Origin of the sequence: Bradyrhizobium sp. ISRA430 (genome assembly GCF_029909975.1) — a bacterium.
GTDB lineage: Bacteria > Pseudomonadota > Alphaproteobacteria > Rhizobiales > Xanthobacteraceae > Bradyrhizobium.
Window position 1 is genome coordinate 4187717 of record NZ_CP094516.1, and the last position, 113284, is coordinate 4301000.

At 60.6% G+C, this 113284-nt stretch carries 105 protein-coding genes and 15 pseudogenes (2 of these 120 cut by a window edge); 61 read left to right on the forward strand and 59 right to left on the reverse strand.

Features of this window, described 5'->3' with window-relative positions:
* From MTX21_RS19945 to MTX21_RS19955, 3 genes are all read left to right on the forward strand, one after another.
* On the forward strand, positions 1-750 hold the 3' portion of the coding sequence (locus MTX21_RS19945) for an SDR family oxidoreductase (RefSeq protein ID WP_280971402.1). 318 nt of this gene lie to the left of the window's left edge; 750 of the gene's 1068 nt are visible here — the last part of the coding sequence; its start codon lies beyond the left edge, outside the window; the stop codon is at positions 748-750.
* A 450-nt stretch (positions 751-1200) separates the two neighbouring features.
* Complete coding sequence (locus MTX21_RS19950) at positions 1201-1854, forward strand: adenylate/guanylate cyclase domain-containing protein (protein WP_280966443.1); 654 nt, start codon at positions 1201-1203, stop codon at positions 1852-1854.
* Positions 1847-4555, forward strand: a complete 2709-nt coding sequence (locus tag MTX21_RS19955; RefSeq protein WP_280966444.1) for an AAA family ATPase — start codon at positions 1847-1849, stop codon at positions 4553-4555. The genes MTX21_RS19950 and MTX21_RS19955 overlap by 8 nt, the downstream gene beginning before the upstream one ends.
* Positions 4556-5127: 572 nt before the next feature.
* Here the strand turns inward: MTX21_RS19955 and MTX21_RS19960 are convergent.
* Positions 5128-6153, reverse strand: a pseudogene (locus tag MTX21_RS19960) (IS110 family transposase).
* On the opposite strand from MTX21_RS19960, the gene MTX21_RS19965 reads away from it, so the two are divergent.
* A complete protein-coding gene (locus MTX21_RS19965; protein ID WP_280971188.1) occupies positions 6106-6264 on the forward strand; it encodes a hypothetical protein in 159 nt (52 codons plus the stop codon). The pseudogene MTX21_RS19960 and the gene MTX21_RS19965 sit on opposite strands and share 48 nt — an antisense overlap.
* 329 nt (positions 6265-6593) lie before the next feature.
* Here the strand turns inward: MTX21_RS19965 and MTX21_RS19970 are convergent.
* The 4 genes and pseudogenes from MTX21_RS19970 to MTX21_RS19985 form a co-directional block, all read right to left on the reverse strand.
* Positions 6594-7734: pseudogene (locus MTX21_RS19970) on the reverse strand (IS110 family transposase).
* A gap of 297 nt (positions 7735-8031) precedes the next feature.
* Complete coding sequence (locus tag MTX21_RS19975; RefSeq protein ID WP_280966445.1) at positions 8032-10077, reverse strand: adenylate/guanylate cyclase domain-containing protein; 2046 nt, start codon at positions 10075-10077, stop codon at positions 8032-8034.
* A gap of 218 nt (positions 10078-10295) precedes the next feature.
* Positions 10296-10928, reverse strand: coding sequence for a tyrosine-type recombinase/integrase (locus MTX21_RS19980; protein ID WP_280966446.1), 633 nt, complete (start codon positions 10926-10928; stop codon positions 10296-10298).
* Between the two features lie 218 nt (positions 10929-11146).
* Positions 11147-11884 carry a Crp/Fnr family transcriptional regulator gene (locus tag MTX21_RS19985; RefSeq protein ID WP_280971112.1) on the reverse strand — a complete coding sequence of 246 codons (738 nt, stop codon included), beginning with the start codon at positions 11882-11884 and terminating at the stop codon, positions 11147-11149.
* 572 nt (positions 11885-12456) lie between these two features.
* On the opposite strand from MTX21_RS19985, the gene MTX21_RS19990 reads away from it, so the two are divergent.
* On the forward strand, positions 12457-13710 hold the full coding sequence (locus tag MTX21_RS19990) for a transglycosylase SLT domain-containing protein (protein ID WP_280971113.1): 1254 nt from the start codon (positions 12457-12459) through the stop codon (positions 13708-13710).
* Positions 13711-14021: 311 nt separating this feature from the next.
* Here the strand turns inward: MTX21_RS19990 and MTX21_RS19995 are convergent, their stop codons facing one another.
* Both MTX21_RS19995 and MTX21_RS20000 read right to left on the reverse strand, forming a co-directional pair.
* Positions 14022-14360 (reverse strand): cupin domain-containing protein, encoded by a 339-nt coding sequence (locus MTX21_RS19995; protein WP_280966447.1) that lies wholly within the window; start codon positions 14358-14360, stop codon positions 14022-14024.
* Between the two features lie 52 nt (positions 14361-14412).
* Positions 14413-15390: a tripartite tricarboxylate transporter substrate binding protein gene (locus tag MTX21_RS20000; RefSeq protein WP_280966448.1), complete on the reverse strand. Its 978-nt coding sequence runs from the start codon at positions 15388-15390 to the stop codon at positions 14413-14415.
* A 124-nt stretch (positions 15391-15514) separates the two neighbouring features.
* Here MTX21_RS20000 and MTX21_RS20005 point away from each other — a divergent pair, with 124 nt between their 5' ends.
* Positions 15515-16477, forward strand: a complete 963-nt coding sequence (locus MTX21_RS20005) for a LysR family transcriptional regulator (RefSeq protein WP_280966449.1) — start codon at positions 15515-15517, stop codon at positions 16475-16477.
* A gap of 351 nt (positions 16478-16828) precedes the next feature.
* Here MTX21_RS20005 and MTX21_RS20010 read toward each other — a convergent pair whose 3' ends face one another.
* A complete protein-coding gene (locus tag MTX21_RS20010; RefSeq protein ID WP_280966450.1) occupies positions 16829-17836 on the reverse strand; it encodes an IS110 family transposase in 1008 nt (335 codons plus the stop codon).
* Positions 17799-18233, reverse strand: a complete 435-nt coding sequence (locus MTX21_RS20015; RefSeq protein WP_280966451.1) for a hypothetical protein — start codon at positions 18231-18233, stop codon at positions 17799-17801. The genes MTX21_RS20010 and MTX21_RS20015 overlap by 38 nt, the downstream gene beginning before the upstream one ends.
* Positions 18234-18312: 79 nt before the next feature.
* Here MTX21_RS20015 and MTX21_RS20020 point away from each other — a divergent pair, with 79 nt between their 5' ends.
* Positions 18313-18507: a hypothetical protein gene (locus MTX21_RS20020; RefSeq protein ID WP_280966452.1), complete on the forward strand. Its 195-nt coding sequence runs from the start codon at positions 18313-18315 to the stop codon at positions 18505-18507.
* Positions 18508-18548: 41 nt separating this feature from the next.
* Complete coding sequence (locus MTX21_RS20025) at positions 18549-18725, forward strand: hypothetical protein (RefSeq protein ID WP_280966453.1); 177 nt, start codon at positions 18549-18551, stop codon at positions 18723-18725.
* A gap of 93 nt (positions 18726-18818) precedes the next feature.
* On the opposite strand, the gene MTX21_RS20030 is transcribed toward MTX21_RS20025, so the two are convergent.
* Together MTX21_RS20030 and MTX21_RS20035 are read right to left on the reverse strand one after the other, a co-directional pair.
* A complete protein-coding gene (locus tag MTX21_RS20030; RefSeq protein ID WP_280966454.1) occupies positions 18819-18971 on the reverse strand; it encodes a hypothetical protein in 153 nt (50 codons plus the stop codon).
* Entirely contained in the window at positions 18968-19396 is a 429-nt protein-coding gene (locus tag MTX21_RS20035; RefSeq protein WP_280966455.1) for a hypothetical protein, read from the reverse strand. The genes MTX21_RS20030 and MTX21_RS20035 overlap by 4 nt, the downstream gene beginning before the upstream one ends.
* A 651-nt stretch (positions 19397-20047) precedes the next feature.
* Here MTX21_RS20035 and MTX21_RS20040 point away from each other — a divergent pair.
* The 7 genes from MTX21_RS20040 to MTX21_RS20070 all read left to right on the forward strand — a co-directional run bounded on the left by MTX21_RS20040 (position 20048) and on the right by MTX21_RS20070 (position 24197).
* Positions 20048-20281: a hypothetical protein gene (locus tag MTX21_RS20040; RefSeq protein ID WP_280966456.1), complete on the forward strand. Its 234-nt coding sequence runs from the start codon at positions 20048-20050 to the stop codon at positions 20279-20281.
* Positions 20282-20420: 139 nt separating this feature from the next.
* A complete protein-coding gene (locus tag MTX21_RS20045; RefSeq protein ID WP_280966457.1) occupies positions 20421-20870 on the forward strand; it encodes a hypothetical protein in 450 nt (149 codons plus the stop codon).
* Positions 20867-21403, forward strand: a complete 537-nt coding sequence (locus MTX21_RS20050) for an ATP-binding protein (protein WP_280966458.1) — start codon at positions 20867-20869, stop codon at positions 21401-21403. The genes MTX21_RS20045 and MTX21_RS20050 overlap by 4 nt, the downstream gene beginning before the upstream one ends.
* Positions 21404-21750: 347 nt before the next feature.
* A complete protein-coding gene (locus MTX21_RS20055) occupies positions 21751-22227 on the forward strand; it encodes a DNA ligase (protein ID WP_280966459.1) in 477 nt (158 codons plus the stop codon).
* A gap of 748 nt (positions 22228-22975) precedes the next feature.
* The gene (locus tag MTX21_RS20060; RefSeq protein ID WP_280966460.1) at positions 22976-23170 is read left to right on the forward strand and encodes a hypothetical protein; all 195 of its coding nucleotides are present in this window, start codon (positions 22976-22978) and stop codon (positions 23168-23170) included.
* Positions 23171-23603: 433 nt separating this feature from the next.
* A complete protein-coding gene (locus MTX21_RS20065) occupies positions 23604-23783 on the forward strand; it encodes a hypothetical protein (protein ID WP_035687439.1) in 180 nt (59 codons plus the stop codon).
* A gap of 168 nt (positions 23784-23951) precedes the next feature.
* A complete protein-coding gene (locus MTX21_RS20070) occupies positions 23952-24197 on the forward strand; it encodes a hypothetical protein (RefSeq protein ID WP_280966461.1) in 246 nt (81 codons plus the stop codon).
* A gap of 2128 nt (positions 24198-26325) precedes the next feature.
* On the opposite strand, the gene MTX21_RS20075 is transcribed toward MTX21_RS20070, so the two are convergent.
* The 5 genes from MTX21_RS20075 to MTX21_RS20095 form a co-directional block, all read right to left on the reverse strand.
* Entirely contained in the window at positions 26326-26919 is a 594-nt protein-coding gene (locus tag MTX21_RS20075) for a hypothetical protein (RefSeq protein ID WP_280966462.1), read from the reverse strand.
* A gap of 489 nt (positions 26920-27408) precedes the next feature.
* The gene (locus tag MTX21_RS20080; protein ID WP_280966463.1) at positions 27409-27756 is read right to left on the reverse strand and encodes a P27 family phage terminase small subunit; all 348 of its coding nucleotides are present in this window, start codon (positions 27754-27756) and stop codon (positions 27409-27411) included.
* 460 nt (positions 27757-28216) lie between these two features.
* Positions 28217-28681, reverse strand: a complete 465-nt coding sequence (locus MTX21_RS20085; protein WP_280966464.1) for a hypothetical protein — start codon at positions 28679-28681, stop codon at positions 28217-28219.
* A gap of 217 nt (positions 28682-28898) precedes the next feature.
* The gene (locus MTX21_RS20090; RefSeq protein ID WP_280966465.1) at positions 28899-29282 is read right to left on the reverse strand and encodes a hypothetical protein; all 384 of its coding nucleotides are present in this window, start codon (positions 29280-29282) and stop codon (positions 28899-28901) included.
* A gap of 231 nt (positions 29283-29513) precedes the next feature.
* Positions 29514-29768 (reverse strand): hypothetical protein, encoded by a 255-nt coding sequence (locus tag MTX21_RS20095; RefSeq protein WP_280966466.1) that lies wholly within the window; start codon positions 29766-29768, stop codon positions 29514-29516.
* A gap of 1782 nt (positions 29769-31550) precedes the next feature.
* On the opposite strand from MTX21_RS20095, the gene MTX21_RS20105 reads away from it, so the two are divergent.
* Positions 31551-31808 (forward strand): hypothetical protein, encoded by a 258-nt coding sequence (locus tag MTX21_RS20105; RefSeq protein WP_280966468.1) that lies wholly within the window; start codon positions 31551-31553, stop codon positions 31806-31808.
* 22 nt (positions 31809-31830) lie between these two features.
* Here the strand turns inward: MTX21_RS20105 and MTX21_RS20110 are convergent, their stop codons facing one another.
* Positions 31831-32037 (reverse strand): cold-shock protein, encoded by a 207-nt coding sequence (locus MTX21_RS20110; protein ID WP_280966469.1) that lies wholly within the window; start codon positions 32035-32037, stop codon positions 31831-31833.
* A gap of 1826 nt (positions 32038-33863) precedes the next feature.
* Here MTX21_RS20110 and MTX21_RS20115 point away from each other — a divergent pair.
* The gene (locus tag MTX21_RS20115) at positions 33864-34124 is read left to right on the forward strand and encodes a hypothetical protein (RefSeq protein ID WP_341511986.1); all 261 of its coding nucleotides are present in this window, start codon (positions 33864-33866) and stop codon (positions 34122-34124) included.
* Positions 34125-35542: 1418 nt separating this feature from the next.
* Here the strand turns inward: MTX21_RS20115 and MTX21_RS20120 are convergent.
* The 3 genes from MTX21_RS20120 to istA all read right to left on the reverse strand — a co-directional run bounded on the left by MTX21_RS20120 (position 35543) and on the right by istA (position 38395).
* The gene (locus MTX21_RS20120; protein WP_280966470.1) at positions 35543-35683 is read right to left on the reverse strand and encodes a hypothetical protein; all 141 of its coding nucleotides are present in this window, start codon (positions 35681-35683) and stop codon (positions 35543-35545) included.
* A 418-nt stretch (positions 35684-36101) separates the two neighbouring features.
* Positions 36102-36845, reverse strand: a complete 744-nt coding sequence (istB, locus tag MTX21_RS20125; RefSeq protein ID WP_280964598.1) for an IS21-like element helper ATPase IstB — start codon at positions 36843-36845, stop codon at positions 36102-36104.
* Positions 36846-36856: 11 nt separating this feature from the next.
* Entirely contained in the window at positions 36857-38395 is a 1539-nt protein-coding gene (istA, locus tag MTX21_RS20130; RefSeq protein WP_280971017.1) for an IS21 family transposase, read from the reverse strand.
* Positions 38396-38650: 255 nt separating this feature from the next.
* Between istA and MTX21_RS20135 the strand changes: the two genes are divergently transcribed.
* The 5 genes from MTX21_RS20135 (at position 38651) to MTX21_RS20155 (ending at position 42034) form a co-directional block, all read left to right on the forward strand.
* Positions 38651-39088: a recombinase family protein gene (locus MTX21_RS20135; protein WP_280966471.1), complete on the forward strand. Its 438-nt coding sequence runs from the start codon at positions 38651-38653 to the stop codon at positions 39086-39088.
* The gene (locus MTX21_RS20140) at positions 39012-39242 is read left to right on the forward strand and encodes a hypothetical protein (protein WP_280966472.1); all 231 of its coding nucleotides are present in this window, start codon (positions 39012-39014) and stop codon (positions 39240-39242) included. The genes MTX21_RS20135 and MTX21_RS20140 overlap by 77 nt, the downstream gene beginning before the upstream one ends.
* 941 nt (positions 39243-40183) lie before the next feature.
* Positions 40184-40396 (forward strand): hypothetical protein, encoded by a 213-nt coding sequence (locus MTX21_RS20145; RefSeq protein WP_280966473.1) that lies wholly within the window; start codon positions 40184-40186, stop codon positions 40394-40396.
* Between the two features lie 300 nt (positions 40397-40696).
* Entirely contained in the window at positions 40697-41152 is a 456-nt protein-coding gene (locus MTX21_RS20150; protein WP_280966474.1) for a hypothetical protein, read from the forward strand.
* A 708-nt stretch (positions 41153-41860) separates the two neighbouring features.
* Entirely contained in the window at positions 41861-42034 is a 174-nt protein-coding gene (locus MTX21_RS20155) for a hypothetical protein (RefSeq protein WP_280966475.1), read from the forward strand.
* A gap of 679 nt (positions 42035-42713) precedes the next feature.
* On the opposite strand, the gene MTX21_RS20160 is transcribed toward MTX21_RS20155, so the two are convergent.
* The 4 genes and pseudogenes from MTX21_RS20160 to MTX21_RS20175 all read right to left on the reverse strand — a co-directional run bounded on the left by MTX21_RS20160 (position 42714) and on the right by MTX21_RS20175 (position 45298).
* Positions 42714-43049 (reverse strand): hypothetical protein, encoded by a 336-nt coding sequence (locus MTX21_RS20160; RefSeq protein WP_280966476.1) that lies wholly within the window; start codon positions 43047-43049, stop codon positions 42714-42716.
* Between the two features lie 302 nt (positions 43050-43351).
* Positions 43352-44223 (reverse strand): annotated as a pseudogene (locus MTX21_RS20165) (glycosyltransferase family 4 protein); the annotation flags it as partial.
* 141 nt (positions 44224-44364) lie between these two features.
* Positions 44365-44574: a hypothetical protein gene (locus MTX21_RS20170; protein ID WP_280966477.1), complete on the reverse strand. Its 210-nt coding sequence runs from the start codon at positions 44572-44574 to the stop codon at positions 44365-44367.
* Between the two features lie 505 nt (positions 44575-45079).
* Positions 45080-45298, reverse strand: coding sequence for a hypothetical protein (locus tag MTX21_RS20175; RefSeq protein WP_280966478.1), 219 nt, complete (start codon positions 45296-45298; stop codon positions 45080-45082).
* A gap of 364 nt (positions 45299-45662) precedes the next feature.
* Here MTX21_RS20175 and MTX21_RS20180 point away from each other — a divergent pair, with 364 nt between their 5' ends.
* The 5 genes and pseudogenes from MTX21_RS20180 (at position 45663) to MTX21_RS20200 (ending at position 48722) form a co-directional block, all read left to right on the forward strand.
* On the forward strand, positions 45663-46121 hold the full coding sequence (locus tag MTX21_RS20180) for an Hsp20 family protein (RefSeq protein ID WP_280966479.1): 459 nt from the start codon (positions 45663-45665) through the stop codon (positions 46119-46121).
* Positions 46122-46199: 78 nt separating this feature from the next.
* Positions 46200-46691: an Hsp20/alpha crystallin family protein gene (locus MTX21_RS20185; protein ID WP_280966480.1), complete on the forward strand. Its 492-nt coding sequence runs from the start codon at positions 46200-46202 to the stop codon at positions 46689-46691.
* Positions 46692-46863: 172 nt separating this feature from the next.
* Positions 46864-47092 (forward strand): annotated as a pseudogene (locus MTX21_RS20190) (GyrI-like domain-containing protein); the annotation flags it as partial.
* A gap of 776 nt (positions 47093-47868) precedes the next feature.
* Positions 47869-48582, forward strand: a pseudogene (locus tag MTX21_RS20195) (IS21 family transposase); the annotation flags it as partial.
* Positions 48582-48722 carry a hypothetical protein gene (locus MTX21_RS20200; protein WP_280966481.1) on the forward strand — a complete coding sequence of 47 codons (141 nt, stop codon included), beginning with the start codon at positions 48582-48584 and terminating at the stop codon, positions 48720-48722. The pseudogene MTX21_RS20195 and the gene MTX21_RS20200, both read left to right, overlap by 1 nt.
* A gap of 592 nt (positions 48723-49314) precedes the next feature.
* On the opposite strand, the gene MTX21_RS20205 is transcribed toward MTX21_RS20200, so the two are convergent.
* Positions 49315-49749 carry a hypothetical protein gene (locus MTX21_RS20205; protein WP_280966482.1) on the reverse strand — a complete coding sequence of 145 codons (435 nt, stop codon included), beginning with the start codon at positions 49747-49749 and terminating at the stop codon, positions 49315-49317.
* 419 nt (positions 49750-50168) lie between these two features.
* Here MTX21_RS20205 and MTX21_RS20210 point away from each other — a divergent pair, with 419 nt between their 5' ends.
* Positions 50169-50549, forward strand: a complete 381-nt coding sequence (locus MTX21_RS20210; protein WP_280966483.1) for a PRC-barrel domain-containing protein — start codon at positions 50169-50171, stop codon at positions 50547-50549.
* Positions 50550-50821: 272 nt separating this feature from the next.
* On the opposite strand, the gene MTX21_RS20215 is transcribed toward MTX21_RS20210, so the two are convergent.
* Positions 50822-51109 (reverse strand): hypothetical protein, encoded by a 288-nt coding sequence (locus MTX21_RS20215; RefSeq protein ID WP_280966484.1) that lies wholly within the window; start codon positions 51107-51109, stop codon positions 50822-50824.
* 218 nt (positions 51110-51327) lie between these two features.
* Between MTX21_RS20215 and MTX21_RS20220 the strand changes: the two genes are divergently transcribed.
* The 3 genes from MTX21_RS20220 to MTX21_RS20230 all read left to right on the forward strand — a co-directional run bounded on the left by MTX21_RS20220 (position 51328) and on the right by MTX21_RS20230 (position 53279).
* Positions 51328-51594, forward strand: a complete 267-nt coding sequence (locus tag MTX21_RS20220) for a hypothetical protein (RefSeq protein ID WP_280966485.1) — start codon at positions 51328-51330, stop codon at positions 51592-51594.
* Between the two features lie 851 nt (positions 51595-52445).
* Positions 52446-52598: a hypothetical protein gene (locus MTX21_RS20225; RefSeq protein ID WP_280966486.1), complete on the forward strand. Its 153-nt coding sequence runs from the start codon at positions 52446-52448 to the stop codon at positions 52596-52598.
* A gap of 423 nt (positions 52599-53021) precedes the next feature.
* The gene (locus tag MTX21_RS20230; protein WP_280966487.1) at positions 53022-53279 is read left to right on the forward strand and encodes a hypothetical protein; all 258 of its coding nucleotides are present in this window, start codon (positions 53022-53024) and stop codon (positions 53277-53279) included.
* 714 nt (positions 53280-53993) lie between these two features.
* On the opposite strand, the gene MTX21_RS20235 is transcribed toward MTX21_RS20230, so the two are convergent.
* Positions 53994-54248: a hypothetical protein gene (locus tag MTX21_RS20235; RefSeq protein ID WP_280971403.1), complete on the reverse strand. Its 255-nt coding sequence runs from the start codon at positions 54246-54248 to the stop codon at positions 53994-53996.
* 335 nt (positions 54249-54583) lie between these two features.
* Here MTX21_RS20235 and MTX21_RS20240 point away from each other — a divergent pair.
* Together MTX21_RS20240 and MTX21_RS20245 are read left to right on the forward strand one after the other, a co-directional pair.
* A pseudogene (locus MTX21_RS20240) lies at positions 54584-54759 on the forward strand (SOS response-associated peptidase); the annotation flags it as partial.
* 127 nt (positions 54760-54886) lie between these two features.
* Positions 54887-55156: a hypothetical protein gene (locus tag MTX21_RS20245; RefSeq protein WP_280966489.1), complete on the forward strand. Its 270-nt coding sequence runs from the start codon at positions 54887-54889 to the stop codon at positions 55154-55156.
* A gap of 266 nt (positions 55157-55422) precedes the next feature.
* On the opposite strand, the gene MTX21_RS20250 is transcribed toward MTX21_RS20245, so the two are convergent.
* Entirely contained in the window at positions 55423-56190 is a 768-nt protein-coding gene (locus MTX21_RS20250; RefSeq protein WP_280966490.1) for an SDR family NAD(P)-dependent oxidoreductase, read from the reverse strand.
* Between the two features lie 32 nt (positions 56191-56222).
* Between MTX21_RS20250 and MTX21_RS20255 the strand changes: the two are divergent.
* Positions 56223-56324, forward strand: a pseudogene (locus MTX21_RS20255) (transcriptional regulator); the annotation flags it as partial.
* 48 nt (positions 56325-56372) lie between these two features.
* Here the strand turns inward: MTX21_RS20255 and MTX21_RS20260 are convergent.
* Positions 56373-56573, reverse strand: a complete 201-nt coding sequence (locus MTX21_RS20260) for a DUF2905 domain-containing protein (RefSeq protein WP_280966491.1) — start codon at positions 56571-56573, stop codon at positions 56373-56375.
* A gap of 43 nt (positions 56574-56616) precedes the next feature.
* A pseudogene (locus MTX21_RS20265) lies at positions 56617-56883 on the reverse strand (Ku protein); the annotation flags it as partial.
* A gap of 137 nt (positions 56884-57020) precedes the next feature.
* Here MTX21_RS20265 and MTX21_RS20270 point away from each other — a divergent pair.
* The 8 genes and pseudogenes from MTX21_RS20270 to MTX21_RS20305 form a co-directional block, all read left to right on the forward strand.
* Positions 57021-57242, forward strand: a pseudogene (locus MTX21_RS20270) (ATP-binding protein); the annotation flags it as partial.
* 812 nt (positions 57243-58054) lie between these two features.
* On the forward strand, positions 58055-58210 hold the full coding sequence (locus MTX21_RS20275) for a hypothetical protein (protein WP_280966492.1): 156 nt from the start codon (positions 58055-58057) through the stop codon (positions 58208-58210).
* Positions 58191-58580 (forward strand): recombinase family protein, encoded by a 390-nt coding sequence (locus MTX21_RS20280; RefSeq protein ID WP_341511983.1) that lies wholly within the window; start codon positions 58191-58193, stop codon positions 58578-58580. The genes MTX21_RS20275 and MTX21_RS20280 overlap by 20 nt, the downstream gene beginning before the upstream one ends.
* A 228-nt stretch (positions 58581-58808) precedes the next feature.
* Positions 58809-59183 (forward strand): HNH endonuclease signature motif containing protein, encoded by a 375-nt coding sequence (locus MTX21_RS20285; RefSeq protein ID WP_280966493.1) that lies wholly within the window; start codon positions 58809-58811, stop codon positions 59181-59183.
* 872 nt (positions 59184-60055) lie between these two features.
* Positions 60056-60415: a recombinase family protein gene (locus MTX21_RS20290; protein WP_341511997.1), complete on the forward strand. Its 360-nt coding sequence runs from the start codon at positions 60056-60058 to the stop codon at positions 60413-60415.
* Between the two features lie 305 nt (positions 60416-60720).
* Positions 60721-60963, forward strand: coding sequence for a hypothetical protein (locus tag MTX21_RS20295; RefSeq protein WP_280966494.1), 243 nt, complete (start codon positions 60721-60723; stop codon positions 60961-60963).
* A gap of 282 nt (positions 60964-61245) precedes the next feature.
* Positions 61246-61392: a hypothetical protein gene (locus tag MTX21_RS20300; protein ID WP_280966495.1), complete on the forward strand. Its 147-nt coding sequence runs from the start codon at positions 61246-61248 to the stop codon at positions 61390-61392.
* Between the two features lie 585 nt (positions 61393-61977).
* Positions 61978-62616, forward strand: a complete 639-nt coding sequence (locus tag MTX21_RS20305) for a recombinase family protein (protein WP_280966496.1) — start codon at positions 61978-61980, stop codon at positions 62614-62616.
* A gap of 106 nt (positions 62617-62722) precedes the next feature.
* Here MTX21_RS20305 and MTX21_RS20310 read toward each other — a convergent pair whose 3' ends face one another.
* From MTX21_RS20310 to MTX21_RS20325, 4 genes are all read right to left on the reverse strand, one after another.
* Positions 62723-63406 carry a helix-turn-helix domain-containing protein gene (locus MTX21_RS20310; RefSeq protein WP_280966497.1) on the reverse strand — a complete coding sequence of 228 codons (684 nt, stop codon included), beginning with the start codon at positions 63404-63406 and terminating at the stop codon, positions 62723-62725.
* A gap of 245 nt (positions 63407-63651) precedes the next feature.
* Positions 63652-64086, reverse strand: a complete 435-nt coding sequence (locus MTX21_RS20315; RefSeq protein WP_341511982.1) for a response regulator — start codon at positions 64084-64086, stop codon at positions 63652-63654.
* A 290-nt stretch (positions 64087-64376) separates the two neighbouring features.
* Positions 64377-66155, reverse strand: a complete 1779-nt coding sequence (locus MTX21_RS20320; RefSeq protein WP_280966498.1) for an arylsulfatase — start codon at positions 66153-66155, stop codon at positions 64377-64379.
* A complete protein-coding gene (locus tag MTX21_RS20325) occupies positions 66152-67075 on the reverse strand; it encodes a formylglycine-generating enzyme family protein (RefSeq protein WP_280966499.1) in 924 nt (307 codons plus the stop codon). The genes MTX21_RS20320 and MTX21_RS20325 overlap by 4 nt, the downstream gene beginning before the upstream one ends.
* 545 nt (positions 67076-67620) lie before the next feature.
* Here MTX21_RS20325 and MTX21_RS20330 point away from each other — a divergent pair.
* On the forward strand, positions 67621-68400 hold the full coding sequence (locus MTX21_RS20330) for an MBL fold metallo-hydrolase (protein WP_280971114.1): 780 nt from the start codon (positions 67621-67623) through the stop codon (positions 68398-68400).
* A gap of 276 nt (positions 68401-68676) precedes the next feature.
* Here MTX21_RS20330 and MTX21_RS20335 read toward each other — a convergent pair whose 3' ends face one another.
* Complete coding sequence (locus tag MTX21_RS20335) at positions 68677-69819, reverse strand: MBL fold metallo-hydrolase (protein ID WP_280966500.1); 1143 nt, start codon at positions 69817-69819, stop codon at positions 68677-68679.
* Between the two features lie 479 nt (positions 69820-70298).
* Positions 70299-71534, reverse strand: coding sequence for a YeeE/YedE family protein (locus tag MTX21_RS20340; protein WP_280971115.1), 1236 nt, complete (start codon positions 71532-71534; stop codon positions 70299-70301).
* Between the two features lie 830 nt (positions 71535-72364).
* Between MTX21_RS20340 and MTX21_RS20345 the strand changes: the two are divergent.
* From MTX21_RS20345 to MTX21_RS20390, 6 genes and pseudogenes are all read left to right on the forward strand, one after another.
* Positions 72365-72767, forward strand: a pseudogene (locus MTX21_RS20345) (hypothetical protein).
* A 61-nt stretch (positions 72768-72828) separates the two neighbouring features.
* On the forward strand, positions 72829-73179 hold the full coding sequence (locus tag MTX21_RS20350) for a hypothetical protein (RefSeq protein ID WP_280966501.1): 351 nt from the start codon (positions 72829-72831) through the stop codon (positions 73177-73179).
* A 64-nt stretch (positions 73180-73243) separates the two neighbouring features.
* Complete coding sequence (locus tag MTX21_RS20355; protein WP_280966502.1) at positions 73244-73906, forward strand: SOS response-associated peptidase; 663 nt, start codon at positions 73244-73246, stop codon at positions 73904-73906.
* A gap of 2298 nt (positions 73907-76204) precedes the next feature.
* Positions 76205-76381, forward strand: coding sequence for a hypothetical protein (locus tag MTX21_RS20375; RefSeq protein ID WP_280966504.1), 177 nt, complete (start codon positions 76205-76207; stop codon positions 76379-76381).
* A 45-nt stretch (positions 76382-76426) separates the two neighbouring features.
* Positions 76427-76666 (forward strand): annotated as a pseudogene (locus MTX21_RS20380) (DNA ligase); the annotation flags it as partial.
* Positions 76667-78021: 1355 nt separating this feature from the next.
* Positions 78022-78192 carry a hypothetical protein gene (locus MTX21_RS20390; RefSeq protein WP_280966505.1) on the forward strand — a complete coding sequence of 57 codons (171 nt, stop codon included), beginning with the start codon at positions 78022-78024 and terminating at the stop codon, positions 78190-78192.
* Positions 78193-78263: 71 nt separating this feature from the next.
* Here MTX21_RS20390 and MTX21_RS20395 read toward each other — a convergent pair whose 3' ends face one another.
* The 6 genes and pseudogenes from MTX21_RS20395 to MTX21_RS20420 form a co-directional block, all read right to left on the reverse strand.
* Positions 78264-78425 carry a DUF2934 domain-containing protein gene (locus MTX21_RS20395; RefSeq protein ID WP_271581586.1) on the reverse strand — a complete coding sequence of 54 codons (162 nt, stop codon included), beginning with the start codon at positions 78423-78425 and terminating at the stop codon, positions 78264-78266.
* A gap of 397 nt (positions 78426-78822) precedes the next feature.
* On the reverse strand, positions 78823-79266 hold the full coding sequence (locus tag MTX21_RS20400; protein WP_280966506.1) for a hypothetical protein: 444 nt from the start codon (positions 79264-79266) through the stop codon (positions 78823-78825).
* Between the two features lie 481 nt (positions 79267-79747).
* Positions 79748-80533 (reverse strand): annotated as a pseudogene (locus MTX21_RS20405) (SDR family oxidoreductase).
* Positions 80534-80620: 87 nt separating this feature from the next.
* A pseudogene (locus MTX21_RS20410) lies at positions 80621-81001 on the reverse strand (hypothetical protein); the annotation flags it as partial.
* A gap of 13 nt (positions 81002-81014) precedes the next feature.
* Positions 81015-81235: pseudogene (locus MTX21_RS20415) on the reverse strand (hypothetical protein).
* A gap of 101 nt (positions 81236-81336) precedes the next feature.
* Positions 81337-82407, reverse strand: coding sequence for an ROK family protein (locus tag MTX21_RS20420; RefSeq protein ID WP_280966507.1), 1071 nt, complete (start codon positions 82405-82407; stop codon positions 81337-81339).
* 371 nt (positions 82408-82778) lie between these two features.
* On the opposite strand from MTX21_RS20420, the pseudogene MTX21_RS20425 reads away from it, so the two are divergent.
* From MTX21_RS20425 to MTX21_RS20435, 3 genes and pseudogenes are all read left to right on the forward strand, one after another.
* Positions 82779-82874: pseudogene (locus MTX21_RS20425) on the forward strand (DUF892 family protein); the annotation flags it as partial.
* A 559-nt stretch (positions 82875-83433) separates the two neighbouring features.
* Entirely contained in the window at positions 83434-84372 is a 939-nt protein-coding gene (locus MTX21_RS20430; RefSeq protein ID WP_280966508.1) for a complex I NDUFA9 subunit family protein, read from the forward strand.
* Positions 84373-85074: 702 nt separating this feature from the next.
* The gene (locus MTX21_RS20435) at positions 85075-85329 is read left to right on the forward strand and encodes a plasmid stabilization protein (protein WP_280966509.1); all 255 of its coding nucleotides are present in this window, start codon (positions 85075-85077) and stop codon (positions 85327-85329) included.
* Between the two features lie 757 nt (positions 85330-86086).
* Here the strand turns inward: MTX21_RS20435 and MTX21_RS20440 are convergent.
* A complete protein-coding gene (locus MTX21_RS20440) occupies positions 86087-86695 on the reverse strand; it encodes a cysteine hydrolase (protein WP_280966510.1) in 609 nt (202 codons plus the stop codon).
* Between the two features lie 350 nt (positions 86696-87045).
* Between MTX21_RS20440 and MTX21_RS20445 the strand changes: the two genes are divergently transcribed.
* A complete protein-coding gene (locus MTX21_RS20445) occupies positions 87046-87744 on the forward strand; it encodes an SCO family protein (protein ID WP_280966511.1) in 699 nt (232 codons plus the stop codon).
* On the opposite strand, the gene MTX21_RS20450 is transcribed toward MTX21_RS20445, so the two are convergent.
* The 6 genes from MTX21_RS20450 to MTX21_RS20475 are packed head-to-tail and all read right to left on the reverse strand — an operon-like array spanning position 87632 to position 94801.
* On the reverse strand, positions 87632-88744 hold the full coding sequence (locus tag MTX21_RS20450; protein ID WP_280966512.1) for a hypothetical protein: 1113 nt from the start codon (positions 88742-88744) through the stop codon (positions 87632-87634). The genes MTX21_RS20445 and MTX21_RS20450 overlap by 113 nt on opposite strands.
* Complete coding sequence (locus tag MTX21_RS20455) at positions 88741-89271, reverse strand: cytochrome c (protein ID WP_280966513.1); 531 nt, start codon at positions 89269-89271, stop codon at positions 88741-88743. Before MTX21_RS20455 ends, MTX21_RS20450 begins: the two co-directional genes overlap by 4 nt.
* Entirely contained in the window at positions 89268-89798 is a 531-nt protein-coding gene (locus MTX21_RS20460; RefSeq protein WP_280966514.1) for a DUF3341 domain-containing protein, read from the reverse strand. Before MTX21_RS20460 ends, MTX21_RS20455 begins: the two co-directional genes overlap by 4 nt.
* Complete coding sequence (gene nrfD / locus MTX21_RS20465; protein ID WP_280966515.1) at positions 89791-91146, reverse strand: NrfD/PsrC family molybdoenzyme membrane anchor subunit; 1356 nt, start codon at positions 91144-91146, stop codon at positions 89791-89793. The genes MTX21_RS20460 and nrfD overlap by 8 nt, the downstream gene beginning before the upstream one ends.
* Complete coding sequence (locus tag MTX21_RS20470; RefSeq protein ID WP_280966516.1) at positions 91143-94028, reverse strand: TAT-variant-translocated molybdopterin oxidoreductase; 2886 nt, start codon at positions 94026-94028, stop codon at positions 91143-91145. The genes nrfD and MTX21_RS20470 overlap by 4 nt, the downstream gene beginning before the upstream one ends.
* A complete protein-coding gene (locus MTX21_RS20475) occupies positions 94025-94801 on the reverse strand; it encodes a cytochrome c3 family protein (RefSeq protein WP_348637481.1) in 777 nt (258 codons plus the stop codon). Before MTX21_RS20475 ends, MTX21_RS20470 begins: the two co-directional genes overlap by 4 nt.
* On the opposite strand from MTX21_RS20475, the gene MTX21_RS20480 reads away from it, so the two are divergent.
* The 5 genes from MTX21_RS20480 to MTX21_RS20500 are packed head-to-tail and all read left to right on the forward strand — an operon-like array spanning position 94800 to position 98634.
* On the forward strand, positions 94800-95153 hold the full coding sequence (locus MTX21_RS20480) for a hypothetical protein (protein ID WP_280966517.1): 354 nt from the start codon (positions 94800-94802) through the stop codon (positions 95151-95153). The genes MTX21_RS20475 and MTX21_RS20480 overlap by 2 nt on opposite strands.
* A 26-nt stretch (positions 95154-95179) precedes the next feature.
* On the forward strand, positions 95180-96121 hold the full coding sequence (gene coxB / locus MTX21_RS20485) for a cytochrome c oxidase subunit II (protein WP_280966518.1): 942 nt from the start codon (positions 95180-95182) through the stop codon (positions 96119-96121).
* Complete coding sequence (gene ctaD / locus MTX21_RS20490) at positions 96118-97725, forward strand: cytochrome c oxidase subunit I (RefSeq protein ID WP_280966519.1); 1608 nt, start codon at positions 96118-96120, stop codon at positions 97723-97725. Before coxB ends, ctaD begins: the two co-directional genes overlap by 4 nt.
* Complete coding sequence (locus tag MTX21_RS20495) at positions 97718-98362, forward strand: cytochrome c oxidase subunit 3 (RefSeq protein ID WP_280966520.1); 645 nt, start codon at positions 97718-97720, stop codon at positions 98360-98362. Before ctaD ends, MTX21_RS20495 begins: the two co-directional genes overlap by 8 nt.
* The gene (locus tag MTX21_RS20500) at positions 98359-98634 is read left to right on the forward strand and encodes a cytochrome C oxidase subunit IV family protein (RefSeq protein WP_280966521.1); all 276 of its coding nucleotides are present in this window, start codon (positions 98359-98361) and stop codon (positions 98632-98634) included. Before MTX21_RS20495 ends, MTX21_RS20500 begins: the two co-directional genes overlap by 4 nt.
* A gap of 3 nt (positions 98635-98637) precedes the next feature.
* On the opposite strand, the gene MTX21_RS20505 is transcribed toward MTX21_RS20500, so the two are convergent.
* From MTX21_RS20505 to MTX21_RS20525, 5 genes are all read right to left on the reverse strand, one after another.
* On the reverse strand, positions 98638-98958 hold the full coding sequence (locus MTX21_RS20505) for a cytochrome c (RefSeq protein WP_280971117.1): 321 nt from the start codon (positions 98956-98958) through the stop codon (positions 98638-98640).
* A 73-nt stretch (positions 98959-99031) separates the two neighbouring features.
* The gene (locus MTX21_RS20510; RefSeq protein WP_280966522.1) at positions 99032-99865 is read right to left on the reverse strand and encodes a cytochrome c; all 834 of its coding nucleotides are present in this window, start codon (positions 99863-99865) and stop codon (positions 99032-99034) included.
* Positions 99858-100382, reverse strand: coding sequence for a GMC oxidoreductase (locus MTX21_RS20515; protein WP_280966523.1), 525 nt, complete (start codon positions 100380-100382; stop codon positions 99858-99860). The genes MTX21_RS20510 and MTX21_RS20515 overlap by 8 nt, the downstream gene beginning before the upstream one ends.
* On the reverse strand, positions 100288-101346 hold the full coding sequence (locus MTX21_RS20520; RefSeq protein ID WP_280966525.1) for a GMC family oxidoreductase N-terminal domain-containing protein: 1059 nt from the start codon (positions 101344-101346) through the stop codon (positions 100288-100290). Before MTX21_RS20520 ends, MTX21_RS20515 begins: the two co-directional genes overlap by 95 nt.
* A gap of 328 nt (positions 101347-101674) precedes the next feature.
* Positions 101675-102235: a gluconate 2-dehydrogenase subunit 3 family protein gene (locus MTX21_RS20525; RefSeq protein ID WP_280966526.1), complete on the reverse strand. Its 561-nt coding sequence runs from the start codon at positions 102233-102235 to the stop codon at positions 101675-101677.
* 365 nt (positions 102236-102600) lie between these two features.
* Between MTX21_RS20525 and MTX21_RS20530 the strand changes: the two genes are divergently transcribed.
* On the forward strand, positions 102601-103155 hold the full coding sequence (locus MTX21_RS20530) for a DUF4142 domain-containing protein (protein WP_280966527.1): 555 nt from the start codon (positions 102601-102603) through the stop codon (positions 103153-103155).
* 180 nt (positions 103156-103335) lie between these two features.
* Positions 103336-104226, forward strand: coding sequence for an SDR family oxidoreductase (locus tag MTX21_RS20535; RefSeq protein ID WP_280971118.1), 891 nt, complete (start codon positions 103336-103338; stop codon positions 104224-104226).
* A gap of 541 nt (positions 104227-104767) precedes the next feature.
* Here MTX21_RS20535 and MTX21_RS20545 read toward each other — a convergent pair.
* Both MTX21_RS20545 and MTX21_RS20550 read right to left on the reverse strand, forming a co-directional pair.
* Positions 104768-105202 (reverse strand): PPC domain-containing DNA-binding protein, encoded by a 435-nt coding sequence (locus tag MTX21_RS20545; RefSeq protein ID WP_280966529.1) that lies wholly within the window; start codon positions 105200-105202, stop codon positions 104768-104770.
* Between the two features lie 61 nt (positions 105203-105263).
* Entirely contained in the window at positions 105264-107585 is a 2322-nt protein-coding gene (locus MTX21_RS20550) for an FdhF/YdeP family oxidoreductase (protein ID WP_280966530.1), read from the reverse strand.
* 118 nt (positions 107586-107703) lie between these two features.
* Between MTX21_RS20550 and fdhD the strand changes: the two genes are divergently transcribed.
* Positions 107704-108528 (forward strand): formate dehydrogenase accessory sulfurtransferase FdhD, encoded by an 825-nt coding sequence (gene fdhD / locus MTX21_RS20555; protein WP_280966531.1) that lies wholly within the window; start codon positions 107704-107706, stop codon positions 108526-108528.
* Between the two features lie 108 nt (positions 108529-108636).
* Here the strand turns inward: fdhD and MTX21_RS20560 are convergent, their stop codons facing one another.
* The 3 genes from MTX21_RS20560 to MTX21_RS20570 all read right to left on the reverse strand — a co-directional run.
* Positions 108637-109512: a hypothetical protein gene (locus MTX21_RS20560; RefSeq protein ID WP_280966532.1), complete on the reverse strand. Its 876-nt coding sequence runs from the start codon at positions 109510-109512 to the stop codon at positions 108637-108639.
* A 433-nt stretch (positions 109513-109945) separates the two neighbouring features.
* Positions 109946-112933, reverse strand: coding sequence for an FAD-binding and (Fe-S)-binding domain-containing protein (locus tag MTX21_RS20565; protein ID WP_280966533.1), 2988 nt, complete (start codon positions 112931-112933; stop codon positions 109946-109948).
* Between the two features lie 175 nt (positions 112934-113108).
* On the reverse strand, positions 113109-113284 hold the 3' portion of the coding sequence (locus MTX21_RS20570; protein WP_280966534.1) for a thiamine pyrophosphate-dependent enzyme. 1582 nt of this gene lie beyond the right edge of the window; only the last 176 of its 1758 coding nucleotides appear in the window; its start codon lies beyond the right edge, outside the window; the stop codon is at positions 113109-113111.

The following is a 113284-nucleotide window of genomic DNA, read 5'->3' on the forward strand; positions in this document are numbered from 1 at the left end:
AGCGCATCGTCCGCGCTGCGCCGCGTGGTGTTGGTCACCGGCACAAAATATTATGGCTCGCACCTCGGGCCATTCAAAACACCGGCACGAGAGAGTGACCCGCGCCACATGGGTCCCAACTATTATTTCGAGCAGATCGACTGGCTCGCCGCCTTCCAACGCGGCAAGCGCTGGGACTGGGTGGAGCTGCGGCCGCAGACCTTATGCGGCTTTGCGCCGGGCACGCCGATGAGTCTGGCGCCGGCGATCGCGGTCTACGCCGCGATCAGCAAGGAGCTTGGGTTGCCGCTGCGTTTCCCGGGAAAGCCTGGCGCCTATACATCGATCTACCAGGTCACTGAATCCGCGCACTTCGCCAACGCGGCGCTCTGGGCGGCGAGCACGCCTCGCTGCGGGCTCGAAGCTTTCAACATCACCAACGGTGACTATTTCCGTTGGAAGAATCTGTGGCCGAAGCTCGCGGCCGCTTTCGATATGCCAGCCGGCGAGGTGCAGACGATAAGCCTTGCCGCACACATGATAGACAACGCACCACTCTGGCGCATCGTGACAGAGAAATATTTGCTGAAGACCAACGCCTATGATGAGCTCGTGGCCTGGCCCTTTGCCGATTACGTCTTCAATTGCGACTGGGACGTGATGTCGGACGTTACTAAATCCCGGCGCTTCGGCTTCCACGATGTGGTCGATAGCGAAGAGATGTTCGTGCGGCTCATGCGCGAGTTCCGCGCGGAGCGAATCGTTCCCTGAGACACATCGGCGCCGCAAGAACGATCGTCTGCATCACGTCCGCTCAGGGTCTTGGCCGTGGAAAAAGGCGGCAGCGAGCAAATCGGGGAGAATACTATTCGTTCAACCTCGGGACCAGTGAGGAGCATACTGAGCTGCAGCACGACGGCATCGACAATACTCATGCAGCCAAATCAATCGCCGAGCAGACAGCTGCTCCCCGTTCGCTCCCCCGGCTAATCTCGCAAACGCGGAAGGTCCTCTGAGGCAAGCGAGAACGTCCAAGAACCCCAACCTTGAGAGGAGTAGGGTCTTTGGCAGGTCTGCTTTGATAGGCGGGGCGGACAAACCGGGTTCGACCGGGCTTCTTCCGATTTTGGCCCCACAGCGGTCATTCGAGACGCATTACCCTAGACAGGCCGCCTCCGGCTGGAGGATCATGCAGCGCGAGGCGAACCCGGGGGCACCCCCATGGACGTCGGAGGTTGGCTGCAGGGGCTTGGCCTCGAAGAGTATGAGGCGGCATTCCGCAAGAATAACATCGACCATATCATCCTTCCGAAATTGACGACGGAGGATTTGAAGGAGCTTGGTGTCGGGTCTGTTGGGCATCGCCGTAAGCTGCTCGACGCCATCACGGCTTTGCGCGCCGAAGCGGGCGCACTTGCGCCGCTTTCCGATGCTCCTCCGGAAAGTCCCAAGGCCGCCAAGGACACCGCTGAGCGCCGCCAGGTCACCGTGATGTTCTCGGACCTTGTCGGTTCGACGTCGCTCTCCGCACGTATGGACCCCGAGGACCTGCGGGAGGTCATTTCGGCCTATCGGATGTGCGTCGCAGATGCTGTGCGCCGCTTCGGTGGCTTCGTCGCGAAATACATGGGCGACGGCGTACTGATTTATTTTGGTTATCCGCAGGCGCACGAGGACGACGCCGAACGGGCCGTGCGCGCGGGACTGGAAGCGATTGCTGCGGTGCGCGCGTTCAAATTTTCCGTTCCGCTGCAAGCCCGCGTCGGTATCGCAACCGGGCTGGTGGTTGTTGGCGATCGGATCGGGGGACGCACAGGAGCGCGGTATCATTGGAGAAACCCCCAATCTTGCCGCGCGCCTACAAGCCATGGCTGAGCCGAACGCGGTGATCCTTGCCGAGGGCACGCGAAGGCTCCTCGGCAATTTGTTTGAACTAGAGGACCTCGGACCTCAGGAAGTCAAAGGCATCCAGGGCAGCATCAGAGCTTGGGTCGCGCTACGACCTTCTTTAGTCGAGGGCCGCTTCGAGGCCCTACACGCAGATGCACTGACTGAACTCATCGGGCGCCAAGAAGAACTTGAACTCCTGCTACGGCGCTGGTCGAAAGCAAAGACCGGCCAGGGCCAAGTGGTGTTGCTTTCCGGCGAACCGGGCATTGGCAAGTCACGACTCACTGCAGCAGTCATCGAACGCCTTGCTGTCGAGCCGCACACACGGTTGCGTTATTTCTGCTCAGCGCACCATCAGGACAGCGCCTTGCAGCCCATCATCGCGCAGCTCGAACGGGCTGCTGGCTTCGAGCGTGAGGACACGCCCGAGGCGAAGCTTGAGAAGTTGGCGGCGCTACTTGCGCCTGCCGCGCCTCCGCCAGAAGACGGGGCGTTGCTGGCCGAACTCCTGTTACTACCGACCGAAGGCCGCTTCCCGCCTCTCTCGCTTGCGCCGCAAGAAAAGAAAGAGAAGACGTTTGATGCGCTGCTCCGGCAACTTGAGGGCTTGGTCCGCCAGCATCCCGTGCTGATGATCTTGGAGGACGCGCACTGGAGCGATCCGAGCTCCCGGGAGCTGTTCGATCACGTCGTCGACCGGGTTCGCGGCTTGGCTATTCTTCTAGTTATCACGTTTCGCCTCGAATATGCGCCGCCGTGGGTTGGCCAAGTGTACGTCGCGACACTGACGCTCAATCGGCTGGATCGAGCAGAGGGCGTCGCTCTGGTGCGGCGGATCGCGGGCAGCAAGGACTTGCCGGATGAAATCGTGGCAGAGATCGTGGAACGCACCGACGGCGTCCCGTTATTCGTCGAGGAGCTGACAAAGTTGGCGCTCGAAAGCGGCGCGAACGACGATAGCGCGAGCTTCGTAGCCAGAGTGCCACACCCAGCGCTTGCTATCCCCGCGACGCTGCACGCCTCGCTGATGGCGCGGCTCGATCGGATCGGCACCTGGGCCAAGGAGATCGCCCAGATCGGCGCCACGATTGGTCGGGATTTCTCCTACGAACTACTCGCAGCAGTGGCCAATTGTAGCGACGCAGACCTGCGTGCGGCGCTTGATCAACTCGCCGATGCCGGGCTGGTGGTCCGGCGAGGGACGCCGCCGCAGGCCACCTATCTCTTCAAGCACGCGCTGGTGCAGGATACGGCGTACGCCACCCTTTTGCGAAAACCGCGACAGGACCTCCATGCCCGCGTTGCCAGAGCATTGGTGGAGCAGTTCCCGGAGAGGGTCGAGGCGTGGCCGGAACTGCTCGCTCGTCACTGCGCCGAAGCGGGAGCAATCGACGAGGCGGCGGTGTACTGGGGCAAGGCCGCCCAATTGGCCATCCGGCGCTCGGCGATGGTCGAGGCGCGGACCCAATTGACGCGCGCTTTGTCGCTTCTCGGCATCCTGCCGGAGACGCCGGAGTGGTCTCGGTTGAAACTCGATCTTCAAGTCGCGTTGGGCGGTACCCTGATCGCGACCAGAGGTTGGGCGGCGCCCGAGACCGGATCGGCTTTCGCGCGTGCTCTTGAGCTTTGCGAGCGGCTCGGGGATACGTCTCAGCTTCTCCCGGCGCTGTATGGCCAATACGTGTTTCACCTCGTTCGAGCCGAATTAGGAGCGAGCCACGAGGTGGCCCAGAGGGCGCTCGGCGCCGCGCGACGCACGCACGATGCCGCCGCGCTGGTGATCGGCCACCGTTCTGTAGGCATCAGTCTGATCCATCTCGGCAAGCTTGACGCGGCGCGCGAGCATCTAGAACAAGCGATCGGGCACTATGACCCTGTCACCCACCGCGATCTCGCGTTTAGATATGCTTACGATCCGCTCGTCGCGTGCAAAGGTTATCTGGCTTCGCTCACGCTAACGCAGATGGGTTATCTCGATCAGGCACTCAGGAGAATTGACGAGGCGATCGCGTATGCCGAAACGCTGTCGCATCGCCCGAGTACAGCATTTGCGTTGCTGCACGCGTGCTATTGCCATTTCTTCCGTCGCGACGAACGGCTGCTGCGCCAACGCGCAGAGGCCCTGACCGCCGAATGCGCGAAACAAGGTTTCGCGTTTTGGCTCGCGGGCGGCGGCATTTATGCCGGTTGGTCGAAGGTGGAGGGCGGCGACGTCGAAGCTGGGCTGGAACAACTGCGCGACGGAATTGCCAGATGGCGAGCAGCCGAAGCGGCACTGCTCATGCCCATGCATCTCGTGGTGCTGGCCGAGGCATGTTTGAGAGTGGGCCAGGCTAACGCCGCGCTCGCGGCCGTTACGGAGGCTCTCGCGTGCATCGATCGATCGGAGGAGCGCGTTTTCGATGCCCAAGTGCATTGGTGTTACGGCAACGTGCTGCTGGCGCAAGCGGATCGGAACGCTGCCGAGGCGGAAGGGAGTTACCGCCACGCGCTCGAAATCGCACGCGGCCAAAATGCGCGCCTGCTGGAGCTACGTGCCGCCTCCAGCCTCGCCCGGCTCTGGCGCGACCAGGGCAAACACAGCAAAGCACGCGAACTCCTCGCCCCGGTCTACGGCTGGTTCACCGAGGGCTTCGACACGTTGGAATTGAAGGAGGCCAAGACCTTACTCGACGAGCTCGCGTGATGACGGCGCTTGTGGCTGCGGCCAGCATGGAAGGTCAGCTTATGGCCCATCGGCGAAGTGGCGGCACGCTGAGGTGCGCTCAGCGGGGTACAGCGGCCGAGATTTGCTCAGATTGAGTTCTTCGCCTTTGGACCCGATGTATGGTCCGGCCGCACGTTGCAACCTGTCAGATGCATTGCATCAATGTATCCGGCCTCTGATTGGAGCGTGCTGTGCTCCGGGCCATCATGGATATCAGCGCGCATTCGAGCTGATTAGCGGACAGGCCTCGAACGGGCCATTCGGGTCACCAGTGTTCGCATGCGCCGGGAAGACCGATCTTCCATCGTCGTCTCATCCTCTCGCAGACCTCGGCGGGTAAGGGATGTTGGTTACGTCATCCCGATAGCTCTTCACTTCGCGCTGTTCCTTTGTTCCTGCCCGGCGCTCGTTCCTTCGTCCCGGCCTGCGCGCGCAGACGCGCCGCGCGCAAGGGGCCGTCAAGGCCGGCCGTCGTGCTGTCCTGACGTCTTGCTCTATGCGGCCAGGCTGCGCCTTGACGGCCCCCGAGTACGGCGCGAGGATCGGCCAGGTCAGGACGCCGTCTCCTCAGTCTTGACGCACTCGAAGGCGCGTCCCTTGTTGAGAACCGCCCAAGCGATCCGGGCGAGCTTGTTGGCAAGCGCAATCGCCAGCACGTTGTGATGCAATCGCTTCTTGGCAGCTTCGATCCAAGAGTTGAGGCCGTAGCGCTCCCAGCACTTGACCCTGACCAGCACGACCCATGCGGCTTGGACGAACAGCGCGCGTAGGTAGCGATTGCCGCGCCGTGATATCATACCGAGGATCGTGCGGTCGCCGGTCGATATCTGCTTCGGCACCAGTCCAAGCCAGGCGCCGAAGTCGCGGCCTTTCGAGAACACGTCTCCAGTGCCGATCGCGGCCGCCATTGCACTTGAGATAAGCGGGCCAATGCCGGGCACCGTCATCAGTCGCTCGCAGGCCCTATCTTGACGAGCCAGCGTTTCGATCTCGCTAGACAGCCCCTCGATACGCGCACCCAGCCGGCGCCAGTCGCCCGCCAGATCCTCGATGATGCGTAACATGCGAGGCGAGAGCACATCGGTGCGCGTCGCGAGGATACCCGGCAACTCGGACCGCAGGGAATGCAGGCCTTGCCGGACGGCGATACCCCGCTCCAGCAGGAACGCACGGATCTGATTGATGACGCCGGTACGCTGACCGACCAATCGATCGCGGACACGGTGCAGCGCCTGAAGGTCGAGCTGATCGGCTGTCTTGGTCGCGACGAATTACATGGTTGGGCGTTGGACAGCCTCAGCGACGGCTTCCGCATCTCGGAAGTCATTCTTCTGTCCCTTCGAGTAGGGGCGCACGTATTTCGCCGGCATCAAGCGCGCATCGTGGCCAAGCATTTGGAGCTTGCGACTGAGGTGATGCGCGCCGACGCAAGCCTCCATACCGATCACGCACGGCGGCAAGTTGGCAAGCCGTGTTTCCACCTGACTGCGTGACCACTTCTGCCGCAGCACGATGGCACCGCGGTGATCATGACCCACGAGGTGGAACGAATTCTTGCCGATATCGATGCCGATCACGGCGACCGCTGTGTTGAGGTTCTGAGACATGGCGTGCTCCTTGACCTGAGCGCCCCTTGCCAGCTTCTCGCACTGGCGGGGCCGGAGCACGGCCGGACCATTCCATTCTGATGTCCCCAGTCAAGCACACAGCGCACGGTTTCTCATCTCCACGAGGACTCATCGTGAAGTTCTTGTGCCGATGGATCGTGCAGAGGAGAAGGCGGGACTCAAAGACGTCGGTGAACAGGCTCTGATGCGCGGGTTGGATACCGCATTTCCGTTTTTTCGTCTGGGGCTGTCCCTGGTCTAGCGTCGGGCGTCGATCGGATGATCGGCCACAGAATGGATTTCAGGATTTCCCCTGCCGTGGTCCCGCCTTCACTTCTGCACGATTAATGTCTGCGACTGCCCCCTGATCTTGATTGCACAAGGGGGGCTGTGGGCCGGTCGAGCGCACCTCACGACTCGAGCGGTCCACAGCCCCCACGCCTTCGAGGTGGGATGAGCTCGCGATTGATCGCCCAAATGAAGGCGGATAGCTCGCGGGCAATCGCCGTGACGATTACGGTCCGCCGCTTCTCCCTGCTCGAGTGAGCGGAAGCGTCCGCACAATCTGGTTTGCGCTTTCCACGCAATCTCGCGCGCGACTCTCGGTGCGGCCTCCACCTTTGGCTGCTTGTCTCGGCTCACGCGCGGCGGATATCGATAGCTCCAGGCCGCCTCCACAAGAATACGTCGCGCCCGCCCATTACCGGCTTTGGTGATGCCGCCTCGCTTGACCTGGTCGCCAGTCGAGTTTTCTGTGGGCACCAGACCCAGATAGCCCATCAGCTCGCGCGGATTTTGAAAGCGGGAGAGATCACCGATCTCGGCCAGCACCCCCACAGCGGCAATGAGATCAATCCCACGCACCGCCTGCAGGGCCGACACAACCTTGGCGAGCGACCACTCGGATACTACCTCGCGGATGGCATCTTCCAAACGCTCCATCCGCTCACTTTCCTGGCGTATCCCCTCAAGTAACTCTTCGAATGCGATCCGCTGCTCGCGATGCTCGAGCTTCTGCGACATCAGCCATCTCATGTGGGCTGGTCCCCAGGTTGTCTTACCCGGATAGATGCGTCCCAGCCGCAGCATCAATGACGAGATCTGTTGACGCTTGCCCTGGAGGTCCTTCTTCACTGCCTGACGGGCGCGCGAGAGATCGCGCATAGCCTCGTGGCGCTCGTCCGGCACCCACACCGCCGTGAGCTCGTCCGCGCGCAACAGCTTGGCGAGGCTTACCGCATCGCGCCGGTTCGTCTTCACTCGATCGCCGGCCTTCTTCGGAACGAGCGAGGGGGCCACCACCAGGCAGTCATGGCCGAGGCTCTTGAGCAGTCTGTAGAGACCATATCCTGTCGGCCCTGCTTCGTAGCAAAACGTCAAATGACAGCGTCTCGCTGCAAGCTTTGCCACCAGCTTTCGGATCGCTGCCTCCGTGGCAGGAAACTCCCCGAGATATCGTACCTCGCCGCCACGGCCGCCATCGGCAATGGCTATAGCATTGCGCGATTTTGACGTATCGATTCCGACAAAGACCTCGGTATGATGACCCACGACTCGCCCTCCTTGTTTGAGGCTCTGCCCGATCCATCCGGGCAACCCTCGTCGCAACATCGAGGGTGAGTCGCCTCATTTTGTGGGGGGACATACAGTCTAGCGGTCGTCGCACCGTGTTGCTCCCCATCCTCTGATCCCGGCACCAGGTGCGCTTTAGCGCGATCCAGAAAATTCGATTGGAGTAACGGGGCAGCAAGCCGCGCGAAGACAAACAACGTAGGGGAACGATCCGGTTCTGTCAGCGAGCGGCCGGCTGGGCGCGAAGCGCTTTGGCCGAACGAAGCCATCAGCTATTCAGCGTTGCGACCCGATTGCCGTGAGGTCGCCCCGTCGCGGGCCATCTTCATCAGCCTCCTCCCGCAAGCCAGCAAGCCTAAGCGCCTTTACCATCCTGCCCCGGAAGTCGGCATCGAAGCACCATAGAGCGTAGAGGCGATCAGCTTCTCGCACGCTGATGTTGGGCCTGAGTTTCAGCAACGGCGGGATTTGGGCCTTAGCTTCGTCAATTCTTCCGAGATGAGGGAGCGTGTAGACGAGGTGCAGACGGTCCAACCAGTTCTGCTCAGAGTAGGACCGTTGGAAGACCTCAAGAGCCTTGGCATACTCACCCTTCCGATAGTGGTCCTTTGCGACCACCCACCACCACCAGGATGGTGCCGCCGTCCCTGCAAGTGCCAGGCCCTTTTCTGCAAGCTTTCGCCCGTAATCCCAGTCTCCGGCATAAGCCAGAAGGTTGCCCATTGAGCCGAGGGCGTTGGCGTCATTCGGGTTGATGGCCAAAACGCGGTCAGCTTCAATCCGCATTCTCCCCGCCTGACAGGTTACGAAATAGGCATTGAAGAGTGCGAAATGCGCTGCTTCATCTTCGGGTGCAAATTCTACGGCGCGATTGCCCGCCTCAAGGATGCGGGGAACGAGATCGCTACCCTTCTCATTGTCGTCGAGCCCGGTACCCCAACTATATTGAATCTGCAGAACGCGCGTAAAGATCGCCCACGCCTCGGCATAATTGGGGTCGCGCTTTACAGTGGTCTCCAGACACGCACGGGCCCGTCGCATTGGCTCTGCGGCGCTCTGTGCCGCACTGGCCTGATAACCCTGAAGAACGCACTCATAGGACGAAAGCTCGGAAGCCGACTTTGCACGCGACCGCTCTAGCTCTGCTTTTGCGACTGCACCAGTCCGGATGTCGCCGACTGCAGCGCCTATATGATGGGCGATATCATTTTGTATGCTGAGAAGGCTTGTCGACGTCGTCGGCCGCTCAAAAGTCTGCGCCCAAACGTGGGTCCCCGAGCGCGCATCTATGAGCTGCGCAGTGACGCTAATCTGATCGGGGACGCGCCTGAAGCTGCCCTCGATCACATACTGGGCCTCAAGCTGCCGGCCCAGCTCTTGCATTTCCATGGCTTTCTTCTTGTAGGCGAAGGTTGTGTTGCGAGCCAACACCCGCAGTTGATCGAAGCGGCTTAGGACAGTGATGAGCTCATCGCTGATGCCATCCGAGAAATATTCCTGATTAGGGTCGCCGGATAAATTGTCGAACGGAAGAACAGCAAGCGTGGGCCCCCTGGGCTGGATTGAAGGTGCGCCCGCGATGCTGACGCTCACTTGGTTGGGGGCGCGGTGTCGACTGACACCTTGCCAAACGACCACGCCTGTGACCGAAAGCGCCGCAATCAAAATGGCAGCCAAGCGCGCTGAGCTCATTCGCGGCCACACTGGGGGAGCCTTTCCAAGCCATCGGAAGCCCGTTGGATGTGGCTCGTCATGAAGGCTCTGTATTGTCGTGAGCTCAGCAATAGCTTCAGGGCCCAGTTTATGAATACGAACAGGTCGCACGATATTTTTCAGCCGCTGCTCGCCACAGTCCTCGAACGGAAGCTCAAGTCTGCCGGCCAGATCCTCGTAAACTCGACTGGAGATACAGACTCCCCCAGGCTCGCTTAAGACTTCAAGCCGCGCTGCCACGTTAACCCCGTCACCGAAGATATCCTGATCGTCGACGACGACATCGCCCTCGTGCACACCGACCCGGAACTCTAGTCGTTGGTCCACCGGTACCTCAGCGTTGCGCCCGGCCATCGTTCGCTGGATAGCCACCGCGCAGGCTACAGCCTCCACAACGCTGGGGTACTCGATGAGAATGCCGTCGCCAGTCGTCTTGACGACGCGGCCATGATGCTCGGCGATGTTGGGGTCAACGATCTCACGCCGAATGACCTTAAGCCGGCGAAGGGTTCCGCGCTCGTCTTGACCCATCAGTCGGCTATAGCCAACCACGTCCCCTACGAGGATGGCTGCGAGGCGGCGCTGCTGGTGCATTTGCTGCACGGCCATTCTCCCCCACCCGAACGGCAGAGCAGAGACACGCTAGACCACCGGGCGGTAGCGTGGGCAACACCAGCTTAGCACCTTTCGGCATGGTAGGTGCAGAAAGTTGGGATTTCGACCACGACCCCGGCTCCTCGCAACCCACAGGTTGCCTCATCCGATGTCGCATTGGCCCGAAGCCGTCTGTGAGGGCAGCGCAGAGTGCGTCTGCTCTGCCCCCGGAGTCAGACGTCAACTTGTTCCGCTATCGCGAGGGCGTCGTCGACCTCGATGCCCAGATATCGGACCGTACTCTCGATTTTGGTGTGGCCCAGAAGGAGCTGCACGGCTCGCAGGTTGCCGGTTCGGTGGTAGATCAAGGTCGCGTTGGTCCGGCGAAGGGAATGCGTCCCGAACAGATGCGGGTCTAGTCCAACGTCCGCGATCCAGTGAGATAGAAGGCGGGCGTCCTGACGGGTCGTCATGTGTCCAGTCCGTCGCAGGCCAGTGAACAGGTATTCGCCTGAGTTCCTGCCTGTCACCCGCAGGTAGTCATCGATCGCCTGGCGCGTCGATTCCGTTAGTTCAAATTTGACCGGTCGGCCGGTCTTCTTTTGTCGAACGGTCGCTCTATCGACGGCGTAGCCGCTCGGCGCGACGTCAACGACTTTCAATGCTACGACGTCGCAACCGCGCAGCTTGCTGTCGATGGCAATGTTGAACAACGCCAGATCGCGGATCCGGCCTTCGACCTGGAGCTTAGTTCGTATAGACCAGACGTGCTTCAGACGGAGCGGCGGCTTTGCGCCGACGATCTTCCCCTTGTTCCAAGGAGTATGTTTCGAGGCGGCAGGGGTGGTGCTCGGGATATCGGTCATGTTGACCTCCTCAGCTCGTGAGGCTGGTCATTTTGGCCCGGAGCCCTGCCGATCTTACGTCCGCTTCCAGACGTTGAAGACGTACTTGCGTCCAATTCGAGCAAAGTGGGACCGATTTTGACCCAGAGCCGAATTCGATCCTGCCATCGTCTGCCAAAGTGGCGCGCGCGGCCGAACGATTTCGGGCGGGACGTTCGGGTTACATCTTGGTCGGCGCGTTAGCTGGCCTGCATCTGCCTCGCGGCCTTACCCGGGATGATCTGATCGGTTTGACGGCGCATGATGTCGTAACATTCACAGGACGCTTGCTCGAGACGCCCCCTATCGATTTCGATCAAGCCCCGCCGATCTGCTCTGATAGCGCCCGAGGCGCGGAGTTTGGCAACCTCCAGTGTCACGGTCGTTCGTCGCACCCCGAGTAACTGCGAAAGCGTCTCCTGAGTTAATGATAGAATGTTGCGTTCCGCCCGATCATGCAGGTGAAGCAGCCACCGGGCCATGCGGGCCTCGACGGAGTGCAGCCCATTGCAGGCTCCGACGTGCTGGAACTGCATGAGTATCGACCTCGTGTGCGTCTGGACCACATGTCTGATGGCGCTGCTCCCCATGTAGGCTGCTTGAAAACGCTCTACGGAGATTTGCGATGCGGTGCCGCCCACCCGCACGACCGCGGTCACGGACGACAGGGAGGGGTCTCCACCCAGCACCGAGAGCGCACCGAGGGCTCCCTCGCGCCCGATCACGGCGGTTGCAATCGTTTCCCCGTTCGGCAGGCCGAGCATGAAGGAGATGGCGCCGCTATGGGGAAAGTAAACACGGTCGCGTCGATCTCCCGATCGCGCTACCACGACATCCTGTTCAAGGGATACTTTCTGGAGATGCGGCGCGAGTAATGCGAGGTCTTCCGACGGCAATGCAGCTAGGAGCTGATTACCAACGCTAGCAGGGCGCTCCATCATGGGAGCCCCCGAGCGCATATTTAACTCAACTTTCGTCGTGCTGATTGGAACACCATACGGGTCGAAATCGAGGAGGTTCCCGCGATAACCGACCGACGGGGCCCTCGCTGTGCAAGCCGTCTAAGGCCGCCTTGTCAAGCAGAACATTTAAGCAAGCACTCCAATTCGTCACCGAATTGTGGAGCCGGCTTTTGGCTTTTCGACCGAACCTGGCGCTCGTCTTCATGTCTGCAGGGCCCCGGCACAGCCAAATCGACGCGCATGACCCAACTGAGACATTCGCGCATCAGTCTACTGTTGTGCAAGAATGCAGCAAGCGCTGTGGTAGGCTGCAACGCTCCGGCCCGAGCGGAGACAACGGTCACGGCAGACCTGAGCTTGGCTGGACCGGCTCCACTGAGACCGACGCTAGCGGTCATAAAGCGGATTGCGATTGTCCATCCCAGCGAACCGTCCTCGGAGGTCTTGCGACGTCGCGGCCTCGAGATGCTTGGGAGCGGCGTGCGCGCGGGCGCCGGTCTCGATGCGCTAACGCACGAAGATGCCTTGTTTAGCGATAGTTGCGCGACATGGCGCCCGTCCCGTTCCTCGGTAGGAGGCGCATCACGACCGCAACTTCCAATTTAGGCAATCTTGGCGACGCGGCCGAGACTGGCCGCACCTGCGCCACAGGTGCGCCCCATTGCCATCCCCCTCGCCTCCTTAATCTGCGTGCCAAGTCGGGGCATGAATGGGGGACCGCGGCCGCGCGGCTGGCGACATTGAAGATTTGGCAAGCAAGCTGTATTGCCGGCGCGCTGACAGCGACTTCGCTTGCCGCGATTGGTCAGATCGCGGTACCGCGCCAAAGCATCGCAACGCCGAATGCAAGAGTGGCTGATGCATTCAGCGGCATCCCGCTGAATGTGACGATGGTCCTGACAAATGCCGGCGCCGCGTTTCCGGCCCCGGCCATCGAGACGAAATTCGATACAGGATTATCGGCTAATGCGATCGTTGCGGCGGGATTCAGCGCCGCGGCGCCGGACTCGGTGCTGCCGTCTGATGTAGCCAGTTCGCAAGGGCCAATGTTGCAGGTCGCCAGCCTCGAGGCGGCGCCGCCCGAGAACTCGACAATGCCACAGCAGGACCATCCGCCCGCGGCCTCGCCCAATCCGGGCGAAGGCAAACCGTCGTATCTGAAGTACTACGTCTACTCGGAAATTCCGCCGCCGGAGAAACCCGCGAAGATCGCCTTGTCGGCGTTGAGCGGCGTTCCGCTCGGAACGCCAGTCCAGGAGATCGAACGCGCGGCCGAAGCGTTCGGTGTCGATGTCAATTTCATGAAGGCGGTCGCCAAAATCGAATCCGATTTCAATCTCAAGCAACGCACCGGCTCCTATATTGGTCTGTTCCAGCTGAGCAAGTTTGAGTTCAACAAATACGGATCGGGCGACATCCTCAATCCTCGTGACAACGCCATGGGTGCCGCCTACAAGTTCCTCAGCGAGGCCGCGCTATTCGAAATAATGACGCAGAAGAAGCCGACCTTTTCCGATCTCTACCTGATCCACCAGCAGGGTTGGGAAGGAGCCGCACAACACATCAGCCATCCGCAGCGGATTGCCTGGAAGTCGATGTGCGCAACCCAGGAGGGCTCTGAAAAAGGCGAGCGATGGTGCAAGCGCGCCATCTGGGGCAACACGCTGCCGGCCGTCAAACGCGAATGGAAGTCGGTCGATCGCCTCACCTCGGGTGCGTTCGTGGCGATGTGGCGGGACCGCGTCGACACGCTCTATGCCCGCTATCCTGTGCTAACTGCGGCGGCCGAACACTCGAGATAGAACAGCTTGCGACTGCCCCCACGCACACCTCTTGGCCCACATTCGTTTCGTCGAGAAGCTCTGTCGGCGATCGAGTTTCCGGCGCAGGCAGGTTTGCGTTCCGCTTAGAGACTGGTGGTTGTTCGGCTCCGGCGGCGGGATTGACCCAAACACCTCGACCAGTGCCGCTCCGCGACCCGGACTCCTAGAGCGTCAAGTAGGCGGCGCAGGTCCGGTGTCAGGGGGTAAACCGGACATCCATCTCGTGATCCTCGACCGTCACTTTTGACCCGATTCGGACCTCGGTGCCGCGGTCTGCTATGTCCTGCTGATCAGGAAAGTCCGACAAAGTCGTAGTCGCCGAGCCCCTGCAGCACTAGAAACACAGCGGAGCTGTCGCTAGCATTCGTGACCCGGTGCGGTCGGCCAGGACGTACAGCGTAGGTTTGGCCAACGCTAAGACATACCTCCTCGTCCGGATCGCGTGTCGTGACGTGGATTTTTCCACTAATTACATAGAACGTGTCTTGTACTTCGTTGTGATGGTGCCAAGGCACGCATTGTGTTGGGCTGATCTGGATTTCGGCAATCCGGAATCCGGGTCTCGCTGCGTAATAGGATCGGCGTTCGACTTCGTAGATTCGGCTGGTATCGCTCACTGCTTGCTGCATGTCAGCGTCTCCCTTGCAGGCTCATTGCCCATCGACGGGTTATCGAACTGGATTAGTCCACAGGCTTGATGCGCGCGTCGCGAATGACTTTTGACCAGCGTGCTACCTCCGATTTGATCTGTGCGGCGAAACTTGCCGGCGTATTAACGACTGGTTCGAGGCCCAATGAAGTCAGCCGGTCCCGGACTTCGGTCAATGCGACGATGCCTGCTATTTCGCGATACCAGCGAGCGACGATGTCCTGTGATGTGCCCGCGGGGAACAGGACGCCTTGCATGAAGATCGACTCTTGATCCTCATATCCGGCCTCCGCCATCGTCGGAACCTCGGGAAGCAGTTTCGACCTCGCATTGCTGGTGATTGCCAGTCCGCGCAGCTCGCCTTCCTTGATAAAAGTGACTGCGGCCGGCAAAGAGATGAAGGCAATCGGAACGTGGCCGCCTACCACCGACATCATGGCAGGTGATGCGCCATTGAAAGGGACGTGCACAAGATCAAGACCGGCAGCAAGTTTGAATAGTTCGCCAGCGAGGTGTGACGACTGGCCGGTACCTGCCGAGGCATAGCTGTATTTGCCTGGATTCGCCCGCACGAGGGCGACGAATTCCTTGAGATTGTTCGCTGGGAAGGACGGATGCACGATCAAGACATGTGGCGCCGCTGCAATGACGGTGACAGGCGCGAAATCCTTCACTGGATCGTACTGAAGCCTGGCGTAGAAGCTCGGGTTGAGCCAGAAGCTCGATGTTACGATAACGACCGAGTAACCGTCGGCTGGCGCGCGTGCCGCCACGGCAGTGCCGACATTGCCTGCACCAGCGGGAATGTTTTCGACATAGAACGCCTGCGCCCAACGTTCGGATAGCTTCGCGGCGATGATGCGGGCGACAGTGTCGTTCGGACCTCCCGGCGCGTACGGCACAATGATACGAACCGGGCGAGCTGGATAAGATTGCGACCATCCAGGTCCGGACACAGCCTCAATAAAAGCGGCCGCGGACAGGCTGAGAAACGCTCGACGGGCAATCATTGTGGTACCCCGTGTTCGATTGGCCTCGGTGTACGACTGCGCCAGTGAATTCGTCATTGCGATCGTACATCGGTGGGCTATAAGGAGGACCCGGTTTCTGCCTCTAGCCTTATAGGTGGCAGCTATGGCTGGCGTGACGATGGAATGGGAGAGCCGTCTCGGGCGCCGCCTGCGGGTGCGGGACCTCTACATCCTTTCGAGCGTGGTGAAATGCGGCGGCATGGCAAAGGCTGCTCGTGAGCTCGCAATGACCCAGCCGGCAGTCTCGGATGCCATTGCCAATCTCGAACTCTTGTTGCGTGTCCGGCTGTTAGACCGTAGCCCGCGCGGAATCGAGCCGACGCAGTACGCTGACGCGCTGCTCAAGCGCGCATCCACCGTATTCGACGAACTCAAGCAGGGCGTCCGCGACATCGAATTTTTGGCTGACCCAACTAGCGGCAATGTCAGGGTGGGATGCGCGGAATCGTTCATGGCTGGGTTGTTGCCGGCAATTATCGAAAAGCTGACGCAGCGGTATCCGAAGATCACGATTCATGCAGACTACGCGCAGCACGCAACGGCTGAATTCAGAGAGCTTCGAGAACGCAACGTTGACCTAGTCATCGGACGGATTTCCGAGCCGTTCCCTCACGATGATCTCACTACAGAGCCTCTCTACGAAGAGCGGTATTATGTCGTTGTGGGTGCTCAGAACCCCTGGGCGCGCTCCCGTAAAGTCTCTTTGGGAGATTTGGCGAATGAACAGTGGATTCACATGCCGCCGAACAACATCATTAGCGATTTGATCTCTGCGGCATTCGCGAAGCAAAGCGTTCCGGTCCCGCAGGAAAGAGTAGCGTCATTGTCGATGCACTTGCGAACACAGTTGGTTGCCAATGCCGGCTTTATCACGATCATGCCCAATTCAATGTTTCAGTTTAATGCCAAGCGATGGGGGCTAAAGGCACTCCCGATTGATCTTGGGATCAAAGGACGAAACGTCTCGATCGTTACACTCAAACACCGTACCCTGAGCTCTGTGGTTCAGGTGTTCATTGAGCATGCGCGTTTGGCGTCTAGGCAACTACGTCAAGAAACCAACTAGACACTTCTGCTTCTGACCCAGAGCGTCGATATTGGCATGTCCGCTTTTCCGCCGCTTCTAGGAGTAAACCGGACATAGCTCGGATTGGCCACGACTTCCGCGTCTGACCCTGGCTGTTCTCTAATTCCGGGCCTGCGGTCAAGACTCTCCAAACACATCCTTGCCGGGTTCATGGTTCTCTCCGCGGTCGGGGCATGCCCTCCGCATGATGGCGTAGGATGACGCTGGCGGATCAATGTGTGAAGCGCGCTTGCTTTTTTGAGGCATCGCAAAGCCAGGGGCGATCGCACCAACGCCAGCGTCCCGGCAGGGACATTGGCTCCCGGCGCAGGTCGACGGGATTCGGTAATCTTACGCTGTTTGGTCGGCAGTCTCCTTTGATGACCATTTGAAGTCGGTACCTTCAACCCACATCCGGTGCAGAATGACGGCGAGTTTTCGGGCAACGGCAACCTTGGCTTTGCGCAGTCCGCTTCGCTTCGCGAGCCGAATGCCCCAGGCTTTGAGCGCCGACCATTTTGCTACGCGGGTGAGCAGTACGTTGGCTGCTTCGTAGAGATAGCTGCGCAACATCTTGTCGCCACACTTCGAGATTCGACCCGTCCAGTCGATCTCGCCGGAAGCGTACCGTCGGGTCGTTAATCCGACATATTCTCCGACGCTTCTTGACCTTCTAAAGCGCCTAGGGTCATCGATCGTTGCCAGAAAGCAAAGAGCCGTGACAGGGCCGATGCCAGGCGCCGTCATGAACTGTCGCACTTGAGCATTGTTGCGCGCGAGCTTCATGACCTTGCGGTCGAGATCCGCAATCTGCTGCTCGATGGCCGGGCAGTGAGTAGCGGCATTACCGCAACGGCGAGTTCGGGCCGATCTTCGGTGAGCTCCGCAGCACGCAATGCGAATGTGTTCATCTTCGCTGGGCCAATAATCAGCCCGAGGTTCTTTAAGAGCCCGCGGATTTGGTTCTCGAGATCCCGCTTGATCTTGACGAGCAGAGCCCGGGAGAGCCTTGACCGCGTGACTGTCGAGGTCTTTGACGCACACCTCCTTATACCATCCACATTGCATGATGCGGGCGATGCCTACGGCATCGTTGCGGTCGCTCTTGTTGATCTGCATTTTCAAAACGGCCTTGGCGTGCCTGGCGTCGATGCAGATGACGGGCAGCCCCAACTTCTTCAACTCGGTCCACAGCCATGTCGACGTCGCTCCGGTTTCGAGTCCGATCCGCGTGACATGCGGCGCATTCGATTTGATGAATGCTGCAATCGCTTCCGGGTCGGAAGGAACCACGCCTTCACGTTGAATCTTTCCCGTTCGATCAACAATGCAGATCGCTGTTAGCTTCCAGTCCGACATATTGCTCCATTGCAGCTCTCCTGTTTGCAGGGCCGAGGTGGGCCTCATCGATTCTTGGAGAGCTGATTCCCAGAGCCTTAGTGTGGCTCTGGCCCGGAATTACCCCATGTTCTCTCGAGCTCATAAATCGGCCCTGCGCCTTTTCTGCCTCGAGGAGCCTACCGTATTCGGCGTTACGAACCTCATTGAGCCCGTTGGGCCCGTAAATCTCGTCGTCGTGGGCGTGGGACGCCTCCCAGGCCTGGAAAATCTCCTCCTCGAGCTGTAGGAGCGCGCGGTCGTCATCCGGCGAGGCGAGCGCGGTGGCGGGAATGGCCATCGCAGCGCCAGCCGTGGCCGCCGCCAGCCATTTAGAGAAGGTCCGCCTTGTGGTAGGTGTCGAAATAGCCTGCTTCATGGCTCACTCCATGCTGTGGGTTAGAGCCGGCGGCAAGGTGCCCGCCTTGCCCCGGCTTGCTTTCATGATATCATGAGATATGAGCAAATCAACTCGCGATATCACGAAATCAGCTAAGAAGAGACCCACCGAGGCCGGCGCCGCGGTATTGGTGAGGCTGCAGCCGGAACTGGCAAAACCATTGGATGATTGGCGACGTGCTCAAGAGGACCTACCCAGCCGCCCTGAAGCAATCCGCAGATTGGTTGAGATCGCGCTGAAGGCCAAGAAATGACCGGGGGCTTACAGAAGCCGCGGAGTTGAGAGGAGGACAGGATGGCCGCTATTTCAGTTCTGATCGGCGTGTTGATTATCGTGGTTGTCGGGGCGATCTGTTTTTGGGCGATCGACAGATTTGCGCCGGACGGTCGACTGGCACAATTGCTGAAGCTCCTGGTCGTGCTCGTCTGCTTGGGCGCGATCGTGCAGCGGCTGTTGGCGCTGACCTATTAAGGCTTGTCGAGATAGGGCTGAAGGCGAAGGGGAATATAGTGGATCCTAAACTTGAGACCATCGAACAGCGAACTGCGTCGAACTGATTACGCCTCAGTCATCCCAAAGACCACGAGAAACGGAATCGCCGCGAGTAGCTGTGCCGTCCTCGAAGAGTTGTTCGTCCAGCGACACGAGCAGGCTGTCGCCAAACTTGCGAAACTTCGTCGGAAATTCGCGCTCCTGTTCGCCGACTAATTTTTTCACCGCGCGCGGAACGTCATCGCGACCGATCGTACTTGCACAAAGCTCCGCGAACGTATTCTGCACGATCTCATCGCGAGTGGCGAAATCCACTTCGGCACGAAGGAAGCAACCCATTCGAGATCGCCAGCACGAAATAGGAAGGGCGGGATGTCCTTGCGAGCCGGTTTAATGACTGCAGACGCGGCGATCACGAGTTTGGCGTTCGCGGGGACGATCTTGAAATGTACGAGCTTACTTCGTGAGTTTGCGCTAGCGATGTTCTCAATGATGAAGCGGTCGAGCTCAGGCTTGGCTATCCGCCGCATCTTCAGCGTATTGAAGCTGCAAATCCTCGGCAGATCCGGCGAGCCGCGAGTGATATCGTTCAGATTGAAACCGGCCTTCACGGCCTCGACGACGCGGCGCTCCTGCTGAGGCGTCATCACGGGAGGAGCTGACGTCTCTCGCCAACGATGGCAAGTCCTGCAGTACCGCTCTGGCCGATCAGTGGTGAATCCGATCCGGTGCCCGACGTTGTCTCCCGCGAGTAAATGGCCGCGCTTGCAGTGAGTTCGAGTGAGTAGGCGGCTGACGTTCTTCCTCGCCGAAAGAGCATTCTTTGCCACGAGCGCCATAGCCCTCTGCCCCCATTCTGGAAATTCGCGACAGTGAACGAGGAAGGCCTCTCGGCTTCCGATGCCGCGGCGCCGCACGCCATCTGGAGCAAACTTGCCTGTCACCACCGACGTTAGAGAAAAGCCGGCTTCTCGCCGAGCCATGAAACGCGGTCGGATCCTTCAGTCCCATTGCACCCTCCGCTAAGCGCAGAATTGCGCTGCGGTAGCGCGATCCTGAGTCGCGGCCAGTCTAAGGCTCGGGCGTCTCGATCCACGGTTTGTTGTTGTGGTCGCCCTCTTGCGCATACTGGCTTGTTGCGCGAGCGTTCAGCGGCGGCCGGTCGAGATCGGGGTTCAAAGCAAAAGCAATGAGGTGTTAGAAATGTTCTCTGGGCTGCAGCTACCACACTGGTTGATCGTCGCAGGGAACGTTTTTGTTATCATAGGAGCACTCGGTCTCCTCTTTGGACGTCGGAAGTGATGAAGAACAAAATCGAGATCGAGCACGAAGTCGCGGCCAAACAACTCTTACGGCGCGCAGCCAAGCGCACTCGTCCTAGCCAGGCCCTTTCAGTAGTGCCACACGCCCGGGAGACAGACGCCAACCGCGAGTTTGCGCCGGATCGCGACTCGGATGCAGTTCTATGGTTCCTCATTGCTCTCCCGATTTTCATGGTCGCCCACGCAATCTGCGTGAAGATTGGCGCCATCTAGCTCAAGGCAACGAGCTAAGTCGCGACAGCAATGGTTGCTTGAAGCCGATTTATCTATCTATGGTCGTATGGTCGCATTGACAGATCAATCAAAGTTAGGCGTTTATAGCCCATTTCCACTATAAATGGATAAATTGCTTATGGATCCCGTTCGAAACCCCTACGCGCCCGGCGCCGGCATCCCACCCCCGGAACTGGCAGGTAGGTCGGAGCTGATCGACGACGCGATCGTCGCCTTGCGGCGAACCGGTTTAGGAAGGCCGACACAAAGCCCCATCTTAGTCGGCCTGCGCGGCGTCGGGAAAACGGTCAACGAGCTGGCGGACAAGGAAGGATTCCATACGATCTCGGTCGAAGCTCACGAAGGAAAAACGCTCGCTGAACTGCTGGCACCGGGGCTGCGCAAAGTGCTGCTGGCGCTCAGCGTTGTAGAGGCTTCAAAAGAATTCGGAAGGCGCGGGCTTCGAGTGTTTCGAAGCTTCCTGAATGCCGTGAAGGTAAAGATCAATGATGTCGAAGTAGGTCTCACCATTTCTCCAGAAGTGGCACAGCGGACAGCGGCGACATCGAATTCGACCTTCCCGATTTGATGCTCGCCATTGGTCAGGCAGCAAAGGCGGCGAAGCGTCCAGTCGCTCTTCTGATCGACGAACTGCAATATCTTTCAGAGAGCGAATTCAGCGCTCTGATTTTGTCCATTCACAAGCTCAACCAGAACTCTTTGCCGGTGATCTTGGTTGGTGCTGGTTTGCCACAAATACTCGGCCTAGCTGGGGCGTCCAAGTCTTACGCCGAGAGGCTCTTCAAATTTACCGAAATTGGTGCGCTGGATGAATCAGACGCTGTGAACGCCATCGTCAATCCGGCGAGAGAGGAAGGAGTTTCAATCGAGCGGGCGGCAGTGGCTCAAATCCTCACACTGACCGAACGCTACCCTTACAACAGTGGGCGCATGAAGCATGGAACATCGCCGACGGCAAGAAGCTGGTCGAGTTGGCCGCGAGCATCGATCCATGCGCCGTTCCTGTACACGCTAAAGGCCAGCGGACCGGAGTTCGGCGCCGGCCTCAAGTACGCCGTCGACAATGGCTGGCTCGAGTTGCACGAGAGGGTGCTGTCCTAGCTAGGACACTCGCAGAGGCAAATTAGGACATTTGATTGTTTCGGGAAAAAGTGGCAATCAGGTGCGCCCTGCATCAATGGGCAATTCAACAGAAGGCCTCAGCCGGTCCAGCCCCGGGCTGGGGTCTTTTCATTACCGCCAACAACATAACGCCGCCCGCTTGAAATGATCGCAAGCGGCGCTGTCCAGCCCCGGGAGGGTGACGGCAAAATCCCGGAGCATGTCAGTTTGGTACAGGTGTTCGGATCTGTCTGTTCGATACCTGACATTCGCGGGGGTCCCTTGTCCCCACCCCCGGGGACTAGCTAGAAGGCCTTTAAGCCTTCCCGCCATCAATTACCCGGAAGTTGCGCTTTACCCGAACCGGCCGGTTTGGCTCCAGCGGCAGCACGATATCAATAGGCAACATCGCCGAGGCCGCGCTGAAGAACCGGCAGAAGTATTTCGTCATCGATGGTGAAGCCGTGGTGCTTGGGGTCGACGGGATATCCGATTTCAACGCGCTCCATTCCCGCAAGCACGAGCACGAAGTCCAGCTTTATGCCTTCGATATCCTCGCCATGGGTGGCGATGACCTTCGCGCGCTGCCGCTGCAACTCCGCAAGACGAACCTGGAGCGCCTCCTAGCCCGCCGACCGGACGGCATCACCGTGGCGCCTTTCGAGCGCGGCGAGATTGGCCCCGATCTATTCCACGCCGCATGCCGCATGGGTCTCGAGGGCTTGGTCTCAAAGCATCGCGATCGGCCTTATCGTGGCGGCCGGCAGAAACACTGGATCAAGATTAAAAACCTCGCTCATCCGGCGCTGAGCCGAGAGCTCTGAAGTCCCCAGCAGCGGCCCCACCAACGCATGCAACATATGGCGGGGCCGCCTGCTCCTTCGGGCTTTGAAGCAGGGGGGCCGGAGTCCGAAGGGACGCGGCATTTTACGTCCGGCTGCAGGGATTGACGATTGCTCGAAAGAGGCACTCCCTTGGAGTGTCTGCGGGCCAGCCACATTCGGCTATGAGCCCGCGACCCCTTGATCCATCAGCACCACCGCTGCCGCGGCGGACGGCGCGTGCCGCGCCAGGATCGGCCGCAGGACCGTCTACGCCATGGTCGTGGTGTGCTTGGTCATTTGGCAGATTCTTGGCTCGCGCTGGCCGCGTCTGACCGGGTTGTCGGAGTAAGTGAACCCGCTGGACTAGCGTTTGCCCTAATCTGGAATCTATTCCGCAGATAAAGCGCCCAGCATTCGTCCTCAACGCGCCCGAATCTCGATCGCATTCTTGGGGTGTTGGAAGCTGCGCTGGTAACGATGCTTCTGGCTACCGCTCCATCGCTAGACCTTGGCCCACAGCCCCAGCGATGGAGCGGTATATCACCAAGCGTGATGGGTAAGCCCGGTCCCCGCTAGGGGTAGCGGGGCAAAGACGGCCCCAGCCGTGGGGGCTTTTAAGGGATCGTGGGCCGGGGTCGTTTGGAGGTTGCTTGGACAACTTGGGGAAGCCAAGCGACTGCGAGCTTACTCACGGCGCCGTTCTGTTCGCTTCAGCACGTTGGCAATTGTTCCTTCCCGGAACAACTTAATGGTTCCGGGACTGCACCAGATCAGCAAGGTTGGCTTTGGCTCGATCTATTCTGCGAAGCGCTTCTGCCTCGCGCATGCAGAAGCCAGTTATGGTGAGGTCACGCCGCGCGGCCTGCACCTCGTGCAACGCATGATCGATTGCCTCGGTAACATTGTTGCCAACCATATCGGCTGTCCCTCGCTTCGAGATTAAGATCCGCCACTATCGATTCCGAAAGCGTCGATACCTTTGCGACGGCAATTCAACGTTCGACAAGTCGTCTTTACCTAGGAGCGCAGGAACGAGTTCGTCGTTCACAACCTTCTCCATCACGAATCGCACAAGCTTGGAGCGGGAGACTCCGCGTTCATTGGCTGCCTTCTGTAGATACTCAACTTCCAAAGGAATGACGATGTTCTTGATGGCCACAATGTGTCCCTAATGCTCCTTGTTTGCTCTCGTTTCTTGACCAGCAAAATTGGTGAGAATTGGAAAGCACTATGACAACTCTGCAGGATGCTCCATTGAAAACGGTATCAACACCAGCAAAGAATACCTCGGATCATCGTGGCGCCCTTCGAGCGAGGCGAGAACGCATTCGCATCATCACTTTAACCCCGCGCGTGATCACGTTGGAGAACATCAAGTGGCAAAGAAGACGAAGAGCAAGCGCAAAGAGTACACCAAAGACGACGTCAAGCTGCTCAAGGCACATTCCAAAGCCCGCACACCAGTGGCAAAGCTTTCGAAGCTGATGAAGCGATCCGAGGGCTCGTTGAGGCAGAAGGCGCGCAGCCTTGGAATCGGTTTAGGACACCAGCGCTAAGCTGGGATCTTCGACCCGTAGTGTCCTAATTTCCCTCTGCGAGTGTCCAACAAAACGGCCCCGCCGCCGCAGGGCGGTCGTCCCCCTCACCCGGCTTCTCGACCTGCTCCGATCGGCGCGATCGGAACCTGCAGCGAGCGAAAAAATTGAATCCTCAAGGAGGTTCCGATGACACAGAAAAATCGGACGCCGCGTCCGTCGAGCGCAATGGACGCCGTTACTAGTTCCGGCGCCGGACACGTTCCCGCTCACCCGCACGACTCCGGAAGTCAGGCAAACGAAACCGTGGACGGACTCGACGCCAGCACCGAGTCGCTGCGGCGCGCCACCGAAGATACGCATTCCGGGAGTGGCTCCAGCGATATCGAAAAAACGCCAGTATTTGACCGGGCCGGCGCTGCGCAGAAAATCTGAGCGAGACTGCCTCCATGCACTGGCGCAAAAGTGCCGAGCAGAACGAACGGCAAAAGAGATCTTTCTATCTCGTGGTCCTGGCGTTTACCGCCTTAATCGCCGTTTCGACTGTCTTGTTGGTTCTGCATTTTCCCGCGTGACCGTGTAGCTGCGCGGAAGACGTGCGGCTATCCGACGGTCGAGCCGCGCTTCGTCTGTCAGGCTTGCGGCAGGCGGAGCCGCCGATGTTCGGCGCCGGCATCAAGTATTTGGCGCCGGCATAAAGCTGGCGATCGAGCGCGGTTGGCTCGATCTGCAAAAGGGTGGGAATATGTGAAGATGCACAGACTGCGCGGCAAACTAGGAAAGTACATATAGGAACGATGGCGGCGCCCCTGCGTCAGGCCAGACGGTATTTCGCGGCACCACTCGGCGCTCCAGCTCTTTGCGCCGCAATTTGAACTGCCGGAGAGCTGAAGCCGCCTCGGACCGTTGGGACTGGACCGGAGGTTGGTATGCGTCGCTCGCCATCGATCGCGCCGCAAGATGCGGCCGGATTCCTTGTTCGGCAAGGAAGCACGGGCTGGATGGTTTACGACCGAGAACGCACGGGCCCAGCAGTGATTGGGATCGACTTGGCGGCCAATCTGACAAAGGAGCAAGCCGAAACAAGTGCAACGCGTGTTGACGTCACCGGGCGCAGGCCGAGCTAATTCCCAAAAGGCGTAAGGATGATCCGCGGCACGGGCGTCGGCATCCGATATTTCCCCGTTGCAGCAACGAGAGAAGCCGTTCTGTCTTGCTGACGCTGCCCCTGGTTCTTGCGCATTAGGGCCTCAACATGGGCCGCCCTTAGCCAGGGGGCACACTACCAACGCCCAACATTATGCCGTCTAACGGCGCCTGCGCTCAGCCCGTGCATCGTAATAGATGATCGCCGCGAATGTGGCGCCTACAGCCAAGACGCCGATGCAGCCCGTAATCAACAAACCCACCACCATAGCTGGATCAGTATTTCTACGGCGTCAGGTGTGGGCAATTCACGAATGATTAGCGCGCGCAACAAGACAGCTTTCACGCTGCGCAGTCGCAGCGAAGAAACGGCCCCAGCACAACCCTAAATGCCGGGGCCGTTGGAGGTTTGCTTGGCGGTAATGGGAATCGCCAGAGCGTCCTAAGTCTAGGACGGTTTGACAATCTGGTTCTGTCCACTTTCAGACAGAGCCGGAAGGCGGCGGGACCATCGCAACCGTTCCGATCAGGGAACGTCAAAAGACCGTCCCTAATTCTGCTCACATGCAGCGGCCCCGCCTCGCGGGGGACGCGCGGTAGGGCCGCCTGCTTCCCGGACAGGATGGGGCTGGCTGAGTCCGGTCGGCCTGCTAACCCTATCCCCGTCAACCGGGAAAAGGTTATTAAATTCTGAATGTCCTAATTCGGATTCTCGGGTGTGCTAATCAGGACCATTAACGAAAAGGCCCCAGCGGAGCTTGCAAACGCTAGGGCCTCATTCCGTGCCGTCGCGGTTAACTTAGGATCGCCCCAGCAAACTTGTTTGCCTCGCTGATGTTAACCGTGGCGCTACCGCAACAGTGAGCATGTTCCGTTCTGGAACATCCTTTCGCGACTCAAACTGCACGGCAAGTTCTGGAATCATCCCAATCAACCGGGGCTGGAAGTGTTCATTTCGTAAACACTCAATTTTCCCGGGAAAATAAGGGCCGCAGGATTTGTGGTAGTGGTCCTGCGGCCCCTTTTCAACGTCGTTAAAGTTCGCCGCTATACGTGCTTGCTCTGGCGGCGCGGTGATCCATCCGCCAGATCGCCCGATGCGAGCGCCTCCGTAGGCGACCGGTGCGCTGTCCGATCCCTCGTAATTCCAGACGATCAATCCGAACGGCGCCGGATCATCCAGTAGCGGCTCGCTTGGTTCACCATGCCCACCGGTGCGGAATGGTGATGCCGGAATCGTCCGCTTCGAGCCGCGCGCGGATGGCCGCTAGGGCTTGGCCTTATATTGGTGCTCATTCGTTTCCGTCCTACGAGCCTATGACGCCGACAGAACTCAAGCGATGCGACTGCAGTCGCATCGCTATATCCGGTGGCGATTCCGATCTCTGAAAACGACCCATTGCAGCGAGAACCGTCGCTAAAGCTCTGCGGTAACCGGAAAGAGAGTACTGGAATACTCACCATCATTGACCAAGGCGAGGGCGGCCCCGTTCGAACCCATGCCGCTCACGTTGGATACGGAAGTCTCGTCTGATGAAGCATCCTTGCAATAGTTTGTCGCGCCCGACAGGGAAGCAAAAGGAAGCGTAGAGGCATCGTTAAAATGCGCCGCGATGATGAGGTTCTTGGTATGATCGGGTGCAAAGCTGACGGCATCCGTGATCAGGGTGAGCGAGCCGCTTGCGAGCGAAAAGGAATTGGATCCGACGACCGTAAGTCGGACCTGCCCTCCGTCGAAGTCGTAAGGATCGCCCGACGCGGCCTGGTGGCCGATGAAACAACTATCGATGGACCAGCCATTGTTGAGCGCTGGCGCCGATTTCAGCGTCACTCGGACTTGCGTTCCCGAGGTCGACAACAGCGAGCTGTTCAGCACCTGCTGCAGATTGCTCCCATTCCATCCGCCGGAGGCACTCGAAATCGCCTGCGAAAATGTCGTGGTCCAGGTGGCGCCGCCACCAGTCGCCGAATTACCAAGTGCGCCTATACAGCCTGCGATGCCAGCTAGCATTGCTGTCGCTTCTTATTATCGCCCATGATATACCCAGCCAAGGTCGCGAGCCGAGTTTGCACCAGCGCCGCGTCGCGCGCGGCAGTCGGATCTAATTCTCCGGCCTGCCGGACCAGGAGTCGGCCGCGGCCGAAAGCACCCAGATAGGTCCCCGCCCTGCCGGAGCATGATTACCGCGCTCATAGCGCTTGACACTCAGACCGATCAGCCGGCGCCAATGGTGTCCCGTTCATCGCACCTGCCCTCGCTGCTGCATCGCCGCCAGGATATCCATGCGAATCTCCAGCGCCGCCGGGCGCGATATGGCCCAGCACGTTTCGGGACTGTATGGGGCCGGCCCAGCGAGATCGTCGCGTAGGGGCGAAGCGTGCCAGGGAGGCAGCCCCAAAGAGCGTCGGAGCGCGTACTCGTCGCCTGCATCAAACGCCGCGAACACCTCTGGCGTAAGCGCGAACGCGCGACGCTTCGAAACTCGGCGTTTTACCGGCATCAAAGACCCCGCCTGTTCGACCGCAGGGCTGGCGGTGCAGACCTCAGGCTGGATGCCGGCTCCGTGTCGAGATCGAGTTCACGAACCAGCCGCGCGAAACCAATACGGCTGTCCCGTTCGATCGCGACCGTCGGGTGCGGGCGCACCCCACCTTCACGGCCTTCAACGACTAGACCGTCGCGCAAAAGCAGCTCACGAGCCTCCTGGAGACGGTCCCAGGCCTCGCAAGCCGCCTGTAAAAGCCTCAGATGGTGCGGTTCGAGCGCATAGTCACGGACCACCGACCGCCACCAAATGCGGGTTTGTTCGGTCAAATGTGCCGGCGCTTTAGGTGTTTTCGCCCTCATTTGGCGCTTTCATTCCTTAGTTGGCGAGTTTTTGATCGGGGGCAGCACGATTGCGCGTTTTTGGCCCTGGCCGGTCCCGGCGTCCCGGCCCTTAACCTTTTCGAGGCCCCCTCCCGGGCAGGGCGCCCGCGACATGTAGGAGCGGATGTGCCCGAGCTTTGACATGGCGGCGAGCTCATGTGGTAAAAGGTTACGCACCTCATCGGGCGACAATCCCGAACGAGCCACCAACTCTGCGAAGACAGCGAACGGACCTATCATCGCCTCACCTAGCCCTGTGACGAATGGCAAGGTCGCGGAGCATTCGACCTTTGATGCCGACCTTGTCGCGCCGCGCGTTGCGATCTCTCAGAACGCGCGCGATCGTATGCGCCGGTGGCACGCCCTTGAATTCCAGCTTCCCTCCGCCGCGCAGTCGGATGACGCAGGTATCTATCGTTCGTGTAAGCATAGCTTGCCCTTACCGGAGTGCTTGGGGAAGTTCGGTCACGTCCATGTCCGGCCTCGACCATTTGCCGGAGGTAAAGCGCCAATCGAGACTGTTGTCCCGCGGGTTGCCTAAGGCGAGTAGCTGAGCCGGTCCGAGGTAGGACCAAGCGATATCCTCAGCATTGAGAGCATCGACAAGCTCGGCGTATGCCAACATTGCCGCGTGCAACTCGAGTAGCTTTAGGCACGTCTCGCGGGCGCGACGGCTGTGTTCCTCGCGGACTTGATTGCAGACGATCACTGACGCGGCGGTGCGCTCATGGCCGAGGCGATCTTCCAGCACCTTCACAGCATCCTTTAACGCGCGCGCATGCTGTTGAAGCTCGCGCAGTCTCTCCGGAGTCGCCTCCGGCGAATTCGGGACCTGATCTCCAACCAATTCGGCAACCTTCGCGCGGCGAAGCTCCCGCGGAGCGCCACGTACCTGGACCTCCACCCCGCGCAATCTCGGCGTCGGTTACGGCCGCGTCGTTGAGCAACCGTTGCCGACGCGCGACCATTTCGGCGTACTTAGGCGAGGCCTCGGCGAGAGTTGGAACGGAGAACTTTTTTGGCTTCGCGGACTTCAAGGCGGCTATCGACATCTGGCGTTCACCCATCGAATTTGATGAGAAGCAATCTAGATGATGCGTCCCGTGACAAAAATTATTATGTCACACCTTTTTCCGGACGGGCCTGATGCCCTGCTTAAGGCGATAGCGGACAATGCGCCGATAGTGTCGGTTCAACTCCCTATCGTTGCTCGAGACACGCAGTACCACGCTCAAGATGACGTCGCGTTCAGACTTCACGTTGCCTTCGGCAAGCCTAATGTCGACTTCACGCGATAGCGATCGGTCGAGCGCTTCGTATTTTGCCTTCCGGCCGGGAGATTGCTGAAAGAAGGCCCGGCACGCGCGCTGATAGGCAGCCCGGACTGCCGGATCCGTGCACTGATCAGCCAAGCGTGCCAACCGGTCAGCTTCGGCAGAGATGTCGACCGCACAGAGCGCATGCGACGGCTCAATTGCAGCGGTCGTTTCGGAGTGGCCATTCATTTGCGCAGCACCCCGCCGGTAAAGCTGGCGAGGACCTGCGCGGCCGCGTCAGCAGCTTCCTCGGGCATGGTCGGCGACAGCCAACGCAAGTCGCCCCCGAGCGAATGCCAGGACACACTGAAGCGGTCCCCGTCCTCGCCTGTTCGATCGCGAATCCTCGTGATGCTGCGATGCCGCCGAGCTGTTGCGGTTGGTGACGATTGCGCGATGGTTTCATGTCGCACCTCGTGGTCATGCTGCGGCTTCCTTGGTGATGCCGTACTCGGCCAAAAGATGATCAGGTACGATGCAGCCTTGTTTCCCTGGCTCCGGACCAAACTGGGTCACATACCGCGTCCATCGGCAGAGCTTCTTGTAGACAGCCAGCACGTCGCGAAATTCGGCTTCTGACGGCTTGGACAGTTGGATTTCAGCTAGGGCGCGGTCAGCTGTGGCGTTGATTCTCGCCTTTTTCGATGGCCCGATCGGTCCGCCGGCGAGCGTCATCGCTGATCCAGAGTCGAGCCCTGGCCTGCCAATCTCGGGAGTACGCCTGCTTACCGGTCACCTGTCGGCAATGGTCGACGAACCGCTCAAGCGATCTATCGACCGCCTCTGGAAGTTCGACCCCATGGAGGCCAAGACCGACCTTTAGGCCGTTGGCAAGGACCGGCTGGACCAACTGATCGCCGGCGATCTGGCCGAAGGTGATGAAGGATTGGCAAAGGCCCTGCGCGCTCGACAAGCTTTCAGTCATGCCGGCGCCGGCGCGACAGGCGCACGCATCGATGATTGGCGACGCGAGCAGCCAGACCTGCCCGGTCGCCCTGAAGCTATCCGCAGGCTCGTTGAGGCAGGGCTAAAAGCCAAGAAATGACTTGTGGGGCCTACAGAAGCCGCGGAGTTGAAAGGAGGACAGGATGGCCGCTATTTCAGTTCTGATTGATTATCGTGGTTGTCGGGGGAATCTGTTTTTGGGCGATCGACAGATTTGCGCTGGACGGTCGGCTAGCAAATTTGCTGAAGCTCCTGGTCGTGCTCGTCTGCTTGGGCGCGATCGTGCAACGGCTATTGGCGTTGACCTATTAGCAAATGAGCCATGTGCTCGACATGTAGTTCGGACCTAGAACTAGAATGCCTGTCAGAAGGGCCCGCAACTTCTCCTCGCACCTGCGCGGCATCGTACTCGTCCGCCGGTCGGCGCTTCGCTCCGGCTTCAATCTCCAATGCGTCGGCCTGCGCGCGATAGGGCCGCGGCGATAAAGGTTTCTGCACGAAGCCTGGAGATCGGCTTAGCGTCGCCAGCCAGACTGGCACGCGCAAACAAAACGGGCCGCCCGTGTGAGCGGCCAAGTCCTCAGGGGAGGAAATACCTTAGAGAGTCCCCTCGGCCGCTCCCGCAAAGCGATGTCGCGATGGGGCTTCCGCCCGGTCGTAATCTCTATAATCGATTTGGCGAGCTGGTTGGGGGCGCTTGGGGATTCGTGTTTTCGCGCCCCGTTTTTGCGTACTCGTGCTCAGCAATCCATTTAACTGCGTCGTCCTCCGTATTAAAACCCTTGATTACTTCCGTTTCGCCATCTGGCCACAGAATATCTACCCCCCAGCCAAGCCCAGGATTTTTGCGCACTCCGAAGGTTGGGCGCTGTTCTAACATCGTTTGAGTATGCGCCTATGGCACCTGGCTTCAAGCCAGCTATCCTGCCACAATCAAACTGATCCACTACCCACGAGAGGAACCGATAATTTGCGAAGCACGCAGGTTGTCACTTCAATAGCGGCATGCCCAGCCCTTTCCGACGCCACACGCCTACCCATGCCGACGGCCGCCCGGTCAAGATCACGCTTGGCCAGATGCGCGCCATGGGCGTTCGCGGCGTTCTCGTCTACTGCGCCGACTGTACGTGCGGCCACCACGTTGCGCTGAGCGCCGATCGATGGTCTGAAGACGTGCGGCTATCGGACCTTGAGTCGCGGTTCATCTGCCAGGCTTGCGGCCGGCGGGGGGCCGATATCCGGCCTGACTTCAATTGGAATATGCCGACAGTGGCAGCTATGGGATACCGGTGAAACTCACGACCGGTCAACAACGAAAGGCCCCAGCGCAGGCTGGGGGGCGCTGGGACCTCATTCCGGTACCGGTCCAATCGCGGTTAAGACCAGTGCACGTAGGATCGCCCGCAAAAGTTATAGAGTGGTTGACGCTGCGCGTGAGCGACTGAGCGCAGCGCTTGTGTAAGCCGGCAGGCTGCGTCATCTAACATCGAATTATAAATTTCGATTCGAGCGATGAAGCTTACTAGCCAACGTCCCTTTGCCACTCCTGAAGCCGCAGCGCGCAAGCTGGTCGAGTTGGCCGCGAGCATCGCGGCCGTTCAGGACGGTCGTATCCACATCGAGAAAATCAACGCGCCGTTCCTGTACAGCCTCAAGGCCACCGGGCCAGACTTCGGCGCCGGCATAAAGCACGCGGTCGAGAGCGGCTGGCTCGAGTTGCACGAGTCCGGCACTTATGTCCGGCTCTTGAAGGCAGAGCCAGCAAACTGATGATGGATTGCGGGTGCGCCCGTCAGCCAATCCGCAGATTTTCCGCGGACATCTTGCCCGAGCGCCCCGCCTTCAGCTCGTAGCTAATCCGCGCGCCCTCGGCCAAGTCCGTGTACCCGGCTTTCTCGACGGCGCTGACATGCACGAAGACGTCTGAGCTGCCGTCATCAGGCTGAATAAAGCCATAGCCTTTGGTCGCGTTAAACCACTTCACTGTACCGATCGCCAACGCAGTGCCTCCGAATCAAAAAATGACTTTCACGAAGTGGGAGCGTAGCCTGATCATGGACGTCTGACTGTACGATTTCCGATATTGGAGCGAGCGGCCAGTATATCGCCGTCTCAATCCGCGCTCTTCGCCTGGATGGTCAGTGTCTGGATGGTCAATGCTCGGTCTGCGTACCCGCGCGGTAGAAGATGTTAGCGCCACATCGTGGGTAAGTTCAGGGCCTTGTGACCTACCGCTTTCAACGCGTCTATAGAGAGTTGCCCCTGTGCCGCAGCTTCGAGGATCTTCGACGCAACGCGCGTTCTGGCGCCGATCTCATTGACAGGAATATTCTCGCAAACTTCCTCGAGCACCGCCCCCGCCAGCGAACTCTATCCCTCAACACCAGCGCTGCCGCGGCGGACAGCGCGTGCCGCTGCAGACATACGGCCGCGCCAAGCCCTCGCCGATTAGTATCTGCCCGACGTCACGGCCGCCGACGGTAAGCGAGCCGCACAACCGGCCGTAATTGCAGCGCGATGTACCCTCTTCGCCTGGCCGGCACGCGCAGGCAACCCGCTGGAGGCGAACTTCGCCGCCAGCAACAAGCTCACGCAGCCTGCTGGTCGCCTTCTCAGCCCGTCGGCTCTCGTCCTCACAGCGGGCCCTATTGCCACTCTCCGGCGCATCGAAGCCAACGAGCCGATAGACTTGTCCCTGGTGTCTCACTGTGTCGCCGTCAACGGCAAAGATCGCGATCGGCGAGCTGGGCGAGGTCCAGAAATGCGCCACCCCGAGCAGGATCGCCGCTACCACGACGGCAACGGAGGCCCAGCGCAAACGTTCGGCTTGGCTCGGAATGGGACCACGGACATGCGCGGACAATCATATACCGGGCCCGACCCGAAATATGCCTCGTTTTAAGCTCCTGATCCCCGAACCAGGAGTGCCACCCGTAAATTTCCCAATGTCGCGCGCCTCGGAACAGCAGGAAGATTTCAAAAATATGAAATCATCGAAGCGGAAGGAACGGACCGACATCGAACGCAAAAAGCTTTCGGCGATGATACGCCCCAGAACACCGCATGGGCGTCGGACGTACTCAGAATGATCGATGCAGAAAAGGAAGCGAGAGCGGCACATAGCGGGAAGAGCGTTCGCATCGTCATTCTCCGGCTTGGAAGTTGCTTACAGTATGACCATCATCCCGATTGGCCTTATCCCGATTGGCCTTCGAGCGCAGACCGGCGAAAGTTTTGAGTTTCGCGCCAACGGCCGCGGCCTCAAAATGCAAGCGAATAGCAGAACTTCTGCGCCAGCTCGGGATCGACGTACCCGCTCCCATCGATCCATTCGTGTGGGCAATAGCCGAGCGACAAAGGATCGATGAAGATCCCGTCTCGAACGATTGCTTCGCGAGTGCCCATCAGACTGTGGCGACTCTGTCGCGGCTACCCGAGTCAAAACGCAAAGCGTCGAAAACTGCAGTATCATTGGTCACGGCAAACTCCGGCCCGTCTCAAATGAACGATCTGCAATGAATGCAGCGTGTCGCGTCGGCGCTCGAGAGCAAGCAATATCGTTTTTGCAATTGCTCACGCTGGTAGCACCGACACTGATCACCTCAAGAGGATCACGGGAGCCGATTACCTCACACGGCGGGTGCTGATAACGTCAGCTCGTTGTTTCCGAACCAGTGCTGTCGCGAACATTTGAGCCAGAGATTTACGCGAGCTAAATCTCAAGGCGCTGTATCGCGGCCGTCAAGGAGGACGGCATGCAAGAACATCTGGGCGATGGAGGGCTGGGAGGTTATCTCGGTCATTACTTGGGACATGGTGCTCGCCATGAGTGACGACGATCTGCGGTCCCTGCCCCTCCACATGCGCAAGACGAACCTGGAGCGGCTCCTAGCCCGCCGACCGGACAGCATCACCGTGGCGCCGTTTGAACGCGGGGAGATCGGCCCCGATCTATTCCGCGCGGCCTGCCGGATGAGCCTAGAAGTTTGGTGTCCAAGCATCGCGACCGGCCTTACCGTGGTGGCCGGCAGAAGCACTGGATCGATGAAGAACCGGAGCCATCCCGCGATGGGGCGCGAGCTGTAGAAACCTAAATCGGCCGCAACACCCCACCCATCGAGTGATCGCATACTCGAAGGACGGCGCCGGCCGTGAGGAGCTAGCGCTCAAAATTGATCTGGGTCAGGATTTTGTGTTGCCTCTTCGTCAGCGGCGATCTCCAGGGGAATAAGCTAGGGCCGTTCAAGTGAGGGGCCGCTATGCCCAGGGAAATCGCGATAGCGCTTTGGTCCTTAGCTACTCGCCGGTCTAATTGGGGCTCAGCAAGCATTTTCCTACCAGGCGGATGTTAGCGCGAAAGCTGCCATAGTTGTCGATCCGGTTGCCAATCGGGCGGTCAAGGTGACAGGCTGCCTGCTATGCGAGCGCTGCCTAACGCTCAAAATGGATTACCCGTGCCAAAATTGCGCTTCGACGCGAATTGCAAGCCGCCGATTGACGTCGTGGGGACGTTTCGCCGACGCGAGATTGAACCAGGGCATAGCCCGAGCAGAGCAGCATTCCCCTCTGTCCGCTATGCTGTGACCTGCCGGCCCGCCGCGGCCGGGTGAATTGGGGGTTTGTTCGTTTCAGCGTTTCACCGGATGTCCGGCCGCTGACCATGAGATGTCGCGCAACGGGATTTCATTGCGAGGCCCGCAGCCGGGCGGTGTCACAAACCTGTGGCATGGCCATTGCAAAGTTGCAACCAACTGGGATTTCAGCGCTCAGTTTGAGAATAAAACGCTGCCGGGACATGTATTTCGAGCCCGGCAGCGTCCTATTTCGAGATTAGTGGGACAGCCGCCCGCCGATGCGTCGCCTGGCGAGACGAGTTGGCTCGAGCGTCAAACTGATCGAAAATGCTCCTCGTCTATGAAGTCGTCACCACATTGGCGCCTGCGGCTCGAAGCCGGAAAACCGTCCATAACGACCGTACCTGCCGAAGCTGCACAATGTTCATGTCTCGTTTGACATCCGTTCGTATCGTTGAGCCGGAATTGCATAGTTATCCCCGCGCCTGTTCATCTACCGTTCCTATCAGAACACGCGACTTCACCGTTAAATCGGGACATCCAGTGATAAGAATTGCATAGTTTTCCCGGTCGAAAGGCTGCCCCGCCGGCCCTACACGCATCCGCGCCTTCGGATTTTTTTCCTAGCGCATCAGCAGGGCAGCGACGGCGGCCACGAAGCCGACCACCAGAAGGCTGCCGGTCGTGAGCGCGATGAAGTCGATCGATGGGCTGTGATCAAAGTGGTGAAGGCGCATTGTCGCCTCCTTGCATATTGCCCCGCATCAGGCCCCGCCGCCTTGGGGTAGAGAGGGGGTCCGCGGCGACGGGACCCCGCGGCCAGGGGATGAGGCCGCACATAGGCAACGGTCGCGATGGGTGATCCGTTCCGGCCCGCCGAACACACCCGCGCCTGCAGGAAAATTTTCCCTGGTCTACTGGGTGACGCGCTCAACCGCCGCCCGCGCGACTGTCGTACAACGTCGACGATACGAAGGTCGACCCGGCGTAGTGGTGGTGATGGTGCCGCGCCAGCGCGGCGCTGCTACTGACCGCGAACGCTGTCGCGAGGACGATTGCGAAAAATCTCATTCTGAAATCTCCGCCTTTCGGTTGGGGCCCGCGCTGAAGGAATCCAACGGTCGCGACGACCTGTCGTTCCTGATCGCGCGGCCCATACGGAAAAACACTCCGTAGTCGGTGACGAAAAACCCCGATTTCGCAAGGATCGCCACCTCCTTGAAATTAGCTGCTGATTCCGATGATCTCGCCCGGGTGTACCGATTTGATCTCGCCCAGGATTCCGAGATGATCTCGCCCACCATTCCGATTTGATGTCGCCCGGGGCGTGAGGCGTTCTGGCTGTCTGGTTTCTGGCATCGGCGAAGCCGCGTGGTCAATCTTGAATCGCGGCTCGACGGGCGGGTTTTTCTGTTGCTCCTGCTGTGGGCATGTGGGCAACGCCCTTCGCGTTGTCCAAGCGTAGCGGCATGTCCACAGCGCCACAGGCTCAGGCCTTTCGGTCGGGTTTGCGGGTTCGCCGCATGCTTTCGCCGTTGAGATCGATCCGGTGGGCGTTATGGACCAGGCGGTCGAGGACGGCGTCAGCGTAGGTGGGATCGCCGATCAGCGCGTGCCATTGATCGACCGGGAGCTGGCTGGTGACGATGGTGGAGCGGCGGCCGTAGCGGTCCTCGAGGATCTCCAGGAGGTCGTGGCGGGCCGCGGCGTCGAGCGGCTCGAGGCCCCAGTCGTCGAAGATGAGGAGATCGACGCGGCCAAGCGCGCGCAACAGGCGGGAGTGGCGGCCATCGCCGCGCGCCAAAGCAAGATCGGTGAACAGCCGCGGGACGCGCTGGTAGAGCACGGAGCGATTGTCGCGGCAGGCCTTGTTGCCGAGCGCTGAGGCGAGCCAGCTTTTGCCGACGCCGGAGGGCCCGCAGATTAGCAGATTGGCGTGGTCATCGATCCAGCGGCCTTCGACCAGCATCGTCAGCAGGCTGCGGTCGAGGCCGCGTGGGGTGCGGTAGTCGATGTCTTCGACGCAGGCCTCCTGGCGCAGCTTGGCGTATTGCAGCCGCTTCGACAGCCGCTTGTCGCGTCGCAATGACGCTTCGCGTTCGAGCAGCAGCGCGAGCCATTCGGCGTGGCCGAGGCTTGCGGCCTCGCCGCCGGCTTCGATGTCGGCGAAGGCCTTGGCCATGCCATGCAGGCCGAGCGCGTAGAGTTGATCGAGGGTCGGATGCGTAAGCAAGACGTGATCTCCTAATTGTAGTAGCGCGGCCCGCGGATGTTGGGATGAAGGATCGGCGCGTCGTCCGCGGAGCGCTTGGGTGAAGGACGCCGATCGAGATTGTTGGCAAGGATCGATTTGACCGAGCCGTAGGTGCGCGCGCCAATATCGATCGCCCGCATGGCGGCGGCATCGAGCCGCTCGTGCCCGTAGGATCGGGCGAGCCGGATGATGCCGAGACAGGCGCGGAAGCCCTGTTCCGGATGCGCGCGCTCGTCGAGGATCAGGTCGCACAGCGCCGCGGTGGCCGGCCCGATCGAGGCTGCGTCCTTACGGATGCGCTCGATAGTCCAGCCAGCGTAGCGCCGATGACTGGAGGCCATGTGCTCCGGCACCGTCGTGTGCTTGTGGTTGCCGCTCATGCGCTGATGCGCGGCGATCCGCTCACCCTTGTGGAAGATCTCGACGGTGCGAGCCGTGAAGCGCACCTCCACCTCGGCGCGGACGAAGCGATGTGGAACGCTGTAGTAATGCGCCTCGACCTCGACGTGATAATCGATGCTGACCCGGCAGATCCGCCACTCGGCGAACACGTAAGGGTTCTCCGGCAAGGCCTTGAGCGCGGGCCAATCGATCTCCTCCAACAGCTTGCGGCGGGTCACGCCGAGCCGCCGGATCGGCCGCTCCTCGTTGAGCCGGGTGAGCAACTCGGCGATCGCCGCATTGACCTCGGCGAGGCTGTGGAAGATGCGGTGGCGCAGCCGCCCGAGCAGCCAGCGCTCGACCATGAGGACCGCCTGCTCGACCTTCGCCTTGTCTCGTGGTCGTCGCGGCCTGGCTGGCAGAATGGCCGAGCCGTAATGCGCCGCCATGTCGGCGTAGCTGCGGTTGATCTGCGGATCGTAGAGGCAGGCCTTGATCACCGCGACTTTGGTGTTGTCCGGCACCAGCAGCGCCGGCACGCCGTTGATCGCCTCGAAGGCGCCGACGTGGCCGCTGATCCAATCGGCGAGCCCCTGCGTCCAGGTCGCCTGCGCGTAGGTGAAGCTGGAAGCGCCGAGCACCGCGACGAAGATCTGCGCGGCGCGCCGCTCGCCGCTGAGCCGGTCGATCACGACCGGCACGCCGTCACCGGCATAATCGACGAACAGCTTGTCGCCGGCCGCATGCGACTGGCGCATCGTCACCGACAGCCGGCCTTCCCAGGCGCGGTAGAGCTCGCAGAAACGCGAATAGCGATACCCGCCGGGCTCGCTTGCGATGTACTCCTCCCACAGGATCGACAGCGTCACGTGCTTGCGCCGGAGCTCGCGGTGCACCGCCGCCCAGTCCGGCTCCGCCTGCCGGCGATGGCCCCGCCGCGTGCCGGAACCCGCACCGGCGCTGGCGAACAGCCGGGCCTCCAGATCAGTGTCGGTGACGTCATCGGGCAGCGGCCAGGTCAGCCCCGATGCCTCGAACCGCCGGATCGTCAGCCGCACCGTCGAAGGCGCCGTCCCCAACCGCCGCGCAATCTCGCGGGTCGGCATCCCAGCCGACTTCAATCTGATCACTTCGCGCACATGGCGCATCGCAAGCCTCTCCGTCGGCATCCAGGTCCCCCTTCGCAAAGCCGAAAGGCGGGACCGTATCGGAGCCAGAAGAGGCCTCGTCACCCCGGGCGACATCATCCCGGAATGGTGGGCGAGATCATCTCGGAATGGTGGGCGACATCAAATCGGAACGGTGGGCGAGATCATTCCGGAATGGTGGGCGACATCGAGCGGAATCAGCAATTAGCATACGTATAGATAGGCGTATGCTGATCGCCAGCATAGGAGGCCACCATGAAGCGAGTTGGCATCTACTTGCGTGTTTCCACCAAGAACGGCCAGAACACCGAGAGCCAGCGTCGCGAGCTGGAGGCCGTCGCCGCCCGCTCCGGTTGGCAGGTCGTCGACATCTATGAGGATGCTGGTATCAGCGGCGCCAAGGGTCGCGACAAGCGGCCGGCATTCGATCGGCTCCTCAAAGCCGCGACGAGGCGCGAGATCGATATGATCGCGGCCTGGAGCGTCGACCGGCTCGGCCGTAGCGTGCAGCATCTTGTCGGCTTCCTGAATGAGCTGCAGGCGCTAGGCTGTGATCTCTACTTGCATCAGCAAGCGATCGACACGACCACGCCGAGCGGCCGCGCCAATGTTCCAGATGTGCGGCGTCTTCGCCGAGTTCGAGCGCTCCATGATCCGAGAGTGCGTCAATGCCGGGCTTGCGCAGGCAGGTGAGGAGAACACGAGGCTCGGCCGGCCTCCAGTCAAGCCGCAGATCGAGGCGCGCATCCGCGCCCTCCGCGCCAAGGGCATGGGCATCTTGAAGATCGGGAAGACCCTCGGTGTCGGAACCTCGACCGTGCAGAGAGTTCTCAAGCCGGGCGCCTGAATCGATTGACGGCTCCTATCACTGGGTGTTCCATCCAAGCCTTGGCCGCGAGTGGCAGCCATGGTAAAGAACATCGTAGCCGGAGGAGTCGTAGCGGCTTTGATTATCATGGCCTTGATTGGCTACGCCCAAAAGCACCATGAATGTTGGAACGGGCACGTGGTCAAAAATTGGCGGCACGCGCACGTGCTCATAACCCGTGAGCCATGCGGGTCCGTCAGCCCTTCAATTTAGGAACCATTTTCCGCTGATCTCTGTGCAGTCGCGAGCGCGCGTTGCCCCCGCGTTGCCGCGCCTCGGCCTATGACGGTTGTCCGAGCTCGCGATCGTCTGGCGTCAACCGCCTAGCCAAGCGCGGCCGTATGTCCTCGGCGCGGCGACGGGGTCGCTGTCTGGCGATCAGCACTGCGAAGGCGATGATCGCGATGCCGTCAACTGCGAGTGCGTAGCTCTCGTATGGCAACGGCCGTCCCCTGTGCCGCCCAGCAGCCGCAGGCTAGTCGATTCCACCGTCTCTCCTCGGTTCGGTTTGTGACACTGAGCGGCCCGTCTCGCAGGGCTCCTCCCGCGCCTGGCGGTAGCAGCGACAATAGGGACGTTTGAATATTCGGGAAAAAGTGGCAAGTTGCTGTGCCCAAGAATCGGGCAATCTCCAGAGAAGGCTCCAGTCGCTCAGCCCCGGGACTGGGGCCTTTTCCATTTGCGCGCCATGTTGCGCCTAACCGGTGCAACTTATTGATATTAATTAAGTATTTTCACGAGGCAAGTCATTTTGAAATCAGCACCGATACGGTGGACATATCAGGAACATACCCTGCCGATGGACACCCGATGGCCGAGCTATCCAGGATCGATGGACGCACGAAACTGGCGAGGCGTCTCAAGGCCGATGCTGCGCGTCGCCAAGAGATCGCCGCTGGGTTGCTTGCCGATCTCCATCGATGCGCGATCGGATCTGCGCCACCAATACGGCCGCGCTGGTGTTTCTGGCGGAGCAGGCCGAGGCGCGCGGCGAGGACAGCGCCGAACTGCGGCGCCAGGTCAACCAGGCCTTCAGGCCGAGCGCGCGGCCGGCGCCGGCAACGCCGCAGAAGCCCAGTGGTGACGACTTCCTGGCAGAGATGCGCGCACTCGCCACGCCAGAGGCCTCATGAGCGCTCCGCCTTCACGTAGACTCGGGGCTCTGGCCGACGTCCTCATGCTTCACAGCTATCATACCCGCCAACGTGACGGCGCCGTCATCATGATCCCGGCTCAATCGGCGAGGTCCGGCCTCACCGCGGCGAACTGCTAGTCATCCTCCGGCAACGCTCCAGCGCGGCCCTGGTCCGTTAACTTCTCGGCCTCGCTGTTTTGGACGTCGCCGGGAACGGCGACTTGAAGCTCAAGAGGATGCCGAATCCGACTGAGGCACCGCTGCTTCGCGACTTGCTCGGGCTTCACGCGAGGCGGACATGACCCAGCCCGACCCGATCGCCTTCATCAACGCGGTGCTGCGCGATCCTGCGCCCGGTGATCCGGCGACCAGCCGACACTTTGAGCTGCTGCCTGCTGAAATCGCTTTCCTCGAGCACGCCTTCAACCTCGATGAGACCGGCCGCGCGATCTATCCGGAATTGACCTACAGCGCGCCGAAGAAAAGCGGCAAGACCGCATTCGCCGCCATCCTGACGTTGACGGCAACACTCCTCTACGGCGGCCGCAACGCCGAGGCGATCTGCTGTGCCAATGACCTAGAGCAGTCGCAGTCGCGCGTGTTCTCGGCGATCGAGAACATCGTGCAGGAATGGGCGTTCAGTTTCGGAAGTGGCCGCCGAGGGCGTATGTACCGGCCGGAATCAAACAGAACAAGCCCGCGGAAAGTGAGACGACTATGCCGAACGACAAACAAACCTACTCCGAACAGCTAGACGAGATTTGGAAAATCCATTTCGAACAGCACTTCAAGAATGCGAATCTCCTTCTAGTGGGCCATGCTGGGGGCATTAGTCGCCTGCTTCACCGAGAGAACATGCTGCCGTTCCTCAGACTCACGGAATCGGCGCAGTTATCGCGATCGCATGCGCGGGTCTTCTGGCGGCGATCTTGGGCTATGCCTGCCTCTCAGTCTTCTATCTCCCCTCGTCGGCAAGACCGCACCTTAAGAGCGAATTCGAGAACCACGCGCCTAAGTTCATCAACGCGGCGTTTGCAATGCAAATCCTTGCACTCGGTGCTCTAGTGCTGACAGTCGTGATTGTCGGCGTACGACTCGCTCGACTTTAGTCCGCGACTAAACGCGAACAATAACAAAAGCAGCCCGACTGGATGCCGGGGCCGCTATTTGTTCTTTGTGCTTGCCTTGTTCCTACAGGCATTTGGGCAGTGGCTTAGGTTAACCCCTAGTGGCCTAAACGGAGTGGCCTAATTTGACCCGTTGGAGTAGCGCCGCCCTTTCGCCGCGATCTGTTCGCTACGCCCAACTCTGTTCATAGACCTTTGTAGGTAACAAAGGCGTCGTGTGTTCTCGGTTTGTCTTATCCTGTGGTTGGCCGGTACTGGTTATTGGAGACGTGAGGGCATGCACGGCGCCGCGCGGTGCTTTAAATTGATACAATGTCCTGTCGGAGCATCTTGCAATGCTCACCCCTTCACAGTGCCTAGCACTCGCCGACGAATACAAATCCATGGCGCAACAGGCTGAAGTTTCCAAGGAACGCGCGGCGATGCTGATGAATATTGCCAGAAGTCTTGTCGGTCTGGCGACCCAGCTTGATAAGCTCGCAGCCCACATCAGGGATAATGGGAAGTAAGGCCGCCTTGTTGGCGGCTCTTTCACACCAAGTTCTTGAAGTTCATCTGCCGCGATCTTTTTCAATCTGGTTAGCGGTAGCTAGCTTGCATCCGCCCGAGAACTCCTCAATCTCCCGTCCCAAGGTTTGCCATCCCGAGCCGCCAAAAGGGTAGTTCTGTTCGCTTTGGAACGAATGTACATCTTTGCGCTTAGCCCTCTCGTTGAGAGGCTTGAGCAAATGACTGCGCATCACCAGGAAAAGCTGCCAGCGCAGCAGACACAGGACCAACAGCCGCGCTGCCCCGCCTGTGCCGCCTTCCCCCGCCTAACCCAATCCGTACTCGATACCCGGAAGGGCAAGACTGTTCGCCTCTATCAATGCCAGTGTGGCGAACTCATGTGGGACGATTAAGGCCTCCTCGGTTGGCGGCCTTCTTATGTCTGCGGGGCAGCGGCCCCGCCAACGCCGTTACACATGGCGAGGCCGCCTGCGCTCCGGACCGGGGCTGGGGAGCTTGAGCCCGGAGGCCGTCAGACTCTACGCCGCCCGACTGAGAATGATGATTGCCCGAAAGAGGCACTCAATTCGGCGTATCCCAATCTGCCCCACCGGCTGAACCATTGCCTAGATCGTCAGACTAACTTTACCGGGATTTGCATTCCTTCTCGGGGCTGGTAAGCCGCCGCCTGCGCTTCATTTAAGCGGGCGGCGTTTTTACGTCGACGCTGAGGAAGTCGCCAAACCAATTTGCCCACTGCCGCGCTTTGATTTCGCCCAGCCGTTCAACGCCACTCGTTCTCGGGTGCCGTCCCGGATGGCGGCCGAAGCTGCTCGGGTCGTCTTCGATCACTCGCAGATCCTCTAGAACAACCTCTCGCGATTGACGCGGATCGATGCCAGATGTGGATTTTAGCGTACCCAACAACTGCCGCCGAAGTTCTCGCATATCTTCCAGCGCTCGCCGGTTTTTCAGACGCACATACAAGACCAAGACGGAAGCCGAATCCGCCGTCAAGACCACCAAGGTCTGCACCGAACAGTAAGGATTTCGTCCGGGCCGATGCCGACCCTGAGGAAAGAGTGACGACTGACGACTTGAGGAGGAGGACTAACGGTGCCCGTATTGCTGTTGTGGGTCGTTCCCGCGGTGATCGTCATCGGCGGCGTCGGCTATTGATTAGTTCACATGCATTGAGCGAATAAAAGCTCGCTCTGAAACGGCTCGTCCGATTGCTCGGACGGGCCGTTTCTATTTGCCGCGCCCAGTTCTCCCGAATCCTTTCACGTTACCGACGGTTGCAGATCCTGCTCGCGCTCGGTGCCCACGGCGATCAGCACGGCGCTGACGGCCTTCTCCTCGCTGTCAACGATGAAACCGGTTACCCCGTCGTCGATCACCTCCGGCACAGAGCCCGAGCCGCCATGGCCTCAATCAGCAACAGACCGAACGGCTCCGGCCAGTCGATCGGGAACAGTAGGGCTGCTGCCTGCGCGAGGAAGGGCTGCTTCCTCGCCTCGTCGACCTCACCGACGAGCTGCACTCCCTCGCCGTCGATGTGAGGCTCCAGGCGCTTTTTGAAGTAAGCGGTCTCGGCGCGCGGGATGCGCAGCGGCTTTCCCGCGCCGCGCGCGATGCGGATGGCATCTTCCGGACCTTTCTCCGCCGCAAGGCGCCCGAGAAAGGTCAGGTATGATCCTTGTCCGTACGACGGCCGAACAGGTCGACGGGCAGCCTGTGCTGGATCGTGCCGCACCAATTCGCGTCAGGAAGCGGCAGGCGCTGGTGGCCGGAAATCGATACGAAGCTGGCGTCAGGAAATTGCCGAACCACGCTGGGCAGTCCCCGCAGATCGAGCCGCCCGTGTATGGTCGTGAGAAAGGGCACGCCTAACCGGCCGAGCAGCGGGAGATGCAGCCAGTCGATGTGCGCGTGGATCACGTCGAACTCCTTCGCCCGTTTGGAAATCGCCTCCAGCAGCAGCGCGCAAGCCGCATTCGGATCGGTGCGTTTCCGTTCGAGGCGCAGCGCGTGAGGCCACACCGGATGAAGCTTGCCGCGCGTCCGGGAATCCCCGCTCGCAAAGAGGGTGACGTCATGCCCCAGCTCGACGAGTTCTCGACCAGCCAGGCGACCACCCGCTCCGTGCCGCCGTAAAGCCTGGGAGGGGGACGCTTTCGGCCAAGGGAGCGAGTTGGGCGATGCGCATCGGAGCCTACCCGCTAAGCCCCTAAAACCGATCGAAGAACCAGCACGATCGCTCCGGAAAGGAGATACGAAACGGCAAGCAGCGTCCAATCCGGCCGCGCGCTTTCGGCCGCGATCCGTCCGACCAACCCTTCCATCCGCCTCAACATTCGTCCTCGGAAAGTCGCGCGAGATAAGCTAGTCCAAAGCTCGCCAGCTCTTCGACATCACCTTCACGCGCCTGCCATCTCCCGTGCAGATGGCGCTCGAGCAGGCAACGACGGCTGTCCGCTGCATCGACACCATCATGGGTCGCCCGGTACACGGACCAAGCGGTGTCTACGGCCTTTTTTAGCGAGACTTCATCGGCCACTTCTCGAGCTCCGGTCACCGAAACATCGTCTGCCGGCAACTCCTTTTCAGGTGAAAGTTTCCAGTGCTTCTCGAAGACGCCGAGCGCTTGGGTAGCGCATCCGCTCGACAGGACGGACCCGCCGCGGCCTCAGCGGCCATAGAGGCTCTACGGCGCTTGTGGCCCGGGCGGCGCGGCGACGTTGCGGAGCTGGGCGATGGCGGTGTCGAGCAGCATCGGCGCGAGGGGCTTTGCAGAAGGATACTGCCGGGGACGCTGCTCCGGGGGACAGACGCCACCATGGGAAGTGAACGAGGCGGCAAGCGGCAGCGAAGCGCCGAGCAGCCCGTGCCCGGCCTTACGCCGCGAACCGATCCGAGAAGCCGCCCGTCCAGCAGCCGCTGCTCTCGCTCGATGCGGCTTTCGATAGAGTTCGCGCTCAGGTTCGGTTTTGCGCTCGCGAGAAGGAGCCGGTAGTGTCCGATGACTTTCTCGCTGCCACGGATGAGCAGCTCGCGAACGTCGCTCATGGCTTCGCCTCCAAGCTGGCGGGATCGGCTTTCGGAAGGGGGAATGCGACCGGAAAGGTTTCGCTGGCGAGTGCCTGGAGCGCTGTCTGCTCCTCGGCGAGGCGTCTTTCGATAAACTGACGTTCCAGCTCCGACAGCTTCGTTCGAAGCAGCCGTCGATAGCGGTGGATGTTGTTGCGGTGCGCACGAATGCGGGCCAGATCTTCGTCGAGCATCGTCGCCACTCCTGACGGTCGTCACGGTCCTTTTGGATGTTGAAAAACTGGGAAAGAGAACTTCCCGGCGAAAAAAAATATTCGTGGGCGATCCTCTGTCAAGACGCCTCTCGCCGCATCTCCGAATCCATCGGAAAGGCGGCGCTGGGGGGACGACGAGCGGTGCTGGGATCGTTGCAAAATTTTTTGCGACCGCCCTCTTGAACCGGCTTCCCTTTTTTCTAACTCATTTTTCGCCGCGAGAGCGGTGTGCCGGGCGCCTTCGCGGGTCCGGCCCGGGCGCCGGGATCGGTGTCTTCGGACCCTTCTGAAACCCCACTCCTGCGCTCCTTCGTATCCATCTTGCTCTTTGGAGAACTTGGTTATGAGGACCACGTTTGACTTCGCGCCCCTGTGGCGCTCCACCATCGGCTTCGACCACCTGGCCGATCTCGTCGACAGCACGCTGCGCCAGGCGAGCGAAGACCATTATCCCCCGTACAACATCGAACGCACCAGCGAGGACCATTACCGGATCTCGCTCGCCGTCGCCGGCTTCGGCGCCGACGACATCGCCGTGACGGCCGAGCAGAACGCGCTCACCATCGAGGGCAGGAAGCCCGAGAAAGCCGCCGGCGAGTTCCTGTACCAGGGCATCGCCGCGCGTCCGTTCCGGCGCGTGTTCAACCTCGCCGACTACGTCCAGGTGAAGGAGGCGGCCTTCCGCGACGGACTGTTGATCATCGATCTCGTCCGCGAGGTGCCGGAGGCCATGAAGCCGCGCCGGATCCAGATCGGAGGCGGCGCCTCGGCCTCGGCACAGATCGAGCAGAAGGCGGCCTGACGCTTGGTCGAGCTTCTGAGCGGGAACGCGGCGCGCGCGAGCGCGGCCGCGTTCCCTTCCGCATGCAGGAGAACAACCATGGCAATTCGAGATCTCATTCCCCGGTCGCGCAATCAGGACCTGGCGCCGACGCGCGGCAACTACGATCCGTTCATGACGCTTCATCGCGAGATGAACCGCCTGTTCGACCACGTCTTCCGCGGCTTCGGCGGCACAGGCCTGTCGCCGTTCACGGAAGGGCAATTCGGCTGGCCCAAGATCGAGCTCAGCGAGACCGACAAGATGCTGACGATCTCGGCCGAACTTCCCGGTTTGACGGAGAAGGACGTCGAGATCGAAATCGCGAATGGGGTCCTGACCATCTGCGGCGAGAAGAAGAGCGAGCGCAACGACGAAGGCAAATACTTCACCGAGCGCTACTACGGCTCGTTCCAGCGGCAGATCGCGCTCGAAGACGTCGAGGAGGACAAGGCCGAGGCGTCGTTCAACAACGGCGTCCTGACGATCTCGCTGCCGAAAGCTGAAAAGCCGCGAGCGGGCGTCAAACGCATCGCGATCAATAAGCAGTAAAGACCATCACGGGCGGCGGTCGCCGCCGCCCGAACCCACGGCAAATCGTCCCGAGGAAAGGAGCGTAAAGGGAGGAAATCGATGACCAATGCCAACACGATACCGGCGATCTCAATCCCCTCTTCCATCCGGCCGCGCACTATGCGTCTGGCTTGGACCTTTGTGTCGGGACGACCAAACGATCGAGGCGAACGGCGAAGAGATCAAAGCCGACGAGATCCCTGGCTGACGCTGCGCGGTGCTGCGCGTCGTTGGCAGCACCGACAATCTGGAGCCCGCCGCGCTCTACCTCTATCACGATGAGGAAGCACGCGACTTCCCGATCTATTGCCGCGGCTGAGCTTCTTCCCGAGGTGCCGGAGCATGAGACCGCCGCGGAACTGTTTTTGCCGCTGAAATAGCGCCCTCTGACGGCGGCCTGTCCCTTCCGATCGCAAACAGGCCCGCTACCCCAATCTCGGTCTTTATGGGTTTACGGCCTAACTAATTAGGACAGGACCTATTACGCTCGAACCCTATAGGATTCGGGTTGTTTAATCAGCCCGCCATGGAGGACTCCCAAGGAAACTGACACCCAGCGAATACTAGCAGATGCGCGCCGAAGAATTCCGTGCCAAGGCGGATAATGCGAGCGTCGCCAGACCAAGTAGAGCCTGCGCAAGGTGGCAGAGGCTTACGATGATCTCGCGCGCCGCGCTAAGCAGGTCCCGTCGAAGACCTAGACGAGCGCCGAAGGACCGAGGCTCGCCCCCGTCATTTGGAACTTCAAAACGAGTGCTTCATTTCTTCCGTATGCGCCACGCGACAGTTCGCAAATAGACGCCCGAGCAAATCGAGCTCTTACAGAGCTTGGTTCACAAAGGTGTTTCGCCGTACCGCACGTCCGTGATGCTCAAGCGCTCGATAGATTCAGTTCGGCACAAAGCACGCGAGGTGGTGTACCTTTTCCCTTGGAGCGAGTTCTTCGCGCGAAGCGACGGGCCCAAGAGGCGAATGCTAAGGACGACCATCGCTTCGACAACCCTAACAGCTGACCAACCTATCGAGCGGCCCGTGACGAGCGCCCGAGTGAGGCGGCTCCGGCCTGTGGGGCGGGGAGCTGGGTTGAAGGCCGGGGCCCGCTTGTGGATGCTTGGCCCTGGCAAGGCCGAGTGGTTGCGAGCTTGCTCAAAGCCTGTTCGCCGGGCTCGAGAGTGCATTCACGACCTTCGGCGGCGTGCCGGAGGAAGTGCTGACGGACAATCCACGTGCGTTCGTCGTGCGCCATGACGCGGTGAGCCGGTCGGTTCAGCGACAAGCTGATCGCGTTTGCGAAGCATTGGGGCTTCCGTCCTCGCGCCTGCGCGCCGAATCGGGCGCGCACGAAGGGCAAGACGGAGAATGGCGTCGGCTACGTGAAGAAGAACGCGATCGCGGGGCATTCCTTCGCCAGCTGGGAGGTATTTGAGGCGCATCTCGCCGAGTGGGAGCGTGAGGTGGCAAACGTGCGTATCCACGGCACGACCGGCGAGGCGCCGATCGCCCGCTTTGCGCGTGACGAAGCACACCGGTTGAGACCGCTCGGCGGGCAACCGTCGTTCGGCAACGATTGTGCCTCGAGATCGACACGAACAGCTACTCGGTGCCGTGGCGGCTGATCGGCGAGCGCGTGGCGGTGACGGTTGCGGCCGGCGAGGTGCGCATCCGCCACGGCATGCGCGAGGTTGCAGTCCACAAGCAATCGGAAGGTCGCCGGCTGCGGATCGTCGATTCCGCCCACCTCGACGGCGTTGCAGGTCGCAATGGCACGGTCTGCCGACCGGCAACCGCGACACCGACAGTGCCGGCGCCACTGCCCTCGTTGTTGCGTCCTCTTGCCGAATACGAAGCAGCGATCGGAGGGAGCTTCTGATGGCGCGCACAAAGAAGGCTACCGAAGCACCAATCGATCGGCTCGACGCCATGCTGGCGCGATTGCAGCTCTCTGGCATCCGCGACCAGCTCGAGCAACCTGCTCGACGAGGCGGCGCGCGCAAACCTGTCGGCGCGTGAGACGCTGATCCTGCTGTGCGAGCGCGAGATAGCCATAAACCCCGGGGACGTGACGCATCGAAGCTAATATCTTCTTTGCTCCTAAACCCAAAGCCGACCGGCGAAGCGTCGCCCGAGATGCTCAAGGCAGAGGATCAGGAGCGCGACTCGATACGGTTTGCGAGAAACTCGGCGTCTTCGCCAACGCCCAAAGAAACGACGATTTTACCTTGTGCATCCCAGCCAGGCCGAGAAAGTAGAGTCCCGGCCCGCTTGTCGCGCCGCAATTTCTGAAGCGGCGCGCCACGCGCATCGAAGACACTGCAGCTCGTCCGACTGAAATCGTAACTTTCGCCTAACGCCCAGATCACCGTGCCGATCCCGGTATCAGGCAGGTCGAGCGCTTCGATCTCGTGCTGTTCCAGCCTCCCTCGTCGTGCTTCCTCGGACTCTCCGTCGGGCGGGGCGCTGGCACCGGTATACGGGTCGAGCGAGGATACCCGTGGCGGAACGTTTCATCGCCGGCTTCGAGATTCCTATTGAGGCCGGTCGCGAGTCTCAGACGTTCAGCTAGCGCTCGATATGCGCCCCTCGAAACCATTGACCGCCGCACTTACTCGCAGTCCTGCTCGGCCGCCGTCACCTTTTGCTCAGACGGTGCGGGCTCGGCCGCACCGGCCGTCGCCTTCTTTGATTGTTCAGTGGGTGCGGGACGGGTCTGCTCGACCGTGCCTGCCGTCCTATCCGGTTGCTGCGTGGAGGGTGCGGGCTGGGCCGCCGTTGATTGCTCGGCAGCGGTGGGCTGGCTCTGCATCTGCCGCTGCGCGTCTTCCGACGACGTTGCGGTATGCTCCGAGGCTTTGCTCATCGAAGATGTCGGCGGATGCTCCTTGGAATCAGTTGCTGTGGAACCAGTAGTTTGTCCGGTATAGCCCGGGACCTTTCCTGACCCTGCATCGCGGCTCGCCGTGTTGCAGGGACCGGCATACACGGAGGTGGCGCTGAAGGCGAGCACCGCGCCCAAGATCACAAGTCTGTTCGTAATCATAGCCCTTCTCCTCAGATGGACTCTGGACGATTGAACAAAAGTAGGGGCCTTCCGTTCCTGACGCGCGCGAGCAGCGCCAACATTCACGAGTGGCTGAGTTCACGGGCTTAAAATCGTCCACCTAAAATAAGGCGGCTTCAGTTGGCGGCCTATTCCTCTTGATCATCGTCTTTGCCCGTTCGCCTTCTACCAGAAGGCGAACATATCTCGACCAACGGAGTCTCAAGGACAACTTCGGCTAGCTGGTTGAATGGATTGTGACCTTGGCGCAGGTTCTTCGCCATACCGGACGTTGTCGGAAGCGATGTCGGCAACGATAGGCTTATGGTTGGCGCCACGACATGTTTTCCGAAGCCAGGAACGCCCGCGTAGCGGCCGAGTTAAGCTGACAAAATCCACTTGTGAGGGGAGACGAAGCCATGGCCCGTGCAACAGCCCATCCGGATCATCAATGCATCTCAAGCGAAGACATTCAAGGAACCGAGGTTTATGGAGCAGATGGAAAGAACATCGGTGAGATTGATCACCTCATCATCGACAAAGTGTCAGGTCGCGTGGCTTATGCCGTTATGAGCTTTGGCGGATTTGTTGGGTTGGGCCACAGCCACTACCCCATTCCCTGGGGGGCTCTGACCTATGATACGTCGCTTCGCGGTTTTCGAACCAATATCACCGAGCAACAGCTGAGGGACGCGCCTGAGTTCAGTGATGACTCGTGGCAGGATCGAGACTGGGAAACGCGCACCCACCAGTACTATGGCACGCCTACGTACTGGGAGGCGCGACCAGGTGGACTATAAAGCGAGGCACCGCATCTGAGAATCTTAGTCGTGAGTGCTAACTGATTCATTGAAGAACTGATCTACCAGCTTCACAGAGATCGGTGCGAGGCGGCCGCTGCCCAGTGCAGCAAAAACCCTTTCTAATCGTCGCCTTCAACACCAGCGATAGCGCTGGTCGCGATGTCAGCGACAAGATCGCAGAGACGCTGCATCAGCTCTGCGGATCGCGATGAGGTGCCGCTCTCGCTGAAGGAAATCCTGCTTCGCCGCGGTCTGAGACACGTCAAACCTCACTGCGGCCACTCCTTGTAAAGCGTCACGCCCCTCATGATCAGCGAGCCGATGCGCGCCGGTTTAGCCGAGCGCACGCTTGCCAAGCGTTTTTCACAAAAAGAACTTACGGAGGATGCGACCATGCGGCTGTCGTGGTTGCGGCTGCCGAGGCTGCCGAGGTTGCGGCTGCGCTGGCTGCCGAGGTTGCGGTTGCGGCGGCGGCAATACCTCCGGCTTCGGCGGCGGCCAAGCGTCCCAATCTGGCGGCCAGCCTCAATGATTTTGCCGATCGGCCGGCGCTTCAAGCCCACCCAACGAGCGCCATGGCAGTAGTCTTCCGGACAGGGACAGGGGCCCGCCCGCCTGCATATGCGGCGACGCGGGAATGGCTTGCCCCATTTGCAATCAGATCGATCCCGGCGATCCTGTCGACGTCTCCCGGAGATGCCGGAGCGGTTTCTTCCCGACGTGAAGCGCAGGGAATGAGCACCGTCCCCAGCCCGAATCGCGATGGGGCTCGCTCATGAAGCTCACAGCCGAACGTCCATTTGCCAACCCGGAAGCCGCAGCGCGCAAACTGGTCGAGATCGCCACCGGCATCGAGGCCGTCCAGGACGGCCGCATTCACATCGAGAAAATCAACGCGCCATTCCTGTACACTCTCAAGGCCAGCGGGCCGGAGTTCGGCGCCGGCATCAAGTACGCCCTCGAAAAAGGCTGGCTCGAGATGCACGAGAGCGGGACCTACGTGCGGCTGCTGGCGCCGGGCCAAAATTTGCTCACTGAGTAGATAAATCGGCCCCAGCCGGTGGGACTGGGGCCTAGTGGGCGACACGTCTTGCGAAAGGATGGGCCGCAAGACTGATCGTTGAACTGGCTGCGGGAGCCCTCGTTCCTAACCAAACGACCCCACGTCGGGCAAGAAACTGTACAATGCGGCATGGACCGCGCCATGCTGGGGCATCACCTGGCCATCGCTGAGCGTCACGCTGTGCAAAGCAGGCAGCTTCTTGGCCGGCAAGAGGAGCTGGTAGCTCAGCTAGACCGAGACGGCCGTGACACCATGGAGGCCCCGAAAGGTGCTCGCCACGTCAAACCCAACTTTTGCAGGAACAGGACGTTGAGCGCCTCTCAAACGATTTGGGAGAACCAGAACCACGACTGAGATGCCTCTGATATTGACGACGATCGGTTTCGTCGTAATCGGATCAATCGTGGCCTCGAAATCAAGGCCGCGCACGAGAGCAGGCGCCTCGAAAGGTAAGCCGCTCTTCAATTGGGGGATTCCTTCATCGATTTCGATGGCCCGCAAAAACAACCCCGGCCTTTGAGGGGAGTCGGACCGGAAAGGCCGGGGCCCGCTGGAGGAAGCTTGGTCCTCGGGCTAGCAAGGGCCAAGCGAAAACAGGCTACTCAACTCATCGCGTTGTTCTGTTCGCTTCAGCACTGTTCCGGACAGGAACTTCAGTAGATTCGTAAAATCCCGTTCGAGTGCCTATCTTTTGGGCCCATGCGTAAGACGTACGAGCTCTGCCTCGCGACCTCCGGCAAGCAGGTCCCCAACGGGCCGGACTGGATCCATGAATCGTTGAACGCAATTGGCCCCACCTTGCTCGCGAAGCTACCGCCGGAAGAACTCTGATGACGCGGGAGCAGCCAGCAGCGGATTCGACGGGCAAATACAATATGAGCGGCGGCGCAAATGGGAAAAGCCGCAGCGTGGTTCCAGCCCCCACTGCGGCCATCCCGGACAAATTAGAAATTGGTGCTCAAATCTCGCCGGTGTTCTTTTAGTAGAACACCCCTTTCCGAAAATGGAGTCCGGACAACTACCGGAGTGCGAGCTTCTACCATTGAACTTAAGAGCGAACGTGGCACGGCTAGCGCTTCTAGCCCCAATGCTCCCGGCTGCCAATCCCATTGCGGATCAGAGCGCTGGGGGTTGCTGCGCCCGCCAGCGTGAACCGGCGTGTCACAAACCCGTGGCATGACCCTTGCTAAATCCAACTGGGATTTCAGAGCTCAGTTTGAGAAGAAAACGCTGCCGGGACATGTATTTCGAGCCCGGCAGCGTTCTATTTCGAGACATGTAGAACAGCCAGCGGTGAACCGACGGGCCTTCCTCATCGATGGTTGTGATGTCCGAACGCTACGCAGGTAAATGCGCCCGGCCTGCACCCGTGGCACTTTCTGACGAGCAAGAGTGTGGAGGGTGATATGGCCCTGCACTTTACTCGCATGGATACTCCGCTGGATGAGCTTGAAATCTGGATGGCAAGCAGCAGCGGGTTTTCGTTTGTGATTAGCAATGAAAGCCGCACTGGTCCCGGGCTCCACGGGCAGCCTGGCTTCATTGCTTCATGGCGGCCGATCCACCTGAACAAGCCGGCAATCAAAATCGCTGGATCCCCGTTCAATACCTTCACCGAAGCCGAGAATGCCTGCGAGGCTTTCCTGAGACATCTGACGCGGTAACGAAGGGTGCTGGCGCACTTCGACGGTGCCGCCCCTCGGAGCAGCCTGGTGGATGGGCCTTGAGCCTCGTTTCCAAGCATCGCGATTTGCCGTGGTGGTCGGCAAAGCACTGGATCAAGTAAACCGGACTCATCCCGCAATAGGTGCGAGCTATGACGGTCGGCGGCTCGGGCACACTGCCCCCGTCGAAACGTGTGCCGAGCCTAGCCAGTCTTTCGCTGGTCGAACCAACCGGCTGTTGTCGGACTGAGGCAAATATCCGGTTTTGAAAATTGCTTGGCTGCAACACTTGCGGAATTTCAAAAGCACTATGGCGAGCAGCATCGGCTTGAACGAATGGCGCCATGCATCGGCCGCCAACAGGCCCGAATCACGATTGCAAATTCAGCGGGTCGGGACTTCGATCGATTTCCAGCGCTCGTGCGAACGAAGCTCCGTCGCCCGCTCCATCGCTATTCAGCCCCCAGCCCCAGCGATGGAGCGGGTCTCATCACACCACACACTTTGGCCTAGCCGCACCACCGCTGCCGCGGCGGACAGCGCGTGCAGCTAGAGATGTAAGCGCGCGAACCCCTCGCCCGATCAGGATTTGACCGACGTCACGGCCGCCGACAGCAAGCGAGTCGCATAGTCTGCCGTAGTTGCAACGAGAGGCGCCCTCTTCACCGCTTGAATACGCAGGCGGCCCGCTGCAGCGGGATTCGCCGGCGGCGATTAGTGGCGCGTGATTTGTCGCAGGTTCAGCGCGGTGCCGCTCGTCCGAACATCAGTATCTGTCGCTGTATCGAAGCCTACGAGCCGGTAGATCCGTCCCTGATGTCGCACCGTGTCGCCATCAATGGCGAAGATTGCGATCGGCGAGCTGGGCGAGATCCAGAAATGCGCGACCCCGAGCACGATCGCCGCTGCCGCTATGGCAGCGGACGCCCGCAAGGGCTTCGGATTGGCTTGCAACGGGACCACGGCCATGCGGACAAGCATACACCGGGCGCGACCGAAGTATGCCTCCTTTTAAAGACCCACGACTGGGTTTCCTGCCTTTAGGGACTGAACCAGGATGGCCAGCCGTAAATTTCGCAATATCGCCCGCCTCCGACAGCTTGAAAGATTTTAGCATGAAATCATCGAAGTCGAAGGAATGAACATCGAACGCAACAAGTTTTCGGCGATGATACGCCGGCGGTTCGGTGCTGCGGAAATTGCCTCAGCTCTTCACCGGCATACTGGCTCAGTAAGACGGATGGCGCGAGAAATGGGATTCATCTTGAAGAAATGACGCCAAATGCTTCCCCAGCCGTTTGCAGACCTGCGATCCGAACGCAGAGGTCAAGCGCGTCCACCCGAAGGCGATGCCGAGGAGCACGATGTCTAGATGCGCGCGCCCTGGGATGAGGCCGAGGCGCTGCAGCGCCCGCTTCCGGATGGCACGCTCAAGATCGTCGCAACCGGCGAAAAGGAAGGCCCCGCGCTCGCCGCCTAAGGCTGTGCACAGGCCCGCGGAACAGGTGGACAAGCCGGAGCTACGGCAATTCTGAATCCCTGGTCTGTGTTAGCAGCCCGGAACGGGCGCGGTCGGCAAGGAATCGTCCCCGGTCAGGAGCGATCTCATGCTGATGTTCAGGGAAAGCCGGCCCGCAATGCGGACGCTGCGAGGCTGGGCGATCTCCGTGCTCCAGGAAGCTGGCGCCATTCGCGAGTGCGATGAGCACGGCTGGATGCAGGACCGGGCTGACCCGCATGCCCGGGAGCGCGCCTTCGCCATCGCCCGTCGGGATCCGCCGGCTGGCATCTCCGCCGATGAAGCTGTCGCCGAGATTCGCGACGTTCTCGACTCGATTGGCGACACCTGCCCAGAGTGCCCGCCGGATTCCGGCTAGGCCATCTCTTCGGTGCCGACACCTGATATTGAGGACTGCCGCATGCGAGCGATTTCCTGCCACGCTGTCGCCACGCCAATCCAGCGTTGCCGCTCGGCTCCATCGGCTTCGGAGGCGGTTTTCATCGCCGCAATTGCTTCGCGCCCGGGGTCGTACTCGATGTCCATCGGACAGAAATATAGCCGCAGATCGTAAACGATCCGGCGTCGATGCGACCGTAGGAATCCGGGGACGGCGACGCGCTGACGCTGGCCGCGGCCGAGTCCTCAAGGAAGTGCCACACCCGTCAGTTCGCCCAACCTGACGATGAGCCGGTCCTGGAATTTCGGATCGGCGGTCTCACTCACCGGCTGCTCTTGCCGGAGGTGGTGCCAGTAGCGGCCGCTGACCATCGCGGCCGGCTCCTCGCTTACGGCCAGCCAGGTCTGGGTCCGCTGTCCGGTATCGAGATCCACCGGCGCTCCTGGGCCGCCCATCTTCGTGCGCGCCCAGCCGGAATCGACCGCGTTGCTCAAGACTTGAGGCCAGCGTCGCGCCAGCGCGAATGCGAGAGCGACTACGTGCAGCTTGCTTTCAGCGTAGGCCTTTGCTGGACCCCAGCTCCGCTTCTTCCAGTCAAGATCGTCCAGCGAACCTTCGCCGCTGCGATGCAGGCCGCTGCTGAGATACACCAGCCGATCGGGACGTTGGATCAGCGCCGCCAGGATATACGGCGCAAGCGCGTTTATCGCCAGGACGCCGGCGTGACCTTCCGGTGTCGAGCCGCGGCTCCCTTCCGTGTAGATGCCCGCGTTGTGGATGATCGCATCCGTGCGACCGATTGCGTTGACCTGATCCGCGATGCTTCGGACATCGGCCGCGCTGCGGAGATCGCCGACCGCGACTCCTGAGGCACGCGAGGCGAGCTCGCCGATGCTCGCGGCGCGATCCGCCGATCGGGCATGCAGCACCACTCGATGACCGTCGCCAATAAGAGACTGGGCCGCCGCGCGGCCGAGCCCGTCGGTGCTGCCGGTGATGAAGATGAACGCCATTTGATTCTCCTTCCCTACCCCAGCGACTTGGAATTCAGCCGCTCTTGGCGGACGATCTGGCGTCACGCACCGTGTTCGGGGAAGTGCCGCCTCGGGTCGAATATGAGACCACGCCCAAAGCGCGGGGGCCCGGTTCCGTGTTGAGACGTGTCACTGGCGCCGGGCGCAATTAAGGACGCGCCCTATCGGTTTGCTAGCCACAGGATCACGCTTAGCACCACCGAGATGATGAGCGAGGTCGTCAGCGGAAGGTAGAAGGCAAAATTCGGCCGTTCGACGTAAATATCGCCGGGTAGCCGGCCAAGCCCGAACTTGCCAAGGTCAGGCCAAAGCAGCCCAGTGGCGACCAGCACAAGCCCGAAGATGATGAGCGTGCGCGACATCTCGCATCTCCATCGGCCCTGCGGCCTGCGCCTTCAACACGCCCTAAGCCGACTTCCGCTGCGATCTGGCTGCCGGCTTTTTCGCCGCTGCTTCCTTCGGCTTCTTGCCCTCGATCGGCGTCAGCATCTCCTTCTGGCCGCTCGACGCCTTGCGCGGCTTCTTGGTGGGCTTGGCCACCTTCGCCGGCGCGGCCTCCTTGCCGACGGATCGGCGGAGCGCCTCCATCAGATCGACGACATTGGTCGCGGCGGGCCGCTCCTTCGGTGTGATCGGCTTGCCGGCGCGCTTCCCGTTGATGAGATCGATCATCTTCCGGTTGGAGCAGGCTCAATCCGGTCTCGATCTGCGCGAGCAGCCGTTCGATTTCCTCGCGCTCGTTGGGCCCGGGATCACTCTCAAGTTGCGCCACGAGCCGTTTCTTCCACGCCAGCAACTTCGCGATGGTCGAATTGGGCGCCGTGTTCGCCGATCCCGTGGTCGCCACCGCGATCCTCGACCGGCTCTTGCACCACAGCCACGTGCTGACGATCCGCGGCGACAGTTACCGGCTCCGCGCCAAGCGCAAGAGCGGCCTCATCCGGCCGCCGCCCGCCGGTGACGACCCTCCGGTCGGCTCCGCCTCCCTCCGGCCCGTCACCGGCGGAAACAACCTTCAACCGAGATCATAACCCAGATGGTGGGGGCAGTTCTTCATGACGCAAAGGGGGCAGTTCCGGATGGCGTTTGACACGCGGAGGCCACACCGCCGCCGCCCCGTCCAGGGGACGGGATGACGGCGGCGGCGGGCGCGGCCTCGCCATGATGGCCGCGCGCTCAGGTCAACTCCGTCGAGACGGGAGGTTTCCGAGGACGCGCGCGCCCATCCGCCCGTCAGATTTTTTCGATGGTCGCCTCAGCGGACTAGCACTGCGACGGCGACCATAAGTCCAAGCACAAGAATGGTGCCAGCCACGACGGCAACTAAATCGATCGTCGGGTTATGGAGGTGAAGGCGCATTGTCGCCTCCTACATATTGCCCCGACTCTCAGGCCCCGCCGCCTGGGGGTAGAGAGGGAGATCCGCGCGGCGACGGGACCCTGCGCGGCCAGGGGATGAGACCGCGCATTATCAACCGTCGCGACGGGCGGTCCGTTCCACCGCTGGCCGCAGGGGACCATCGATAGCAGACGGCCCTCGTTGCGATTTGTGAAGTAATTCACAAACGGCGAGAAAAGCCCGCCAGCCCGGCGTGTTCCAGGCCTGTGGCATGCCCCTTGCTAAATCGAAGCCAACTGGGATTTCAGCGCTCAGTTTGAGAATGAAACGCTGCCGGGACATGTATTTTGAGCCCGGCAGCGTCCTGTTTCGAGACTAGTGGGACAGCTCCTCAACTCCCGTCCCTTTTTTCCCGCAATGGGTTTTCACCGGTCGTTGTTTCGATTCGGCGTCTGTTATCCAGCGCCTAACGGAAAAGCCGCACGATGGAGAGTGGAGATACCGATGGACGACGCCGTGTTTGAAGCCATTAAGAGCAAGCTGGATGCCGAAATCGACGGCTTTCCGGAGACGCCCATAGTCGGAATCAAGCTGGGCTGGGATCGCGGCGCTCGACTATGCGCGCGAGGGCGACACCCTCGTGGTCACGAAGCTGGATAGGCTCGCAAGAAGCGCGCGGCACCTCTCAGAGCTGGTGGATGCACCGGAAACCAAGCGCGTCGGCCTCCGCATCTTGAACTTTGGCGGCGACGCCGTGGATACCCGAAGTGCCACGGGAAGGCTGATGCTGAACATGTTCGCTGCCATGGCACAGTTCGAGCGCGAGATCATGCTTGAACGACAGCGCGAGGGCATCGCCAAGGCAAAGGCGGACGGCAAGTACAAGGGGCGGAAGCCCACGGCGCGAGCGAAGGCAGAAGATGCTGTGCGCCTCTTTCGAGATGGCAAGAAGGTCGTGCACGTAGCCAAGGAAGTAGGCATTGGGCGAGGCAGTGTCTACCGCGCCCTTGAAGCTGAGGGTCTCGCATGACCAACTGCGCCGGGGCTGGCGCCGGCGCGTGTTTCGACCAGGATTCCGCTACATAGGGCCACGGTTTTTCGGGCGAGACATTGCCAAGTTTCGATCAGCGGTCCTGCGCGTTCGCAGATCACGTTTGGTCTGCCCGATCAGGCCGCGCTTAAGCCGCCGGAGAACGCGGTTGAGCGCCGTTATGCCCTTCGTGCCGTCAAGCAACGGCTTCACCAAGCATCATTCCGCATGGCCGTCATCACTGCCTACAACGGTCGTTGCGCATTGTCTGGACTGCCCGAACCTCTTCTTCTCGATACCGCACACATCGTAGCCGACAAGGACGAGCGCTACGGGCAACCCGTCGTTTCCAATGGCATCCCGCTGTCCAAAACCCATCACGCGGCGTTCGACGCGCATTTGATCGGCATCGATCCGGATTATCGCCTACACGTATCTGATCGCCTGCTGGCGCAGAACGATGGCCATCGAAGCCCTGAAGCGGCTCCACAATTCACTTGCCAAGTCGCGCCAAAGACCTCCCCGAAAGTCGGTAGTCTGGAGGCCCGCATGAGACCTAGGGGCGTCTCCTCGCCCGCAGTCTCAATGACCAAGCTGCCGTAGGGCGACCTCGGAGATTGCGTTCGGATCGGTAACGTCAGTCGTCCCGATCTGAATGATCTTCCGCGCGACCATGTCGCAAATCGGATCGTTCCGATCCACCAAGCTGAGCTTGCGCAGGGTGCGTTCAAAGGCCTTTAAGAGGATTTGCTGCTGCTCAGCGGTACCGGCCCCGGCAGTAGGGTCCCAGAAATCCTACTTCCTCTTTTTGGGAACCGGGAACAGGGCATCGAGGCCAACTCGCCGCATCAGTCATCCCAGATGCGTTCGCCGCACTGGCACTGATACAGCCTCACGCTCCGTCCTGTTCTTGGGTCGAGCAACTGGTGAGCAAGGCGCGGGAACGCTGCGCATACCGGACAGCGGGGCCGCGTGTCCTGCGTCTGTTGTTGCTGGGGCAACTCGTCTTCCTTCTCGGTCACTTGCCCTCCCCATGCAGGGCAATAAGGCGCAGCAACTCCGACAGAGCGCACTTGTTCCTACGAGAAGAGAGTGGGTTGCCAGCGGTGATGCAATGACTGGCGACCCCTGCCGACCACTACCAATGGCTCTGGATCATCTCCAGAGGCCGTAACCGGCGTTGAATGAGAGGTATCGCAGTGCGTCCATTCGGAGCAAGACGGGCCTAATATGGGGTCGCAGTCAGGCAGGTTGGACGCTTCTCCGTGGGTGCCCAATTCCCCCTTGGGGCGCATCGCGCTTCGCGATTGATCAAGTTGTGTATCGACCGATCCGGATGCAGGTCCGGCGATACGACATGGAGCTTGAGCGCTTGAAGGCTGCGGGCTGTGACATCGTTAGGCAGAAGAAGGCGTCTGGCCGGAGCCGAGGGCCGAACGACCATCCTCGACTTCATCAGGCCCGGTGACACGTTGGTGGTCGTGAAGCTCGACCGGCTTGGCCGATCCACTCGCGATGCCCTGAACCTCGTCCACGAATTGGATCAGAAGGGAGTATCGCTCCGCATTCTTGAGCCCGAGGTCAGCACAGCGGGGCCGCTTAGGCGCATGGTGGTTACTGTGCTGGGCATGGTCGCTGAGATGGAGTTGGGCTTCATCAAAGAGCGGCAGGCGGCTGGCAAGGCCAAGGCCAACGGTGTTTATAAGGGCAGGCCGATCAGCGTCGATCACCTCCAGATCAAGACGCTACGCTCGCAGGGTCTCGGCGCGACCGCTATCGCCAAACGGTTGGGATGCTCGCGAGGCGCGATCTACAAGGCGCTCACCGCCAGTTAGTAGCGAACGAAATGCCCACGTTTGCGGGCAACGGCTTGAGCGACCTCATAGACCCCTATGCAAACCGCCGACTACAAGCGAGGGCCAATGCTTGAGCGTCTCTAGCGCGAACGTGAGCTTGACGCGCATCACGGGTCCCGATTGGTCTCGAACTTCTATCGCCATGTTGTGGAAAGCAGCGTCAGCGGGCGCAGAACCTGCATCCCGAGCCATATCAGCGAGTGCCTTGCTTGCTTCGACCTGGACAAGCGCAATTGCCGAGCAGCTATTGAGCCGGGTAAACTTGCCTTGTAGGGACAGGACACATGCCAACGTCGGCTCGCGAGTATATTGATTTCTGGATTGAGAACAGCGTTCACGCTGCGGAGCAGTATGGGACACCGGGCGCTTCGCAGGACGTAGGCGTATTGGTCGAACGCCTCGTCGAAGGTGCGAAGGGTCAAGGCATTACGCAGGACGCTATGGAGGAAGAAGTGGGCGACCTAACGGAGTTCATCAGAACCAAGCTGGCGACCGCAAACCAGATTGAACGTGATCGCCGCAAATGAGCTTCGATATCCCTCGAAAATTGCTCCAAACGGAGCCGCTGCCGGATGGCAGGCAAGGCAGTGATTCTGCGGAGGCGCAAAGCACGACGACCACATGCGTTCACCCAGCGAATAAGCTTGGTTACGGCTTGAGAGTGAATGGCTGAAATTGGCAGAGGAAGCGACATCGCGATCCCCATGAGGCTGTTCCCCTTTTCCAGCCTTTCGTTGAGCGTCACCATTGGCAGCGCGAGTTCCCCGTGGCGGGGGCGAGCCACACCTTGGCCAGCCGTAGATTTGTGAATGGCCGATGAACAAAACATGGCGGGCGGTGTTCTTCGATTCATGGATGACCGCAACATAGCGAAACGAATGGAGCAGGCCCTTGTGACAATTGCGCTTAGCATGGCGACAGTCGTTGTCTGCATGGGCCTGCTGGTGTTGTGGTAAAGGGCCAACGAACCGCCAGACACTGGCAGAGCAGTAGTGGCCTATATCCAATGTGCTTGGAACCAGTTCTCTCCTCGGAACTTGCTCCAATCCACCGGACGCCTTGCCGCTGATTGTCGTCCGGTGCAGAATGGCGGCCCTGACCTTGCCCCCGTGGTCGGGGCCGTTTCGGCGCGGATATTGAACGCCGGGAGACGGCGCAGACGCTGCAACCTACTTTTTCTGCCTTTCAAACTTTTCGATTGTCTCAGCGAGACGGGCCAGTTGGTCGTAATGCTTTGCGACTTTGCGGAGCGTGTCTCTGGTCTGATTGTTCACGCAATTCTCCGCTTTGGAGCGGAACTGCTCGGCTCGTTTCCGCCAGTATTGCGGCGGGTACATACGCTCAATTCCCCATTGCCGCCCTCACTGTGCCGAGTTCCCTTTGCGCCTAACATTAGGTCAGCAATACGGCTGCCAGTGATTCGGTTCCTTTTGGGTGTCCTCTAATCGGACCACACCATAGGTGGTCTGATAAATCAGATTGACAATTCAAAACAGACCAATCGCAATCAGACCATTCAAATCGGACTGATGGGGTTCAAGATGTTCGTTAGAGCCTACCTTCGCGCTTCCACGGATGAGCAGGACGCCAGCCGCGCCAAAGACCAACTCAAGGCGTTTGCGGCGGAGCGCGGTCTGTCGATTGCCTGCTGGTATGTCGAGAATGAAAGCGGTGCTTCTCTCTCCCGCCCCGAATTGTTTCGGCTGCTGGCCGATGCCTCACCTGGAGACGTTCTCTTGGTGGAACAGGTTGACCGGCTGTCGCGCCTCACCGCTGCCGACTGGGAACGGCTCAAGGCTGAAATGACTGCTCGGAAGGTGCGTGTCGTTGCCTTGGACTTGCCCACGTCATGGATGATGACCACGGGCAACGGCGATGAGTTCACCGGGCGGCTGTTCGATGCGATCAACAACATGCTCCTCGACATGCTGGCTGCTGTCGCTCGCAAGGACTATGAGGACCGCCGACGCCGTCAAGCCCAAGGACAGGCAAAGGCCAAGGCGGAAGGCAAGTACAAAGGACGCCCTGAGGATACGGAGCGCAATGCACGTATCGCTCACTTGCTGGCGTCCGGGCAGTCATGGAATGAGGTAATGGAGATGGTGGGGTGCAGCCGCACCAGCGTGGCAAGGGCAGCTAAGAGGCTGGCCGATACGAACGCAGCGGGACGGCTGCCATGATGCCCCTCCCATACGGCGATATTGACGGGAATGGCTATCGCCGACGCGGTTCAGGACTTCTGGAGGAGCTACGTCGCTCGCCTGACTCGCGCAGACCTCAACCGAGCTAACTTTGCAGGTCAAAGGCAAGCAGTTGCTTCCGGTCGAGCAGCCGGACCTCCCGTTGCGTGTTGCCAACGAAGTCGAGCGCTCCAGCCCGACGCAATCGCGCCAATGCGCGAGATACCGTTTCGAGCGTCAGACCGAGGTAGTCGGCAATGTCTCGCCGTGACATGGGGAGTGTCATGTTGCCAGCGCCGGCAAGCCGATCATCCATTTCGAGCAGAAACGCAGCAACCCTCTCGATTGCATCTTTTCGGCCCAGAAGAAGCATGTGATTTTCAGCGTGCTGGAGGCTTTTCGTGGTCATGCTGAGCAGGTTGCGGGTCACGACTGCATCGTTCTCGGCCACGGTTTCGAGGCTTTGGCGCTTGATCAGCCGAACCGTGGTTTCGACGACCGCTTCCGCCGTGAAGCGGTGCGTGCTGCCATTTTCCAGACCAAAAAAGTCGCCGACGAGGTGAAAGGCACCAATCTGACGGCGGCCATCCGCCAGAATTTTGTAAGTTTGCACGGCACCTTTCTTGACCTGATAAACGTATTCGGCAGGTTGTTTCTCTCCGTAAATCTCATTGTGTTCCTTGTACGTAAATTCGATTAGGCTGACGAGCGGATTGGTATCGCTGGTCATGCCGATGTCCTGGAGTGAATTAGGCTGGGACGCCTGCCCCTTCGTGATGCGCAGAAACATGAGCCAACCCTTCAACAATTGAACGGTCGAACAATCGTGCGCGGAGTGACAAATTCAGTTTCTACACGGACAGGATGTAAAGAGGCACCGTAAGCACCAGCTGTCCGTAAGGACATTGTACTGAGGGACAATGCGGGCAACAGGCTTTGGCCATGCAGCTTCGCTTCTCAATACGAGCGACGGCCTGCCGGCTCAGCCGCGCGGCTGCTCGCCGAGCGGACACCGCCGCTCACATACCGACTGGATCAATTCACCGGGCATTCAAGGAATTGTCGGCTTGTTGAGCAGTGTTGAGACAGCGGTGACGGCTTGCGTTGGGGCGAATGGCTTCTTGAGCAGAACGCTTTCTGGCACCCTTGTGATCTCCATTCGTGGGCAGCAGCGCCCATCATGCAAACGACGGCAAGCGCGGGAAGCATCTGCCTCGCTCGCTTCGCAAGCTCCCAACCAGTCATGCGGCCGTGCAAATCGATGTCGGTAACGAGCGCTTTGTAGTCGCCACCTCCGTCGAGCAGCGTCAGCCCTTCCTCGGCGCTTGAGACAACCGCTGTTGCAAAGCCACCCTCCTTGAGAGCGTCCTCGATCGTTTCCTGTATTAGGCTTTCGTCTTCCGCGACCAGCACGGTTGGCAATTCCACGACTTCACCAAACCCATTCGACTTGCCAGCCGCGCCAGCCATGGCCGATCGCCAGCCGCGCGGGAACCGGCTCGCCTCGTTCGCTTATCTGTTGATGCGCTTTAAACGTTTCATCGCTGCTACGTGACAACGCACGTTGCGCTTTGTCGAGCTGGATCGGAGCGGGCCAAGCGACGTGGGGCAGTGCGCGCTTGATGTCTGTTATACCCCTGACAGCGGCGCGAGAGCGGACGTTGTGGGAGGTCCGAGTCGGGCCAATTCCGGACGTTGTTGAGAAAGTGCGCCGGCTCGCGAAGAGGTGCGGGCCGGCGCACTTGGGACCTCGGCGATTGTTACTGGGTACGACCCTGGTTGAGGATCCTGTTCAAGGCGCCGCGAACCTGTTCGGGGTCCAAGCCCTCCTTCAGCATCTTCCTCGTCTTGAGGTCGTCCATCATACCCTCCATGACGTTCGCCGGGTTGAAGCTCGGCGGGAACGAGCGAGGCGGGAAGTCCTTAAACGTCGTCACGAACTGGAAGACTTCGTCCATCATCCCGTAAGCACCGCCGACGTGATTAAGCTGCCAATCCCAGAAGGTGTTGGACGTGATGTCCGCACGCTCAAACGGGTCCTGCATCAGGTTGAAGATTTTTTGCAATCGGAGCGTTGTGAAGGGCTCGGCCCACAGACCCATTGTGCCTTGCATGCGCTGCTCGGAGAAAACGTACTTTAGATCGTCCAGCCGCATGGCCACAAGCAAGCCGTCGTCGTCGGAGTAGAAGAACTTGTTGCGGGCGCTTTTCGTCCCGTTATTGTTCGCCGCGCCGCCGCTCACGTTCCGTAAGAATGCGGATTGATCGTAGCCGTCGAGGTGGACCTTGTAGTTCACGCCATTGGCCGTGTAGCCCGCCTTGAGCTTGTTGACGATGTCCGGCTCGCCGGCGATTGAACACAGCGTGGGAATCCAGTCGTTGTGACTCATCAGCTCGTTTGTGACGGTGCCGGGCCGGATTACGCCCGGCCATCGCACTAGACACGGCACGCGGAAGGCGCCCTCCCAGTTGGTGTTCTTCTCGCTGCGGAACCAGGTCATGGCACCGTCCGGCCAGGTGTTCATGTGCGGCCCGTTGTCGCTCGAGTAGACGACGATGGTGTTGCCTGCGACGCCCATGTCATCGAGCGCCTTGAGCAAGCTGCCCACCGTATCGTCATGCTCCTGCATGCCGTCGATGTATTCGCTGTCGCCGTGCTTGTAACGGCCGCGATGTTCGGCGCGCACGTGCGTGCGCAGATGCATGCGAGTGGAGTTGAACCAGACGAAGAACGGCTTGCCCGCCGTCTGCTGCCGCTTCATGAAATCGATGGCCGCGGCCGAGGTCTCGTCGTCGATTGTCTCCATTCGCTTCTTGGTGAGTGCGCCGGTGTCCTCGATGGTCTGCTTGCCGATCTTGCCGAAACGCGGATCGACCGTTGGGTCGTCTACCTCAGTCGCCTTGCACCTTAACACACCGCGCGGGCCGAACTTGGCGCGATAGGCGGGGTCTTTCGGGTAGTCGGGCAGTTCCGGCTCTTCCTCGGCGTTGAGGTGGTAGAGGTTGCCAAAGAACTCATCGAAGCCGTTCACGGTCGGCAGCGACGGGTTGCGATCACCGACGTGGTTCTTGCCGAACTGACCCGTGGCATAGCCGAGGTTCTTGAGCAGACCGCCAATGGAGGGATCCAGTTGACTCATGCCCATCGGTGCGCCGGGGAAGCCTACCTTGCTGAGTCCGGTTCGAATGATGTGCTGGCCGGTAAGGAACGCCGAGCGCCCCGCCGTGCATGACTGCTCGCCGTAGTAGTGCTGGAACTTGATGCCCTCGCGAGCGATGCGGTCGATATTTGGAGTCTCGTAGCCCATCAGGCCATTGGAGTATGCGCTGATGTTGGCGATGCCGATGTCGTCGCCCCAGATCACAAGGATGTTTGGCTTGCGCCCAGAAGGTGCGGGTTGCTGCGCTTGCGCCTGCGCCATCCTGACCGGCGAACTTGCGGCGAGGGCGGATGCCGCCGCCAATGTGGTGCTGCCGAGCAAAATGCTGCGCCGATTGAGGGTGGTCGGCTCGCCTCGGTCCTTTTTCTTTATCGTCATGTTTCTCTTCCTTTTCTCACGACACATCGGAAGCCGACGTGGCTCGTTGACGTATCAACCGGCTCGGCATGGCGTGCAGCCGGGCGGTAGCGGCGGCAATAATTCGGCGCGCACAAGTGCGAGCCGCCTTTGAGCACCTTGCGCGGGATCCTGATTTTCGGTTGGTGAGGGTCGTAGCTCGCCGTCTCTGGCCCGCCGCGCGGATTTTCCGGGATGCAGCACGCCTTCGAAGCGTCGGCTTCGTGCCCGGTCGACCACCAATCGGTGGTCCATTCCCAGACATTGCCGATCATGTCGTGGACGCCATAGCCATTGGGCGGAAATGCCGTCACTGGCGAGGTGCGCTCATAGCCATCGAGGGCAAGATTTTCGTGCGGGAACATGCCTTGCCAGGTGTTCGCCAACGCCCGTCCGCCCGGGGCAAGCTCGTCGCCCCACGCGAACTCGGCCTGCTCCAGTCCGCCGCGGGCAGCAAATTCCCATTCCGCTTCCGTTGGCAATTCCTTGCCGGCCCACGTCGCGTAGGCCTGCGCGTCGCGATAGGCGACGTGGACGACCGGATGATCGTCAAGCCCGCTGATAGAGCTGCGCGGACCGTACGGACGACGCCAATTGGCGCCGAATTTGAAACTCCACCACTGGGCCCAGTCGCGCGTGTCTACCGCATGCTTGGGTGGCGTGAACACCAGTGAGCCGGCCTTGAGCATATGGGACAGCGCGCCCGGGTAATCGTTCGGGTCGGGCGCAATCTCGGCGAAGGTGACGTAAGCGGTGGCATTGACGAACTTGCGGAACTCGCGATTGGTCACTGGCGTGCGATCAATCCAGAAGCCGTCGACGCTGACGCGGTGAACAGGCGCTTCTTCTGGATAATGCTGATCCGAGCCCATGCGGAATGTGCCGCCGGCAATCCAGATCATGTTCGAAAGGACCGGCTCCAGGCCCGCTGCCCCGGGTCGCGTCGTCGCTATCTTACCCCTATTCATCGAACCGTCACCAAGACCGAGCGACGAGTGGTCATCATCACGCATTCCTCAATCATTGCGCAGCGCATGCAGCCGCTCGCCGAGGGTGTGACCCGCGGCGAGGCTTTCATTCCGAAGCTTACCTAGAGTTGCGGGCGCGCGTCTATGCCAATCCGGCAGGTTGCGTGAGGGCAGGAGGTCCGAGCACTCCTGGCAATCCTAAAGTCTGGCCTCTGATGGGTGTCGCTGTCGACTTCCGGGGTGGGTCATTCTCGACTGAGCCAGCCAGTCCTGCCCGCCATCCAATGTCCGTTTTGACCTGAAAGCGACCTAGTTGTGCACGCACGAGAAATGACTGCTGTGCCAAGAGCGGACGTCAAACAATTGCCCCGAAACAAGCGCAAGCCGCCCTGAAGGATGCAAAGGGCACTAAGCTGGTGCTACTCGGCACCGCCGCTGGTCCAGTGCCGGGCCGCTCGCGAGAAATGACTTCACACGTGATGCTGAGCAACGGCACGGCCTATGTGCTCGATTGCGGGATGGGTGTTACCAACCAGTTTGCCCGTACTGGGATTCCCTTTCACGCGCTGAAATCGATCTTCATCACGCACCATCACCCCGATCATAACATTGAATACGGTCCGCTGCTGATCGTCGGCTGGATACAGGGATTGCCGCTCGACGTGCGCGCTTTTGGTCCCTCACCACTGAAGCAAATGACCGAGGATTTCATGCGCGCCTATAAGCAAACCGTCGATTTTTGGGCTGAGGATTTTCGGATAAAGCCGCTGACGTCAGTCAACGTCCAGGAGGTCTCCGCCGCTGGTCCGGTAACCCAGGATGACAACGTCAAGGTGTCGGCCATCCTTGTGGAGCACCCGCCAGTGAAGCCAGCGCTGGGCTATCGCTTCGACTTCACGGACCGCTCGATTGCATTTTCCGGCGATACAGCACCACTCGAAGCCGTGGCGAAAATGGCGAAAGGCGCCGACGTACTGGTTCACGAAACTATGTACGTGCCAGCCGTCGAGACAGCCATAAGGGCACGGATTGCTCAGGGTTGGCCGGTGACGTTCGACGCATTCATGGCGCATATGAAGGCGGACCACACACCCTCTGAAGATGTCGGCCGCATTGCCCAGGACGCAGGTGTCAAAACACTCGTGCTATCGCACCTTACGCCGGCCAGCGACAGCATCGACGATGAGACCTGGCGTGCCCCAGTGGCGAAGTACTTCAAGGGCGAGATCATTGTCGGCAAGGACCTGATAGTGGTGTAACGCGGTGAAGGCAGCATGTCGCCTTCAGGTCAAAATGCGAAGAACTCAGCGTGAGCAAATCTAGTCGGCTATGCCCCACCAAGCTGACTTCAAGTAGGGGCATCGCCACTTCGCTGACAGGCCAAATCCGGACATTATTAGCACGACGGTTAGCGCCGTCGGCGCCGCACTACTCGTTCGGCATGGCTATGCGATTTAGACCCTCTAGCGTCTGCTACAGCCAGCAATTGCACCCCGTTCGCGGCCGTGAGCGCGAGTTTGCGTGTGTCCTTCTTGCTAAGCAGCGAAGATGAAGCGCGTGCCTGTGTAGGAGCGCAGGAGCTTGTTCGGCATCTCGGTCTTCGCCATCTCGTAGAACGGCTCACCAGTGCAGTGCAGTGGAATGACGTAGTTGATGTCGATACCCTTCAGCGTTGTGATCGTGTCGCGCACATAGTCCTCCTTGTAGGGCGCGAGGTGGAAGCCGCCGATCACCGCATGAATCTTGTTGATGCCCGAAGCTGCTTGGGCTTGTTTGATCGCGTTGATTACCCCGCGATGGCTGCAAGAGGTCAATACGATTAACCCGCGGCCTCTTAGATTGAACGCCGTGGCGATCTCGTGCCGGAACTGGTCCGGGATGACATCCTTCGTCCGTTCGTCCTCCGGAAGCTTGTCGGCATAGCATCCAATGCCGTGGTCCAAGCCGATCTTCATGGCACTAGGGGACAGCAGCTTCTCAAAACTCGTCTGGCCGATGTGTCCTGTGGTGAAGCCGTGATCGGCGACCAGTGCCGGTCCTTCCGCATAGGTCACCGCAACATTGGCGTCCTCCAGTTCTTTGCGATCCAAGGCTCCGAAGTCGCCGCGCACCGGCGGAGCCGTCCATTCGCGGGAGCAGAATGCCTCCTCGCCGCCGATGTAAATCGGTAGCTTGGCTTTGAGTTTGCCGTTGTTTTGTTTCAGGAAGCCGGCGAGACCGCCAAAATGATCGTAGTGACCGTGGCTCAAGACAAGGGCATCAAGCGCGGCTGGATCGATGCCTACGAGATTGGCGTTGTTGACCAGCGCGTCCGATGTGAAGCCGAAATCGACCAAGACACGTCGTGTTTCGGCGCCGCGCCGCGACTCGACGTGCATCGACAGGCCGAACTCACTGATCAACGTTTTACCCGGCGGCTTGCCACCGCCGATGCCCCAGCCGAAGTGTTCAATCTCAACATCGGAAACCTTCCGGCTCGGCGCGACAGCAAATTGGTAGCTGTCGACGACCACGCGCACTGCCACACGATCGATCTCCGGAACTTTGCCGGCGACCGATTCTGCGCGTACCGGCTTTCCGCTGCCGATCAGCGTCGCCACGACGACGCCGAATAAGGCAGCACCGCCGCCGCATACCACATCGCGTCGATGAATTGCGTTGCACTGACAAATTAACATGATCAATCCTCCCTTTACGTGACCTTTGCTGCCGCAAGGCATCACGCGGAAAAGCACTCCAGGGCGGAGGCGTTGGGGTGCCGAACACACCAGCGTCTGGCAGCCCGCACACCGAGGATTAGACGCATCCTATCCCGCGCGGGATAGCGTGGCGAGTCACATTGGCCGGTCCGGGTCAGACTCGGAATAACTAGCAATGAGCACAACAAGTCTGCTTTACCCGGCAGGCGGACAACAGCGGTTAACTCAAGGAGGTCCGTCCCGGGCCGCGCCGCTGGACGAGTTCGGATTGGTTCGCGAGCGTCGCCTCCGAACTCCTCAGACCCGCGTCACGCGGATTTTTGCCTGATCAGCGAGCGCCGGTGCGGTGTCTTCAAGGCACGACTGGGCGCAGCAGACGCGCGGGTTGCCAAAACGCCGGTTAATTGCGCCGATACAGACGGTGATCGTCCGGCGCCTCAATGGATTGCTCTCGCTGCCTATCCACTTCGTTCAACAGCCAACCCGAACAGCGGACGCAATCGTGTCCCGAAAATGCTACCGACAAATGCTGCGGCTAACCACAGCCAGCCGTGTAGGCTTCCGGAGGCGATGCCGCTGAAGTAAGCGCCGATATTGCAGCCGTACGCGAGGCGCGCGCCATAGCCGAGCAGTAGACCACCGATAACAGCGGCCAGGAGTGAACGAGCCGGGATACGCCAAGTGGGCGCGAACTTGCCGGCGATGCCCGCCGCCGTGAGCGCGCCCAAGACAATCCCGAAGTCCATCACCGACGTCACATCGCGGAATATGCTCTGATGCAGCGCCGCCGATCGGGCTGGGTTCTGCCAATAACCCCACGAGGCGACGTCGGCTCCCGCCAGCTCGAATATTTTGGAGCCCCATAGCGCAAATGCGGAAGTGACTCCCCAAGGCCTTCCAGCGAGATAGAGAGTCGCGAAGTTGCCCAACGCCAGCGCAACAGCACCTGCGACGAGTGGCCATGGACCGTGTAGGGCGCGTCGCCAACCACGACGCTTTGGGACACCGCCGACCAGCAGCGTGCCGTGCCGGCGCTTTTCGATCACCATGGTAGCGGTCCAGATCCCGCCAAAAGCCGCCAGGCTGATCGCGAGCGCCGGTCCCCAGCCAAGCGTCTCGATGAGCGAAATGGAGCCGATGTTTGGCTGCTCCGACCACCAGGGCAAGTGCATCGCGCCGACGGCGGAGCCAATGATAAAGAAGAAAAGCGTGACGAACATCCGCGTGTTGCCGCCGCCCGCCGAGTAAAGCGTTCCGGATGCGCAACCGCCGCCGAGCTGCATTCCTATACCGAATAGGAAAGCCCCGACGAGCACCGATACCCCGAGAGCACCATATTCGCCATGGACACTCTGTCCGAAGAGCGATCCGTGCGCGAGCGCTGGAAAGAACAGCACGACTGCGACGGCGAGCATAAGCATCTGGGCGCGCAGTCCCGCGCCCCGTCCATCGGCGATGAAGACACGCCACGCCGAGGTAAATCCGAACAGCGCGTGATAGAGAACAAGTCCGAGGAACCCACCCAACACAAACAGTGCCCCCAGACGCCAAGAGTACGCCTCTGCAAGAGCAATAGCGCCCGACGCCAGAGCCGCCAGCCCGACCATCACCACGATCCTGTTGGCAGAATTCGGCTCTAACGTTTGTGAGTGATGGGGTGCAAGCAGCCTTGCGTCGACAGAAAGGTCGGTCATCAGAATTCCGAGATGGGATGAAAGGGTTGCGACTGGAAATGTAGAAATCGTCCTGCTGGCCGCAATCGGGCACGACGAGAAAAGCACCTTCTTCCCTCGAAGTGGCTGCGCACGAAACGTGCGTTCTTTGCCGGCCGCCAAATGTAAAATGGCGAGCGATGGATGGGCGTCTTGATAGGATAATACGAGACAAGCCCCTGAGATCAGTTCCGCTTCCTTCTGCTCGCGCAATGCCGGCTTTGCCGAGCTAAGCGATCAAACCATCAAGTCGGACCACTTCAAAATTGCCCTGCCTCAACAGGAAGGCCCCAGCCGGTCAGCCCCAGGGTGGCGCCTTGCTCTTTGTACTCGCGGAGGGGAACTGGGATACTTGCAGGCGCTGCCAAGCCTGCGGGTCGGCGGATGGATGGTTCTTCGGCGGTCGTTTCATGCCGCCGACGCTCGCTGTTGCCCCACGCGCTGGGCTTCTGTCCGAGCAAGGTCCTGCCACGCCAGAGCAACACGCAACCACTTCAAACGATCGACCGCGCTGGTCGCGGCTGCGGCTTGGCGCATCGCCTCCTCGGCTTCGGTTCGCGGGTCAACACCTTGGCGCATCCCCCATCCTGTAGCCAGTACAGCTTAATAGCCAAACAACGAAGCAGTCCGGGAAACTACGACTCGTCACCACCGACGCATAATTGACCAACACCATGTGGTCCGCCGCGCAAGCGGCCGGGTTTACCCAGCGTGATGCGCATCCGCAAAGAGCCTAGCTTGACGAAGCACTGGTTGCTCGGCTCCACCAAACTACAAGGTTTAGCGGCTTGTCTTGGACCTTGGCGCGACACATGTTTGAACTATGGGCACCAAGCGAGGGGATTTACTGCGCGTCCGTGCGCGCGTCAGCCGAGTGCGCGGCAGACGCGCGCAAACAGGTCGATCGGCTCGGCTGTGAAGCCTGGAACAAGCGTGTGCTGGCCTTCAAGAGACCAGCCCAGCCCTCGCCGACGCTCGGCGATGCACTCAATGCCGGTTACGGCCTCTGCTGCGACACCAATCAAACCGTCGCGCTCGACATCGTGCGCCGACCGAAAGCGACGCCAATCCATGAGCTGGAGCGCTATATGCGCTGAAAGGACTGCTCGCAGGTGCGCGGCTATCCGTACAAAGCGATCCCATCTCGTCGCCCTACGGCGAACCAAGAGTCCGGCGAGCGATCCGCCATCAACGTGGTGGCCGAGGGAGCGGTAGCCCATGCGGAACTATCGGACGTGCAACTCATTGAGCGGTTATTCATTTCGAGAACCGCCCTATGAACCACATAGCTGTTATCTTGATCTTACTCATTGGCGGCTCTTCGCTCGCCTTGGCCCAGACTGCGGGTGGATCGAGTAGCGGCTCGGCGGCGAGCGGAACTTCAGCGACCGGATCCACAGGTTATGAGGACGGCACCCTATCGACCGGGCACACCATAAGCGGCACTGCGGGCTCCTCCAGTCCGAACGGAGGCAACGCGCTCGGCCACGCAGCGACCGGCGGCGACGTGGATGCTTCCTCGGTTACCCAGGCTCCAACCTCGCATGACAACGCGGTGGATACGCCCGCCGCTGAACGCGCCATGAAGAACTTGGGCAATACCGATATTGGCATTCTCAAGAAGTAAGACCATTCTGCAAGTCGGGCTCGGTCTTGGCGTTTGCGGCTATTCTCGGTAGTCTCCGCGCCTAATGTGCAACCTCTATTCAGTTACGACGAACCAGGAGGCGATCCGCGCCCTCTTTCGCGTCATCAATCGCTATATCGGCAACCTGCCGCCGATGCCGGGAGTCTTCCCGGACTATCCCGCACCGGTGATCCGAAATGCCGGCGACGAGCGCGAGATGGTGCCGATGCGTTGGGGTATGCCACCGCCGCCAAAGACCAGCGGCCCGCCGGTTACCAACACCCGAAACACTTCCTCGCCTCATTGGCGGGGATGGCTGAAGCCGGAGAACCGTTGCCTGGTGCCCTTCAACAGCTTCGCCGAGTTCGCGCCCGAGCCGAACCCCGAGACGAAGAGGAAGGACGTGGTCTGGTTCGCGCTGAACAACCATCGGCCGCTCTGCGCCTTTGCCGGCATCTGGACCGAGTTCGAAGGCGACCGCGGCACCAAGTCCAAGCCGATCCCAGGGCCGCATCTGGTTTACGGCTTTCTGACGACGTCGCCGAACGCGGTAGTCGAACCTATCCATCCGAAAGCCATGCCGGTGATCCTGATGACCGACGAAGAGCGTGACGTCTGGATGCGTGCGCCATGGGACGAAGCGAAAGCCCTGCAGCGCCCGCTGCCGGACGATGCACTCAAGATCGTCGCACGAGGCGCCGACAAGGAAGATAAAGCTGCTGCCTGACGAGATCGGCAGCGTCCTATTTCGACTGAGACAGCCGAAAACGTCAATCGACGTGCCGTGCCCAGCGATTAATTGGCCGTCCGGAATTGACGCAGGTAATGCGTCCGGCCTGCACGCGTGGCACTTTCTGACGAGCAAGAGTGTGGAGGGTGATATGGCCCTGCACTTTACTCGCTTGGATACTCCGCGGGAGCTTGAAATCTGGATGGCGAGCAGCAGCGGGTTTTCGTTTGTGATTAGAAATGAAAGTCGCACTGGTCCCGGGCTCCACGGGCAGCCTGGCTTCATTGCCTCATGGCGGCCCATCCACCTGAACAAGCCGGCGATCAAAATTGCTGGATCTCCGTTCGATACCTTCGTCGAAGCTGAGAATGCGTGTGAGGCTTTCCTGAGACATCTGACTCAGTAAAAGGATGGCCGCGCTACCCCGCTGAGTGCGGCTCATGTTTCAGTGCACTAAGTCACGCGAGGCGATCTACGGCGCGTGCGAACGCTCAGGCGCCCGCGAGGCTACCGTCGGCCATGAAGTGTTGCTATACGGCCAGCGATGCCGCCCCCTGTTGGGACCCCCACACGGCCCAATCCAAATTGTTCTGGCGTCCCGTGGCAATGTCACTGGCTGCACCAATCAATCCGGCAGCGGTATAGAAGATCAGATAGATGTTCGTCGTGGCTTTTGCGCACCCACAAGACGCAGTGGTTCAGTGCGGCTCGGAGCTACCACAGATCGACAATTTGCGAGATGATCGTATTGCCGCTTTGATAGAGGATGCCTCGCTCTGTCCGACGTCATACGGCCGCCAACGCCAACGGCCGCCCGGTCAAGATCACCTTCGGCCAGATGCGCAGCATGGGCGTGCGCGGCATCCTCGTCTATTGCGCCGACTATCGATGCGGCCATAGCGTTGCCTTGAGCGCCAATCGATGGTCCGACGACGTGCGACTATCGGACCTTGAGTCGCGGTTCATCTGTCAGGCTTGCGGTAGACGAGGGCCGAAGTCCGGCCGGACTTCGATTGGAACACGCCGACAGTGCCAGCTATGGGTTACCGATGAAACTCACGACCGAACATCCCTTCGCTAACCCGGAAGCCGCGGCCCGCAAGTTGATCGAGCTGACTGCCGGTATCGAGCCGGCTCAAGACGCATCGACATCGAGAAAATCAATGCTCCTTGTCTCTACACGCTCAAGGCAAGTGGTGAGGAGTTCGGCGCCGGCATCAAGCATGCCGTCGAACGCGGCTGGCTCGAGCTGCATTAAAGCGGAACATACGTGCGACTGATCAAAGCCGAGAGAAACGGCCTCAGCATAACCCTATTGCCGGGGGTCATTGGAGGTCGCTTGGCGGTAATGGGCGCGCCAAGCGGGCCAATGTCCAGATCAAGGCACTACGACGGTCATGTTTACTTTTGCACAGACCAGCGTTTTCTCCCTGCCGTTTAAGGCCCCGGAGCTTCGAGCATATCGAAGAACCGAGAATGCAATGTGATAGGGTACTTAGAGCCGTCGAGTAAGACCCTGAACTGGCTGGCAGTCGCACCGCGCCCGACAATAATGCCTCGCTTACCGGATAGCCTGGGGCCGGCGGCGTCTACGACCACTATCCGACTTCCATTTATGAGTTCAGTCTTGGCGATCAACAGATCGGGCAACTTGGGCAAAACGCGACTGGTGCGGGTCATGACGGAAATTAGTTATCGGAAACAATGCTAAGACTTTGAACGCAGCGTTCTGTTCGGTTGAGCACACTTGTATTGATGCTGCTGCGCGGAGCAATTGATGATTTGGGGCTTCCAATGAAAAGGCCCCAGCCGGGGGAAGCTGGGGCCTCTTGTGACAGTCCGGCAAGGCACCCATTAAGCACTTGCAAGACCGAACGCCAACTCACCCGAAAGACCGTTCCTAAAGCGAAAGGTCACCGGTCTCAAGCGGGGAACCTCATTGCAACCACGTCTTAGAGGAGACCCAAGACTTGCGCTTGAACGCTGGGATCGAATGAACGTTCCTATTGTGGAGTTAGTCCCCAGCTCCTGGGCAACTGGAAGAAGCTGGGGCTGTGATATGTGTCGGCCTTTTGTGGAAGGTCGTCGGGAAAACCTGGCATCGCCACGTTTGTTCCTCCGGAATTCGGATCGCCAGCGCTGCGTTATGGGCGCGCCCCGCTTGGGGAGCTCATCTCGCGACAGACTAGTTATGGCTGATAACAATGCTAGTATTGACCTAAACGTGCAACTTGGCTCCCCGCCCATTTAGTCAATTAGGCTCCCCGCCCCTTTAGTAATGAGTTCGGGGGTCCAATGTCTGCTTTCCAAGCCAAGCTGGAGCGTTTTGAAAGCCTCGCAGCCGAATGCGAATTGATCGCCAATCGATCAGGTGGAAGTGAGCGGGAGCTATACCAGCGGCTGGCCAAGCGCTACCGGGATCTGGCGTTGGACATGCGGGCGTTAATCGCAACATTCGACGTGGCCGCGTAGGCTCTTTGCAATGGGCTACGCCGCTGTCGGCTCAAGCGCCGCTCCCTGCCTCTCTACATGCGTAAAACCAACCTGGAGCTGCTACTCGCACGCCGGCCGGACGGGATCACCGTGGCGCCATTTGAACGCGGCGAGATTGGTCCCGATCTATTCCGGGCCGCCTGCCGGATGGGCCTTGAGGGTCTGCTTTCCAAACATCGCGATCGGCCGTACCGTGGTGGTCGGCAGGAGCACTGGATCAAGGTGAAGGACCGGAGCCATCCCGCGATGGCGCGTGAGCTGTGACTTCTAAGGCAAAGCCAAAGGTGGCAGATAGGCATTTGCCAGATTTTTGCGAGCCCGAAACTCCGATCAAAGCTTGCGCTTCATCTTGACCTCGACACCCTTTGGCATCTCCGGCCCGTCATCCGGATTGCCCAGCTCCGATTGCAGACCGGGCACGGCTCACCAGGTGCGCCGCAGGGACAGGAGCGGGTTTGGCTCCCCCGGAAGAGCCGGTCCGGGTGTGCCTCGCAAACCCACCGACTGTTATCGCATCGGGCGCAGAATTTCATCACTTAGACCATTACGGGTAGCGGCAAGACGAGCTGCACCGCGAAGGGCCGCGTCGCATTGGCTTCGATGAACGCTTGCAGTGCCGGTGAAATGTCCAGCCGCTGCTCGCCGACGCGCTGCCCAAGCTCGTCTGCGATGTCGGAGGTCGTATCGCGCGACCAACCCTCGATCGGATTACGGATCGCGACGACTGCGGACGAATGCGTTCTCGTTCTGGTGAGCGGCGGTCCTGGCGAATTCAGAAATCCCCTCCATAGACTGTCGTTTATGCTTCGGAAGCTTCGCCCATTGACGAATGATCTTCCGGCGGGCTTCGCGTTGCTTTTCTCTTACGTCAGGCATCGGGACGCTCCTTGAACAGGATTTATTCCGGTCGATCTAGTATTGTTTGGGGTCACTAGAACTTCAACGTCCAATCAAGAACTCTTACCCCCCTCTGATCGTGCAGCGCTATGCACGCGAGCGAGCCTCATATTGGCTTTGCAGGCCCGCCGCCCTAGAATTGCGGCGATCGCAGGACGGGCGAAATGCAGTATGTTTGCGACGCGCCGAACCTTTTGACCCGGAATGGACATTAGGTCGCAGCCGCTACTTGGGAGGCTCGACGGTGGTCTTTGTCGATCCTTCCGGCGCCGGCTGCATCCGTGGGGGGCTTTGCCCTTGGGGACTTTCGGGAGGCGCACCACCTGAACCGGTGTCGATAGGCCCTGTCCAACCCTGCGGCTGCAACTGACCTTTGTCTTCGGGCGCCGAACGCCCGCTCGGCGCGCCAAGGTCGTCCGCCGGCTTGGCAGGTTGTGCAATCGCCAGTCCACTGGACAGCACAAGACATATCGATGCTCTTCGGACGCGCACTGACACCTCCGTTGACCCTTGAACGAAGAACTTCCCGCCGATCCTGCCGTTCCTGTTCAACGGAACCGAATTGCGGATTCCTTCGTTCAAGAACGACTTACAGGAGGAATTAAATGGCAAGAGCATCATGGAAGCGACCCGGCTCGCCGATCGGCAAGAAGGGCCCGCGCAGGGCAAATCCCTCATACAAGCATCGTACGCGTGACCCATGGTCGAGCGCAGATGTGAAAATGCTCAAGCAGCTCGCGAAAGGCAACACGCCGACCGGAGTCATGAGCGTCAAACTTCAACGTCCCGTCGCGGCTATCCGCAGCAAGGCGCAGCGCGAAGGGATTTCCCTGAAGCCCATCAACCGTGCACCCTACAATCGGCGCGCAACGAAGAGGCGTTCGCGTCGCTAAGACGCTCATTGGGTCTTGGGTCCAAACTACTTGCGGATGGCTTTCACAAACCCAGCAGATGCGCAGATTATCTAGAGGTTATCGGGGGTGCGCACCGGCGAAGATTTGTTTTGATTCCGCAACTCTTGTTGGGCCAATTCCCAAAATTCCTTGTCGCGGCCTTCAGGCCGCCCGGCCTTTTCCCAGAGCTGATGGGCGTAGGTTCGTATCTCATCCTCGTTCGGTTCAGCCATATGCTCTTGCCTTCTGGCCTCCCTGTTGGTGCAGGCCAAATGCCGGATGCACTTCATTGGTTCCAGTGGCTGCGGTCGGCTCTCAGATGGGATTGATGACTGGTACTACGTTTCGTACGCGAAGTAGGACGGAAAGACTCGAGATACATCGGTTGGGCGTTTCGCCGACGCCAAACCACAGCCCCCCATGGCGGACCCTTGCGACCCGCTCACGTTATCAACAGTGCACGTAGCGCTGCAGCAAACCTCGGCCATGTAGAGTCATGTCATAGGTCGTGTCGCTTCCTCTACAGCCTGGGTCGTGGTCGCCATTCCGCCGGCGTAGGCCGCTCCAGCGCCCAGAAGAAGAGCGCAGAAGCTTGCAAACATCGCATATGCGAAGTGCTTCCGGGCTGCATCAATCTGAGCGGGCGTTGCAGCTCTCGTCGTCGCCGACGATTTCCCACTCCGTGGTATTCGACCAATACGCGACGCGCGTGCTGGCGGAATATGACGGGCCGACGAGGTTGCTGGCGATGCTGGTCGCCGAAGCCGGCAACATCGCCGCCGCACCGACCACCACGACGGTTGCGACCGCCCAGGCGGCCATCGCATGCCCGGCCCGACCGAGTCCTGTCTGATCCGGCGAATTGGCTGCCGCTACGGCGCCACCCAGAAATGCGGCGATGATCCCTGAGACCGCCCACCACACGAATGCGGCCCAGCCTGCACCGGCGGGGGCCGATGAAGCAGTGGGCATGTCGATCGCGAGCAAACCGATGCCGAACCCAGCATGGTCAGCAGGATCTGGACAACCAACGAAGTGAACATGCCGGCTAAAACGGCTGACCATGTCAGCCAAAAAACACATTGGGAACGGTGCGTGTAGCCATGGCGAACTCCTCCAGTAGCTTGTGTTCCGGTTCCAACGCGCGGTTAAATTCGTCCGTTCCTGTTGCGGGAAGTCCGGGTAGGCATAGGGACTTGGTTTTGCGAGAAACAACAACAGGAGGAACGGGCCATGACACTTGCCAGAGGCACTTTATTGTGGCTGCTGGGTATTCCTCTTACGGTGATCCTGCTGCTTGCATGTTCTGGCGTTAGCCAGCAAATGATCGGAGACGATGCCGATGCCGGGTAGGATTTGGTAGCGAGTCGGTATAAACACCGGGAAGCTAGAGCGGATTTCCGTGAGGGGGTGCTGGTATCAATGACTGGGTTCGTTGCCCGCGACCGGCAAACCCGAGAAGAATAAACAAGCAAGACGAGAATCGCAGCCATCAGCAATGGTGTGCGCGGCGGGCGCTACGTCACACCAAACTTCCGTCTCGTCGCTCTCGCGATCAGATGAAAGGTTTCCCACCTGTTACAGCAAGCGTTGCACCCGACGTATAGCTCGACAGTGGATCGGCCAGCATAGGCGGTTGCGAGCTCAGCCGGCTGCCCGGCTCGTTTCATCGGCACCTGCTTGCCGAAGTTCTTTACCGTGTCCAATGGCATGGTTGACGGGATCAGCGGCGTCCAGATCGGGCCCGGTGCGACGGCGTTGACGCGTATGCCCTTTTCGGCAAGCATCTGGGCAAGACCGCCCGTGAAGTTCTGGATCGCACCCTTGGTAGTCGCATAGGCCAGTAGGATGGGGTTTGGCGTGTCGGCATTCACGGAAGCGGTGTTGATGATGGCGGATCCCGACTTCATATGCGCGACGGCCGCCTTGGCGAGATAGAACATCGCATGGATGTTGACCTCGAACGTGCTCTACCATTCGTCATCACTGATATCCGCGATATCCTTGAACGTGGCCTGATGGGCCGCATTGTTGACGAGGATATCGATCCCGCCGAGCTCATCGATGGCACGTTGAATGATGGCGCGGCAGTAATCTGGCTTTCGCAGGTCTCCGGGAAACAGGACAGCTTTGCGGCCTTCCTGCTCGACGAGAGCCTTCACCTCCTCGGCATCTTGATGTTCGTCGAGACAAGAAATGAGCACGTCGGCCCCTCGCGGGCATATGCAATTGCCACCGCTCGTCCGATGCCGCTGTCTCCTCCGGTAATGACGGCCTTTTTGCCTGCAAGACGGCCCGATCCCTTGTAGCTTTCCTCGCCATGGTCTGGACATGGCTTCATCGCCGACGTCGAGCCGGGCATCCGTTGCTGTTGGCTGGGATAAGGCGGGCGCGGATAATCGTACGATCGTCGGTTAAACGGCAGCCGCGGCGGAAACTCGTTGGCCACCGCGAGCACGGCATTCTCGTTGGTTTCCAGAGCAATCTTCTGCGCGAGCATCACGTCGCCGGATACCAGGCGCGCTGAAGGCGCAAAGCACCAACCCACCCTCGGCGTTCCCGCCTTGTCGAGCTCGTGGACGTTCGGAGCCGTCCCATCGTTGATGCGGTACCGCTTGGCAGTATCGCAACCGACCACATCGAAGTACCGATGTTCATCGAACTGCGCGAGTTGGGCCGGTGACAGCCACGCGCGCAGCAGGTGGCGGCCGCGGGCCTCTGGCGAGTTTTCTAAGATGATGCTGGCATAGAGCTCGCGGAGCGTTTGCAGCCGCGAACCCGCCCGACGTCGAGCTCCGAACAGAAGCATGGCAAGCGCTCACCTAGCCGCCGACGAGGCGCGGGTAGAATAGCGTCTCTTGGGCTGTCGGGTCGAATGCCCGCACTACGGCAACTTCGCCAGGCCCGTCCGCGTCGCCGCAGTGAATCTCTTGCCGGTCAAGTTCTTGAAGCGCTGCTCCGCCTTGGCCAATGCTTTCAGATCTGCCGCGTCAAATTCGCGCCGCGTGTCCCCGCTATGGTCCAAAACGACCTGCGTAGGCATAGACGCTCCTCCTATACTCCGCAATGATTGAAGCAAACAGGCGGCGAGGCGCGACGTACCTCCACTCTCCGATATTCTTGCTATGTCTGCCTACGTTAGGCTCAGCGTTCGCCCTTACCGTTGCGGTTGGTGAAGCGGGCGTTGCCGAGGCCCGTGCCGATTGTCAGCACGCCCCAACGTTTCACGTCCTTCATGAACGGGACCTCGGACAGGCCCTGCACCACGCCGTCGTTATGCATGACGATAGTCGTGTCGTGTTCCCCGATCTGAGGAATGGCTTCGACCAGAGTTGCCGGCAGATTAAATTTAATGCTCTCCCAGTTGCCGGGCAGGTTCTGCGCACCCTTCGCGATCGAGCCGTCGCTCTCGATGACGCCAGGACACGCGATGCCGATGAACGGCGCGAGCTTGAATCCTTCGTTCTCCGCCTTCGTGGTCAGGTCCTTGAGCATTTTGACGAGACGCTTAACCGCTTCCTCTCGGCTCGATTCGTCGTCGGCATGACGCCACAGCTCGGATTTCCACACGCACGCCTTGGAGAGATCTGGCGCCTTCTTGCGACGCGTTTCCACGACGCCACAGCGGATATTCGTGCCGCCGATGTCGACGGCAAGGATGGAATCATGAGCTTCGAAGATCCAGGAAGGAGCGAGATGCAGCGCGCCAATCAGCCCTGCGTCGTCCGGATGCTGATGGATCGGCAGCATCTCGATCTTGAAATTCTCGGCCTTCAGGATGATTTCGGCGCGCGCGATGGCGAGTTCGCCGAGCCGGCTATTGCTAAGGCCGCCGCCCACCACGATGCGCTCGGTCTTCTCCCAGGCCTTGGTCTTGAGGAAGCGGCGCGTCACGTGGGCGAGCTCCTGTGCGAAGTCCTCGATAGCGCTCTGCACAACTGCCCAAGCGTCGGTATCTTCGCCGATCAGGATGGCGTCGAGTTCCTTCTTGCTGATTTCTTCGGAAAGCTCCTTGCCGAATGGGTCTTCGCCGGATCTACGCAACGGCTTCCGCCACTTTTCGAGAGTGTCCCGGAAGGCGCCCTTGCTGGCACGGTCCCCAAGAAATCCTTCCTCATCCTTCAGTTCAATGTTGAAGCTGTCGACATCCACTGACGGGAGGCGGGAAGCGCCGTGAGCAGCGATGCCGGTGGTCGTGATCGTCTCGTCAGCCATCTTGAACCTTGAACAAGCTGCAGGCAGCGGGCGGCTTGCGTCAACACGCGTTCGCGACGCCGGTTCCTCAGTCCGGCTTTGCCGAGGTGCCGAGGTGCATGGCCGTGGGTGATGGTAGTGCAGCAGGCGGCGAGCTCCTCGCGCCCCGCGTCTCGCCCCTTTACCGCGGTCTCAAATAGCGCTTCCTGGAGCCGCGCAGCATATCGCCCCCGACGTCCATCGCCGCCCATCCCAACAGATTAGCGAAGCGTTCCGATCCATCCATGTCGGTCCTCCGAGTGCACTGTTGGGACAGGCGTCCGGTCGGCGGCGGTTCCATTGCCATCATTGCGACGGGAGACGTTGAATGGGACTCTAAGGATATAGAATCGATGGAAGACCCGCTGATCCATGATCTTCAGGACGTCTACTACGCGGAGCAGCAGATCATCAAATCGCTGCCCGATATGATTGAAAAGGCAACCAACCCGCGACCTAGCTAGCGCGCGTACTCCTAAATCTTCGTTCAATATCCGCTTCGATCCGATACCGACCGGCTCTGTGCAACCGCAGCGAAGGTCGCGATGGGCCAAGAACAGACCTACTTTCTCCGTTGAACCCATCGGCGACCAATGGAATGTCGGGCTGACTTGATCCGGATTATCACGTTCTCGGCAGTGCACTTCATCTGACAGGAGCGATCTATCGGCTAGCTCCGGCCGTTCGGCGCCTCTCGAGTCCGGTCGGCGAGTGGAATGAATTTGAGATCACCGCGCACAGGCAAATGCCTCCTTGCGCGCCGCGCGGTCATATCGGACCGCAAAATCATCATGAGGGCTCAGCGGTCCAGTTCCGCGACTTGCGCATCGCGCTCCTGTAAAAGCCATCGCCAGTACGCCGCTTAGCGAACTAATTTGAAGGAGCACGCGTTGGATCTGGATACGCAGACAGATAGGCGTTCCCGTCGCTCGGACAGACGACCGCCGAGCCTGGCGTTTTCCGCCGGCGTGGTCTTGCTTGAGACGGTCTCAGATATCACGAGTCGCCATGGCGGCCGCAAGTAATCGCCTTGTTACGGTGTTCGGTGGAACGGGGTTTCTCGGCCGCCGCATTGTTCGATGCCTTCTCCAGGCGCCTGAGTTTTCTGTTCGGATTGCATCAAGAAATCCTGAACGAGGCGGGCAGCTTTTTGGCTATGACGACCCGCGCCTCCAATCTGTGCAGGTGGATCTACACGACGAGGGTTCGATAGCCGGTGCGATTGATGACGTATACGGCGCCATCAATGCGGTCAGTCTCTATGTTGAACATGGGCCGGAGACGTTTCACTCCGTGCATGTGGAATCCGCCCGGCGATTGGCCGCCCAAGCACATCGAGCTGGCGTCAAGCGGCTCATCCACGTTTCCGGAATCGGCTCCGACGCCACTTCGCCGTCCCTCTATATTCGCAAGCGCGGCGAAGGCGAACTGGGGGTCCGCGCAGCATTTTCTGAGGCCACGCTGGTTCGGCCGGCGGTGATGTTCGGCGCGAATGACGCGTTTCTCACCACCATCCTCAAACTGCTCCGCCGATATCCGATATATCCAATGTTCGGTCGCGGATCGACGAGATTGCAGCCGGCCTATGTTGACGATGTGGCCGAAGCGGTGACACGAGCGCTTCTGAGAACCGAAACGGGCGTCACGTACGAATGCGCTGGTCCTCGCATCTACACATACGAAGAGCTACTCAGATCAGTCGCGCACGCGGCCGGCCGCAGGCCAATACTCATTCCAGTGCCATTTGCTGCTTGGCATGTAGCAGGATGGGTTTCGGAGCTATTTGCAAGGCCACCCATCACACGGAATCAGGTGGAGTTGATGCAGATCGACAGCGTAGCGTCGATCGGAATGCCAGGATTTTCCGAGCTCGGAATCCCGCCGCAATCAGTCGAACAAATTATATCGACCATGTTGCGGGACAGCGTCGAGCGAAACGGCTCTTGAATGGAGGCGGTCAGGTGAATCCTGCTCCTGCAATTCCTCTTCGCTTGGTGCGAGGTAGCCAGGAGTATGGATGGGAGATTCGCTGATGGCTTCTTCACAAGCGGGACAACCCCAACCGTGACTTAAGGCGCAAGAAAGATGAATCACCGCGAGGACAACCGCCCCAAGAAGTCCCGTCACGCAGGCGATCTATCGGTTCCCCGGCGCGGACCTCGCGACCTATCTGGTAGTCCGCCGAGCCATTGAAGCCCAATTCCCCGACAATATTTTTTTGAGTCACGGCGAACTTCCGGTCACGCACCGATATGTTCGACTATGTTAACCTGTGCTTCAAGGATCGGCTGTCCGCCCAAGACAGCGGTTTTCCCCTGCATGGCGCACGCGGCACGGCAGGCTATAGATTGCGTCGCGAAGACGATAATCCATTTGTTGCCGAACACCGGGGTCGATAGAGGTCGCGACGATGAAGCGCGCGTGGTTGCTGAGATTTGCCAACGCTTGATCGGAAATATGGGCTATCCGGATTACGGTGTGGGGTGATGAGAGAAATTCGCATTATCTGTAGCTGGAGGACTATGGAGCCGTCTGGGCCAACCACGCTAGAATGCTTGGGTTTCTCGCGGCCTTGGTTCGGAGGCCGGGAAAATACTATCAAACATTCTATTTTGATATCATCGCAGTTAATCTCTGGAGCACGCCATCATGGCCGCTGTGACCATCCGCAACCTCTCTGAGGAGGCGCATCGCGCCCTGAAAGTCCGTGCGGCCCAGCACAATCGCAGCGCCGAAGCGGAAATGCGCGCCATTCTGGAGGCCGCCGTGCGCCCTGAGGGCCGGCTGCGGCTCGGCATCGCCATTTCGGAGATGAGCCGGAAGATTGACCTCACCAATGCCGATGTCGAGGCACTTGAACATGGTCGCGGCGCGCGTCCCGCCAGGCAAATGCGCTTCGAATGATTCTGCTCGATGCCAATGTGGTCTTCGAGGAGCCGCCGCGCACGGATTGAGCGAGACTGTTCGGAAACCGTCGGTTGATCGCGAGAATTGTGACGATGCTTGGCATGGGAAGGCTCCGTGTGTCAGGTACCTGCCCTGCAGCGGCTCGTTCTTAATGCCGTTCGTGAAGCTGCCGACTTAGGTCGGCGGCGTGATCGGCGTTGTAGGCTCGCTACAGCAGTTCACTTCGCTTCCGCCTCGGAGGCTCCTTTTTGGCGGGGTCCCGTATGCTCGCGCGAACTGCGCGAGTCGATCTTCAAGGGAATCCGTCTGCTTGACTCGCCCTGCGTCTCAATCCCATCGCGCATTCCTTCTTCAGATGGGAGGACTCTACGCCGCCGATCAAGGGCTCGTGCATCGAGCCAGTCGATGGCGATCTCGTAATTCGGATCGGCGAAGCCGGGTCCGGCCTTCCGAGTCAGCGGCGCTTTGCGCGAATGACTGTAGGCATCCCAGGCGGCGCCGATGATCGCATCGAGTTCGTCCGTTAAATTAGCGGCGCGAAGGCAGGATCGATGAACTTGCGCCGGTAGCGGCTTTCGAATTCCACGCGCGGCAGCTTGACCGGCACACGATGTCCGGTTCCGGCATGCTGTCCCAAAGTGTTCTACGAATCAACTTTGCGCGCCCATATGGCGGTTCCTCGCCAGCCGAGCGGCACTGCTTGCGGTCGTCTCGCCTCTGCAAAGGGTTCGTATGCTGCAACGCGAAGGGATCGCTATTCGCGCCAAAACTTCTCGAGCTCCTCGGCGGTTACCAGATCCACCTGGCCATGGAAGCGGGTGCGATACATCGTCATGAGCGCATCGTGGCCAACATCGGAGGAACTGCACAAGGCGTCCTCCACGATCACAACCCTGAAGCCGTGATCGACGGCGCTGAGGACCGTCGACAAGACACAGACGTCCGTCTCGGCGCCGGTGATCACGACCGTGCCGATCCCCTTTCCGACAAGTAGATCTGCCAAAGCGGGGTTGCTGAACGCCGAATAGGCAGGCTTGTCGATCACGAGCGCGGGAGGGGCGAACCGGGCCAGAGCCGGCACGAGTTCGAGGCCGAACGGCGCAATCCGGTCGCGCGTCGCTTCCCTCCAGCGCCGGAAGTAGATTTGCCATTGTCCAACGCGATCCTCCGGCGCCTCGGGCGTGATGAAGCGCGAGAAAACGGTTCGTACCTTGTAGCGCGAAGCTATATCCGTGATCGCAGGTAAAACCCGCTCCATCCACGGCGTTTCCCAGAGGCCGCCGGGAGCGAAAATGTTCTGCATGTCAACGCAGAGGTGAACGGCATCCCGGATGTCGGGTATTTCCGACTCGCTGTCCCTCATCATCCTCCGCCATTCATGTCCGCACCCCGGATTCCAATGAAATCGTGAGGATCAGGTTCCGTTCCGAAGCGACGTTGGAACAAAGGCAGCGCACCGACATTGCCGGATGCGAAATAGCCCGATCGTGGCCGCCGCCATGCACGTGGGGATCACGGGACCAGAGGCACGTTTTGCCAGCCCAAAGTACGATCGATGTATCAAAGGTCTCCGCGCCGATCGCGGTATGGATGATCGTCTTGGCGTGCCTTGGAGCGATGCCCTGCACTGCCCAGGCCGCCGTTACGGCTAGCCAGCTTGACCAAGCGACGCTCGCGCCACGACTGAATGCACTGTTGCCACTGCAAGTCCGCATGCGTGATCTGAGCAGCAACACCGCGCCGCTGCGAGACTGGCTAGGCGTCCCTACCGTCTGGATCCTCGCCGACTACACCTGCAACGCGCTTTGCGGACCGGCGATATCGATCGTGTCGAACGCGCTGGCCGACACCGGCCTGAGCGCCGGCAGGGACTTTCGGCTCATCGTTGTCGGCTTCGATCCCAAGGATACAGCCGCTCAGGCGCAGGCCATGAAGAATGCGCAGCTGAGTACAAGGAGTGGTCTATCCGAACACAGCGCCTTCCTGCGGACGGCGGCTGCGGACGTTGGCTCGTTGACCGATGCATTTGGCGTGCGGACCATCTACGATCGCGAGCACGATCAATTTGCCCATCCCGCAGCCGCCTTCGTGGTGACACCTGATGGGCGGATTTCGCGCGCGCTCTCGGCGCTGGCGGTGGATGCGCCGAGCCTGCGTCTTGCCCTGGTCGAAGCAGGCCAGGGGCATGTCGGGCGCTGGACCGATCAGGTCCACCTGCTCTGCTACAGCTTCGATCCCGCCAGCGGCACGTATACGCTGGCAGCGCGGCGCCTTCTGCTAGCGGCCGCCTCCATCAGCGTCATTGTCCTTGCCCTGCTGATCGGGCTTCTCTTTCGACGCGAGTTTGCGGCCAGATACCGGCGATCGGCGCCCTCTCCTCCGCCACCCGCGCAAGGACCGCCTGGAACGTGATCCACAACACCAAGCCCTGAAAGAGCGCCGCGGCGAGCAGCATTACAGCTGTCATTGCGAACGACCGCCCGTGAATGGCCGGAAGAATGAGGATCGAGGACTCGACGCACCGCATCGCCAGCGTCAGCCCGCACAGGGCCAACAACCAATGCGGGTCCGATCGCACGCTGGAGCTCAGCATCGCACAAAATGGAAACACGAATTGCCCGAACGAGAGCGCAGCCAGGATGAACTGCCAGCCGTTTTCCGATCGCACCAAATACCAGGTGACCTCCTTGGGAATATTTCCCGACCAGATGACGATGTACTGCATGGCGTGGAGGTAGCACCACAGCAGCACCACCGAGAGCAGCAGGCCACTATAGCCGCGGCTCGGACCGATCCTTCGCGTCGACAACAGCCCGCCACCGATCACGAAGGCCGCTCCGTTGGTCAGCACGAAACTGAGATAGATCAGGCCATAGATCGATGAATGAAATTCGGGCTCCAGCGATTCCATCCAGTCGATCCCGGCGAACGACACGGTCAAGATCCACGCGATCGACCCCACCGATGCCGCGCGCACCATGGCCTCATCGTCGCGCCAGGCACGCCGGAGCCATTCGGCGAGCCCGATCCAGACCGAGAAGTAGATCACCGTCCGCAGCACGAAGAACCACGGCACAAACCAGCGCGCCTTGAACGGCGGCAATGACGCCGGATCGGCGATGGCGGGATAGATCTCCTTCATGAAGAGAAGGACGGGAATGAATGTCAGCGCGACGACAGGCAGGATGCCGGTGGCCGCGACGAAGATCGGATGCAGCGCCTCGGTCCAGCGGCGCCGCACCAGATAGCTTGTCATGAAGAGGACAAGCGCTCCGATCGGGATGGCTCCCCAGGCGATCCAGGCGACGAGATAGGCCGCAGCGGTCGACCGTGCGTCGACGACAAATCCAGCGATCAGGATCAGGCCCGATATTGCCGCCACCCCGCTCCCTGCGCCGGCACGAACTCTCATGGCGCGCTCTCGAGCTTGGCCCGCTCATCCGCCGGCACGTCGTCGAGCGAAGCGTGACGGCTGAGTTGAAGCGCGCGGATATAGGCGACGATCGCCCAGCGATCCCCCGGCGGGACGCGGGCCGCATAGGAATACATCGCACCATGGCCGTTGGTGATCACATCGAAGAAGTATTGATCGTCCGCCGCGCGCAGCCGATCGTCGTGATAGCTGGTCGGCCGCGGCATGCCGCGCCGGACGATGATCCCAGTGCCGTCGCCGCCGGCGCCGTGACATGGCGAGCAGAAAATGCCGAAGCGCTCCCGCCCCCGCGCCAGCAGTTCAGCCGAGAGCACAGGTTTCGTGCTGGCGGCCTTCTCCCGTTCGAGATCATCGCGGGCGACCGTGTTTGGCGGGGGCCAGCGCAGCGCGCTGCCGCGAAATAGCGGCGCGCGCGAATATTCGCTGTAGCGCGGCTGCACGTCCATGTTCTGGTCGCAGGCGGCGAGCAGAGCTGCAAGCACAGCGATGAGCGGCAGCCTGTTCATCCCGGCACGAGCTCCACGGAAAGCGCCCCCGTGCCGCGGAGGAACGCCAAGGTCTTGGCCGCCTCGAACTTGGCATCGTCCGCGCTCACGCAAAGGAAAAAGCGGTCCTTGCTGGCGTGATGAAATCGCCCGGTGCCGAACACGGGATAGTTGAGCCGCGGCAGCCCGTTCTGCCACAACATCCCCGCCAGCATCGCGAGTGCGGAGAACAGGATGGTGAGCTCGAAGGTCACGACCGCGAAGGCCGAGATTGCATAGATCGGCCGACCGCCGACATTGAGCGGGTAGTCGTAGTTCACATAGAACTGCATGATCAGCGCGGCGCCTGCTCCGGCGATGGCCCCAGCAAGACCGACGAAGGAAATGGTGGGGCGCGGAAGCCGCAAAATGCGATCCAGTCCCTCGACCGGAAACGGCGTGAAGGCGTCGAGATTGCGGTAGCCGGCTTCCCGCGCCTTTCGTGTTGCCGCCAGCAGGTCCTCCGGACTCCTGAATTCCGCCAACGCGCCATAGAGCTCTTCAGCCATGCTGCTGCTCCTCTTTCTCTTCGTGTAGAAGCTCCTTGCTCTCGAAGATCGAGATCATGGGAACGAGCCTGATGGCGATGAGGAACGGCACCAGGAAAAGCCCGATCGTGCCGAAATAGGTCGACCAGTCCCAAAAGGTCGGCGTGAAGTGGCTCCAGGATGAGACGAGGAAGTCGCGATAGAGACCGGTGACTAGGATCATGTAGCGCTCGAGCCACATTCCGATCGCGACAGACACCGAGATCAGCAGCAGCATCCATCCAGTCCGCCGCACGACCCGCCACCACAGGGCCTGTAGCGGAGTGAAATTGAAGATGACGGCGCCCCAATAAGTCCAGGCGTAGGCGCCGACGAAACGGTCCGCCAGCGTTTGGAGCTCATGAGCCTCCCCCGAATAGACGGCGTCGAACACTTCGAAGACATAGCCATACCCAGTCATCAGGCCGGTCGCGAGCAGGACCTTTCCGAGCACATCGAGATGATCGTCGGTTACAAGGTTCTCGAGCCCGAACCACGAGCGCAGCGCCACGGCGATGATGGAAACGATGGCAAAGCCGGAAAAGGCAGCCCCCAGCACGAAGTAGGGTGGAAAAATTGTCGAGTGCCAACCCGGGATCTGTCCCACCGCGAACAGCAGCGACACCTCGCTGTGGACGGATACGACCAGCGGCACGGCAAGGGCTGCTGTCAGCCGGTACGCCTGTGACCAGCGCAGCCAATGCCTGGCCGAGCCGCGCCATCCGAGTGCCGTGATGCCGAAGAAGATCTGCCAGCCGCGACGAGTTGCTCGGTCGCGCGCCGCGGCGAGGTCGGGGATCAAGCCGGTGTACCAGAACGCCAGTGAGACCGTTAGATAGGTCAGCACCGCCCAGATGTCCCATTCCAGCGGGCTGCGGAATTGCGGCCAGACGCTCATGCTGGCCGGGTAGGGAAACATCCAATAGACGTACCAAGGCCGGCCGAGATGCAGGATCGGATAGATCCCGGCGCAGACTACAGCGAACAGCGTCATGGTCTCAGCAAAGCGATTGAGCGAGTTGCGCCACTCACTTCCAGTTAGCAGCAGCAGCGCCGAGATCAGCGTGCCGGCATGGCCGATGCCGAGCCACCAGACATAGTTGTGGATCGCAAAGGCCCAGTTTACCGGGATGTTGATGCCCCAGATGCCGACGCCGCGGGTGAAGAGCTCGACCACCGAGACCATCAGCAGCAAAAGCAGCGCGCTCGCGAACATCATCGCGATCAGCCAGCGCCGCTCCACGGGGAAATGCAGGGGGATGCCGGTGAGCTGGTCGGCGATGCCGCCCATGCTCTGGCGCGTCGGCAGGATGTCGGATCGATCGCTCATCCCTGCCTCGATTCCGTCTCATCCTCGCGCCAGCGCGCCAGATAGGTCGTGCGCGGCCGCGTTCCCAGCTCCTCGAGCAGCACATAGTGCCGGCCGTCGCGCTTCAGCCGCGAGACCTCCGAGCTCGAATCGTTGATGTCTCCAAACACGATCGCCTTGGTGGGACAGGCCTGCTGGCAGGCCGTGACCACCTCGCCATCGCGCAAGGGACGGTTCTCCTTATCCGCAGCGACGTGCGCTGCCTCGATGCGCTGCGTGCAATAGGTGCATTTCTCCATGACGCCGCGCGAGCGCACGGTCACGTCAGGATTGTGGGCGGCATGTTCCGATGAATCGGTGGGGGCGCGATAGTCGTAGAAATTAAAGCGCCGCACCTTGTAGGGACAGTAGCTGGAACAGGTGCGCGTGCCGATGCAGCGGTTATAGACCATCTGGTTCACGCCCTCGGGACTGTGCGTCGTGGCGTGGACCGGGCAGCCCATTTCGCAGGGCGCGTCCTCGCAATGCATGCAGGGCACCGGCTCAAAGAAGCTGCGCGGCTCGGCGATGTCACCGGTGTAGTAGCGCCCGATCCGCAGCCAGTGCATCTCGCGGCCGGCCCTGACCTGATCCGCCCCGACCACGGGAACGTTGTTCTCAGCGGTGCATGCCGCCACGCAGGCATTACAACCGATGCAGCTGTCGAGATCGATCACCATGCCCCAGGCGTTCTTCGATTTCGGCCAGGGGGCGTAAAGACTGGCAAGATTGGGCGATGCCCGCTCTGCCTGACCCGGACTGACCTCGCGGGCGAGATCAAATCCTTCCAGGCGGTGATGCAGCTGGGTTACCGCGAGATCTTCATTGGTCTCGAGCTTGCGGAGGCTTCCACGCGTCAGCCACGGTTCGGCGCCTGGTTGCACGCGATAGGCGTCATAGCCGAGGTCATTGCCGACGCGCCCGGCCCGCGTCCTTCCATAGCCAAGAAAGAGCGCGACCGTATTGTCGGCCTGGCCCGGCATGATCCAGAGCGGCCCGCTCACGCGACGCTCGCCGATCCTCACTTCGACATGATCGCCATTGCTGGCAGCGAGACGCTTTGCCTGCGCCGGACTCACGGCAATCACATTGCTCCAGGTGACGGTCGTCAGCGTCTTCGGAAGTTCCTGGAGCCAGCCGACATTGGCGAACTGGCCGTCCCAGACGGTCGGGTCCGGCCGAAACACGATGTCGAGATCGCCGGTCGTGCTTGGCGGCGCGATGATGTTGCTCGCGGGCGAGGCCGTGATGAACGACGCAGCCCCCTCGACAAAGCCGTCATGCAACGCTTGTTTCCAACGTGCCTCGAATGCGTCGCCAAAGCTCGCCTGCCAGGTCGCGCGGACGGCGGCATCTGCGGCCGGATTGATCTCTCCGAGCAACATTGCGACGATCTGGTGCACCGTCCTCACGTCGTAGAACGGTGAGATCACCGGCTGAAGGATGGTCGCCGTGCCATCGACGGCGCGCGCATCGCTCCAGCTTTCCAGCGCATGTGCGAGCGGAAGCTGCCATTCGCAGAGTGCGCCGGTCTCATCCCGTTGCAGGCCGAGATGAATCGAGGAGCGGACGCGCTTGATGGCTTCGCCGGCGCCGAGCTCGCCGGGTGCGCCATAGGCAGGATTGATGTCGAAGACGATAAGCGAACTCACCCGCCCGCTGTTGATATCAGACACGAGCTCGGCAAGCGTCCCCGCATTCGCCGGTCCGGAGATCGGCGCCGTCAGCTTGAGCGTCTGGCCGGCATTCCCGAGTTGTTGATTGATCCTGGCCACCCAAAGGCCGGTGGCGGCACCTCCACCCAAACCTGAGACAATCAGCGACCGCCCCGGCCGCCCCTTGCAGGCCGCCGCGGCACGCGCAATCCAGCGGCCCTCGGCATCCGTCAACTCCGGCCGGGATGCCCCGGCGACGCCGATAGCGTTTGCAAGCGCCTCCGCCAGGGCCGGCATGCGACGCGCGTCAGCGATCAAGCGCCGGGCCGCCAATGCACCCGTCGCGGACGGCACGCTTTCCGCCATGAACAATTGATTACCCGGCCGATCCGCAAACCGCCGACGCGACTGCGACCAGCCCAGCGCATTGCGCAGCTGGTCAGGTCCCGGTCCCAGAAAATCATCGTCGAGGCTGACAACGACATCGCAGTTCGCGAGCACATAGTGCACGTCAATGGCTTGCCCATAGACCGCAGCCGTGATTTGTCGTCTCGCATCAAGACCTGTGGGCGCGTGCACATGAACGCGCGCTTTTGGAAACTGCTTCAGAAACGAATCGATCTGCCGCCGCAGCGTCGGCGACGTGGTCGGTCCGAGCAGCAGCCGCACGCCCTCGCCCTGATCGGCCCGCCAGCTCTCGCGCATTGCACCGATGGCCGACTCCACATCGGCCCAGCTCACGGGCTCGCCGTGCCGGCTCGGCGCGGCCGCGCGGTCCGGATCATAGAGCTGCAGCACCGCGCTCTGCATGAAGACGTCGCTACGGCCTCGTGTAGCCGGATGCCCCGGATTGCCGTCGAGCTTCGTTGGCCGTCCCGCATGGGTCGTGGCAATCACGGGCTGCGCGAAGCCGTCGAGGAGCACCGCCGTCGCATAGTAGCGCGGCAGGCCGACGGTCTCGCTCGCAGGCTGGTCGACATAGGGTAACGCGGCGACGAACGAGCTCTTCTCGCAGCCGGTCAGCCCCGCCAGAGCGAAGGATGCGCCCATCAGCTTCAAGAATTCGCGGCGCGCGGTCTTCGAAAACTCCTGCACCGCGGGATACTCCGCGTCGATGAAGGCCTGGAAGCGCGGATCGTCTGAGAGCTCCTCGATGCCCGCCCAAACGCGCGGGCCGTCCGTCGATCGATGGTCGATGCGGCGCTTCATCGGTGACATACGTAGCAGTGGGTGAGTTCGCCGACCCGAATGCCCTCATGGGCGGCGATCGCCTCGCCTCCCTTGCGCGCATTTGCCGGCGGCTTCCATGACATGTCGGTGATGTATTCCAGCGGTCGCAGATGCGGCGCGGGATCACGATGGCAACCGATGCAGAACTCCATGGTGAACGCTTTCGCGCGATAGGTTAGCGCCATCTGGTCGACACGGCCGTGGCAGGTTTCGCAGCCGACGCCCTTGGCGATATGGATGTCGTGGCGGAAGAACACGTAGTCAGGGAGCTTTGCGACCCGGGTCCACCGGATCGGCGTGTTGTCGGCGAGGCTTCGCCGCAACGGCTCGAGCATTGACGCGTTGGTCCAGATTTCCGAATGGCATGTCATGCAGGTCTCGGTCGATGGGAGGCCTGCCTGGGGGCCAGCCTCAACGTTGCTGTGGCAATAGCGACAGTCGATGCCGAGTTCCCCCGCATGGTGACGGTGACTGAAAGGCACCGGCTGATGCGGTCGAATGTGGGTGTCCGTCATATACGCCGAGTGTGCAAAGCCAACGACCGCGACAGTGCCGCCGCCGGCCAGGGACAGGCCGCCGATCAGAAACAGGCGTAACCAGGTATCCGCCACGGAGGAGAATATCTGAACCATTCTCGCTGTGACCGGATGGCGAGCTCCCGGTCGACAACCTTGCCATCGTGCGTTGGTTCCTAATGTAGGAACGCTATCCCCGATACGGCATTGTCCTGCCGCGACCGAGGACAACACCATGGCGGACGGCAAGCGCTTCGACTACGAGCGGTCGGACGTCGGACTCCGCCTCGTCGGGTGGCTTGCGGGAGGCCTTGCGACTTTCGTCGCAGTCACGCCGCTCGTGCTGCCGCTTATGTATCCGCAATCGATGAAGCGCATCACACCTGCAAGCCGTCCCGCGTTGAGCTCAAATGCGCCGCCGCTCGAGGTCACCCCTCGGGATGCGCTGCAGAAGTCACGACAGGCCGACGAGCAGATCGAGCGCGGTTACGGCTGGGCCGATCGCAATCGAGGCGAAGTCCGCATTCCGATTGACCGCGCGGTCGAGATCCTCCTGCGCAAGGGGTTGCCGGGGTGGCCATCTCCATGAGCTCGCGCCGGACGAGGCTGCCGTAGATGTGGCGCCAGTGGATCCCGTTCTGGCAGCCCGCGCTCTCGCTGCATAGCGGCGATGTCGATCTGCTGTTCGCTGGTCTATTGGTTGCAAGCGCGCTGGTGTTAGGGCTGCTGTTCTTTCTGCTGATGCTGTTTTGCGTGCGCTATCGCGCGGGCAACCAGACCGACCGCGATGACCGCGTCGTCAAAAGCTGGCATTGGGAGGTCGGCTGGACCACCGCCTCGTTCATCTGCTTCCTCGGCCTCTTCGTCTGGGGGGCCAGCGTCTATTTCCAGATCTACAAGACACAGGCGGACGAGCATGACGTGTTCGTCGTCGCGAAACAGTGGATGTGGAAGACGCAGCATCCCGGCGGCCAGTCGGAAATCGACGCACTGCACATTCCGGTCAAGCGCCCCGTACGCCTCGTGATGGCGTCGCAGGATGTCATTCACAGTTTCTTCATCCCGGCCCTTCGGCTCAAGCATGATGTGGTCCCGGGCCGCTACCAGGACCTCGAGATCGAGGTGGACAAGCCGGGGCACTATCACCTGTTCTGCGCGGAATATTGCGGCACCGATCACTCCGGCATGATCGGCGAGATCGTGGCGATGGAGCCGGCCGATTTTTCCAACTGGCTGACGCAGCAGGCCCCATTAAGTCCGCTTGCGGATGAAGGAGGCGTCCTATTTCGCGAGCTCGGGTGCAGCGGCTGCCATGGCTATGGCAGCAAGGTCCGAGCACCACCGCTGGAAGGGTTGTACGGCAAGCCGGTGCCGCTGTCCGATGGCACCAGCGTGATCGCGGATGACAAGTACATCCGGGATTCCATCCTGCTGCCGCGCAGCCAGGTCGTCGCCAGCTATGAGCCGTTGATGCCTTCGTTCGAAGGAAAAGTCAGCGAGGACCAGCTCTTGCGACTCGTCCTCTACATCAAATCCCTCGCAGGACGCCAATCATGAGCGAGAAGAATTATCTTACCACCGACTACACCCTGAAATCCTGGTTCTTGACGACGGACCACAAGCGGATCGCGATCCTTTATTTTGCGAGCCTGATCTTCTTTTTCTTCATCGGCGGCGCCGCTGCCACCGCGATCCGGATCGAGCTCGCCACCCCGCAAGCCGACTTGGTCAGCTCGGACATCTACAACCGTCTGTTCACCATGCACGGCATCATCATGGTGTGGTTCTTTCTGATCCCGTCTATTCCCAACACACTCGGCAATTTCATTGTCCCGCTGATGATCGGCGCGCGCGACCTTGCCTTCCCGCGGCTTAATCTCATGAGCTGGTACATCTTCATGCTGGGTGGCTGTACCACGTTGTTTGCCATTTTCGCGGGCGGCGTCGATACCGGCTGGACCTTCTACACGCCGTTCTCCACGCTCTACTCCAACAGCTACGTGATCGTCGCGGCCGCAGGCGTCTTCATTGCCGGCTTCTCGTCGATCCTGACCGGGCTCAATTTCATTGTCACCATCCATCGCCTGCGCGCCCCCGGGCTGACCTGGTATCGCCTGCCACTGTTCCTGTGGTCGCTCTATGCGACCTCCGTTATCTTGGTGCTGGCGACACCGGTGCTCGCCATCACCCTGATTCTCATTGCGACCGAACGCTTCTTCGGCGTCGGCATTTTCGATCCCAGGATCGGGGGTGATCCGCTGCTGTTCCAGCACCTGTTCTGGTTCTACTCGCATCCCGCGGTCTACATCATGATCCTGCCGGGCATGGGGGTGATCAACGAGTTGGTCTCCTGCTACTCGCGAAAGCAGGTGTTCGGCTACAAATTCGTCGCCTGGGCGAGCCTCGCCATCGCCGCGGTCGGCTTCCTGGTGTGGGGTCACCACATGTTCGTCAGTGGCCAATCGCTGGTCGCAAGCCTCGTCTTCTCCTTCATGAGCTTCATCGTCGCCGTACCCTCCGCCATCAAGGTCTTCAACTGGACTGCGACCCTGCACAAGGGCTCGATCCATTTCGACGCGCCCATGCTCTATGCGCTGGCGTTCATCGGCCTGTTCACGATTGGCGGCCTCACGGGTCTCTTCCTCGCCTGCCTCGCCTTTGATGTGCACGCGACCGATACCTATTTCGTCGTGGCACACTTCCACTACATCATGGTCGGCGGCATGGTGACGGCCTATTTCGGCGGACTGCACTATTGGTGGCCGAAGATGACCGGCCGGCACTATTCAGAATATTGGGCGCGTACGGCCGCCGTGTTGATCTTCTTCGGTTTCAATCTCACGTTCTTCCCGCAGTTCATTCTCGGGGCCGAAGGCATGCCGCGGCGCTATCACGTCTATCCGCCGGAGTTTCAGGTCTGGAACGTGCTGTCATCCGGAGGCGCAGCGATCCTCGCCGTTGCTTATCTGATGCCGCTGCTTTACCTCGGCTATTCCGCGTTCTTCGGCGCCCGCGCATCGGCAAATCCCTGGAACGCGACTGGTCTCGAATGGCAGACGTCGTCGCCGCCGCCGGAGTTCAACTTCACGACGCAGCCCGTGGTGACGCGCGCGCCTTATCAATACAACGGGGACTTTCAGGCGGAGCCGCAAAATGCCTGAAAGCTTCGCCTTCGCGCCGCAATACGCCTCAATACCTCACCGCGATCACACCGCCGAACTCGGCATGTGGGTCTTCATCGCTACGGAAGTACTCCTGTTCGGCGGCCTGATCCTAACCTATTTCGTCTACCGGCACGCGTTCCCGGAGGACTTTGCCGAGGGCAGCCGTCGCACCGAGATCGTGATCGGAACGGCCAACACGGCCGTGCTCCTGACCTCGAGCTTCCTGGTCGCGTGGGCGGTCGAGATCTTCTCGCCTGACACCGCCAGGATCGTCACATGGCTACTCGTGGGTGCGGCCTGCCTTGGCCTGGCCTTCATCGTGCTCAAGGGGATCGAGTACAGCAAGGAGTATGATGAGCACCTCGTCCCGGGCGTCGACTTCCAGTTCGCCGGATCGCGCGCTAGTGGCGTCCAGCTCTTCTTCATCTTCTACTTCATCGCGACCGCGATCCACGCCCTGCACATGCTGATCGGGATTTGCCTGTTGATCACACTGGCGACCATCTGCCGGACGGCGCCGACGACGCGCCATCAAACGGCGTTGCGCAGCGGGGCGCTGTACTGGCACTTCGTCGACGCGATCTGGATATTCCTATTCGCGCTGATCTACCTGCCCGGGCGATCCTCCTCATGACGCAATGGCGACCACCACTTCCTCTCGTCGGTGCCTGGCTTGGCCTGCTGGCCTTGCTGGCATTAACCGTAACGCTCGCCTATGTGCCGCTCGGAACCGGCAATTCCGTCGTCGCCCTGAGCATCGGCACCATCAAAGCAGGACTCGTCGCCGCCATTTTCATGGAGCTGCGACATCGGAGCGGCCTCACGCTCATCTTCGCGGGTGCCGGGCTGTTCTGGCTCGGGATCCTTCTTTGGCTTGGCCTGATGGATTTCATGACCAGGACGTAAGGCCTAGTTGGTCCTGGCATCCAATCGCGCGCGCTCCTTCCTGACGTCGTCCTCGCTGACCGGCGGCGCCTTGCCCCAATGATTGCGGATATAGCTCGCCACTGCGGCGACTTGCTCGTCGTTCAATTGCCATCCGAAGGCTGGCATGGCCGGACCGGTCGGCTCGCGGTCGGTCGCAACGCTCAGTGCGCCCTGGAGGATCACCCGCAATACCGTCGTGGGGTCCTTCGTATTGACCGTGGCCGCCTCGGCGAGATTTGGGATGAGATTGGGAACGCCCGTCCCATCCGACTTGTGGCAGGCCGAGCAGAGATCCTGATAGATCGCGCCCCCGCCGTCAGCACCTTGGAATCAGCCGAGCTGTCGGCTGCGGGCTTTGGTCCGGAGACGTCCTTCATTAGACCGCCATCGCCTTGACGTCGTCGTCGCTCAGTTTCGACGTCGAGAGCTCGACCACCTCGCCCATCAAGCCGGCCGCGGCGGCAAAGCGGTTATGGCCGGTCTTGAGATATTGCGCGACGTCGTCGGCTGACCATTGCGCGAGCGGCCCCTGACCGCTGGTGATATCGGGCGCGACCCAGCCTTGGAGCGCATAGCCCCGCAAGGGCTTTGAGGCCTCGTCTCCGCCCAGGAGGGTCTTTGGCGTGTGACAGGCGCCGCAATGTCCGGGGCCCTGGACCATATACGCTCCGCGATTCCACTCCTTCGACTTCGATGGCTCGTTCTTGAAGGTGCCCGGCTTGAAGTAGAGCTTGTCCCAGACCGTCATTGCCGTCCTATGGTTAGGCGGGAACGGCAGTTGATCGACGGCCACCGCATTGTGGACCGGCTCGACCGTCGACAGATAGGCGCGGATGTCCTTCACGTCCTCCCGCGTCATCCTCGCGAAGTAGGGAAATGGCATCGCCGGGTACAGCCGCTTTCCGTCGCGTCGGCGCCCATCGCGCACGGCTGCGTTGAACTCCTCGTCGCTCCAGGCACCGATCCCGGTCTCACGGTCCGGCGTGATGTTGGGGGCGACCAGCACCCCGAACGGCGTTTCGATCGGCCTGCCGCCACCGAACGGGTGATCGCTGCCGGGGACGGTATGGCAGCTTCCGCAATCTGCGGCGTCGGCGAGATAGTGCCCGCGCTCGACGGCGGCGAAATCCTGCAAGCTCGCACTCGTGGCCTTGCCCGCGCCGGCGCCAAGCGCGAGTGCGGCCAATGCGAACTGTGCGGATCTACGCATTGATCAACTGCCGAGGATTCTTGAGATACTTTGAGCGGATCGCGTCGGCCGCCCAATAGGCGAGCGCAGCGACCGTTCCGGTGGGGTTGTAGCCGGCATTCTGCGGAAACGCGCTGGCGCCGAGCACGAACAGGTTCGTCACGTCCCAGCTCTGGAGGTAACGATTAAGCGCACTAGTGTTAGGATCACTGCCCATCACCGCTCCGCCGCAGAGATGCGTGGTCTGATGCTTGGTGATGTCATACGGTGCCTTGCGATCTTCCTTGTGGACCTGTTTTGCGCCCATTGCCTGAAAGATCTCGGCGAACTTGTCGGTCAGGAATTTGTTCTGCTTGATCTCGTTGTCATGGAAATCCATGGTGATCCGGACCAGCGGCCGGTTGAAGCGATCCTTGTAGGTGGGATCGAGATCGACATAGACATCACAGTAGCTGTACATGCTGCCATGGACGCCGGTGCCGGGCTTGATCGCGCTCTGATAGTTTTCCTTGACCGCCTTCTTCCATTCGCGCCCCACAACGGCGTTCCCGGCAGAAGGGTGTGGTTTCGATCGGCCGGCCATTGGTCTGCACCTGTCCCACTAACCGCCGCCGACGAACCCATGCGGACCATGGTCGAAATTGTCGCCGTTGAACTCGTCGATGCACATTCCGATCGCGCCGGAGGCGATGAAAGGATTGAAGATGAACTTCGCAGGATCGAAGGACGTCTGAGACGGTCTGGTGCGTGAAATTGCGGCCGATCACGCCGGTATTGGGCGCGGGATCGTAGGCCTTTCCGATGCCCGACATCAGCAGAAGCTGGATGTTGAAAATCGTATAGGCGGAGAGCAAAACGAGATCGGCCGGCTGCTCCCACTCATCGCCCGCGGCATCGACAAACGTCTCGCCTGTGGCGCGCTTGCCGGAGCTGTCGAGATTGATCCGCGTGACCCCGCTGTTGTCGCGTGCCGCAAAGTTGGATTTGCGGACCAGCGCCGGCAGGATGGTGGTTTGCGGCGAGGCCTTTGAGTAGTTGCCGCAACCGAACCACTCGCAGAACCCGCAATAGGTGCATGGTCCCAGTCGAACGCCCAATGGATTTTGATATGGTCGCGACATGTTGCCGGAGGATTGCGGAAACGGCTTGTAGCCGATGTCGCGCGCCGCCTTGGCAAAGAGCGTGTGGCTGAACGGCTGATCCTGCGGCGGATTGGGATAGGGACGCGAACGCGGCCCTTCGAACGGATTGCCCCCCTCCATGATCGTGCCCTTGATGTTGCCGGCTTGGCCGGACGTGCCGCAGAGATATTCGAACCGGTCGTAATGCGGCTCGAGCTCGTCATAGGTCACGTCCCAGTCCTGGTCGTCATACCCTCGGGCAGGAAGCTTGTGCCGTAGCGCTCGGTCAGGTGGGTCTTCAGCACGAAATCCGACGGCAGGAAAGCGCCAGGTCTCGGCGTTCCAGTGCACCCCTCCCCCGCCAACGCCGTTCGGCGGCATGAATGCGCCCCAGCTCCGGATCGGCAGAGCCGTTTGGCTCATCTTGTTGCGGAAGGTGAAGGTGGTCTGGCGGGGACTGAGAAACAGCTCGTGGCGAATCCGGAACCGCAGCTCATCCGCTGCGTAGCCCGGCGGATAGTCCGTCGCCGCATTGCGCCAGGGGCCGCGCTCGATCGCGATCACATCGAGTCCGGCGTCGGCAAGCTCGTAAGCCATGATCGATCCGGTTCAGCCGAGCCCGATGATAACGACGTCCTTTGGCGGAGCTTGCGGTCCATATGTCACGCTCACGATTTTGCGGGAGTCCAGTCGGAGCGGCCCACAATGCTCACTGGCGGATGCGGATAGCGCTCGTTTGGCGATTGACCCAGTCGCGATAGTCGTAGCGGATGCCGGGAAAGCCGATCATCTTCCAACCGACCATATCGCGATTGCCGCCGTGAATGGGGTCGGCGAAGAAGCCTTCCGGGACATCCTTCAACAGCGCAGAGAAAAATCCCTGCGCATCGACAGTCTCGAACTTAACCTCGCCGGACTCGATCTTGCCAAGGACATCATCCTGCTCGGTGGCACCGAGCTCCGCAAAGGTCTTGCCGCCGAACGTCGACCTGCAATGCTTGTCGAGCGCGGCGAGACTCTTGCGGTAGAGCTCGGCATGGGTCAGCGCCGACTGCGGCCCCTGCTCCTTGGTGCCTTTGGCGTGGGGGCCAAGCATGTAGAGGCTCTGGTTGGAGCCGTACGGCCCCTTGAGCTGACGATCGATGAAGACGGCGGAATCCGCAAGCTTGCCGCCTGGCGTCTCCGGGTCCGGCGGAATAATGCGGTCGACGATCGCTTCCATCGCGCGGGCTTCATCGAGGGTGAAGAACTGCCATGGTCCCGGCCGCACGATCTCAGCGCCGAGTTATGGGGAGCCCAAGGGAAACGATTGTGGATGACGGTTGCGCGCGTCAGCGATGTCGTACTGACCAGCCAGGTCGCGAGTGAGACCAGAAACGCCCGTCGCCGCATGGGGGAGATCCATCGAACCGCTGCGGCAACGTGACCAGGGTTTGTAGGTTCCTACGGCGCATTTGATCGGACCTCGACCCCTCAGTCGCAACCTTGGGGTCGGGGTCCCTGATTTGCCGAGCGCGGCTAGGCGAGGGACGCCACTTGCGAGCGGGACTTTGGAACAAACGCATTCAGCCCATGTTGGTCGGCGAGAACCAACCCGACGCGTGTGCGCGCGGCAAGGCTTGAGAGGACATGACGATGAAACACACTATGATTGTCTTGGGCTGTATTCTGCTGGCGGGCCCGGCGCTCGCTCAATCGGTCGGTGAAAAGACTGGCATCAACTCCGCGCTCGGGGTTGCGCCAACAACGGCCGACTTCGTCAAGGAGGTCGCCATCAGCGACATGTTCGAGATCGAGTCCAGCAAGCTTGCCGAGCAGAAGGGCAATGCGCAGGAGAAAACATTCGCGCAGCAGATGGTGACCGATCACACCAAGACCAGCAACGATCTGAAGGGACTGGTCAGCAGCGGCAAGGTCAAGGCCGAACTGCCGACAGCAATCGACAGCTCCCACCAGAGCAAGCTGGACAAGCTGAAAGCCGCCTCAGGCAAGGATTTCAGCTCCGACTTCGACTCCGATCAGGTCAGCGCCCACAAGGACGCGGTGTCCCTGTTCGAACGCTACGCCAAGGGCGGCGACAATGCCGATCTCAAGGATTGGGCTGGCAAGACGGTCCCTGCCCTCAAGCACCACCTCGAGATGGCACAGGAACTCGGCAAGGCGCCAAGCGTCGGACAATCGAAGAAGTAATCCTGCTGTCGGACGACGGCACTCGGCACTTTTCTGCCAATGGCAGCGATGCAGCTCCGGCCGTTGCGGGCTCGACGTGCGGAGATTCTTTGTGAAGTCCAGACACGCATTCTCGCGCCAGACTCTGATCGGCGCGGCCGGAGCTTCCCTCTCCGCCCCCGTCGCGAAAGGAATGAGCCCATGGTAGAGCAAGACCTCATCGATCCAACCAGCCGATATCCGAAGCCTCCGTTCAAGCGGCAATCGCAGCCTTGGCCTGGATTGGCGGGCCAGATGGAGCCGCGGCCCGATCATGGCGAGACCAGCTATAAGGGCTCTGGCCGATTGTTGGGCCGCAAAGCGCTCATCACCGGCGGCGACTCCGGCATGGGCAGAGCGGCCGCCATCGCTTTCGCGCGGGAAGGTGCCGACGTTGCCATCAACTACTTCCCGACCGAAGAGCCTGACGCGCAGGACGTGATCGCCATCATCAGAAAGGAAGGACGAAACGGAGTCGCGATCCCGGGCGATCTGCGGGACGAAGCGTTTTGCAAAAGGCTTGTCCAGCAGGCCATAAAGGAACTTGGCGGCCTCGATATCGTTGTCTCCAATGCTGCCAGGCAGCAATCACGCGAATCGATCCTCGACATCTCTTCCGAGGATTTCGACGCGACGATGAAAACCAACATCTATGCGCCATTCTGGATCATCAAGGCGGCTCTGCCCCATCTAAAAGCCGGCGCGTGCATCATCGGCACGGCCTCCGAGCAGGCTTACGATCCTTCACCGGAGCTGTATGATTACGCCCAGACCAAGGCTGCCACGACGAACTATGTGAAATCTCTCGCCAAGCAACTGGGCCCGAAGGGCATTCGCGTCAATGGCGTTGCGCCGGGGCCGATCTGGACCCCGCTTCAGGTGTCCGGTGGTGCATCGATGGAGAAGCTCGAAAAATTTGGCGACCAGACCCCGCTCTCCCGTCCCGGTCAGCCGGCCGAGCTCGCGTCAATTTACGTCCAGCTTGCAGCGGCGGATGCCAGCTACGCTACGGGCCAAATCTATGGTGCGGCGGGCGGATCGGGGCAACCGTAATAGCAGAAGCTCCACACAACGCTGCCCGCGTGGAGCTTCCTGACCAGGATTTCATCACTGACAAGGATGGCGTCGCCCATCGGGGCCGCGAAACCAGGTTCCGGGACGACAGGCAAAGTCGTTAGGACGGTAGTACGGCCGGTCGTATGCATACGAATTCCGGAACGGAGCGGTAGCGATCGCGCCAGCGGTGCCAATTGCTGCGCCGGCGATCCCTGCGGCCGCACCAGCTGCGGTCCCCACAGGTCCACCGCTATAGTGATGATAGCAGCGGTGCGCGTCGCAATAGTCGCGTGCCATCGCCGGCGACGTCGCGGTTGCCACGACTATTGCGGCGCCGGCGATCAGTCTTGATGTTTTCATTGGAGCCTCCATCGTCCAAAGCCTCGTGACCTCAACGACCAACGACGGACAGCGTTCCGCGCCTCATTGCGAGCAGTCCATGCGGCTGAAGGCGTTTCTCTCACTGCGATAGTCGTTGCTTCTCACGGACCGCCCGCCTGATGCTTGAGCTCCCCAGCTCGGCAGTTCGCGCCCTCCACTAGATGCTGATGAGAGCGATGCCGAGATCGGAACGCTTCTTGCGGCGAAGGTGAACCGCGGTTTCCGTGATCGTCACCTCGAGGGTCGGTTGAACCGATCCAGACAGGAGGTGACCGCCGCGGAGCGTGCCATCTTGCAAGCCCAGGACGGCATGCAGATGAAGGCTGGACTTGCCATCATCGCCTTGCGCCACATCGCCGAGCAGGCTCAGGACTTCGCATTGTTCATTGACCTCGATCGGCTTGTACTTCTTGGCGGCAAGGTCGAACCAGCCGACTTTTGCCTTTGAGAAGGCGCCGATCGCGGACACCGAAGCCCCGGTGACCTGCTCGCGATCGGCAAATTCGGTGATGGATTTGAATGCCTCCTCTTCCGGATCGAGAATCAGGATAAAGGTCCGCTCCGCGCCGGAGTTAATCGTCTTCGATTTCATGGGAAGTCCTGCTGTTGCGATTTCCACTATTTGCAATGCGTCATGCCGGATCTAATTGCGACTACGTGGCCGAGATCGGTATCTCCCCGCCCTCCATGAGTTCGGGCACGACATCCTTGAATAGACGCACCGGAACGGACTTTCCCGCAGGAACCTTGCTGCCTTGCGCATAGTGCCACAGTGGGATCAGCCCATTGCACTCCGGATAGTAGCTTGCAATGTTCCTGCGCGGAATGTCGTAGGGCACAACCTGGAGTTCGCTTAAGCTTCGTTCGACACCATCACCTGCTTCGGTCACCAGCGTGACGGTGTCTCCCGCTTTCAGGCCGTCCACCTCCATGTCGACCGGATTCATGAAGATGACGTAGCGGCTGCCCTGAACGCCACGAAAGCGGTCGTCTTCCGTGTAGATCGTCGTGTTGAACTGACCATCGGCGCGCATCGTCATCAACTCGTAGACGCCGTCGCGCTCCCGCGGCGGCGCGAAGGCCGCCTTGGGAACGGTGAAGTTCGCCTTGCCGTTGGGCGTCATCCATCTGCGCTCGCGGGCCGCAAGCGGTCGCGGAAACCCTCCGGGCTCGAACATACGCTTGTTGAAATCCTTGAACTGGTCGGGATAGGTGCGCTCGATGGCATCCCGCACCCTAGAATAGTCGGCCATCCAGGCGTCCCAATCGACCTTGGGATTGGGCTTGAGCGTCGCTCTCGCAATGCCGGCGATAATCGCCGGCTCCGACAAGGCGTGCTCGGCCACCGGCTTGCGCTGACCGCGCGAACCATGAATGCAGGCGGTGGAATCCTCCATCGACACGGCCTGCGCGCCGCTCGCCTGCTGGTCGATCTCGATCCGGCCGAGGCACGGCAGAAGATATGTGACCTCGCCCGGCACGATGTGGCTGCGATTGAGTTTTGTCGCAATCTGCACCGACAGGCGCAAACCGTACCATGCGGGCTCCATCAGGGATCGCTCGGGGACGGCACGCACAAAATTTCCGCCAAGGCTGACAAATCCGCGGACATCCCCCTTCAGGATGCCCTCGCAGGCGTCCACCGTCGACAGACCATCCCACCGCGGCGGCTCAAAACCGTAGAGTTCGGCGAGCTTGTCGAGCGGCACGAGCTTGGTCTTCTCGGAGATACCGACCGTCCGCTGACCCTGCACGTTCGAGTGCCCCCGGATGGGCGAAATGCCGGCGCCCGGCTTGCCGATATTGCCCCGCAACAGCAGCAGGTTCACAAGCATCTTGGTGGTCTCGACACCGTGCTTGTGCTGGGTGACGCCCATGCCGTAGTTAGCGATCACAGCCTTTGCCGCCATATACGTGTTTGCAGCCTCAAGCATCGCAGATCGCGAAAGCCCTGATGCCCTCTCGATCTCGCTCCATTCTTGCGCGCGGCAAAAGGCGGAAAACTCCTCAAAGCCCGCCGTGTGCTGCCGGATGAACTCGACGTCGATGAGACGCGGATTTCCATGCTCCCGCGCAAGGTCATCCGACTCGATAACCCATTTGCAGATCCCGACGATCGCCGCGGCATCGCCGCCGACCCGGACCTGATGATATTGCGTGCTGATCCGCGTGGCACCCGCGATCATCTGAAGGGGATTTTGCGGGTTGACGAAGCGCTCGAGACCCCGCTCGCGGAGCGGATTGAAAGTCACGATCGGCACGCCGCGCTGAGCGGCTTCCTGGAGCGGATGCAGCATGCGCGGCGCGTTGGTGGTCGTATTGTGCCCGAAGAAAAAGATACAATCGGTACTTTCGAAATCCTTTAACAGCACCGTGCCAACGGGGGATCCGATCACCTGCGGCAGCGCCACAGACGTCGTCTCGTGGCACATGTTCGAGCTGTCCGGAAAATTATTGGTACCGTACATCCGGCCGAACAACTGGTACATGTAGCTCGCTTCGAGTGACGCCCGGCCCGAAGTGTACATGACGACCGTACGCGGATCGAGCTTGTTCAGTTCCGCGCCGATTTCCCGGAACGCCTCGTTCCATCCAACCGGCACGTATTTGTCGCTGCTCGGATCGTAGCGCATCGGCGTCGTTAAACGCCCCTGCTCCTCCAATTGATGGTCGGACCATGTCCGCAGTTCAGCCAGCCTATGTTGCGCGAAGAACTCCGGCGTGACGGTCTTTCTTGTCACTTCCCAAGCCGTCGCCTTGGCGCCGTTCTCGCAGAATTCGAACGGATGCGGCTTTGCAGGCTTTGCCCAGGAACAGCTCACGCACATGAAGCCGCCGGGCTTGTTCTGCTTCAACAGGATCTCGCTGCCAAGAATCGCGACTTCTTCCTGCGTCAAAATATGGATGACGGCATTGAGCGATCCCCAGCCGCCGGCCGGAGCAACATAGTTTTCGACCTTAGCTTTTTGTCTCATGGCATGCCCTTTGACTGCAGCTCCCGAACGGAAAACATAAGAGGCGATTGCAAGTTCCTTTGCGTTCGGAACCTTGCTGCAGCTCGCGCGTCGACAAATCGTCGTAAGGACCAATATCATGCTCGGCTCCCAACCCGGCGGGCGCGATCGCATGTCCACGCCCGCAGCTACAGTCAGAATGCCTCGGCTCACATCAAGCTATACGTATGACGAGCGCACGGTGGCGGAGGAAAGTCCGGTCGCGCTCGTCTACGACGGAACGACGGTTGCAGTTCTCATGGTCACGCCCACGGATCTGACTGATCTCGCAGTCGGCTTCAGCCTGACGGAAGGGATCATCCAGGACATCGGCGAGATCGCGGAGCTAACGATAGCTCCGGCTCCCGACGGCATCGAACTGCGAATGTGGCTGCGGCCGAACGCCGGCCGCCTGCTAAAAGAACGACGACGTCGCCTGGTTGGGCCGACGGGTTGCGGCCTGTGTGGGATCGAAAGCTTGCGTGAGGCCAACCGGATTGCTCGACCGGTTCAGCAGGAAGTCTACCTCACGCCCGAACAGATCTGCGTTTCCATTGATACCCTGGCCGCATTGCAACTCCTTAATCACAAGACGCACGCCACACACGCCGCCGGATTTTTCCAGCCCGGCAGGAGAGACATGATCGTGCGCGAGGACGTCGGCCGCCACAATGCGCTCGACAAGCTTGCCGGCGCCCTTGCGGTGGAGGGAATATCGGGACCCGCTGGCGCCGTCATCCTCACGAGCCGGATATCGGTCGAGATGGTGCAAAAGACCGCCGCGATCGGCGCCGGCGTCATCATCGCAATTTCAGCGCCCACCGCGCTCGCAATACGGACGGCTGAGGCCAACGGCATCACGCTGGTCGGCATCGCCCGCGGACGCGAATTCGAGGTCTTCAGCCATTTCGCCAGAATTCTCTGATGTTATGCGCGCGAATATCTGGCCCGCATAGGCGCAATCGCTGCCCAGGCGCCCGGCGGTGCGCTCACGATCGAATGGCTGGCACGCCGGTCCGCCCGCGGACTGAGCCTATGGCACGGCCGTTCTCTTTGGCTCTAATCTGTCGGCAAAGGCCATCCACTCCGGAAGCGGCGCGCCGTCGCGGTGCCGACCACCCGCCACTGCTGCCGCCCAGGCGCTCACAGCCCCGAGCAGTGTGGCGGCGGCCACGGAGAACGCGAGAACGATCGTGCTGCGACGCGCATGAGTGATCGCCGTTTTCGAGCTCGCGATCGCCTGGTCGACCCGTCGCTCGGAGTCTCCGGCCGAAAGGCCCGTCAGCGCCTGGATCTGTTGCATCAGATGGGTCCGGTCATCTCCGTTCACACCGTTGTGGCTCGACGAGGTCATGAGAATCCGGCTCGCCTCGGCGCGCTCGGCGCTGATATCAGCATTCGCAGGTCGACGCGGCGAGCGCAATAGCCGATCGAGTTCGTAGCTCAGGAGCGGCTCGGCAACCGTACTGTTGACCATTGTCGTTGATGAAGAGGCGCGATTGACCGCGGCCGCGCTAACAATGCCTGCCAGCACAGCGCCAAGCAGAACCGCGAGCGCCCATGCCGCCAGCCCATGAAATCCGTCGCGCATTTCCCTTTCCGCACCACTAGTCGCATCGATGCCGCCGCGAACTCGCCCCGCAATATAGCCGCCTAGGCCAAAACTGACGATCGCCTGCAAGATCAAATAGAGGCCGGAGAGCAGCGACAGCGCGATCGACGCGTCTCGCCATGTTGGCGAGGCAGAGCTGACACCGAGACCGATGGTGACGCCAAAGGTCACAAGAATAAAGGTGAAAGCCGTCGCGACGAATCCGCCTGCGACGATAGGCGTCCATCGCAAATATCGCCCTTGATCGGGAATTGTCGGCGCTTCGTCTTCGATGAATGTGGGACCCTCGATGGTCATGATCAAAGTCCTCAGCGCAGACCGAAGAACGAAAGGATGGCCATAATCACGACGATTAGGCCGATCAGATAGATCAGCTGGTTCATTTCAGTCCTCCTCCAGTTCCTCCCCGACCGATAATTGCAGCTAGTTCGGAAGGTTCCAGTTTGGAGCTGACCGTGCCGCGCGCCAGATAGCGTTGTCTCAAGTTTCGTATGTCCCCAACGGCCCAAATCTACGTCCCGCCTTCCGTGGCAGGCTTCTTGATGAGCTTGCCTTCGTGCACTTCATGAGCAACGGCGCCTGTCCTGGCTTTTGCGCGGCGCGCAGATGACCCATTGCTTGCACCGTCTTCTTGGTTGCCCGAAACCTCGTCCCGTCGATGGGCTCCGCGCTCCTTGCGATTTTTATCAGGTGGTTTAGTTCGCATGTTTCCGCTCCGGATCGCCCCCCATCAATTCGCGGCGCTCGCCGCGCCGACCGCATTGGCCAATAGCTCTGCGATGTGCTTAGTCTTGCGGCCAGTGCCCTGCTCGATCTGCTCCCGACAACTGAACCCGTTCGCCAGGATGACCGTATCGGAGGCCGCGTTTCTGATCAGCGGCATCATGGCGCGTTCAGCCGCCGTGATGGACAGGTCATATTTTTCCCGCTCAAATCCGAACGCTCCGGCCATTCCGCAGCAGCCTGACTTCATGATCTGGTAGTCGAGCCCCAATTGGTCGAGAACGCGCTGCTCGGCTTGCGACTCCAGCACCGCATGGTGGTGGCAATGAAGCTGCACCAATGCCGCGCCTGAAGTCCGGCCGAGCTCCTCATGCGGAACGTGCCGATCGAGAAACTCCGTGAAGAACAGGGTCTGTTGCGAGAGGCGTTCGGCGTGCTCGCGCCCGGGAAAGAGACCTGGCAGCTCGTCACGGAACGCGCTGACACAAGCCGGCTCAAGGCCGACAATCGGCATACCCGCCCTCAAGGCCGGCGCGAGCGCAGCGAACGTGCGTTCCCAAAGCTTCTTGGCGCGATCCAGCATACCCCAGTCGTACAACGGCCGCCCGCAGCATAGAATGCGGTCGGGAATCGTCACGGTGTAACCAAGTGCCTCGAGAACCTCGGTGGCTGCAATTGCCGTTTGAGGCCTGAGATAGTTGTTGAATGTATCCGGCCACAACATAACGGTCTCGCCGCCTCTGCGCGTGCCCCGCTCCCGGAACCACTGCACGAACGACTGGCCTGCATACCTTGGTATCCTACGCTGCGGCGCAATCCCGCCAGCCCATTTCGCCGCCGCAGAAAGGCCCGGCCATTGGAAGACGGCATTGGCCAACCAGGGGGCGGAACTTGCCAGGCGCGACCATTCGTGGATCAGACCCATGGTGTAGGCTGCCCGCGGGCGCAATCGTCCCTTGTAATGATGCGCACGAAATTCGGCCTTGTAGGTCGCCATGTCCACCTGCACGGGGCAGTCGCTCTTGCAGCCTTTGCAGCCGAGGCAAAGATCGAGTGCGTCCTCCACCTCCGCGCTGCGCCATAGATCGTCGATCGGCCCGCCATGCAGCATCTCGAAAAGGAGGCGCGCGCGCCCGCGCGTCGAATGTTTCTCCTCGTTGGTCGCCATGTAGCTCGGGCACATGACGCCCTTCTCGCTGTCGCGACGACGGCAGGCGCCGACGCCCACGCAGCGGCGTGTCGCCTTCGCGAAACTATTGGAGTCCTCCCCGTAGGAAAAATACGTTGGCAGATCAGGCGGCTGATAGTTGGGTCCGATCCGCAAGTTCGATGTTGGCGGAAATGGATCGATCACCTTTCCCGGATTCATCTTTCCATTCGGATCCCAAATCGCCTTGAACTCGCGGAAGGCCTGCATAAGCTCGGGCCCGTACATTCTTTCCAAAAGGCTCGCGCGAGCCTGGCCGTCGCCGTGCTCGCCGGACAGTGTGCCGCCATAGCGCACGACGAGATCTGCGGCCTCATCGAGGAAACGCTGCCAGTTAGCTAGGCCGGCCTCCGTGCGCAGATCGAACGGCACGCGGCAATGCACAAGCCCATCGCCAAAGTGACCATAAACGGATGCGTCATAACCATGATTGCGATAGAGCGCCTTGAGCTCACGCAGATAGTGGCCGAGATTTTCCCTAGGGACCGCGCTGTCCTCCCATCCGGGATGGGTTTCTGGAAAGCCTGGCACGTGGGCGGTCGCCGCGAGCGCGGCTTCGCGAACTTCCCAGATCTTGGCCTGCTGCTTGGAATCAGCGACCAGCTTCGCTTCGTGACCGCGTCGGCTGAATTCCTCGGCCAACGGATTGGCTTTCGCTATTGCGTCATCGCTCGTCTCGGCGCCGAATTCCGCGATCAGCCATCCGCCTCCCGCTGGCAGCACCTTTACGTTTTCGGGATGAAGGTGCTTTCGCTTGACGAATTCGACAAGCAGCCGGTCAAAGCCTTCAAGTCCGATTGGCCCGTAGGGTAGCACGTCGGGCACCGCATCGGCTGCGCGGTAAACATCGTCAAACCCGATGATAACGAGCACGCGATGCCTTGGACTTGGCACCAGATTGAGCCTGGCACGCAGAACGATTGCGCATGTACCTTCGGTTCCAACGAGCGCTCGCGCGACGTTGAACCCGTGCTCCGGCATCAGCTCATCCAGATTCTCGTAGCCGGATACACGGCGCGGAATCTTCGGATATTTCGCCAGGATGAGATCGCGATAGCGCCAGCGAAATTCGTCCAACTGGCGGAAGATTTGCGCCCGTCGTCCACCCGAAGCCAGATGCTGCCGGAATTCCTCCTCTCCGGTCCGACCGACCTCAAGGCGAATGCCGTCATAGGTGAGAATGTCCATCGAGTCGATGTTATCTGAGGTACGGCCCGCCATCACCGAGTGGACGCCGCATGAATTGTTGCCGATCATGCCGCCAAGGGTGTTGTGGTCATGCGTCGCAGGATCCGGCCCGAAGGTGAGGTGATTGCGTTCGGCAGTTGCGCGCAGATTGTCCAGGATGCAGCCGGGCTCGACTTCCGCGATCCGCGAAACGGTATCGACGGCGATGACGCGATTGAGATATTTCGAGCAATCGATCAATACGGCGAAGTTGCAGCCTTGACCCGAGAGACTCGTCCCGCCGCCACGCATGACGATGGGAACATCGAACTTGCGACAGAGTTCGACAGTTCTGACGATGGCTGCGGCCGAACGCGGGATCACAACGCCGATTGGCACCTGCCGATAGTTCGACGCGTCGGTGGCGTACAGGGCCCGGTCGCCCGGGTCGAACCGCACTTCGCCATCCACGACGCTGGCAAGTTCACGCGCGAGCTGCTCATACTGTTCTGGAGGCGGACCGGTAGTTTGCTCGCCGATGATCCGGCCGTCCGGCGCCCGCTCGATACGGCGTTGTGAAGCGCGCGCCTTGCTATGGTCGACTTCAAGAATGTGGCTCATCAAGTCTCCTCTGCCGCATGAACGCGCGGTTAAATCGCGGGCAAGTGGAGCTCTCGACCGCGAATGCGGCGCGAGAGCCGGTGCGCCTCGGCGCCACGGCGGCCTTTCACCTTTCCACGCGCCTCGCTCGCTTCGACGTTTTTACCGAAGCACCGCGAAGCGCTGTTCGGGCTACTCAGGTGATTTCACGGACAACGTCCGAGGCCACCGTCAGTGCGATTTTCCCACCCGCCGGCGTACCGCGCGCGAGCGACTCGGCAAAGTTCTTGATCTGCTTCAATGTCGCCTTCGGTGGCATTGGTGGCTCGTGCGGATCGACGACCGCCTCGACCAGGACTGGGCCACGCGTGT

Coding starts and splice junctions, on each gene's coding strand:
- MTX21_RS19950 (WP_280966443.1), top strand. CDS start 1,201: ATGGACGTCGGAGGTTGGCTGCAGGGGCTTGGCCTCGAAGAGTATGAG.
- MTX21_RS19955 (WP_280966444.1), top strand. CDS start 1,847: ATGGCTGAGCCGAACGCGGTGATCCTTGCCGAGGGCACGCGAAGGCTC.
- MTX21_RS19965 (WP_280971188.1), top strand. CDS start 6,106: ATGACCCACGAGGTGGAACGAATTCTTGCCGATATCGATGCCGATCAC.
- MTX21_RS19975 (WP_280966445.1), bottom strand. CDS start 10,077: ATGGCCGTGCAGCAAATGCACCAGCAGCGCCGCCTCGCAGCCATCCTC.
- MTX21_RS19980 (WP_280966446.1), bottom strand. CDS start 10,928: ATGACCGATATCCCGAGCACCACCCCTGCCGCCTCGAAACATACTCCT.
- MTX21_RS19985 (WP_280971112.1), bottom strand. CDS start 11,884: ATGGAGCGCCCTGCTAGCGTTGGTAATCAGCTCCTAGCTGCATTGCCG.
- MTX21_RS19990 (WP_280971113.1), top strand. CDS start 12,457: ATGGCGCCCGTCCCGTTCCTCGGTAGGAGGCGCATCACGACCGCAACT.
- MTX21_RS19995 (WP_280966447.1), bottom strand. CDS start 14,360: ATGCAGCAAGCAGTGAGCGATACCAGCCGAATCTACGAAGTCGAACGC.
- MTX21_RS20000 (WP_280966448.1), bottom strand. CDS start 15,390: ATGATTGCCCGTCGAGCGTTTCTCAGCCTGTCCGCGGCCGCTTTTATT.
- MTX21_RS20005 (WP_280966449.1), top strand. CDS start 15,515: ATGGCTGGCGTGACGATGGAATGGGAGAGCCGTCTCGGGCGCCGCCTG.
- MTX21_RS20010 (WP_280966450.1), bottom strand. CDS start 17,836: ATGTCGGACTGGAAGCTAACAGCGATCTGCATTGTTGATCGAACGGGA.
- MTX21_RS20015 (WP_280966451.1), bottom strand. CDS start 18,233: ATGAAGCAGGCTATTTCGACACCTACCACAAGGCGGACCTTCTCTAAA.
- MTX21_RS20020 (WP_280966452.1), top strand. CDS start 18,313: ATGAGCAAATCAACTCGCGATATCACGAAATCAGCTAAGAAGAGACCC.
- MTX21_RS20025 (WP_280966453.1), top strand. CDS start 18,549: ATGGCCGCTATTTCAGTTCTGATCGGCGTGTTGATTATCGTGGTTGTC.
- MTX21_RS20040 (WP_280966456.1), top strand. CDS start 20,048: ATGAAGAACAAAATCGAGATCGAGCACGAAGTCGCGGCCAAACAACTC.
- MTX21_RS20045 (WP_280966457.1), top strand. CDS start 20,421: ATGGATCCCGTTCGAAACCCCTACGCGCCCGGCGCCGGCATCCCACCC.
- MTX21_RS20060 (WP_280966460.1), top strand. CDS start 22,976: ATGGTTCCGGGACTGCACCAGATCAGCAAGGTTGGCTTTGGCTCGATC.
- MTX21_RS20070 (WP_280966461.1), top strand. CDS start 23,952: ATGACACAGAAAAATCGGACGCCGCGTCCGTCGAGCGCAATGGACGCC.
- MTX21_RS20075 (WP_280966462.1), bottom strand. CDS start 26,919: ATGCTAGCTGGCATCGCAGGCTGTATAGGCGCACTTGGTAATTCGGCG.
- MTX21_RS20080 (WP_280966463.1), bottom strand. CDS start 27,756: ATGAGGGCGAAAACACCTAAAGCGCCGGCACATTTGACCGAACAAACC.
- MTX21_RS20090 (WP_280966465.1), bottom strand. CDS start 29,282: ATGAATGGCCACTCCGAAACGACCGCTGCAATTGAGCCGTCGCATGCG.
- MTX21_RS20095 (WP_280966466.1), bottom strand. CDS start 29,768: ATGACGCTCGCCGGCGGACCGATCGGGCCATCGAAAAAGGCGAGAATC.
- MTX21_RS20105 (WP_280966468.1), top strand. CDS start 31,551: ATGAAGCTTACTAGCCAACGTCCCTTTGCCACTCCTGAAGCCGCAGCG.
- MTX21_RS20115 (WP_341511986.1), top strand. CDS start 33,864: ATGAGTGACGACGATCTGCGGTCCCTGCCCCTCCACATGCGCAAGACG.
- MTX21_RS20120 (WP_280966470.1), bottom strand. CDS start 35,683: ATGAGATTTTTCGCAATCGTCCTCGCGACAGCGTTCGCGGTCAGTAGC.
- istA (WP_280971017.1), bottom strand. CDS start 38,395: ATGCGCCATGTGCGCGAAGTGATCAGATTGAAGTCGGCTGGGATGCCG.
- MTX21_RS20135 (WP_280966471.1), top strand. CDS start 38,651: ATGAAGCGAGTTGGCATCTACTTGCGTGTTTCCACCAAGAACGGCCAG.
- MTX21_RS20140 (WP_280966472.1), top strand. CDS start 39,012: ATGTGCGGCGTCTTCGCCGAGTTCGAGCGCTCCATGATCCGAGAGTGC.
- MTX21_RS20145 (WP_280966473.1), top strand. CDS start 40,184: ATGCGCGATCGGATCTGCGCCACCAATACGGCCGCGCTGGTGTTTCTG.
- MTX21_RS20150 (WP_280966474.1), top strand. CDS start 40,697: ATGACCCAGCCCGACCCGATCGCCTTCATCAACGCGGTGCTGCGCGAT.
- MTX21_RS20155 (WP_280966475.1), top strand. CDS start 41,861: ATGCTCACCCCTTCACAGTGCCTAGCACTCGCCGACGAATACAAATCC.
- MTX21_RS20175 (WP_280966478.1), bottom strand. CDS start 45,298: ATGCTCGACGAAGATCTGGCCCGCATTCGTGCGCACCGCAACAACATC.
- MTX21_RS20180 (WP_280966479.1), top strand. CDS start 45,663: ATGAGGACCACGTTTGACTTCGCGCCCCTGTGGCGCTCCACCATCGGC.
- MTX21_RS20185 (WP_280966480.1), top strand. CDS start 46,200: ATGGCAATTCGAGATCTCATTCCCCGGTCGCGCAATCAGGACCTGGCG.
- MTX21_RS20200 (WP_280966481.1), top strand. CDS start 48,582: ATGGCGCGCACAAAGAAGGCTACCGAAGCACCAATCGATCGGCTCGAC.
- MTX21_RS20205 (WP_280966482.1), bottom strand. CDS start 49,749: ATGATTACGAACAGACTTGTGATCTTGGGCGCGGTGCTCGCCTTCAGC.
- MTX21_RS20210 (WP_280966483.1), top strand. CDS start 50,169: ATGGCCCGTGCAACAGCCCATCCGGATCATCAATGCATCTCAAGCGAA.
- MTX21_RS20220 (WP_280966485.1), top strand. CDS start 51,328: ATGAAGCTCACAGCCGAACGTCCATTTGCCAACCCGGAAGCCGCAGCG.
- MTX21_RS20225 (WP_280966486.1), top strand. CDS start 52,446: ATGACGCGGGAGCAGCCAGCAGCGGATTCGACGGGCAAATACAATATG.
- MTX21_RS20230 (WP_280966487.1), top strand. CDS start 53,022: ATGGCCCTGCACTTTACTCGCATGGATACTCCGCTGGATGAGCTTGAA.
- MTX21_RS20235 (WP_280971403.1), bottom strand. CDS start 54,248: ATGGCCGTGGTCCCGTTGCAAGCCAATCCGAAGCCCTTGCGGGCGTCC.
- MTX21_RS20245 (WP_280966489.1), top strand. CDS start 54,887: ATGCTGATGTTCAGGGAAAGCCGGCCCGCAATGCGGACGCTGCGAGGC.
- MTX21_RS20250 (WP_280966490.1), bottom strand. CDS start 56,190: ATGGCGTTCATCTTCATCACCGGCAGCACCGACGGGCTCGGCCGCGCG.
- MTX21_RS20260 (WP_280966491.1), bottom strand. CDS start 56,573: ATGTCGCGCACGCTCATCATCTTCGGGCTTGTGCTGGTCGCCACTGGG.
- MTX21_RS20275 (WP_280966492.1), top strand. CDS start 58,055: ATGGACGACGCCGTGTTTGAAGCCATTAAGAGCAAGCTGGATGCCGAA.
- MTX21_RS20285 (WP_280966493.1), top strand. CDS start 58,809: ATGGCCGTCATCACTGCCTACAACGGTCGTTGCGCATTGTCTGGACTG.
- MTX21_RS20295 (WP_280966494.1), top strand. CDS start 60,721: ATGCCAACGTCGGCTCGCGAGTATATTGATTTCTGGATTGAGAACAGC.
- MTX21_RS20300 (WP_280966495.1), top strand. CDS start 61,246: ATGGCCGATGAACAAAACATGGCGGGCGGTGTTCTTCGATTCATGGAT.
- MTX21_RS20305 (WP_280966496.1), top strand. CDS start 61,978: ATGTTCGTTAGAGCCTACCTTCGCGCTTCCACGGATGAGCAGGACGCC.
- MTX21_RS20310 (WP_280966497.1), bottom strand. CDS start 63,406: ATGTTTCTGCGCATCACGAAGGGGCAGGCGTCCCAGCCTAATTCACTC.
- MTX21_RS20315 (WP_341511982.1), bottom strand. CDS start 64,086: ATGGCTGGCGCGGCTGGCAAGTCGAATGGGTTTGGTGAAGTCGTGGAA.
- MTX21_RS20320 (WP_280966498.1), bottom strand. CDS start 66,155: ATGACGATAAAGAAAAAGGACCGAGGCGAGCCGACCACCCTCAATCGG.
- MTX21_RS20325 (WP_280966499.1), bottom strand. CDS start 67,075: ATGATCTGGATTGCCGGCGGCACATTCCGCATGGGCTCGGATCAGCAT.
- MTX21_RS20330 (WP_280971114.1), top strand. CDS start 67,621: ATGCTGAGCAACGGCACGGCCTATGTGCTCGATTGCGGGATGGGTGTT.
- MTX21_RS20335 (WP_280966500.1), bottom strand. CDS start 69,819: ATGTTAATTTGTCAGTGCAACGCAATTCATCGACGCGATGTGGTATGC.
- MTX21_RS20340 (WP_280971115.1), bottom strand. CDS start 71,534: ATGACCGACCTTTCTGTCGACGCAAGGCTGCTTGCACCCCATCACTCA.
- MTX21_RS20350 (WP_280966501.1), top strand. CDS start 72,829: ATGAACCACATAGCTGTTATCTTGATCTTACTCATTGGCGGCTCTTCG.
- MTX21_RS20355 (WP_280966502.1), top strand. CDS start 73,244: ATGTGCAACCTCTATTCAGTTACGACGAACCAGGAGGCGATCCGCGCC.
- MTX21_RS20375 (WP_280966504.1), top strand. CDS start 76,205: ATGTCTGCTTTCCAAGCCAAGCTGGAGCGTTTTGAAAGCCTCGCAGCC.
- MTX21_RS20390 (WP_280966505.1), top strand. CDS start 78,022: ATGCTCAAGCAGCTCGCGAAAGGCAACACGCCGACCGGAGTCATGAGC.
- MTX21_RS20395 (WP_271581586.1), bottom strand. CDS start 78,425: ATGGCTGAACCGAACGAGGATGAGATACGAACCTACGCCCATCAGCTC.
- MTX21_RS20420 (WP_280966507.1), bottom strand. CDS start 82,407: ATGGCTGACGAGACGATCACGACCACCGGCATCGCTGCTCACGGCGCT.
- MTX21_RS20430 (WP_280966508.1), top strand. CDS start 83,434: ATGGCGGCCGCAAGTAATCGCCTTGTTACGGTGTTCGGTGGAACGGGG.
- MTX21_RS20435 (WP_280966509.1), top strand. CDS start 85,075: ATGGCCGCTGTGACCATCCGCAACCTCTCTGAGGAGGCGCATCGCGCC.
- MTX21_RS20440 (WP_280966510.1), bottom strand. CDS start 86,695: ATGAGGGACAGCGAGTCGGAAATACCCGACATCCGGGATGCCGTTCAC.
- MTX21_RS20445 (WP_280966511.1), top strand. CDS start 87,046: ATGCGTGATCTGAGCAGCAACACCGCGCCGCTGCGAGACTGGCTAGGC.
- MTX21_RS20450 (WP_280966512.1), bottom strand. CDS start 88,744: ATGAGAGTTCGTGCCGGCGCAGGGAGCGGGGTGGCGGCAATATCGGGC.
- MTX21_RS20455 (WP_280966513.1), bottom strand. CDS start 89,271: ATGAACAGGCTGCCGCTCATCGCTGTGCTTGCAGCTCTGCTCGCCGCC.
- MTX21_RS20460 (WP_280966514.1), bottom strand. CDS start 89,798: ATGGCTGAAGAGCTCTATGGCGCGTTGGCGGAATTCAGGAGTCCGGAG.
- nrfD (WP_280966515.1), bottom strand. CDS start 91,146: ATGAGCGATCGATCCGACATCCTGCCGACGCGCCAGAGCATGGGCGGC.
- MTX21_RS20470 (WP_280966516.1), bottom strand. CDS start 94,028: ATGAAGCGCCGCATCGACCATCGATCGACGGACGGCCCGCGCGTTTGG.
- MTX21_RS20480 (WP_280966517.1), top strand. CDS start 94,800: ATGGCGGACGGCAAGCGCTTCGACTACGAGCGGTCGGACGTCGGACTC.
- MTX21_RS20475 (WP_348637481.1), bottom strand. CDS start 94,801: ATGGTGTTGTCCTCGGTCGCGGCAGGACAATGCCGTATCGGGGATAGC.
- coxB (WP_280966518.1), top strand. CDS start 95,180: ATGTGGCGCCAGTGGATCCCGTTCTGGCAGCCCGCGCTCTCGCTGCAT.
- ctaD (WP_280966519.1), top strand. CDS start 96,118: ATGAGCGAGAAGAATTATCTTACCACCGACTACACCCTGAAATCCTGG.
- MTX21_RS20495 (WP_280966520.1), top strand. CDS start 97,718: ATGCCTGAAAGCTTCGCCTTCGCGCCGCAATACGCCTCAATACCTCAC.
- MTX21_RS20500 (WP_280966521.1), top strand. CDS start 98,359: ATGACGCAATGGCGACCACCACTTCCTCTCGTCGGTGCCTGGCTTGGC.
- MTX21_RS20510 (WP_280966522.1), bottom strand. CDS start 99,865: ATGCGTAGATCCGCACAGTTCGCATTGGCCGCACTCGCGCTTGGCGCC.
- MTX21_RS20520 (WP_280966525.1), bottom strand. CDS start 101,346: ATGCCGCCGAACGGCGTTGGCGGGGGAGGGGTGCACTGGAACGCCGAG.
- MTX21_RS20530 (WP_280966527.1), top strand. CDS start 102,601: ATGAAACACACTATGATTGTCTTGGGCTGTATTCTGCTGGCGGGCCCG.
- MTX21_RS20535 (WP_280971118.1), top strand. CDS start 103,336: ATGGTAGAGCAAGACCTCATCGATCCAACCAGCCGATATCCGAAGCCT.
- MTX21_RS20545 (WP_280966529.1), bottom strand. CDS start 105,202: ATGAAATCGAAGACGATTAACTCCGGCGCGGAGCGGACCTTTATCCTG.
- MTX21_RS20550 (WP_280966530.1), bottom strand. CDS start 107,585: ATGAGACAAAAAGCTAAGGTCGAAAACTATGTTGCTCCGGCCGGCGGC.
- fdhD (WP_280966531.1), top strand. CDS start 107,704: ATGCTCGGCTCCCAACCCGGCGGGCGCGATCGCATGTCCACGCCCGCA.
- MTX21_RS20560 (WP_280966532.1), bottom strand. CDS start 109,512: ATGACCATCGAGGGTCCCACATTCATCGAAGACGAAGCGCCGACAATT.
- MTX21_RS20565 (WP_280966533.1), bottom strand. CDS start 112,933: ATGAGCCACATTCTTGAAGTCGACCATAGCAAGGCGCGCGCTTCACAA.